79 protein-coding genes, 4 tRNA genes, 2 rRNA genes and 2 pseudogenes (1 of these 87 only partly in view) are annotated in these 93,253 nt (G+C 67.7%); 53 read left to right on the forward strand and 34 right to left on the reverse strand.

All coding sequences use genetic code 11. From position 1 onward, the window contains the following. The 37 genes and pseudogenes from R2910_02970 to R2910_03150 all read left to right on the forward strand — a co-directional run. Positions 1-2,187: ribosomal RNA gene (locus tag R2910_02970) — 23S ribosomal RNA — on the forward strand (it extends 745 nt beyond the left edge of the window). Between the two features lie 82 nt (positions 2,188-2,269). Next, positions 2,270-2,387 (forward strand): 5S ribosomal RNA (gene rrf / locus R2910_02975). A gap of 117 nt (positions 2,388-2,504) precedes the next feature. After that, complete coding sequence (gene era / locus R2910_02980) at positions 2,505-3,374, forward strand: GTPase Era (GenBank protein ID MEZ4411936.1); 870 nt, start codon at positions 2,505-2,507, stop codon at positions 3,372-3,374. 27 nt (positions 3,375-3,401) lie between these two features. Continuing rightward, positions 3,402-3,572: a Trm112 family protein gene (locus R2910_02985; GenBank protein MEZ4411937.1), complete on the forward strand. Its 171-nt coding sequence runs from the start codon at positions 3,402-3,404 to the stop codon at positions 3,570-3,572. Between the two features lie 16 nt (positions 3,573-3,588). Beyond that, positions 3,589-5,430 carry a calcium/proton exchanger gene (cax, locus tag R2910_02990; protein ID MEZ4411938.1) on the forward strand — a complete coding sequence of 614 codons (1,842 nt, stop codon included), beginning with the start codon at positions 3,589-3,591 and terminating at the stop codon, positions 5,428-5,430. Between the two features lie 105 nt (positions 5,431-5,535). Next, entirely contained in the window at positions 5,536-6,471 is a 936-nt protein-coding gene (locus R2910_02995) for a diguanylate cyclase (protein ID MEZ4411939.1), read from the forward strand. A gap of 10 nt (positions 6,472-6,481) precedes the next feature. After that, positions 6,482-7,213 carry a zinc-ribbon domain-containing protein gene (locus R2910_03000; GenBank protein ID MEZ4411940.1) on the forward strand — a complete coding sequence of 244 codons (732 nt, stop codon included), beginning with the start codon at positions 6,482-6,484 and terminating at the stop codon, positions 7,211-7,213. A gap of 149 nt (positions 7,214-7,362) precedes the next feature. Continuing rightward, positions 7,363-8,421, forward strand: a pseudogene (gene prfB, locus R2910_03005) (peptide chain release factor 2). Beyond that, positions 8,418-9,921, forward strand: a pseudogene (gene lysS, locus R2910_03010) (lysine--tRNA ligase). Before prfB ends, lysS begins: the two co-directional pseudogenes overlap by 4 nt. Before the next feature lie 38 nt (positions 9,922-9,959). Further along, entirely contained in the window at positions 9,960-11,219 is a 1,260-nt protein-coding gene (locus tag R2910_03015) for an FtsX-like permease family protein (GenBank protein MEZ4411941.1), read from the forward strand. After that, a complete protein-coding gene (locus R2910_03020; protein ID MEZ4411942.1) occupies positions 11,216-11,917 on the forward strand; it encodes an ABC transporter ATP-binding protein in 702 nt (233 codons plus the stop codon). Before R2910_03015 ends, R2910_03020 begins: the two co-directional genes overlap by 4 nt. Further along, complete coding sequence (locus R2910_03025) at positions 11,914-12,414, forward strand: UvrB/UvrC motif-containing protein (GenBank protein MEZ4411943.1); 501 nt, start codon at positions 11,914-11,916, stop codon at positions 12,412-12,414. The genes R2910_03020 and R2910_03025 overlap by 4 nt, the downstream gene beginning before the upstream one ends. Next, on the forward strand, positions 12,411-13,490 hold the full coding sequence (locus tag R2910_03030; GenBank protein ID MEZ4411944.1) for a protein arginine kinase: 1,080 nt from the start codon (positions 12,411-12,413) through the stop codon (positions 13,488-13,490). The genes R2910_03025 and R2910_03030 overlap by 4 nt, the downstream gene beginning before the upstream one ends. A 4-nt stretch (positions 13,491-13,494) precedes the next feature. Beyond that, positions 13,495-15,966 (forward strand): ATP-dependent Clp protease ATP-binding subunit, encoded by a 2,472-nt coding sequence (locus tag R2910_03035; GenBank protein ID MEZ4411945.1) that lies wholly within the window; start codon positions 13,495-13,497, stop codon positions 15,964-15,966. A gap of 65 nt (positions 15,967-16,031) precedes the next feature. Next, positions 16,032-18,407 (forward strand): outer membrane protein assembly factor BamA, encoded by a 2,376-nt coding sequence (gene bamA / locus R2910_03040; GenBank protein MEZ4411946.1) that lies wholly within the window; start codon positions 16,032-16,034, stop codon positions 18,405-18,407. A gap of 43 nt (positions 18,408-18,450) precedes the next feature. Next, the gene (locus R2910_03045; protein MEZ4411947.1) at positions 18,451-18,990 is read left to right on the forward strand and encodes an OmpH family outer membrane protein; all 540 of its coding nucleotides are present in this window, start codon (positions 18,451-18,453) and stop codon (positions 18,988-18,990) included. A gap of 4 nt (positions 18,991-18,994) precedes the next feature. Further along, on the forward strand, positions 18,995-20,029 hold the full coding sequence (gene lpxD / locus R2910_03050; GenBank protein MEZ4411948.1) for a UDP-3-O-(3-hydroxymyristoyl)glucosamine N-acyltransferase: 1,035 nt from the start codon (positions 18,995-18,997) through the stop codon (positions 20,027-20,029). Then, positions 20,022-21,299, forward strand: coding sequence for a UDP-3-O-acyl-N-acetylglucosamine deacetylase (lpxC, locus tag R2910_03055; GenBank protein MEZ4411949.1), 1,278 nt, complete (start codon positions 20,022-20,024; stop codon positions 21,297-21,299). Before lpxD ends, lpxC begins: the two co-directional genes overlap by 8 nt. Continuing rightward, positions 21,296-22,072: an acyl-ACP--UDP-N-acetylglucosamine O-acyltransferase gene (gene lpxA / locus R2910_03060; protein MEZ4411950.1), complete on the forward strand. Its 777-nt coding sequence runs from the start codon at positions 21,296-21,298 to the stop codon at positions 22,070-22,072. The genes lpxC and lpxA overlap by 4 nt, the downstream gene beginning before the upstream one ends. Beyond that, entirely contained in the window at positions 22,069-23,025 is a 957-nt protein-coding gene (locus R2910_03065; protein MEZ4411951.1) for a Gfo/Idh/MocA family oxidoreductase, read from the forward strand. Before lpxA ends, R2910_03065 begins: the two co-directional genes overlap by 4 nt. Further along, positions 23,022-24,140: a lipid-A-disaccharide synthase gene (gene lpxB / locus R2910_03070; GenBank protein MEZ4411952.1), complete on the forward strand. Its 1,119-nt coding sequence runs from the start codon at positions 23,022-23,024 to the stop codon at positions 24,138-24,140. Before R2910_03065 ends, lpxB begins: the two co-directional genes overlap by 4 nt. Beyond that, complete coding sequence (locus tag R2910_03075) at positions 24,137-24,796, forward strand: lysophospholipid acyltransferase family protein (GenBank protein ID MEZ4411953.1); 660 nt, start codon at positions 24,137-24,139, stop codon at positions 24,794-24,796. Before lpxB ends, R2910_03075 begins: the two co-directional genes overlap by 4 nt. Further along, a complete protein-coding gene (locus tag R2910_03080) occupies positions 24,763-25,815 on the forward strand; it encodes a tetraacyldisaccharide 4'-kinase (GenBank protein MEZ4411954.1) in 1,053 nt (350 codons plus the stop codon). The genes R2910_03075 and R2910_03080 overlap by 34 nt, the downstream gene beginning before the upstream one ends. A 25-nt stretch (positions 25,816-25,840) precedes the next feature. After that, positions 25,841-27,148: a Glu/Leu/Phe/Val dehydrogenase gene (locus R2910_03085; GenBank protein ID MEZ4411955.1), complete on the forward strand. Its 1,308-nt coding sequence runs from the start codon at positions 25,841-25,843 to the stop codon at positions 27,146-27,148. A 15-nt stretch (positions 27,149-27,163) separates the two neighbouring features. Further along, positions 27,164-27,628, forward strand: coding sequence for a 23S rRNA (pseudouridine(1915)-N(3))-methyltransferase RlmH (gene rlmH / locus R2910_03090; GenBank protein MEZ4411956.1), 465 nt, complete (start codon positions 27,164-27,166; stop codon positions 27,626-27,628). Positions 27,629-27,714: 86 nt separating this feature from the next. Next, complete coding sequence (locus tag R2910_03095; protein MEZ4411957.1) at positions 27,715-28,347, forward strand: methyltransferase domain-containing protein; 633 nt, start codon at positions 27,715-27,717, stop codon at positions 28,345-28,347. Then, the gene (gene bshC, locus R2910_03100; GenBank protein ID MEZ4411958.1) at positions 28,347-29,870 is read left to right on the forward strand and encodes a bacillithiol biosynthesis cysteine-adding enzyme BshC; all 1,524 of its coding nucleotides are present in this window, start codon (positions 28,347-28,349) and stop codon (positions 29,868-29,870) included. The genes R2910_03095 and bshC overlap by 1 nt, the downstream gene beginning before the upstream one ends. A gap of 10 nt (positions 29,871-29,880) precedes the next feature. Then, entirely contained in the window at positions 29,881-30,165 is a 285-nt protein-coding gene (locus R2910_03105; protein ID MEZ4411959.1) for a hypothetical protein, read from the forward strand. A 29-nt stretch (positions 30,166-30,194) separates the two neighbouring features. Further along, on the forward strand, positions 30,195-31,718 hold the full coding sequence (gene murJ / locus R2910_03110; protein ID MEZ4411960.1) for a murein biosynthesis integral membrane protein MurJ: 1,524 nt from the start codon (positions 30,195-30,197) through the stop codon (positions 31,716-31,718). Continuing rightward, on the forward strand, positions 31,715-33,538 hold the full coding sequence (gene uvrC, locus R2910_03115) for an excinuclease ABC subunit UvrC (GenBank protein ID MEZ4411961.1): 1,824 nt from the start codon (positions 31,715-31,717) through the stop codon (positions 33,536-33,538). The genes murJ and uvrC overlap by 4 nt, the downstream gene beginning before the upstream one ends. Beyond that, a complete protein-coding gene (locus R2910_03120) occupies positions 33,535-34,734 on the forward strand; it encodes a threonine synthase (protein ID MEZ4411962.1) in 1,200 nt (399 codons plus the stop codon). The genes uvrC and R2910_03120 overlap by 4 nt, the downstream gene beginning before the upstream one ends. A gap of 20 nt (positions 34,735-34,754) precedes the next feature. Then, positions 34,755-36,044, forward strand: a complete 1,290-nt coding sequence (gene larC, locus R2910_03125) for a nickel pincer cofactor biosynthesis protein LarC (GenBank protein MEZ4411963.1) — start codon at positions 34,755-34,757, stop codon at positions 36,042-36,044. Positions 36,045-36,053: 9 nt separating this feature from the next. After that, positions 36,054-37,472, forward strand: a complete 1,419-nt coding sequence (locus R2910_03130) for a tetratricopeptide repeat protein (GenBank protein ID MEZ4411964.1) — start codon at positions 36,054-36,056, stop codon at positions 37,470-37,472. 43 nt (positions 37,473-37,515) lie between these two features. Further along, positions 37,516-37,587, forward strand: a tRNA-Gly gene (locus tag R2910_03135). Between the two features lie 208 nt (positions 37,588-37,795). Next, positions 37,796-39,229, forward strand: coding sequence for a hypothetical protein (locus R2910_03140; protein ID MEZ4411965.1), 1,434 nt, complete (start codon positions 37,796-37,798; stop codon positions 39,227-39,229). Positions 39,230-39,241: 12 nt separating this feature from the next. Then, complete coding sequence (locus R2910_03145) at positions 39,242-40,654, forward strand: arylsulfotransferase family protein (GenBank protein ID MEZ4411966.1); 1,413 nt, start codon at positions 39,242-39,244, stop codon at positions 40,652-40,654. Between the two features lie 253 nt (positions 40,655-40,907). Further along, positions 40,908-42,035, forward strand: coding sequence for an endonuclease/exonuclease/phosphatase family protein (locus tag R2910_03150; GenBank protein MEZ4411967.1), 1,128 nt, complete (start codon positions 40,908-40,910; stop codon positions 42,033-42,035). 72 nt (positions 42,036-42,107) lie between these two features. On the opposite strand, the gene R2910_03155 is transcribed toward R2910_03150, so the two are convergent. Then, positions 42,108-42,986 carry a hypothetical protein gene (locus tag R2910_03155; GenBank protein ID MEZ4411968.1) on the reverse strand — a complete coding sequence of 293 codons (879 nt, stop codon included), beginning with the start codon at positions 42,984-42,986 and terminating at the stop codon, positions 42,108-42,110. 48 nt (positions 42,987-43,034) lie between these two features. Between R2910_03155 and R2910_03160 the strand changes: the two genes are divergently transcribed. From R2910_03160 to R2910_03220, 13 genes are all read left to right on the forward strand, one after another. Continuing rightward, entirely contained in the window at positions 43,035-44,111 is a 1,077-nt protein-coding gene (locus R2910_03160) for an ATP-grasp domain-containing protein (protein ID MEZ4411969.1), read from the forward strand. 164 nt (positions 44,112-44,275) lie between these two features. Then, positions 44,276-44,920, forward strand: a complete 645-nt coding sequence (locus R2910_03165; protein ID MEZ4411970.1) for a hypothetical protein — start codon at positions 44,276-44,278, stop codon at positions 44,918-44,920. Between the two features lie 254 nt (positions 44,921-45,174). Further along, positions 45,175-46,452: a DUF512 domain-containing protein gene (locus R2910_03170; protein MEZ4411971.1), complete on the forward strand. Its 1,278-nt coding sequence runs from the start codon at positions 45,175-45,177 to the stop codon at positions 46,450-46,452. Then, positions 46,449-47,774, forward strand: a complete 1,326-nt coding sequence (gene der / locus R2910_03175) for a ribosome biogenesis GTPase Der (protein ID MEZ4411972.1) — start codon at positions 46,449-46,451, stop codon at positions 47,772-47,774. The genes R2910_03170 and der overlap by 4 nt, the downstream gene beginning before the upstream one ends. Beyond that, positions 47,771-48,391, forward strand: coding sequence for a glycerol-3-phosphate 1-O-acyltransferase PlsY (gene plsY, locus R2910_03180; GenBank protein ID MEZ4411973.1), 621 nt, complete (start codon positions 47,771-47,773; stop codon positions 48,389-48,391). Before der ends, plsY begins: the two co-directional genes overlap by 4 nt. Then, entirely contained in the window at positions 48,388-49,386 is a 999-nt protein-coding gene (locus R2910_03185) for an NAD(P)H-dependent glycerol-3-phosphate dehydrogenase (protein MEZ4411974.1), read from the forward strand. Before plsY ends, R2910_03185 begins: the two co-directional genes overlap by 4 nt. Then, positions 49,383-49,757: a MerR family transcriptional regulator gene (locus tag R2910_03190; GenBank protein MEZ4411975.1), complete on the forward strand. Its 375-nt coding sequence runs from the start codon at positions 49,383-49,385 to the stop codon at positions 49,755-49,757. Before R2910_03185 ends, R2910_03190 begins: the two co-directional genes overlap by 4 nt. Continuing rightward, complete coding sequence (gene surE, locus R2910_03195; protein ID MEZ4411976.1) at positions 49,757-50,506, forward strand: 5'/3'-nucleotidase SurE; 750 nt, start codon at positions 49,757-49,759, stop codon at positions 50,504-50,506. The genes R2910_03190 and surE overlap by 1 nt, the downstream gene beginning before the upstream one ends. Beyond that, positions 50,488-51,162 carry a protein-L-isoaspartate(D-aspartate) O-methyltransferase gene (locus R2910_03200; protein ID MEZ4411977.1) on the forward strand — a complete coding sequence of 225 codons (675 nt, stop codon included), beginning with the start codon at positions 50,488-50,490 and terminating at the stop codon, positions 51,160-51,162. The genes surE and R2910_03200 overlap by 19 nt, the downstream gene beginning before the upstream one ends. 11 nt (positions 51,163-51,173) lie before the next feature. Next, positions 51,174-51,797, forward strand: a complete 624-nt coding sequence (locus R2910_03205; GenBank protein MEZ4411978.1) for a DedA family protein — start codon at positions 51,174-51,176, stop codon at positions 51,795-51,797. Between the two features lie 301 nt (positions 51,798-52,098). After that, complete coding sequence (locus R2910_03210) at positions 52,099-52,629, forward strand: adenine phosphoribosyltransferase (GenBank protein ID MEZ4411979.1); 531 nt, start codon at positions 52,099-52,101, stop codon at positions 52,627-52,629. A gap of 50 nt (positions 52,630-52,679) precedes the next feature. After that, positions 52,680-52,753 (forward strand) — tRNA-Arg (locus tag R2910_03215). 204 nt (positions 52,754-52,957) lie between these two features. Next, positions 52,958-53,662 (forward strand): tetratricopeptide repeat protein, encoded by a 705-nt coding sequence (locus tag R2910_03220; GenBank protein ID MEZ4411980.1) that lies wholly within the window; start codon positions 52,958-52,960, stop codon positions 53,660-53,662. Positions 53,663-53,936: 274 nt separating this feature from the next. On the opposite strand, the gene dapF is transcribed toward R2910_03220, so the two are convergent. The 23 genes from dapF to R2910_03335 all read right to left on the reverse strand — a co-directional run bounded on the left by dapF (position 53,937) and on the right by R2910_03335 (position 78,776). Further along, on the reverse strand, positions 53,937-54,764 hold the full coding sequence (gene dapF, locus R2910_03225) for a diaminopimelate epimerase (GenBank protein MEZ4411981.1): 828 nt from the start codon (positions 54,762-54,764) through the stop codon (positions 53,937-53,939). Beyond that, positions 54,761-55,480 carry a polyprenol monophosphomannose synthase gene (locus R2910_03230; protein ID MEZ4411982.1) on the reverse strand — a complete coding sequence of 240 codons (720 nt, stop codon included), beginning with the start codon at positions 55,478-55,480 and terminating at the stop codon, positions 54,761-54,763. Before R2910_03230 ends, dapF begins: the two co-directional genes overlap by 4 nt. Beyond that, positions 55,473-57,755: a hypothetical protein gene (locus R2910_03235; protein MEZ4411983.1), complete on the reverse strand. Its 2,283-nt coding sequence runs from the start codon at positions 57,753-57,755 to the stop codon at positions 55,473-55,475. Before R2910_03235 ends, R2910_03230 begins: the two co-directional genes overlap by 8 nt. 54 nt (positions 57,756-57,809) lie before the next feature. Continuing rightward, positions 57,810-58,751 carry a lysylphosphatidylglycerol synthase domain-containing protein gene (locus tag R2910_03240; protein ID MEZ4411984.1) on the reverse strand — a complete coding sequence of 314 codons (942 nt, stop codon included), beginning with the start codon at positions 58,749-58,751 and terminating at the stop codon, positions 57,810-57,812. Then, the gene (locus R2910_03245; GenBank protein MEZ4411985.1) at positions 58,748-59,998 is read right to left on the reverse strand and encodes a glycosyltransferase; all 1,251 of its coding nucleotides are present in this window, start codon (positions 59,996-59,998) and stop codon (positions 58,748-58,750) included. The genes R2910_03240 and R2910_03245 overlap by 4 nt, the downstream gene beginning before the upstream one ends. After that, positions 59,973-60,941, reverse strand: a complete 969-nt coding sequence (locus tag R2910_03250; protein ID MEZ4411986.1) for a glycosyltransferase family 2 protein — start codon at positions 60,939-60,941, stop codon at positions 59,973-59,975. Before R2910_03250 ends, R2910_03245 begins: the two co-directional genes overlap by 26 nt. Then, entirely contained in the window at positions 60,938-62,455 is a 1,518-nt protein-coding gene (rpoN, locus tag R2910_03255; protein MEZ4411987.1) for an RNA polymerase factor sigma-54, read from the reverse strand. Before rpoN ends, R2910_03250 begins: the two co-directional genes overlap by 4 nt. Next, positions 62,452-63,618 carry an LPS export ABC transporter ATP-binding protein gene (gene lptB, locus R2910_03260; protein ID MEZ4411988.1) on the reverse strand — a complete coding sequence of 389 codons (1,167 nt, stop codon included), beginning with the start codon at positions 63,616-63,618 and terminating at the stop codon, positions 62,452-62,454. The genes rpoN and lptB overlap by 4 nt, the downstream gene beginning before the upstream one ends. Continuing rightward, positions 63,615-64,964, reverse strand: coding sequence for a hypothetical protein (locus R2910_03265; protein ID MEZ4411989.1), 1,350 nt, complete (start codon positions 64,962-64,964; stop codon positions 63,615-63,617). Before R2910_03265 ends, lptB begins: the two co-directional genes overlap by 4 nt. A gap of 10 nt (positions 64,965-64,974) precedes the next feature. Then, positions 64,975-65,535 (reverse strand): LPS export ABC transporter periplasmic protein LptC, encoded by a 561-nt coding sequence (lptC, locus tag R2910_03270; GenBank protein ID MEZ4411990.1) that lies wholly within the window; start codon positions 65,533-65,535, stop codon positions 64,975-64,977. Continuing rightward, positions 65,532-66,497 (reverse strand): KpsF/GutQ family sugar-phosphate isomerase, encoded by a 966-nt coding sequence (locus tag R2910_03275; protein MEZ4411991.1) that lies wholly within the window; start codon positions 66,495-66,497, stop codon positions 65,532-65,534. The genes lptC and R2910_03275 overlap by 4 nt, the downstream gene beginning before the upstream one ends. After that, positions 66,487-67,041, reverse strand: coding sequence for an HAD-IIIA family hydrolase (locus R2910_03280; protein MEZ4411992.1), 555 nt, complete (start codon positions 67,039-67,041; stop codon positions 66,487-66,489). Before R2910_03280 ends, R2910_03275 begins: the two co-directional genes overlap by 11 nt. Next, a complete protein-coding gene (kdsA, locus tag R2910_03285; GenBank protein MEZ4411993.1) occupies positions 67,034-67,846 on the reverse strand; it encodes a 3-deoxy-8-phosphooctulonate synthase in 813 nt (270 codons plus the stop codon). The genes R2910_03280 and kdsA overlap by 8 nt, the downstream gene beginning before the upstream one ends. Further along, positions 67,843-69,510 (reverse strand): CTP synthase, encoded by a 1,668-nt coding sequence (locus R2910_03290; protein ID MEZ4411994.1) that lies wholly within the window; start codon positions 69,508-69,510, stop codon positions 67,843-67,845. The genes kdsA and R2910_03290 overlap by 4 nt, the downstream gene beginning before the upstream one ends. Positions 69,511-69,514: 4 nt before the next feature. Continuing rightward, positions 69,515-70,258 (reverse strand): 3-deoxy-manno-octulosonate cytidylyltransferase, encoded by a 744-nt coding sequence (gene kdsB, locus R2910_03295; protein ID MEZ4411995.1) that lies wholly within the window; start codon positions 70,256-70,258, stop codon positions 69,515-69,517. A gap of 113 nt (positions 70,259-70,371) precedes the next feature. Further along, the gene (locus R2910_03300; GenBank protein ID MEZ4411996.1) at positions 70,372-71,382 is read right to left on the reverse strand and encodes a serine/threonine-protein kinase; all 1,011 of its coding nucleotides are present in this window, start codon (positions 71,380-71,382) and stop codon (positions 70,372-70,374) included. Next, positions 71,379-72,851, reverse strand: coding sequence for a hypothetical protein (locus tag R2910_03305; protein MEZ4411997.1), 1,473 nt, complete (start codon positions 72,849-72,851; stop codon positions 71,379-71,381). Before R2910_03305 ends, R2910_03300 begins: the two co-directional genes overlap by 4 nt. A gap of 86 nt (positions 72,852-72,937) precedes the next feature. Beyond that, the gene (gene serA / locus R2910_03310; GenBank protein ID MEZ4411998.1) at positions 72,938-74,536 is read right to left on the reverse strand and encodes a phosphoglycerate dehydrogenase; all 1,599 of its coding nucleotides are present in this window, start codon (positions 74,534-74,536) and stop codon (positions 72,938-72,940) included. Next, entirely contained in the window at positions 74,533-75,621 is a 1,089-nt protein-coding gene (locus tag R2910_03315) for an alanine--glyoxylate aminotransferase family protein (protein MEZ4411999.1), read from the reverse strand. The genes serA and R2910_03315 overlap by 4 nt, the downstream gene beginning before the upstream one ends. A gap of 67 nt (positions 75,622-75,688) precedes the next feature. Next, positions 75,689-76,351 (reverse strand): HAD-IB family phosphatase, encoded by a 663-nt coding sequence (locus R2910_03320; protein MEZ4412000.1) that lies wholly within the window; start codon positions 76,349-76,351, stop codon positions 75,689-75,691. 6 nt (positions 76,352-76,357) lie between these two features. Beyond that, complete coding sequence (locus tag R2910_03325; protein ID MEZ4412001.1) at positions 76,358-77,266, reverse strand: hypothetical protein; 909 nt, start codon at positions 77,264-77,266, stop codon at positions 76,358-76,360. Positions 77,267-77,308: 42 nt separating this feature from the next. Next, complete coding sequence (locus R2910_03330; GenBank protein ID MEZ4412002.1) at positions 77,309-78,679, reverse strand: MATE family efflux transporter; 1,371 nt, start codon at positions 78,677-78,679, stop codon at positions 77,309-77,311. Between the two features lie 23 nt (positions 78,680-78,702). Continuing rightward, positions 78,703-78,776: transfer RNA gene (locus R2910_03335), tRNA-Arg, on the reverse strand. Between the two features lie 147 nt (positions 78,777-78,923). On the opposite strand from R2910_03335, the gene R2910_03340 reads away from it, so the two are divergent. The 3 genes from R2910_03340 to R2910_03350 all read left to right on the forward strand — a co-directional run bounded on the left by R2910_03340 (position 78,924) and on the right by R2910_03350 (position 81,119). Next, positions 78,924-79,667: a hypothetical protein gene (locus tag R2910_03340; protein ID MEZ4412003.1), complete on the forward strand. Its 744-nt coding sequence runs from the start codon at positions 78,924-78,926 to the stop codon at positions 79,665-79,667. A 96-nt stretch (positions 79,668-79,763) separates the two neighbouring features. Further along, the gene (locus R2910_03345) at positions 79,764-80,633 is read left to right on the forward strand and encodes a hypothetical protein (protein MEZ4412004.1); all 870 of its coding nucleotides are present in this window, start codon (positions 79,764-79,766) and stop codon (positions 80,631-80,633) included. Between the two features lie 273 nt (positions 80,634-80,906). Then, positions 80,907-81,119, forward strand: a complete 213-nt coding sequence (locus R2910_03350) for a cold-shock protein (GenBank protein MEZ4412005.1) — start codon at positions 80,907-80,909, stop codon at positions 81,117-81,119. Positions 81,120-81,203: 84 nt separating this feature from the next. Here the strand turns inward: R2910_03350 and R2910_03355 are convergent, their stop codons facing one another. From R2910_03355 to R2910_03400, 10 genes are all read right to left on the reverse strand, one after another. Further along, complete coding sequence (locus tag R2910_03355) at positions 81,204-81,779, reverse strand: hypothetical protein (GenBank protein MEZ4412006.1); 576 nt, start codon at positions 81,777-81,779, stop codon at positions 81,204-81,206. Beyond that, positions 81,776-82,330, reverse strand: coding sequence for a hypothetical protein (locus R2910_03360; protein MEZ4412007.1), 555 nt, complete (start codon positions 82,328-82,330; stop codon positions 81,776-81,778). Before R2910_03360 ends, R2910_03355 begins: the two co-directional genes overlap by 4 nt. Continuing rightward, positions 82,327-83,298: a M55 family metallopeptidase gene (locus tag R2910_03365; GenBank protein ID MEZ4412008.1), complete on the reverse strand. Its 972-nt coding sequence runs from the start codon at positions 83,296-83,298 to the stop codon at positions 82,327-82,329. Before R2910_03365 ends, R2910_03360 begins: the two co-directional genes overlap by 4 nt. Before the next feature lie 24 nt (positions 83,299-83,322). Next, positions 83,323-84,156, reverse strand: coding sequence for an aldehyde dehydrogenase family protein (locus R2910_03370; GenBank protein ID MEZ4412009.1), 834 nt, complete (start codon positions 84,154-84,156; stop codon positions 83,323-83,325). Between the two features lie 221 nt (positions 84,157-84,377). After that, positions 84,378-84,527 (reverse strand): hypothetical protein, encoded by a 150-nt coding sequence (locus R2910_03375; protein MEZ4412010.1) that lies wholly within the window; start codon positions 84,525-84,527, stop codon positions 84,378-84,380. Positions 84,528-87,062: 2,535 nt separating this feature from the next. Continuing rightward, the gene (locus R2910_03380; protein MEZ4412011.1) at positions 87,063-87,422 is read right to left on the reverse strand and encodes a protein kinase; all 360 of its coding nucleotides are present in this window, start codon (positions 87,420-87,422) and stop codon (positions 87,063-87,065) included. 315 nt (positions 87,423-87,737) lie between these two features. After that, positions 87,738-90,455 (reverse strand): aldehyde dehydrogenase family protein, encoded by a 2,718-nt coding sequence (locus R2910_03385; GenBank protein MEZ4412012.1) that lies wholly within the window; start codon positions 90,453-90,455, stop codon positions 87,738-87,740. 92 nt (positions 90,456-90,547) lie between these two features. After that, positions 90,548-90,621, reverse strand: a tRNA-Pro gene (locus R2910_03390). 160 nt (positions 90,622-90,781) lie between these two features. Further along, a complete protein-coding gene (locus R2910_03395; protein ID MEZ4412013.1) occupies positions 90,782-91,072 on the reverse strand; it encodes a hypothetical protein in 291 nt (96 codons plus the stop codon). 153 nt (positions 91,073-91,225) lie between these two features. Further along, positions 91,226-93,253 (reverse strand): BTAD domain-containing putative transcriptional regulator (locus R2910_03400; GenBank protein MEZ4412014.1); only part of this gene is annotated, 2,028 nt, incomplete at its 5' end.

Here is a 93,253-nt window from a genome sequence, read left to right on the forward strand (position 1 = left end):
AACAGGCGGTGGAGGACCGAACCCATGGGGTTGAAAACCGCTGATGACTTGAGGTAGGAGAAAGGCCAATCAAGCTCGGAGATATTGGTTCTCCCTGAATATATTTTGGTATAGCCTCGGGAAATGAGTTCACAGGAGGTAGAGCACTTTGGGATGGGTCCGGGACGTGAATAACGTTACCTCCCAACCAAACTCCGAATGCCTGTTGAATGCTGCCCGGGGAGGCAGTCGTAGTGCGCTAATGTACTATGGCGAGAGTGGAAAGAACCCAGAACATCAGCTAAGGCCCCGGAGTGGTGGCTCAGTGTAGCAAAGGATGTGGGTATGCCGTGACAACTGGGAGGTTGGCTTAGAAGCAGCCATTCCTTTTAAAGAGTGCGTAATAGCTCACCAGTCCAGCGTGGAAGCCGCGCCGATAATGGTCGGGACTTCAAGCCACCTGCCGAAGCTATGTCTTGTTGCGCAAGCAACAGGGGTAGGTTGTTCCCACAGCAGTGAAGCCGGGGCGGAAGCCTTCCGGTGGAGCGGTGGGAAGTGAGAATGCCGGATTAAGTAATATGACAAACAGAGTGAAACCTCTGTCACCGAAAGTTTGCTGTTCCTGGAGCCATGTCGATCAGCTCAGGGTCAGTCGGTCCCTAACACGAGGCCGAGAGGCGTAGTGGATGGGAAACGGGTCAAACATTCCCCGTACCAACATGTAGCCGTTATGAGTCCGAGGAGGGACGCAGGAGCAAGTTCACCGACGGGTGGTGGAATATCCGTTGCAAGGTGGTAGGCGTCTCTGGTAGGCAAATCCGCCAGGGTAGCCGAGAACCGATGCCGAAGGGGACCCAGTCCCCGCAAAGGGCGGGCGCCGCACACTGCCGAGAAAGCTTCGCGGACCAGGATGCCTGTTGACCGTACCGTAATCCGGACAGGTGGGCGAGGCGAGAAGCCTAAGAAAGCTCGAGTGATTTACGGAAAAGGAACTGGCAAAATGACCCCGTAACTTCTGGGATAAGGTGCTTGCGAGTAGGTGAGGGTGTACAACCCAAGCCCAGGCTTGGCCGCAGTGAATCGTCCCAAGCGACTGTTTAGCAAAAACACAGGAGTGTGCTAAGGCGTGATCCAAGCCGACGTATACACTCTGACTCCTGCCCGGTGCCGAAGGTTAAGGGCGAGCGGTTAGCCGCAAGGCGAAGCCAGGAACTGAAGCCCTGGTAAACGGCGGCCGTAACTATAAACGGTCCGGCGGTAGCGAAATTCCTTGTCGGGTAAGTTCCGACCTGCACGAATGGAGTAACGACTTGGGAGCTGTCTTCCGTAAGCTCGGCGAAATAGAAGCATCGGTGAGGATTCCGATTACCCGCGACAGGACAAAAAGACCCCGTGCACCTTTACTACAACCTGTCATTGATTGTCGGTATAACCTGCGTAGCAGAGCCGTTGAGGCCCGTCATTCTCAAGTGGAGGCACCAGTGAAATACCACCCTTGTTTTACTAACAATTCACTCTGGCGGCAACACCGCCGAGGACCGTGGCTGGTGGGTAGTTTGATCAGGCGGTCGCCTCCTAAAAGTACCGGAGGCGCGCGATGGTGGGCTCAGTGCGGTCGGTAATCGCACGCTGAGTGTATGGCAAAAGTCCGCCTGACTGCGAGCGCGACGGCGCGAGCAGGAACGAAAGTTGGCGTAAGTGATCCGGTGATCCCGTGTGGATGGGTCATCGCTCATCGGATAAAAGGTACGCTGGGGATAACAGGCTTATCGCGCCTGAGAGTTCACATCGACGGCGCGGCTCGGGCACCTCGATGTCGGCTGTCACATCCTGGGCTGGAGAAGGTCCCAAGGTCCGGCTGTTCGCTTGGCTAAAGTGGTATGAGCTGGGTTCAGAACGTCGTGAGACAGTTCGGTCTGTATCCGTCGTGGGCGTGGCGTGTTGAGGGACGTCGTCTCTAGTACGAGATGACTGAGACGAAGCGACCGCTCGTGTACGGGCTGTTCCGCCAGGGGCAGCGCCCGGTAGCGATGTCGCGCGGAGATAACCGCTGAAAGCATCTAAGTGGGAAACTCTTCCCAAGATGAACACTCCTGGATCTTAAGATCCCCAAGGGCCCTCGGGAGACTACCAGGCTGATAGGGCGCAGATGTACGGGCCGCAAGGCCTTCAGTCGAGCGCTACTAATCGCCCGTGCAGTTTGATCTCTCCAAGTTGTTTCCCGCATGACAAACACATCCATCACTCAATTGCCAAGTTGCTTTGCCCCGCACGCCGGGAGCCTCGATTGGCTGACGACTAGCGCGCAGGGGCCACACCCGTTCCCATTCCGAACACGCAAAGTTAAGCCCTGTAGCGTCGATGGTACTTGGCTCGAGAGGGCCTGGGAGAGTAGACCGTCGCCAGCCATCCCTTTCACAGCGCCCGGGCTCCTTCGAGTCCGGGCGTTGTGCGTTTCTCGCCGGGCCGCCACCCAGCCGCCCGGCCACCCGGCCCCGCCGGAGAAAAGGCACTACTTTTCCCCCATGCCGAAAACCGGTCACATTGCCCTCGCGGGCGTCCCCAACGTCGGCAAGTCATCCCTCCTCAATACCCTGGTGGGGCAGCACCTCGCGATCGTCTCCCCCAAGCCCCAGGCCACCCGCATGCCCACGGTCGGGCTCCGGACCGAGGGCGACACCCAGTACGTCTTTCATGACCTCCCCGGCCTCCTCGAGCCCCGGTACATGATGCAGGCCCGGATGCGACACGCCGCCCTCGAGCAGCTGGCCCGCTCCCACGCCATCCTCTATCTCCACCCGGCCCCGGCCGGGGTCGCGCCGCCCTTCGCTTCGCTGGCCGGTCTCGAGGCGCCGCCCACCGCCCCCCTGCTGACCGTCTATACCAAGGCCGACCTCGTGCCCCCCGCGTCGCGGGCGGCGCTCGGCGCCGACGCCATCCTGGTGTCCGCCGAGACCGGCGAAGGCATCCCGGGACTGCTCCAGCGCCTCAAGGCCCTCCTCCCCGAGGGGGAGTTCGAGTTCGATCCCGAGGACATTGGGACGCAGCCGCTTCGCTTCTTCGTGGTGGAGTATCTTCGCGAGGCGGCCTTCGAGCTGCTGGAGGACGAGCTCCCCTATGCCTTTACCGCCGAGGTCGAGGAGTTTCGCGAGCACTCCTCGCCGGTGTACATTCGGGTGACCCTGCTGGTGGAGCGCGAGAGCCAGAAGGGAATGATCATCGGGCAGGGCGGTCGCACCATCAAGGCGATCGGCTCGCAGGCGCGCGCCCGCCTCGAGGAGCTCCTCGGCGGGCCCGTCTACCTCGATTGCTGGGTCAAGGTGTTGCCCAACTGGCGGCGGAATGCCGCCTCACTTGCTCGGCTCGGATTTCCGGACGACCCCGCGGCGGGATGAGCCGGCCACCCTCCAACCCCACATGCCATGAGCCTCGCGCCGGAACTGCTTGAGATTCTCGTCTGCCCCAAGTGCAAGGGCGATCTCGAATACCGCACGGAGCCGTCCGAGGCTCTCGTCTGTCACGCTTGCGCGCTCGTCTACGCCGTCGACGACGGGATTCCCGTCATGCTCGTCGACGAAGCCAAGCCCCTCTGACCACTTCCCGGGACGCATGACAGAACCAGCATCCACCGAGGGCGCCGGCCGCATTCTCGCCACCGCCCGCGAAGAGGCCGAGCGCCTCGGCCACGCCCAGATCGGCACGGAGCATCTCCTGCTCGCGCTCCTGCGCGAACGGGAGAGTCTCCCGCCCGAGGCGGCGGCCCAGTTGCCCAAGGACGTGGAGAACGCCGGCAAGCGGCTGATGAGCGCCGGCAAGCGGGGCGCTCCGCCCGAAGAAGGCTTGGCGCTCTCCAGCCGCGCGCGACGGATCATGGACGAAGCCGCCGCCGAGGCCGGGCGCCAGGGGGGATCGACCATCACCCCCGAGCACCTCCTCGTCGCCCTCCAGGGCGAGAACAAGGGCATCGCCGCCGCCATCCTGCGGGAAGCGAGTGGCAAGAAGAAGGGGGACCGCGGCGGCCGGCCGCAGGGCGACGCGCCCGCGAATCCCGACAAGCCGGCCCCGCGGGAGCGGCAACGCGATCGCCAGCGTCAGAAGGCCGGCGAGGATCCGGCGCCTGAATCGGTCATCGAGCCCGCTCCGGCTGCGGCCACGCCAGTGGAACGCCCTGATCGCCCCGACCGCCCCGACCGCCCCGACCGCGCGGAGCGGGGGCGCGGGCGGGATCGTGAGAAGCGAGGTGGGTCCGCTCCCGAGAAGGGCCGGGAGCGCCGCGACCGCAAGCCGGAAGGGAAGGCTCCTCCCGCCGCCCCGGCGCCGCGGCGCGGCGGAACCCCGGAGCCATCGGCCCCCCCGACTCCGCCGCTCCCTCGGCGCGTCGCCCCCGTGGTGGGTGACCCGTTCCGCATCCGCGTCCGGCATATCCTGCTGGCCGCCGTCCCCGCCGCGATCTGGTTGGCGCGCCAGGGGGCGTCGCCCGCCATCGTGTTCGCCGTCGCCTGCCTCGCGATCCTCCCGCTCGCGCAGTACCTCGGCGAAGCGACGGAGCATCTCGGGGAGCGGACCGGACCGACCATCGGCGGATTCCTGAACGCGACCTTCGGGAACGCTGCCGAGCTGATCATCGCCATCTTTGCGCTCCAGGCGGGCCTGATCGAACTGGTCAAGGCGTCGATCATCGGCAGCATTCTCGGGAACCTGCTCCTGATTCTCGGCCTGTCGCTGATGGCCGCGGGCATGAACAAGCGGCTCTTTGCCTTCAATCGCACTGCCTCCAGCCTGGCGGGCTCCATGCTGGCGCTGGCAGTCGCCGCACTGGTCTTCCCGGCGCTCCTCCACGCCACGCACCCGGAGCCGTCGCGCCTGATGGAATTGCATCTCTCCGAGGCCGTGGCGGTGGTCCTGGGTGTCGTGTACCTCCTGTCGCTGCTCTTTTCGCTCCGCACGCATCGCCGCCTGCTCGGGGGCGACCCCCATCCGACGGTGCACCCCGTGTGGGGGGTGCCGCGCGCGCTGGCCGTGCTGGCCGGCGCGACGGTCGGCATCGCGGTGGTCTCGGAGATCCTGGTCCAGGCGATCGGCCCGCTGACCGACGGGGGCCTCTTGTCGCAGGCGTTCCTCGGACTGATCATCATTCCCGTCATCGGCAACGCAGCCGAGCACGCCTCGGCGATCGTGGTGGCGCGGAAGGGGAAGGTGGACCTCGCGATCCAGATCGCGATGGGATCGGGTACCCAGGTCGCGCTGTTCGTGGCACCGGTCCTGGTCGGGGTGGGGCTGGTCCTGGGGGTGGACATGAATCTCGTGTTCACGCCGTTCGAGGTGCTGGCGCTTGCGCTGGCCACCGGGGTCAGCGCCCTGATTACGCTCGACGGCGAATCCCACTGGTTTGAGGGGGTGCAGTTGATTGCCCTCTACGTGCTGGTCGGGATCGCGGCGTATTTCATTTGACTTCGCTGAGCCACACTCCTAAGTTAGTTGTGGATAAACTCTTACGGGGTGCCATGGGTGCGTAACCGCCCGACGATTCTCTTCCATTCGCCGGACGCGCGCCCGGTGCCAGAAATTCTGAGGCGCTGGGCCGAAGCCCGGGGCTTTCCCACGCTTGAGTTCCGGCAGGGAGCGGAGTTGGAGTCCATCGTGCTCCGGGGCGCCTCCTGTTTGATATTTCTTGACGGCGACGAGACCGGGAGCCAGGGGTTGGCCATGGTCCGCCGCCTCAAGGCCGATGCGTTCACGGCCATCGTGCCGGCCGTGGTGCTCTCGGGGACGCACGCGCCGGAACGGGTCGGGGAGTGGTTCGCCGCCGGAGCCGATGAAGTCATCACCGGGTTCTTCGCGCCGGCGGAGCAGCGGGCGCGGCTGGACGCGATGCTGCTGCGGACCGAGCGCGACGTGTCGGTGCATCCGTCCACGCGGCTTCCCGGGACCACGGAAATCGAGCGGGCCATCCGGTCGCAGCTGGAGTCGGGCGACGAGTTCGCGGTGTGCTACGCGGACCTCGACCACTTCAAGGAATACAACGACCGGTACAGTTACTACGACGGCGACCGCGTCATCTTCATCCTTTCGCGCATCCTGCACGACGTGGTGCGCGGGATGACCGGGCCCGCGGGGTTTGTCGGGCACATCGGAGGGGACGACTTCATCTTCGTCATCCCGTCCGCGCATGTGGGCGATGTCTGCGGGGAGATCCTGTCGGTGTTTGACACGCTCATCCCGCTGCAGTACAACGACCAGGACCGTCGCGCCGGGTATTTCTTCGGCAAGGACCGCCGGGGCCAGTTGCATCGCGTGCCGCTCATGACGCTGTCCATCGGGATCGTGACCAACAAGAACCGTCGGTTTGCACACCCGGCGCAGGTCAGCGAGTTGGCGACCGAGATGAAGAGTTACGCCAAGACCCTGCCAGGGTCGGTGTTCGTGGTGGACCGCCGGCATGCGCCTGAGGGCGAATCGCCGGCCACCGGCGAAGGCCGGGACAAGCGTTGAGGACGTCGCAATGAACGTGACCTGCCCAGGTTGTTCGACCGTCTTCCGGGTGGACCCCGCCAAGGTCCCCGCCGGGGGCGTGCGCGCGCGGTGCTCGGTCTGCCGCGCCGTCTTCCGCGTGGAGTCGGCGGGCGCGGCGCCCGTGGGCTTGCCGGCGGCCGCATCGCCACCGGCACACACCCCGGCGCCCATGCCGGCCACACCACCGGTACAGGATTCGCCCGCCGCCTCGCCGCCGCCTCCTCCGCCTCCCCGGGCCTCGGCGCCGGCGCCGACGCCGACGCCGGCGTATCCGACCGACCACGGCATTGGCGCCCCGCCGTTCGTGGTACCGCCGCCCCGGTCAACGCCCGCGCGGCCAGCGGCACCGACCTATCCGTCGGCGCCCTCCCCGGGGCCCCGCACGTGCGGCCGCCGTTCTCATCGCGACCCGAGCATTGCGACGCCGTCCGCGCCGCGGACGTCGTCACCACGGCCGTCGATCAATCCGTTCCTGTCGAAGGACCCGGGACAGAAGGCCCGGCGCCTGGCGCGGGCCCTGGTGTCCGACATCGTGGTGTACCATCCCGAGAAGCGCCTCGAAGGGCTTCAGCACGGCACCCTGAAGCAGATCTTCGACGAGGAGATCAAGAAGAGCTGGGAAGAGTATACCGGGCAGGTGGGACGGGAACTCGCGGAGTCCACGACCCATTTCAACGACGCGTTGAACGAGATCCTGGGGGACGGCAGCAAGATTTTTTGACGCGGCGCGCCCGGCGTGAAACGCGGAACGGCGGCGTGAGTGCGCACCGGTTCCCGTTTCACGCTTTCTGTTTTCTGGCACCATGGACCGACTGAGGGTGGATATGGCTGGAGTGACCGAACGACTCGAGGCGTTGCAGGCACAGGCGGACGAACTGCGGAGATTTCTTTGACGTGACCCGCCGGCAGTCCCGCCTGTCTGAGCTCGAGTCCTCGCAGATGGACCCCGCCTTCTGGTCGAACCAGGAGCGCGCCCGCACGGTGGTGCAGGAAATCAAGCAATTGAAGTCCTGGGTGACGCCCTTCGCCGACCTCTCCACGCGGCTGACCGACGCCGTGGACATGGCGGCGCTGCTGGCGGCGGAGCCCGACGAGGCGATGGCCGCGGAACTTGACGCGGAAGTGACCCGCCTCGAGGCCGCCGTTACCGCGCTCGAAGTGCGGGGCATGCTGCAGGGGCCCGACGACGCCCGCGATGCGATCCTGACGATCCATCCCGGGGCCGGGGGAACCGAGTCGCAGGACTGGGCCGAGATGCTGATGCGCATGTACGTCCGCTGGGCGGAGCGCCGTGGCTATGGCGTCAGCGTCCTCGACCTGGTCGAGGGCGAGGAGGCGGGGATCAAGTCCGTCACCCTGGGCATTGCCGGCGAGTTCGCGTACGGCTATCTGCGCGCGGAAAAGGGCGTCCACCGCCTGGTGCGGATCTCGCCGTATGACTCGCAGGCCCGGCGGCACACCTCGTTCGCCTCCGTCTTCGTGTATCCGGACATCGACGATACCATCGAAGTCGACCTGCGCGAGGAGGACATCCGGATGGACGTCTATCGCGCATCCGGCGCGGGCGGCCAGCACGTCAACAAGACCTCGTCCGCCGTCCGGCTGACCCACGAGCCGACCGGCATCGTGGTCGCCTGCCAGCAGGAGCGCAGCCAGGGAAAGAACAAGGCGACCGCCATGAAGATGCTGCGCGCCGCCCTCTACCAGCGGAAACTGGAAGAGCAGGAGGCGGCGAAGGCGCTCGTCGAGGCCACCAAGACCGACAACTCCTGGGGCAACCAGATCCGCTCCTACGTGTTTCAGCCGTACACCATGGTCAACGACCACCGTTCCGAGCTCAAGGTCGGTGACGTCCAGAAGGTGATGGACGGCGACATCGATCCATTTATCGAGGCGTTCCTGAAGGGCGCCGGAGGGACCGCCGCGTGACGGATGAGACACGCTCGTTCGTGGAGGACGCCCGCCGCGCCAAGCTCGACGAGCTGCGCGCCGCCGGCATCGAACCGTTCGGCTATTCGTTCAAGCGGACGTTCACGGCCGCCTCGGCCCTTGCCGCCTACGACGACGCCATGGGCGACGACGGCCCGGAAGTGGCGGTGGCCGGCCGGCTGGTCTCCTACCGCCGACAGGGGAAGACGGCGTTCGCCCACCTCGAGGACATTTCCGGCCGCCTCCAGCTCTACTTCCGCAAGGACGAGCTGGATGCCGCCTGGGGACTGGTCCAGCTGCTGGACCTCGACGACCATGTCGGCGTTCACGGCAAGCTGTTCCGCACCCGCACCGGGGAGGTCACCGTCCGGGTGACGGCCGTTGAGTTGCTGGCCAAGTCACTCCGACCGCTCCCCCGCGGCAAGACGCAGGTCACGGAGCAAGGCGAGACGGTCACCTTCGGCGGGCTCGCCGACTCCGAGGTCCGCTATCGGCAGCGCTACGCAGACCTGGCGGTCCACCCGGAGGTGCGCGAGGTCTTCCGGCTTCGGGCCCGCGCGGTGTCCTGGCTGCGGCGGTTCCTGGACGAGCGGGATTCCTCGAGGTGGAGACGCCGATCCTCCGCTCTACGGCGGCGCCGCGGCGCGCCCCTTCGTGACGCATCACAATGCCCTCGACATGCCGCTCTATCTCCGCATTGCCGACGAGCTCTACCTGAAGCGGCTCCTCGTCGGCGGGCTGGAACGCGTCTACGAGATCGGGCACGACTTCCGGAACGAGGGGATGGATCGGACGCACAACCCCGAGTTCACGATGCTGGAGTGCTATCAGGCGTACGCCGACTACCGCGACATGATGGAGCTGACCGAGGCGATGGTGAGCGGCCTGGTGGAGCACTGCTGCGGCACCCTTCGGCTCGAACGTGACGACGAGGTCCTCGACTTCTCCACGCCGTGGCCCCGGGTCTCGTTCGTCGAGGGCATCCGCCTCCGGAGCGGCCTCGACGTCTGCGAGGCCACCGACGCCGAGATGCGGGAGCGCCTGGTGCGCACCGGCGTGCCGGCGGAGGAGGCGGCCACCTTCAGCGGCGGCAAGCTCCAGGACGAGATGTTCAAGGCCTTTCTCGAGCCCCACCTGGTGCAGCCGACCTTCGTCGTCGACTACCCGCTCGCGCTCTCGCCGCTGGCCAAGCCGCACCGCGCCGATCCCCGGCTCACCGAGCGGTTCGAGCTGTTCGTGCAGGGGCGGGAGATTGCCAACGCGTTCAGCGAACTCAACGACCCCGATGACCAGCGGCGGCGGTTCGCGGACCAGGCAAAGCAGCGCGCGGACGGAGACGACGAGGCGCAGCTGTACGACGGCGACTACATCCGGGCGCTGGAATACGGCATGCCGCCGGCCGGCGGGCTCGGGGTGGGGGTCGATCGCCTCCTGATGGTCCTGACGGGGCTGCCGTCCATCCGCGACGTCATCCTCTTCCCGGCGATGCGCCCGGAATGACTCCCGCCACACCTCGGGCCGTTTCGTTTCGGGAGCTGTTGCGCTTTCCCAGCCGGCTCGAGCGACGCATCGCAGTGCGCTATCTCCGCAGCCGCCGCGGCCGGCGGGGCGCCTCGCTCGGCACTACGATCTCGATCGGCGGCGTGGCCGTCGGCATCATGGCGCTGATCGTGGTGCTCGGCGTGATGAACGGCCTCCGAAATGAACTGCTCGATCGCATCCTCGTGGCGAGCCCCCACCTCCGCATCCTCACCTACGGCGACAACCTGCGCATCGACAACTGGAAGGGAGCGCTCGCCACGATCCGCGCCACGCCGGGCGTCGTGGCCGCCGCGCCCGAGGTGACGACCCAGTCGCTAATCCTCAACTCGGCCAGCTACCCCGAGGGTGTCATGGTGATCGGCCTGGACACCGCCGCGGCGTCTCTCCCGGTGAATTCGCTGCCGGAGGCGCTGACCGAGGGCGATCTCGGCTTCCAGGCCAGCGACACCTCCGTGGACGGCGCCCTGATCCTCGGCCGCCGGCTCGCCCAGCGGCTGGGGGCCTTCCCGGGCGACCTCGTCGGGTTGATTTCGCCCACGGCCGCCCGGGTCAACCCGGCGCTCGGGTACGCCATGCCCCGGATCTGGAAGTTCCAGGTCACCGGCATCTTCGACACCGGGATGTACCAGTACGACAACCAGTTCGTCCTGATGGAGCGCGAAATGGCCCAGCGGTTTGCCGGGCTGGACTCCGCCATCACCGGCATCCAGGTCCGGGTCGGCGACCCTTGGGAGGCGCCGCGCATCGGGAGGGAGTTGGAGGACCGGCTCGGGCTGCCGTTCCGGAGCATGGACTGGCAGACCCAGAACCACGGCATGTTTGCCGCGCTGCAGCTCGAGAAGCTGGGCATGGGACTGGTCATCTTCTTCGTGATGATCGTGGCCGCGTTCAACATCGTGGGCACGCTCACGATGCTGGTGACCGACAAGACGCGCGAGATCGGCATCCTGCAGGCGATGGGGCTGCCGGCCGGCTCGATCGGACGGATCTTCCTCGCGCAGGGTGCCATCATCGGCGGCATCGGCGTCGCGATCGGCCTCGTGGCCGGGCTCGTTGTCGGGTTCGTGGTGGACAAGAGCGGCTGGGTCCGGATCGACCCCTCGGTGTACTTCATCGATCGCCTGCCCGTCCACATCGAGCTGCTGGATGTCGGGGTGGTCATCGCCGCCGGGCTGCTCGTCGCCATCGTCGCCACCCTCTATCCCTCGCGTGCCGCCACCCGGCTCACGCCCGTGGACGCGATTCGCCACGAATGAGCGTCGTGCTGGAGGCCCGCGGACTGCGGAAGCACTACCTCGGCGGGGACGGCTCGACGATCGACGTGCTCTCGGGGGTCGACCTGAGCGTCTCCCGGGGTGAGTTCGTGGCCATCATGGGCGCGAGCGGAGCGGGGAAGAGCACGCTCCTGCACCTCCTCGGCGCGCTGGACGCGCCGTCCGCCGGCGAGGTGCTGCTGGACGGCGCTTCCTACGCGGAGCGGAGCCCCGATGCGCTGGCCGCGCTGCGCAATGCGCGGATCGGGTTCGTCTTCCAGTTTCATCACCTGCTCCGCGAGTTCAACGCGCGGGAGAACGTGATGATGCCGCTCCTGATCGCCGGACGGGGAGATGCCGAGGCCGGTGCGCGCGCCGATGTGCTCCTGGAGGCCGTTGGGCTCTCCGGCCGGCGGCTGCACCTGCCGACGCAACTCTCGGGCGGCGAGCAGCAGCGGGTGGCCGTGGCCCGTGCCCTGGCAAACGGACCGGCGGTGGTCCTGGCCGACGAGCCGTCGGGCAATCTCGACCACGCGCACAGCGAGAACCTGCACCGGATCTTCGCGGGACTGGCCCGCGACTTCCAGACCGCGCTCGTCGTGGTGACCCACAATCGGCACCTCGCGGAGCGGGCCGACCGCCTCTTGATGATGGAGGCGGGGCTGCTGGTTCCTGCTGCGCCGGAGGAGGCGCCTTCATGACGTGCCAACAGTGCGGGGAACGCGAAGCGGTCGTCCTCCTCAAGAAGGTCGAGGAAGGCGATGTGCGGGTGCTCCACCTCTGCGAGAAGTGCGCGGCGGAGCGCGGTGTGCCCGAGGGGGAGGAGTCGGCCAAGACCCCGCTGGGCGCGTTCCTCGCGGCGATGGGCACCGACCCGTCCGCCGAGGCCCCGCTGAGCAGTGGTGCGGCGCTGGCCGAGTGTCCGGGGTGTGGCGCCACGCTGCAGGACTTTCGGCGCACCGGTCGGCTGGGATGCGCCACCTGCTGGACCACGTTCGAGGGACCGCTGCGCGGCCTGACACGCCGGGTGCACGGCGCCACCCGGCACGTCGGGGAGTTTTATGTGCAGCCGGGGGCCGAGCCGCCCGACCAGGCGGCGCTGGTGCGGCGCCTGCGGGAGCAGCTGGCGGTGGCGGTGGCCGACGAGAACTTCGAGCAGGCCGCCGAGCTGCGGGACCGGCTGCGGGGGCTCGAATGATCGACCTGACGCTGCTGGCGGATGGCGGCATCGGGTGGATCGATGCCTCGGGTCCGGCCAGTCCGCTGGTGCTCTCCACGCGCATCCGCCTGGCCCGAAACCTGGCGGGCCACCCGTTCGCCACGCGCAACGCCGCCAGCGATCGCGAGGCGATTGTCGAGGCGGTGGCCGCCGCGGTCGCCGGCACCGAGGCGCTGGGGCACGCCGCCACCTTCCGCCTCGACCGCCTCGACCTCCGCGACCGCCTCCTGCTGCACGAGCGGCACCTGGTGAGCAAGGAACTGGCGGGGCTGGGCGGAGAATCGGTCCCGGTGGGTGCGTCCTTGCTGGTGCAGGACCGGGTGGGCGCCATGGTCAACGAGGAAGATCACCTCCGCCTGCAGGGGGTCGTTTCGGGGTTCGCCCTGGAGGCGGCCTACGCGGAAGTCGACCGGCTGGACAGTGAACTGGGGCAACGACTTGCCTTCGCATTTCACCCTGAGTTTGGTTACCTTTCCGCTTGTCCAACCAACGTGGGAACCGGGTTGCGCGCCTCTGTTTTGATCCACCTGCCCGGGCTGGTGCTGACCAAGGAAATTTCGAAGGTGCTGCAGGGCCTGGCCCAGGTTGGGCTGGCTGTGCGGGGCCTGTACGGCGAGGGCAGCGAGGTGGTCGGCAACTTCTTCCAGCTGTCGAACCAGACCACCCTCGGCAAGTCGGAGCGCGACCTGCTTGACCACCTCGGCAAGATGGTCCGCGAGGTGATGACCTACGAGGACGAAGCGCGCGCCGTGCTCCTGCGGGATGCGCGTGCGGTCATCGAAGACAAGGTGTGGCGCGCGTACGGGTTGTTGCGGTATGCCCGGACACTTTCGTACGAGGAGGCGATGAACCTCCTCAGTGGCGTGCGGCTCGGCGTGGGACTGCAGGTGATTCCCGACGTCGGATTCTACGCCCTCAACAAGATGCTGGTTCACACGCAGCCGGCGCACTTGGCCTCGGCCCACGGCGTGGCGCTCGACGATCCGTCGCTCGGCGTCCGCCGGGCCGACTTCGTGCGGACGCTGCTGCAAGACGAAGGACGGCGAGCAGGGTGACCCCATGAACGGCTACAACTTCACCGACCGCGTCCGGAAGGTCCTGCAGATGGCCCGCGAAGAGGCGGCCCGCCTGCACCACGAATACGTCGGCACCGAACACATCCTCCTCGGCCTGATTCGCGAGGGCGAGGGCGTCGCCGCCGGCGTGCTGCAGAATCTGAACGTGGACCTCGAGGACATCCAGCAGAAAATCGAAGAGACCGTCAAGCGCGGGAAGGCCGCCGCCGCGGCCGGCCCCGACCTGCCGTACACGTCGCGCGCCAAGAAGGTGCTCGAGCTGGCGATGGTCGAGGCGCGGGAGCTCAATCACTCCTACGTCGGCACCGAGCACCTGCTGCTCGGCCTCCTGCGCGAGGAGAAGGGTATCGCGGCGCAGGTCCTCGCCGACGCGGGGGTCAACCTCGAACAGTCGCGCGCCGAGACCCTCCGCATCCTCGGGAGCGACCTGCCGGCACCTTCCTCGGCGGCGCCCACCGGGCAGCCCCAGCCCGCGGCCAAGTCGGAAAAGAAGTCCAAGACGCCGGCGCTCGACCACTTCTGCCGCGACCTGACCCAGCTGGCCGCCGACAACGAGCTGGACCCGACCATCGGCCGGGCCAGTGAAATCGAGCGGGTCGTGGAGATCCTGGCCCGGCGCAAGAAGAACAACCCGGTGCTGATCGGCGAGCCGGGCGTCGGCAAGACCGCCATTGTCGAGGGGCTCGCGCTCCTGATTGCCAGCGGCAACTGCCCCGACATCCTCCGCGATCACCGGGTGCTCTCGCTGGACATGGCGGCCGTCATTGCCGGCACCAAGTATCGGGGTCAGTTCGAGGAGCGGTTGAAGGCGGTCATGAACGAGATCGCCCAGAACCGTCACGTCGTCCTGTTCATCGACGAATTGCACACCCTCGTCGGCGCTGGCGCAGCCGAAGGGGCCATCGACGCCTCGAACATGCTCAAGCCGGCGCTGGCCCGCGGCGAGCTGCAGTGCGTCGGCGCCTCGACGCTGAACGAGTACCGCAAGTACATCGAGAAGGATGGCGCGCTGGAGCGGCGCTTCCAGACGGTGGTCGTGGAGCCCCCGTCGATCGACGAGACGTTCGAGATCCTGAAGGGGCTTCGCAAGAAGTACGAAGACCACCACCGCGTCAGCATCCCCGACGAGACGCTCAAGGCGGCGGCACAGCTCTCCGAGCGCTATATCACCGACCGGTTCCTGCCGGACAAGGCCATCGACGTCATCGACGAGGCGGGGGCGCGCGCGCGACTCGCCTCGCAGGCCCCGCCGGCCGAGGTGGCCGCGCTCAAGGGCGATCTCGACAAGGTCAACACCGACAAGGAAGAGGCCGTCCGCGACCAGAACTTCGAGCGTGCGGCGTCGCTGCGCGATCGCGAGCGCGACCTCCAGAACCAGATCCGCCTCCGCCAGGAGGAGTGGGAAAAGGACCGGCAGACCCGCCGTCCGACCATCGACGAGGAGGCCATCGCCTTCATCGTGTCGCGGTGGACCGGCATTCCGGTCAACCGGATCCAGGAGGCGGAGGCCTCCCGGCTGCTCCGGATGGAGGACGAAATCCACGAGGCGGTCGTCGGCCAGGACGAGGCGATCCGCGCCGTGTCGCGGGCCATTCGCCGGTCGCGCGCGGGACTCAAGGACCCCAACCGCCCCATCGGGTCGTTCATCTTCTCCGGCCCGACCGGCGTCGGCAAGACGGAGCTGGCGCGGGCCCTGGCCAAGTTCCTCTTCGCCGATCAGTCCGCGCTCATCCGGGTCGACATGTCCGAGTACATGGAGAAGTTCTCGGTCTCCCGCCTGATCGGCGCCCCGCCGGGCTACGTCGGGTACGAGGATTCGGGAACCCTCACCAAGCTGGTGCGGCGGAAGCCGTACTCGGTGGTTCTCCTCGACGAAATCGAGAAGGCGCACCCCGACGTGTTCAATATCCTGCTCCAGGTGCTCGATGAGGGGCACCTGACCGACAACTACGGGCGGGTCATCGACTTCAAGAACACGGTGGTCATCATGACCTCCAACGTTGGTGCGCGCGACATCACGCAGTCGAAGAGCCTCGGGTTCCACACCCAGGGCGCCGACGCCTCGTTCGATACCATGGCTGGCAAGGTCAAGGAGGAGATGGCTAAGGTCTTCAATCCGGAATTCCTCAACCGCCTCGACGACGTGATCGTCTTCCACCCGCTGGGTCGGGAGCACATTGCCGAGATCGTGAACATCCTCCTCCGCGAGGTCGCTCGGCGGCTCGGCGACGAGGTGCGGCTCACCCAGGCGGCAATCGATTTCCTGGCGGAACAGGGCTATGACCAGCAGTACGGCGCCCGGCCCCTCAAGCGTGCCATCCAGAAGTACGTGGAGGATCCCCTGAGCGAGAAGATCCTGCTCGGCGAGATCGGACGGGGCGACGAGATCGAGGTCGATCTGGCGCCCGACGGCAAGTCGCTGGCGTTCCGCGCCCTGACCGGAACTCAGGCCTGAGTCGTGCGAGGTCGGGCGCCCTCACGGTGGGGGCGCCTGATCGCGCGTCCGGACGCCCTCCGCTGATGCTTCGTCGCTGCATCCCTCTGCTGGTCCTCCTGGTCCTGGCAGCGCAACCGCTGCGCGGGCAGGACGTGTCGTCGCCCCCGGTGGACAGCCTGGTGGTCGAGGGGAACGTACGCATCACCACCGCCCAGATTCTCGGCACCGCCGGCCTCGTCCTGCACCAGCCGATCACCTACCGCGACATCCAGCGCGCCATCACTGCGCTGTTCCAGACCGGGCAGTTCGACGACGTCAATGTGCAGCAGCGCGACGCGAACGGGATGCTGATCCTGGTCATCGTGGTCAAGGAGCGCCCCCTCCTCTCGGGGTGGAGCCTACTTGGCGTCCGGCAACTCCCCGAACAATCGGTGCGCGACAAGGTGACCCTCGTCATCGGCCGCCCGATCGACCGTGCCGCCCTCGCCCGCAGCCGGGCCAGCATCGATTCCGCCTACGCGGACAAGGGGTATTTCCAGGCCCAGACCACGGTGACGGAGTTCCCGCAGCCCGATGGCTCGGTCCAGGTGGTCTTCCAGGTCATGGAGGGCATGCGGATCACGATCAGCCAGATCCTGGTCCAGGGGAACGAGCGCTTCACGGACAAGGAAGTGGCCAGCCACATGTCCACGAAGCCAGAAGGATTTTTCTGGTTCAAGAAGGGCACCTACGACGAGGACCGGGTGGAGTCGGACATGCGGCAGCAACTGCCGACCTTCTACGGCTCAAAGGGCATGATCGATTTCCAGGTGGTGCAGGACACCGTGCTCGCCGATCCGGAGACGGGCAAGGCCGCGTTGTCGCTCACCGTGGAGGAAGGCCAGGTCTACTACGTCGGGACCATGGACCTCGTCGGCAATCGCCGGTACTCCGCCGACGAGATCGGCGCGTTCTACCCGTTCGGCGGGGCCGAGGCCGTCCAGTCGGGGAAGCCCGTCGCCAGCATGCCGTTCAACAGGTCCGCCTGGGAGGCGGCCACCACCCGGCTCCGGGATCTCTACCTGAATACCGGCTACATCTACTCGCGGGTAACGCCGGAAGAAAGCCGCCGCATCGCGGAGGATGGGACGCCGACCGTCGATCTCCGGTGGCGGATCGAGGAAGGCGCGCCCGCCACGGTCAACCGCATCATGATCGTGGGCAACGACGTCACCCACGAGTCGGTCATCCGCGCCGCCATCGTGATGCTCCCGGGCTCCGTGTTCAACCGCGACCTGTTGATTCGCAGCTACCAGAACATCATGAACCTCGGCTTCTTCCAGCCGTTGCCGCCGCCGGACGTCGCGCCGTCGGAGAACGGGCAGGACGTCGACATCACCTTTACCGTCATCGAGAAGCGGACCGGCAACGTCAACTTCGGTGCGTCGCTCGGGCAGGGCACCGGCCTCGGAGGGTTCCTCGGGCTCGAGGAGCCCAACCTCTTCGGCCGCGGCAAGCGGGGCAAGTTCCAATGGCAGTTCGGCCGGAACATCAACGACTTCAACCTGTCGTACACCGACCCGTCCATCCAGGGGTCACGGGTCTCCGGGACGGTCGCCCTCTTCAACTCGCGGCAGCGGTACATCATCGGCGACCTCGGCCGGCGGCAGCAGGCGGGCGGCTCGGTACAGGTCGGGTTCCCGGTCTTCGGATCCCGTTACACCCGGCTGTTCACCTCGTACAGCCTGATGCAGATCAGCTACAGCGGCGGGTCGGTCAGCCTCCGGGAGCGTTACAGCTGCGACCAGTGCGGCAAGTCGAGCCTCGGCTTCAGCCTCGTGCGTGACACCCGCATCGGCCTGCCGTTCGCGACCTCCGGCACGCGGTCGACCGTCAACCTGGAGTTCACCGGCGGCCTCCTCGGCGGCGACGGCGACTTCCAGACCCTCGGGTACGAGGGGCAGTGGTATGTGCCGCTCGGCGGGCTGGGCGGATCGCAGCAGCTGGGGACCGGCATCAAGTTCGTGCTGGGGCTGACGGCCAAGGCGGGGTGGATCTTCGGCGATGCCGGCCCGTTCTTCACCGACCTCTATTCAATGGGCGGCGTCCAGTACGGCATCCCGCTCCGCGGCTACGAGGAGTTCTCCATCACGCCTGACGGGTACGATCCCTTCTCGAGCTCCAGCCGGGCCAGCCCGAACGCTTTCGGGCAGTCCTACGCCGCCTTCACCACGGAGATCGGCGCGCGGATGAGCCAGTCGCTGTATGTAAACGCCTTCTTTGACGCCGGTAACGTCTACCGGACGCCCTCGCAGTTCGACCCATCCCGCCTCTACCGCGGCGTGGGCGTTGGGGTAGCTTTGATTTCACCGCTGGGGCCGATCGGGGTCGATCTCGCCTACGGCATCGACCGGCTCGATATTCAGGGCGAACCGGCCCCCGGTTGGAAGTTGCACTTCAAGATCGGCAATATTTTCTGAGGACGACGGTTCTTATTCACCGATAATCATGCAGGAGTACACGATGGGACGTCTTTTCTCCACGCTCGCTTTCGCCGGACTGGTTGCCGGCCTGGTGGCGACGCCGGCGACGGCGCAGCAGACCACTGGCAAGGTCGCCTTCATCAATTCCCGGCTCGTGCTCGCCGCCGCACCAGGGTACGCCAAGGCCGAATCGTTGTACGCCGGGGAGGTCGCGGGCTACCGCCTCGAGGTGCAGAAGATGCAGGCCAGCCTCGACTCGTCGGTCCAGGCGTTTCAGCAGAGCTCGGTCGTGCTGAGCCCCTCGGCGCGCACCGCCAAGCAGAAGGAACTCGAAGCGCAGCAGCAGCGTCTTGAGCAGCGCATGCAGGAGCTGCAGGACAAGGCGGTCCAGCGCGAGCGGGACCTGCTCGAGCCGATTCAGCAGCGGGTGACCGCCGTGGTCGAAGGGGTGCGTGCGGCGGGGGCCTACGCGATGATCTTCGACGTCGGCGTCCAGAACTCGGGCATCGTCGCGGCTGACCGATCGCTGGACTTGACCCAGAAGGTCATCGACCAGCTGAAGGCCGGCGGCGGCAGCTGAGGAGGTGAGCATTTCCACTCTCACGGCACAGGCGGTCGCTGATCTCGTCGGCGGCCGCCTGCTTGGTAATGGGGCGGTCACCCTGACCGCGGTCGGTCCGCTCGATCGGGCCGACGGCGGCACGCTGTCGTTCCTCAGCGGCTCCCGCTACCTCGGCACCTTCCAGCAGTCGGAGGCGGGTGCGGTGCTGCTCCGAACGGAGCACGCTGATGAGCCCGCGGGTCCTGCCACGAGGATCGTCGTCGACGACCCGGCGCAGGCCATCCTGCAGGTCGTGCCGGTGCTCTTTCCAGAGCGTCCCCCTGTCTGGGGGGTCGATCCCACGGCCCGCATTGGTGCCGGCGCCACCTGGCGCGGAGAGGTGTCCATCGGAGCCCACGCGGTGCTCGGGCAGGGTGTATCCCTCGGCGCCCGTTGCCGTATCGCTCCGGGAGTCATCCTGGGGGATGGGGTCGTCCTGGGCGATGATTGCGACATCGGGGCGAACAGCGTCTGTCACGAGGGGACCCGTCTGGGGAACCGCGTGCGGCTCAAGGCGCTGGCCGTCATCGGCGGCGACGGATTCGGGTTCGCCTCCGGGCCCAACGGGCACCGGGCCATCCGACACGTCGGCGGCTGCATTCTCGAGGACGATGTGCAGGTCGGGTCGCATTCAGCGGTCGATCGCGGCAGCCTCGATGACACCGTGATCGGCGCGGGGACAAAAATCGACAACCAGGTCCATATTGCCCACAACGTCCGCATGGGGCGTGGGTGCCTCATCATGGCCGGCGTGGGCGTGGCCGGGAGCACCCGGTTGGGGAACGGCGTCATCCTCGCCGGCCAGGTCGGGGTGGTCGGCCACGTCATGCTGGGGGACGGCGTCCGGGTGAGCGCGCAGTCCGGCATCGGCCAGGACGTCCCGGCGGGGACCGACATGGGTGGCAGCCCCGCGCGCCGTCAGCGCGATTACCTGCGTGCGCAATCCGCCCTCTACCGGGTGGCCAAGATCATCAACCAGCTCGAAGAACTCGTGACGAAGCGAGGTGACCGTGGCTAGGCGAACCATCGAGCGGGAAGTTGCCCTGACTGGGGCGGGCCTTCACACAGGTGCGAGCGTGACGGTGACGTTCCGTCCTGCTCCAGCGGGCCGGCGGGTGGTCTTCCGCCGCACGGACCTGCCAGGCACGCCGGAAATCGCCGCCCGCTTGGAAGAGGTCGAGGCGACCGACCGGCGGACGGTGCTCGGCCAGGGCGACCAGGCCATTCATACCGTCGAGCATGTGCTGGCGGCCGTCGGTGCGCTGGCCATCGACGATCTCTACATCGATCTCGACGGTCCGGAGCCTCCGGCGCTGGACGGTTCGTTCCAACCCTGGTTCGAGGCGCTGCAGGGTGCCGGAGAACTGATGCAGGAAGGCGATCCGGTCGTCTTCCGGGTGCTCGCGCCTTTCACCGTCACGGAGGGTGGGTCGAGCTACGTGGTCTCTCCGGCGGGGTCGGGCAGGGTCACGGTCGCCATCGACTTTCCCCACCCGCTCATCGGATCACAGGCCGGCAGCTACGAAGTGACGGCCGAGGTGTTCGGTCGCGAACTTGCCGGCGCACGGACCTTCGGGTTCGTCCATGAGGTCGAAGGGCTCAAGGCCAAGGGGCTCATCCAGGGGGCCTCGACGGCCAACGCTGTCGTCCTGACCGACACCGGACTTACCGAGGGCACCACCTTGCGCTGGCCCGACGAGTTCGTGCGGCACAAGGCGGCGGACCTGGTGGGCGACCTTACCCTGATCGGCGGACGGGTGCAGGCCCATATCGTGGCCACCCGACCGAGCCATCAGGGCAACATCGCCTTGGCGCGGGCGATTGCGCGGACCGGGCAGCGGGAGGGCGGTATCGCGATGGACATCGGGCGGATCCTGGACGTGATCCCCCATCGCTACCCCTTTCTCCTGGTCGACCGGATCATCGAGATCGAGGGCAAGAAGCGGATCGTCGGCATCAAGAACGTCACCATCAACGAACCGTTCTTCCAGGGCCACTTCCCGGGGCATCCGATCATGCCCGGCGTGCTGATCATCGAGGCGATGGCGCAGGTCGGCGGGATGCTGGTGCTCGGCTCGCTCGTGGAGATGACCGAGGAGAAGGTCATCTACTTCATGTCGCTCGACAAGGTGAAGTTCCGGCGGCCGGTGCTGCCCGGCGACCAGCTCCGGTTCGAGCTCGAGATGATCCAGTTCCGCGGGAAGACGTGCAAGATGCAGGGCGTCGCGTATGTGGACGGGAAGGTGGCCGTCGAGGCCGAAATGATGGCCGCCGTGGTGGACAGGTGACCACCCGCATCCACCCGACCGCGCTCGTCGATCCCGGCGCGCATCTCGGGCAGGATGTCGACGTCGGGCCGTTCGCGATCATCGGGCCCGATGTCGTGGTGGGGGACCGGTGCCGCATCGGCCCCCGGGCCACGCTCGAACGGTACGTGCGCCTTGCGGCCAGTGTCGCCGTCGGCGAGGGTTCGATCCTTGGCGGGCCGCCCCAGGACTTCAAGTTCAAGGACGAGGAAACCTGGGTGGAGGTGGGGGAGGGGACAGTCATCCGCGAATACGTCACGGTCAATCGCGGCACGGCCGCCACCGGCAAGACGATCGTCGGCGCCAGCTGTTTCCTGATGTCGTACGTCCACATCGCGCACGACTGCCGGGTCGGCGATCGTGTCATCATCGCCAACAGCACGCAGATCGCCGGGCACGTGACCATCCACGACTATGCCAACCTCAGCGGCCTGGCCGCGGTGCACCAGTTCGTGACCATCGGCAGCTACGCATTCGTCAGCGGTTGCACCCGGGTCAACCAGGACGTGCCGCCATACGTGAAAGCCGCCGGTAACCCCATGGAACTCTACGGGCTGAACTCCATCGGCCTGCAGCGTGCGGGGTTTGCCCCGCAGACCATCGCGGGCCTCAAGCGGGCCTATCGGTTGTTCTTCAACTCCGACCTCAACCTGGGGCAGGCCATCGAGCGCGCGCGGCTCGACCTGCCGGACCTTCCGGAAATCGAACGGTTCATTGGATTCGTGGAATCCTCGGGGCGGGGCGTCCCGGCGTGAGCGCGAAGCTCCCGGTCGGGGTGATCGGTGTCGGGGCCCTCGGCCGGCACCACGCGCGGCACCTCTCGACGCTCGACGGGGTGCAGCTTGTGGGCGTGTACGATGCGAACCCCGACACCGCCGCGCGGGTGGGTGCGGAGGTCGGGGCCCCGGTGGTGAGCGAGGTCGATGCGCTGCTCGAGCAGGTCGAAGCGGTGTCCATTGCCGTACCCACCTCCGCCCACGCGGAGGTGGGGTTGCGTGCGCTGGAGCGCGGGGTGTCGGTCCTGATGGAGAAGCCGCTCGCGGCCACCCTGGCCGAGGCTGATGCGCTCGTGGCGGCGGCCGATCGTGCGGGCGTGGTGTTGCACGTCGGTCAGATCGAACGCTTCAACCGCGCGGTACGCGCGGCGCTGCCTGCGGTGGAGAATCCCCGGTATATCGAGGCCGAGCGCATCGCGCCCTATTCCCCGAGGGGAACGGACGTGTCGGTGGTGTTGGACCTCATGATCCACGACCTCGACCTCCTGCTCGCCCTCACCGGATCGCCGGAGGTGACCGATGTCCGGGCCATCGGCGCGTCGGTCCTCTCGTCCCACCTCGACATGGTCAATGCGCGGCTGGAGTTGCCGGGCGGCACGGTGGCGTCCATCACCGCCTCCAGGCTCGGCCGCCATCGGGTGCGTCGGGTGCGGATCTACCAGGACACGGGCTACCTGACGCTGGACCTCTCCACCGGGCAAGCGTCCTTCCTGCGGGTCAGGCCCAGCTGGAAGCGTGGAACGGGAACCAGCCTCGCGGAAGTGGTGGAGGAGATCGTGCTCGAGGCCTCGGAGGGAGACGCGCTGCGGCTCGAGTTGACGGAATTTGTCCGCGCGGCGCGCGGCGAGCCGAATCGTGGCGTGACGGGCGTCGGGGGACGGGCGGCGCTCGAGCTGGCCCTCCGTGTCGGCGCGGTCGTGCGGGCGACATGACCGCAGCCGCCCCACGGATTCTGGTGTCCGCGGGGGAGCCATCCGGGGACCTGCACGGCGCGGAAGTCGTCTCGGCCCTCCGCGCCCGCTGGCCGGGGGCGCAGATCGACGGGGTCGGCGGGCCGCGCATGGCGGCCGCCGGGGCAGAGTTGCTCTTTGCGATGGAACGGCTCAGCGCCATGGGGGCCGTCGAAATTCTCCGTCGCATTCCGGCGCACGTCGAATTGTACCGGCAGCTCCGCGCGGATTTTCGCCGGGGACGATGGGATCTCTACCTGCCGATCGACTACCCGGGCTTCCACCTGCGGACGGCGCGGGCGGCCCGGAAGGCGGGGACCAGGGTCTTGTACTATATCCCGCCGCAGCTCTGGGCCTGGCGCCCGGGGCGGGCCCGCACGCTGGCGGCGGCGGTCGACCGGCTCGCAGTGGTGTTGCCGTTCGAGCCGGCATTTTTTGCCGGCCTGGGGCTGTCGGCGGACTACGTGGGGCATCCGCTCCTCGACCGTCCGGCACCACCGAGCCGCGCGGCGGCACGCGCGGCACTGGGCATCGCCGCCGAGGCGCGGGTGCTCGCGCTCTTTCCCGGGAGCCGGGAGCAGGAGGTGCGCAGCCACTGGGAGACCTTCCTCGCGGTGGCGGCCCGGCTGCGCGCCGAGGGGAGGTGCGACGAGGTGGTGGTCGCGGTCACGCCGGCGGGGCGCTATCCCGACCCGGGAGGAGCGCATCTCCACGCGGATGGCCGCCTGGTGCTGGCGGCCGCCGATGCGTGTCTGGCGAAGTCGGGCACCACGACGCTGGAAGCTGCGCTTGCCGACGTCCCGATGGCGGTCGCGTACCGGATGAACCCGCTGACGTTTGCGCTGGCCCGACGCGTGGTGACGGTGCAGTGGGTCGCGCTGGTCAACCTGGTGGCGGGCCGGGAAGTGGTGCCGGAATTCCTCCAGGAGGAGATGACCGTGCCGGCGCTCGCCGCCGCGCTTGGCGATCTCCTGAGCGAGGGGCATCCGAGACGCCTCGCGCAACAAGTGGGGCTGGCGGAGGTACGCGGGCTGCTTGGCGCGCCGGGGGCGTCGGCACGGGTGGCGGCGATGGCCGGGGAGCTGCTGGACAGGTGAGGATCCGGGTTCCGCCCACGCTCGTCGACTGGATTGCCCGACCCATCGCACGTGCCGTGGCGGCGAGCTGGCGGTTCGAGCACGTGAACCGTGAGGCCTGGGACGGCCTGGTGGATGGCGGGACCGGCTTTGCGTGCATGCTCTGGCACGAGACACTGCTGCCGTTGCTCTGGCACCACCGGAAGGCCCGGGCGGTCATCGTGGTGAGCCAGGCGCGCGATGGACAGTACCTCTCGGATTTTGCCGAATCGATCGGCTACCGGCTGGTGCGCGGGTCGAGTTCGCGGGGTGCGGTTGGGGCGCTGATCGCGGCGGCAAGGGCACTGGAGGAAGGGGCCATCGTGGCGCTTACCCCCGACGGCCCGCGCGGTCCTCGCCGGGAGCTGAAACCGGGGGTGCTGGCCGCGGCCCAGCGTGCGGGTGTGCCGGTCCTGCCGGTCTATGCCGAAGTAAAATCGGCGTGGCGGCTACATTCATGGGACCGTTTCTGCATCCCGAAGCCGTTTGCGAGGGTGCGGGTGGCGTACGGGGCGCCGATGATGGTGGCGCCGGGTTCCGAACAGCTGGCGGCGGCCGTCTCCCAGGCCCGGCTCGCCATGGACGAAGTCGAGAGGATGGCGCGATGGCCCGACGGCAAGGCGATACCCACCGACTGATTCGCTGGCTCTGGACCAGCCGTCGGTTCGGCGCCAGACTGGCGCGCCTTGGGTTGCTGCCGGCGGCCGGGCTCTGGCGGGGCGGCATGGCGCTGCGTGGACTGGCCTTTCGGCGCGGGTGGCGCACGGCGCATGACTTGCCACGTCCCTCGGTCGCCGTGGGGAACCTCACGGTCGGCGGCTCTGGCAAGACGCCAATCGCGACGTGGATCGCCCGACACTACGCCGCGCAGGGGCGGCGACCCGGGATCCTCCTGCGGGGGTATGGCGCCGACGAGGTGCTGGTCCATCGCCACGACGTTCCGGAAGCGGTCGTCGTGCCGAATCCCGACCGGATGGCGGGCGCGGCGGAGGCGGTGGCGGGCGGCGCGGACGTCCTGGTGCTCGACGACGCCTTCCAGCGCCTGGACGTCCGGCGCGACCTCAACGTGCTCGTGGTAAGCGCGGAAACGACGCTGGCAGTGCGGTGGCCACTTCCCGCCGGGCCCTGGCGCGAGGGGTGGGGGGCGATGGCCCGGGCCGATTTCGTCGTGGTGACCCGGAAACGGGCGACTGCCGAGGCCGCCGAAGCGCTGGCGGCGGAGATCGCCCGGACGGTGTCGGTCCCGATCGCGCGGGTACACCTGGGCCTGCACCATCTCGAGGGGATGCTCAGCGGGGTGTCCCGGCCGGTCGAGTCGCTGCGCGGTGAGCGGGTGGTGGCGGCGACGGCGATCGCCGATCCCGACGCCTTCGTGGCGCAGGTCAAGGGCACCGGCGCCCAGGTGCAGGTTGCCACATGGAAGGACCACTACGATTTTCGTGACGAGGATGTGGCCTGGATGGCCCGGGCCGCCCGCAAGGCCGATCACGTGGTCCTGACGGCCAAGGATGCCGTCAAGCTCCGCGATCGATGGCCGGCCAGCGCGCCAGAGCCTCTTGTAGCGATATTGAATGTCAGGTTCGAGTCGGGGGGCGATGCCTTTGTTGCGGCGCTGGACGCCCTCGTGTCATCCCAGAAGCACTCGCAGTCTCCCTGAAGGTCCGGACACCCCGGAGAGGAATATGACCAGCGTGAACGTGCGTACCGGCCAGGACGTCGTCCGTCCCGACAAGGACACTTTCCTTAGCGAAGAAAACCCCTTCGAAGCGATGATGTCGCGCTTCGACTACGCCGCCAAGCGGCTGAGCCTCGACGCCGGCCTCTACAAGGTCCTGCGCAACCCGGAGAAGCAGATCACGGTCTCGATCCCCGTCCAGCGGGACGGCGGCGACGTCGAGGTCTACACGGGCTACCGGGTCCTCTACAACACGTCGCGCGGCCCCGCCAAGGGCGGCATTCGCTTCGACATGAACGTCACGCTGGACGAGGTGACGGCGCTGGCGGCGTGGATGACCTGGAAGTGCGCGGTGGTCAACATCCCCTTCGGCGGCGCCAAGGGCGGCGTGATCTGCGACCCCGGCACCATGTCGATGGGCGAGCTCGAGCGGCTGACGCGGCGCTATACCTCCGCCATCATCGACACGCTCGGCCCGGACAGCGACGTGCCGGCGCCCGACGTCAACACCAACGAGCGGGTCATGGCGTGGATCATGGACACCTACTCCATGCACAAGCGCCATACCGTCACGTCCGTGGTCACCGGGAAGCCGGTGGAGATGGGCGGCTCGCTCGGGCGCCGCGAAGCGACGGGCCGGGGCTGCATGATCGTGACGCTGGAGGCGCTTAAGCGCCACGGCATGCCGGTCAAGGGCGCGCGCATCGCGGTGCAGGGATTCGGCAACGTCGGCTCGGTGGCCGCGGACCTGTTGGCCAAGGAGGGCGCGGTCATCGTCGCGGTGAGCGACAAGTCCGGCGGGCTGTACAATGCGAAGGGCTTCAACGTCTCGGAGCTGCTTGCGTGGGTCAAGGAGCACAAGGTGCTCGCCGGCTTCCCGAACGGGGAGGCCGTCAGCAACGAGCAATTGCTCGCCTGCACCTGCGATGTCCTCCTGCCCGCGGCGATGGAAAACGTGATCACCAGCAAGAACGCGGCGGGCATCCAGGCCAAGATCATCTGTGAAGGGGCCAATGGCCCGACGACCGCCAAGGCCGATGCCATCCTCGAACAGAAGGGGATCTTCGTCATCCCCGATATCCTGGCCAACGCCGGTGGCGTCACGGTCAGCTATTTCGAGTGGGTGCAGGACCGCAGCGGGTATTTCTGGGACGAGGAGACCGTCAACCGCCGCCTCGAGCGGATCATGGGGACGGCGTTCGACGAAGTGGCGACCATGGCTGACAAGCATGCCGTCAACATGCGCATTGCGGCCTACATGCTCTCCATCGAGCGGGTCGCGGCGGTGCACCGCCTCCGCGGCATGTACGCCTGAGCAGGGCGGGGCGCAGTGGAGCTCTGGCTGGTTGCGGTGGGCAAGCTGCGGCCCGCCTTCCGGGAGGCCTGTGACGATTACCTCCGCCGCCTCGGACGGCGCGCGAAGGTGCATGAGGTGGAAGTGCGCGAAGCGGCCCGGGCTCCAACCCGGGCCGTTCAGCAGGCGGAAGAGGCCGGGCGGCTCCGGGCAAAGCTCCCGCCGCGGGCCAGGGTGATCGTCCTCGCCAGGGAGGGAACCCAGTGGACCAGCGCCGACCTGGCGCGCCGCGTCGGCCAGTGGGAAACCGAAGGGCGGCCGCTGGCGTTCCTGATTGGCGGTTCCACGGGGCTTGACCCGGACCTCGTGGCCGGGGCCGACGCCCGCTGGAGCCTGGGGGCGCTGACCCTGCCGCACGAACTGGCGCGTGTGGTCGTCGTCGAGCAGCTCTATCGCGCCGGCACGATTCTCCGTGGCGAACCGTACCACAAGGGGAGGTAGCGCTGGCCGAGTGGTTTGAGGACTGGTTCAACGAGGACTACCTCGCGCTCTACCCGCATCGCGATCAGGCCGAGGCCGAACGCGCCGTGGGGCTGTTGACGCGGGCGCTGCCCTGGCGCACGGGGTGGCGGGTGCTGGATGTCGGGTGCGGCGCAGGTCGCCATGCACGCGCCCTGGTGGCGGCCGGTGCCCGGCCAGTGGGGCTCGACCTTTCGGCGGACCTCCTCGCATGCGCCAAGGGCACCGGCGTCCCGCTGGTGCGTGCCGACATGCGCCACCTTCCTGTCCGACCCCGCTCGGTCGATCTGGTGGTGAACCTCTTTACCAGCTTCGGGTACTTCGAGGACGACGCCGAGCACGCGCGGGTGCTCCACGGCTTCGCGGAGGTGCTGGCGCCCGGCGGCTGGTTTGCGCTCGACTTCCTGAACGCCGACAGTGTGCGCAGCGGGCTGGTCACCGAGGAGGTCCAGCAACTCGGCGTGGGTCCGGTGCGGATCCGACGTGAACTCCGGGACGGGGGCCGGCGCGTGGTGAAGACAATGCACATTCCCGACGGCCGGACGTTCGTCGAGCGCGTGCGGCTGTTCCAGCCCGAGGAGCTCGAGGCCATGCTCGGGGACGCCGGTCTGTCCGTCGAGTCCCGCTTCGGCGACTACCACGGCGGGCCCCTCGGCCCGGGCGCCCCGCGCACCATCCTGCTCTCCCGACTGATCGCCTGATGCGTATCCTGCCCACCCCCTTCGCGAAACCAGAGGCCTGGCCGGTCCCGCACTCGGGAGGCTTCGACCCGTCGCTGCTTCCCGCCCTGATCGAGGGACCCGGACAGGAGCCGCTGCGCGCCAGGCTCGCGGAGCCGGGTGCGCTTGTGGTCACGACCGGTCAGCAGCCCGCGCTCTTCACCGGCCCGCTCTACGCCGTGCACAAGGCGCTCTCCGCCGCGGCGCTGGCGCGCCTCCTCTCCGCGGCGTGGAAGCGGCCGGTGCTGCCGCTCTTCTGGGTGGCCAGCGACGACCACGACTTTGCCGAAGCAAACCACGCGGCCTGGCTCCGCCCCGACGGTTCGCTTCACGTTGAGACCCTGCCGGATCGACCGGCGGAGGCGGCGCTCCGCCCGATGTCGCAGGAGCCGCTCGGTCGGGGCATCGGGCCGGCGCTCGACGCCCTCGCCGCCGACCTCGCCGCCTTCGACGGGCGCGACGAGGTGCTCCACTGGTTGCGCACGCACTTCCATCCCGGCGCCACGCTGGGCGACGCCAGCGGTCGCGCCCTCGCGGAGCTGCTCGCTCCCCTCGGCGTGCTCTGCCTGGATGGTGCGCACCCGGCGTTGAAGGCCAAGGCCGCGCCTGTGGTGCGTCGCGCGCTGGAGGAGGCGGAAGGGATCGAGCGGGCGCTCGTGGCGCGGGCGACCGCCCTGGTGGCGGAAGGGCGTGACCCCGGCGTGTCAGTCGGCGACGGTGCCACGCTCGTGATGCTGGAAGGCGCCGAGGGGCGGGACCGTCTCGTCAGGGACGGGGAGGGTGTCGCGGCGCGGCATGGCGGGGAGCGGTACGCCAGGGCCGACGTGCTCGACCTGCTGGCACGAGCGCCGGCCCGGTTCTCCGGGAATGTGCTGCTCCGCCCGGTCATCGAGCGGGCGGTGCTGCCCACCGTGGCCTACGTGGCGGGGCCGGGAGAACTCCGCTACTTGGCGCTCGCCGAGGCGGTGTACGCCCATCTGGGAGTGGAACGCCAGCTCCCCGTGCCCCGGTGGTCGGGACTGCTGGTGGAGCCAAGGGTGGACCGTGTCCTCGCCAAGTTTGACGCGTCGCTCGAGGAGCTGCTGGCGCCCGACCAGCGGCTCGAGAGCCGGGTGGCGCGGGAGCATCTCCCGCCACAGGCCATGGCTGCGCTCGAGGCACTTCGCGCCGGCATCGAGTCCGAATACGGGGTGCTCGAATCGGTCGCTGGAGAGGTGGATCCGACCCTCCTCCGCCCGATCCAGGGGTTGAAGGGTCGTGCGCTGCAGGGGGCGGCGAAAGCCGAGAAGAAACTGGTCCAGCACCTCAAGAGACGACACGAGACGGAGACGGAACAGATCGGGCGGGCCCGCACCGCGGTCCAGCCCGCAGGCCGTCCGCAGGAGCGGGTGGTGATCGTGGCGCCCTACCTGGCCCGGTACGGGCCCGGAATCCTGCCCTCACTCCTCGACGCGATGGTTGACTGGTATGGCTCCGCCCTTGAAGGCGGGGCCCCTCCCTCGTAAGATCGTTGCTATGGTAATGCTCATCGGGTTGGTCCTGCTGGTGGCGCTGATGCTCCCGATCCTGAGCATCGTGCTCGACTCGCCCTTCGGGCGCGCGCTCGCGCGCAAGGTCGATGCGCCTGAGGTGGCCCCGCCGCCGGTGGCCGATCTGGCCAAGCGGGTGGAGCTGCTCGAGAGCGAAATCGATGACCTGACCCGGGCGGTCGAGGGGCTGAAGGACGAGAACGCCTTCCTGCAGCGGTTGATCGAGGACGCCCCGGCGCGGCCCGCCTTGCCGCCGCGCAGTTCCCCCTGAGCACCAGGCTGTCCCGCCGGCCCGCGGCGATGGTGGCCGCGGGGATCTTCCTGAGCAGGATCCTCGGGTTGGTGCGGCAGCGCGCCCTGGCGCACTTCCTCGGCAACTCCAGCGTGGCGGACGCCTTCACGGCGGCCTTCCGGATTCCCAATCTCCTCCAGAACCTCTTTGGCGAAGGCGCCCTCTCGGCGTCGTTCATTCCCGTCTACGCGGGATTGCTCGCCGACAAGGATCACGACGAGGCGGACCGCGTCGCGGGGGCGGTCGGCGCACTGCTCGCCGTCGTCGTCGCAGGCATCGTGGTGCTGGGCATCCTCACCGCGCCGGTCCTGGTCACCCTCATCGCGCCCGGGTTTGCCGGCGAGAAGCGCGACCTGACCATCCAGCTCGTGCGCATCCTCTTCCCCGGCGCCGGCCTCCTGGTGCTCTCCGCCTGGTGCCTCGGCATTCTCAACAGTCACCGGAAGTTCTTTCTCAGCTACGCCGCCCCGGTCGCCTGGAACCTCGCCATTATCGGCACCCTGCTCGTGCTCGGCCCGAAGCGGAGCATGGCCGAGCTGGCCGTGGCCGCCGCGTGGGCCAGCGTGGCCGGCAGCCTCCTCCAGGTCCTGGTCCAGTGGCCGACGGTGCGGCGGGTGGCGCCCGCGCTTCGCCTGCGGCTGACCACGACGACGGCCCACGTGCGGACCGTGATCGGCAATTTTGTCCCGGCATTCGTCGGGCGCGGCGTCGTGCAGGTGAGCGCGTTCATCGACTCACTGCTCGCCACCCTCCTGCCGACCGGCGCCGTGGCCGCCATCGGGTATGCGCAGACCATCTACCTGATGCCGGTGAGTCTCTTCGGGATGGCCATCTCAGCCGCCGAACTCCCCGCCATGTCCGGCGCCCGGGGGACTGCAGAGGAGATCGGGGCCTATCTTCGCGCGCGACTCGACGCCGGTCTCCGGCGCGTCGCGTTCCTGGTGGTCCCCTCGGCGATGGCGTTTCTGGCGCTCGGGCACGTGATCGTGAGCGCGCTCTACCAGACCGGTGAATTCGGACGCCAGGATTCGCTGTATGTCTGGGGCATCCTGGCCGGCTCGGCCGTGGGATTGCTCGCCTCGACCATGGGGCGTCTCTACGCCTCCGCCTTCTACGCCCTTCGGGATACGCGCACACCGCTGCGCTTCGCGGTTATCCGGGTGGCGCTCACCGGCGCGTTCGGGTGGTTTGCGGCGCTCCACCTTCCGGGACTCCTCGTGGTCGGGCCCCAGTGGGGCGCTGCCGGCCTGACCGCCTCCGCGGGGGTGGCAGGGTGGGTCGAGTTCCTCCTGCTGCGACGCGGCCTGCAGCGCCGCGTGGGACCCACCGGCCTCCCGGCCGGCCTGCTCCCACGGCTCTGGTCCGCCGCCGCCGCGGGAGCCGCGATCGGGTGGGCGGCGCTCCGGTACCTCCCCGACTGGCACCCGGTGCCGCTCGCGGTCGTGGTGCTCGGCGGGTACGGGGTGACCTATCTGCTGGCCGCGCGCCTCCTCGGCGTGCAGGAGGCGCGCAACCTGCTGGTGCGGCGATGACGGAACCGCTCACCCCGTCCGACCTGCTCGCGCGCAAGCTCGACACCCTGCCCGACGGTCCCGGCGTCTACCTGTGGAAGGACGCCGCGGGCGCCGTCATTTATGTCGGGAAGGCCAAGCGGCTGCGCAGCCGGGTGCGGAGCTACTTCCTCGGGGACCATGCGGAAAGCCCGAAGTCCCGGCTGCTGGTCCGGCAGATCGCGGACGTCGAGACGATCGTCGTCCCGGACGAGGTGCAGTCGCTGCTCCTCGAGAACAACCTCATCAAGACGTATCAGCCGCGCTTCAACGTCCGCCTCAAGGACGACAAGAGCTATCCCTCCATTGCGGTCACCGTGAAGGATCCCTTTCCCCGGGTGCTGGTGACCCGGCGAATGGACATTCCGGGCGCGCGCTATTTCGGGCCGTACACCGACGTGACGCTCATGCGGCGGTCGCTCGCCCTGATCCGCCGGATGTTCACGGTGCGCAGCTGCAGCGACGACCTGCCCAGGGAACGGCGGGAGCGTCCCTGTCTCGACTACCACATCGGACGGTGCCGCGCGCCCTGCGTCGGGTGGCAGGACGAGGCGTCCTATCGTGCGATGATCGAGGAAGTGCTCGACTTCCTCGGCGGCCGCACGGTGGACGTGCGCTCCAAGGTGCGCGACCTCATGGGCGCCGCCAGCGACCGGCAGGACTACGAACGCGCCCGCGACCTCCGAGACACGCTGAAGTGGCTCGATCGCGCGGAGATTCCTTCCTCGGTGGAGATGACGGGGACCGGTGATGCCGACGTCATCGGCTACGCGCGCGACGGCGACGACGCGGTCGGCGTCCTGATGCGGATTCGCGAGGGGCGGTTGATCGGGCGGGAGCACCGGGTGCTCGAGAATGTCGAGGGCGTGCGCGATCCCGAGGTGCTCGGCGCGCTGCTCGTGCGCTACTATCTCCCGGCGGAGGGACGGGCGACACGGCTGGTGCTCCCGCTGTTGCCGGCCGACCTCGAACAACTGGAAACCCTCCTCCCCGGTGTGCACATCCTGGTGCCGCAGCGGGGGACCGCGGCGCGGTGGCTGGACCTCGCCGACCAGAATGCGCGGCACCTTCTCGAGAGCCTCCGCATCGAGTCCTTCGAAACCGACGAGCGGGCGGAGGATCCGGTGTATGCGCTGGGGCGCGACCTGGGGCTGAGCGTGGTGCCGCGCAGCCTGATCTGCGTGGACATTTCCACCAACCAGGGCCGCGACACGGTCGGCTCCCTCGTCTGGTTCGAGGCCGGCCGTCCCAAGAAGGCGGAGTATCGCAAGTTCCGCATCCAGGGCGTGGGGCAGCAGGATGACTACGCCGCCATTCACGAGGTCATGACCCGGTATCTCACGCGGCGCCGCGAGGAGGGGAAGCCGCTCCCCGACCTTGTCGTGATCGATGGCGGGAAGGGACAACTCGGTGCGGCCCGCGCGGCCGCGGACGCCGCAGGCTTTCCCGAACTGCCGATCGTGTCACTCGCCAAGCGCGAAGAGGAAGTCTTCTTCGTCGGCCGCCCGGACGGACTGCGGCTCCCCCGTCGCGCGCCGTCGCTCCGCCTCCTGCAGCGGGCGCGCGACGAGGCGCACCGGTTCGGCGTGGCGTACAGCCGGAAGCGCCGCACCCAGCGCACCATCACGTCGGAGCTGCTCGATATTCCCGGCGTCGGGCCGCTCAAACGGACTCGGCTGCTGGAACGATTCGGGAGCCTGGCCGCCGTCAAGACGGCGAGCGTCGCCGAGATCGCGGCGGTGCCCGGCTTCTCCACCATCCTCGCGGAACGGGTCCTCACGACCCTGGGAACACGAACATGACTGATTCGCTGGCGCGCCCTTCCGAAGGGATCGACTGGACGCTGGAATGCCTTGCGTGCGGAGCCACCAGTACGGCGGAGGGGTTGCCGACGGTCTGCATCTGCGGGCAGCCCTGGCTGGTGCGCTACCCGCACCGGCGGCCGGGCATCAAGCAGCGGGCGGAAGTCAGGCGGCGCCACGGCATGTGGCGGTTTCGCGACTTCCTGCCGCTGCGCCCGTTCGAGGAGCCGGTGTCGCTCGGGGAAGGGGACACGCCACTCCTTCGCCTGCACCGCACCGCGGCACGAATCGGCGTGCCGAACCTGTGGCTCAAGGACGAAGGTGCCAATCCCACCGGGTCGTTCAAGGCCCGCGGGCTGAGCGCGGCGATCACCAGGGCCACCGCGGCCGGCGCGCGCCGCTTCACGCTCCCCACCGCAGGCAACGCCGGCGTGGCCGCATCGGCCTACAGCGCACGCGCGGGCGCCGAAGTGCGGGTCTTTGCGCCCGATACAACGCCGCGCACCATCCTCTCCCAGATCGAGACATTTGGCGGGACACTCGTCCTGCTGAAGGGACACATCGGCGATTGCGGCAAGGCAAGCCGGGCCTGGGCCGCGGAATCTGGGGCGTTTGACCTGTCCACCCTGCGGGAGCCCTACCGGATCGAGGGCAAAAAGACCCTGGGACTGGAACTGGCCCTGCAGATGGCCTGGAAGATGCCCGATGTCATCCTGTACCCGACAGGTGGCGGGACCGGGCTGATCGGGATGTGGAAGGCCTTCCACGAGTTGAAGGAGCATGGCTGGGTGGAAGGCGAGCTGCCGCGGTTCTATTCTGTCCAGTCGACTGGCTGTGCCCCGATCGTCAAGGCGTTTGCGGAAGGGGCCGATCGTGCGGAGGTGTGGGCCGATCCTTGGACGATCGCCAGCGGCTTGCGCGTCCCGGGGGCCCTGGGGGACCGGCTGATGTTGCGGGCGCTGCGGGAGACGGGTGGCGGGGCTCTGGCCATCGACGACGCCGTCCTGGCGGAGGCGGCCGCGACCGTGTCCCGGGAGGAAGGTGTCGATGTCTCCCCAGAGGGCGGGGCGGCCCTCGCGGCGGTCGAAGAACTGGTGGGTCGTGGGGAGGTGGATCGGGGCGAGACGGTGGTGGTGTTCAACACCGGGGCGGGATGGCTGTACCGAAACCCGGCGGAATTGCGGGGAGAGGGCTGAGGGGCGATATTTCCAAGTCTATGCCTGACAGCCGTTTTGCCATCCTTGATCCGTCGTCCGGAATCAGCGGCGACATGCTCCTGGGGGCGCTGATCGACCTGGGAGCGGACGAGGGATGGCTTCAGGGATTGCCAGCCCGGCTCGGCTGTCCCGACGTGCGAGTGGAGATTGCGCGGGTGGATCGGGCCGGAATCGAGGCTCGGCACGTCACCATCCGGCTGCCCGATGGTTCCGTGGAAGCGCCGGCGACGCCCGTTGTGCACGCCCACGGGCACGGTGCTCATTCGCATCACCATGGCGAGGCCCACGGGCAGGTGCCACACCGACATGTCGGCGAACTGCTCGAGCTGATCGAGCGGGCCCCGTTGTCGGGCTGGGTGAAGGATCGCGCGCTCCGGGCGTTCCGGCTCCTGGGTGAGGCGGAGGGGCGCATTCATGGAGTCGCTGCCACCGAGGTCGCCCTGCATGAGGTTGGGGCCTTGGACGCGCTCGTGGACATCGTGGGGGGTATCGAGGGGTTCGAGCAGTTGGGGATCACGCGGATATACCGCCGCCCAGTCTCGGTGGGAGAGGGCTGGGTCCGCGCCACCCACGGGGTGCTCTCGGTGCCGGCCCCGGTGACGGGGCTCCTGCTCGAGGGGATCGAGATCGGCCCCAACGGCCCAGTCACCGGCGAGGCGACGACGCCCACCGGCGCCGTGCTCCTCCGGGTGCTGAGCGAGGGCCCGCCGCCGGCCCGGTGGCGCCCGACGGCGAGCGGGTGGGGGGCGGGGGGTCGAAATCCCGCCGCGTATCCGAACGTGCTCCGGGTGTTGATCGGTGAGCCGGCTGGGGAAGCGAACGAGGTCGTGGTCACGGCGACCGACCTGGACGACTTTACGCCGGAGTACCTCGAGCCGGTTCGGGTGGCGCTGTTTGCCGAGGGCGCCCTGGATGTGCAGGTCTGGAGCACCATGGCCAAGAAGGGTCGGGCCAGTCTTCGGATCGAAGTGCTCAGCGAGGCGGCCGTGGCTGGAGCCATCGCGGAGGTACTCTTCCGGCACACCACCACGGGTGGGGTCCGGCGATGGGTGGCCGACCGCACCACGCTGCCGCGCCGCGAATTTGCGGTCACGACGCGGGACGGTGCCGCGGTCCGCGTCAAGGTGCTCGACGCGCCAGGCGGGGCGCGGGTGAAGGCCGAGTACGATGACGTCATCGTGGCCGCCCGGGAGGCCGGACGATCGGCGGCGGACGTGGTGCGGGAAGTGGAACAACAGGCTGTAGATCGGATGGCGCGCGAAGTGGCGTCGCCCTTGACAGACAACTAAGGAGCAACGATGCAGAAGGTCCTCGTAGCATTGGCGGCCGTCGCGGTCTCGGCGGGCAACCTGGTGGCCCAGACGCCGGAGCCGCAGGTCAATCTCCGCGTGCAGCGGGCGCAGCCCACGCAGTGGTCGGTGCCGGATTGCGGCCTCGACAAGGGCAACTTCCTGATCAGCAGCTCCGCGACGTACCTCAGCAGCGGTCTCTCCACGAGCGACAGCGAGAAGAAGGAGCGCCTCTTCACGAACGCCCGCAACGTGGCGATCGAGGGGATCGAGAAGGGCCAGGCCGGTGCGAGCGGGGCGTGGTACTACCTCGGGCGGGCCTACCTGCAACTCGGCGACCTCCAGGGCGCCGACACCGCGTTGGCGCGGGCGCAGTCGCTCGCTCCCGCGTGCGCCGACAACATCCAGCTGCTCCGGCGCAATACCTGGGTGGCGCTGTTGAATGCCGGGAATACCTTCATGAAGGACGAGAACAAGGATTCGGCCGAGGTCCTCTTCCGCCAGGCCAACGAGATCTACCAGGGTGAGCCGAACGCCTACACCGGCCTCGCCGTGCTGTTCAATGCCGAGGGGCAGGCGGACAGCTCAATCGCCTACTTCCGGAAGGCCGTGGCGGCGTCGGGGGACAAACCGAAGGATGCCGAGGCGCGGGACATGGCGCAGTACAACCTGTCGGCGCTGCTCAGCAACGAAGGCCGCTGGAAGGAAGCCGTGCCGGCGTGGCAGCAGTATCTCGCGTGGAAGCCGGATGACATCGACGGCAAGAAGGCGTACGCGCGCGCCCTGCGGGCCGACGGTCAGCCCGACGCGGCGGCGGAGATCGAGCGGGACCTGATCAGCGGGTCCGGAGCGGACGTTCCGGTTGCCGACCTGATGGTGGCCGGCGTGAATTTCTTCAACGACAAGAACTACACCGAGGCCGCCGAGACCTTCGGCCGGGTGGTCAAGCGCCAGCCGTGGAACCGGGATGCCCTGTTCAACATGGGGAATTCGTTCCTGGGCGCGCAGGACGGCCCGGGCGTCGTGAAGGCGGCGTCGGCACTCTACGCCATCGAGCCGATGAACGAGAAGAGCGTGCAGCTGCTGGCCCAGGGCTATCAGCTCGAGAAGGACCAGAAGATGATCGTGAAGTACTTCACCGAGCTCGAGGCGATGCCGTTCAACCTGGACATCGAGCAGCTGTTGCTGCAGTCCGGCGGCGCCAAGGTGGTCGGTACGGCGACGGGTCGGGCGGCCAAGCAGATCGACACGAAGCCGATTGCGCCGCACCCGGTCACCCTGGTGTTCGAGTTCCTCGATGCGCAGATGAACGTGGTGGCCACCAGCGAGCGGATCGTCCCGGCCCTCGGCGTGGGGGAGACGTCGGTGGTGGAGGCGGAGGGGCTGGGCAGCGGCATCGTGGGGTGGCGGTACCACGCCAAGAAGTAGGTCAATTGACAGGCACCCGGCTTCGGGTGATTTTCAGGGGGTCGCGGGCGTAATTCAGTGGTAGAATGCCAGCTTCCCAAGCTGGACGTCGCCGGTTCGAGCCCGGTCGCCCGCTCTCCGTAAGTGCTTGACAAAGCACAACAAAACGCCGCCCAATCGGGCGGCGTTTTGCGTGGCTGGATCAGCCCCGTCGCCCCCCAACAGACTCCGCTGTACCGCCAGCCCCTCATGATGGGTGGCCCGGTCTGCCGTGACTCTGCGCGTCTATGTGGAAGAGCCCATTCCTTCCGGGCTGGGGAATCACTCCACCATGAGGTGCCCTCATGCGACGCTCCCTCCTGGCCCTTCTCCTGCTGCTCCCCGCCGCGGGGGCATGCAACGACCCCTTGGCAGTCGAGACCGGCGGGGTCGAGATCGACCTGGCGGTGACCGGACCCGACGGACACGCCGGCGCCTTCACGGTTGCCATCGACGGGGGAGCACCTGTCGGTGTTTCTGGGTCCGGGTCGGTCGTGTCTGGTCTCGCATCCGGGCACCATACCATCGCTCTGGGCGGGCTCGCCTCGAACTGCACGCCGGAAGGCGAAGCGAGCAGGTCGTTTGCCATCAATCCTTCCGAAACCACCGTGGTCACCTTTGCCGTGACATGTACGGCCACGAGCGGTGCGATCGATATGCGGGTGACGACGACCGGCTCCGATCCCGATCTGGATGGATATCGTGTCAGCCTCGATGGCGGCACGCCCCGCCCGATCCCGACAAATGGGGTGACTCGATTCTCCGGACTCTCCGGGGGGATCCACACGCTCAGCCTCAGCGGGTTGGCGCCCAATTGCAGTGCGCTCGTATCCAACCCGCTGGAGGTGAGCGTCCCGGTGGGTGGGTCGGTATCGGAAGTGGTCTCAGCGCCGATCGATGTGGCGTGCACGGCCACGACCGGGTCGATCCGGGTGTCCGCCGTCACGACGGGTCCCGAACCGGATGCCCTGTACTCGGTGACCCTCAATGGTGGGGCGCCACGCGCCGTGCTTGCGAACGGGAGCATCCAGGTGAATCAGCGATCTCCAGGGAGCTACGCAGTCTTGCTCACGGATATCGCTCCCAACTGTGCCGTGAGCGGTCCCAACCCCGTCACCGTGACGGTATCCATTGGTGATACCACTGATGTTGCCTTTGCGGTGGCGTGCCTCCCGAGCCCGACCCTCCGGGTCACGGTGTCGACAACCGGCTCCGACATCCCTGGGAGATTCTTGGCCTTCGTGGATGACGATGGGGGCTGGTACAGCTATCCCGCGTATACGCTGTCTGTCCCGTCGAACGGAACGGACTCGGTCGTGGTGGAGGCCGGAGAGCACGTGGTGGCGCTCGCTTACCTTCCAGCGAATTGCGTTGTCACGAGCCCGACCCAGGTGCCTGTCACCCTCCCGGCCGGGTCGACAGTGGATGTCGCCTTCACGGTGACGTGCACGCCCCTGCCAATCCTGAGGGTGACTGTCGTGACGACTGGGATCAATGCACCGGCGGCGTACTTGGTCGGCGTCGACCCCGACTACTACTACTACTACTACTCCTCCTACCGCTACTCGGCGAACATCCCCTCCAACGGGACGGTCTCGATCGGCCTGCCGGTCGGGTCTCACTTCGTAACCCTGGATCAGGTTCCGCTGAACTGTGTTGTCACCAGTCCGAACAACGTGCTCGTGAACGTTGCGCTCGGAGTGACGACAGATCTTGCTTACACGGTCTCCTGTCAGTAGGCGAAGTCCAAGATGCTCCCCGTCGCCCGAGCGCGGCTCCCTCTTGGCCTGCTCCTCGCCATGGCTGCCGGCGTGCTGGCGGGCTGCGCCGATGAGTCGGTGGTAGCCTCACCCTCGCCGCCGGTGGTGGAGAGCGTGGTCGTCACGCCGGGGCCGCACAACGTCCTCAGCGCGGTCGTCACCGCATCGGTTCGCGACGCGGACAGCGTGGTGGTCCTCTATGGGCCAACGGGGGAGGGTCTCGAGAGCGTGACGCCAAGCACGACGGCGTCGTCGGACGGCGTCGAGCTCGCCGTCCTCGGCCTGCTGCCGGCCACGGCGTATCAGTTGGAGGTCCTCGCCTATGGCGCTGGCGGGGTGACCGCCAGCGACACCCTTGTGCTCACGACAGACGCGTTGCCCTTGGACTTGCCGACCTACTCGGCGGGGGGCAGCGATCCCACCCCCGGCTACGTGGTCTTCGGCGCCTATCCCTACGGCGTGGTGATCGACAACACCGGTCGGGTGGTGTGGTATCGGCACCTCGACTGGGGACCGACGCTCAATTTCCAGGTCGTGGCAACGGGGCGGTATGCGACGAGTCCCACCTACCCGGACCCCGGTGACGCCGCGCCGTGGGTGGAGCTCGACCTGCTGGGCAACGAGACCCGCAGGATGGGGTGCAGCGCAGGGCTCAAGTCCCGGTTCCATGAGCTGGTCGCCGAGGCCGACGGATCGTACTGGTTGATGTGCGATGACACCCGTGTCATGGACCTGACCATGTTTGGGGGGCAGCCAGACGCGGAGGTGACAGGGACCGCGGTGCAGCACGTCGACGCGAGCGGGGATGCCCTCTTCTCGTGGACCGCGTTTGACCACTTTGCCATCACCGACGTCGACCTGGCGAGCCGGACGGGCGCGACGGTGAACTGGACGCATGGCAACGCAATCGATTTTACACCTGATGGCAACCTGCTGGTGTCCTTCCGCAGCCTGAACGAGATCACCAAGATCGACCTCCGGACTGGCGCGGTGCTCTGGCGACTCGGCGGCCAGGCGAACCAGTTCACGGCGCTCGGCGGCGTGCCGACTTTTGTCGGTCAGCACGGCGTCCGGATGCCTGGGGCAGGAGTGCTGCAGCTGCTCGACAACCGGGGCCTCCCGGGCAATACCCACGCCCGGCGCTACAGGATTGACGAGGCGTCCCGCACCGTGGCGTGGACCGCCGACTACTTCTCGGCGCCCCCCGCAAGTTCGCTGCTTGGTGGATCCACCCAGACACTGCCGGGTGGGCACATCCTGGTCGCGTACGGGAATGGGAACCGGGTCCAGGAGTACGACACCGGCGGAAACGTCGTCTGGGAAATCCACGGCAATCCAGGCTACGTCTTCCGGGCGCAGCGGATTCGTTCGCTCTACAGCCTCGAGTTCGCCGGCTCGCGGTAGGGACGGGCGATGCACGACCCCTGCCGACCCCTCCGGTTCGGTGGGGGTTGTCGCATTCGGGACGGTTGCTTGACGGCGGCTTGACGAGGGGGCGCAAGGTTGGCGGGGCCATCCGGGGAGAAGTCGACGTCCGAGGGAGGCAGGGATGCTTCACGCCTTCCTCACCCTTTCCCTACAGTGGCAGCCGAGATTGTAGTCGGCTCCGTGCTGCCGCTCGCCGGCCTGCGGAGTCATTCCCAACCAGGAGGACCCCATGAAATCCGCATTGAAGTTCCTGGCCGTGCTGGCCCTCGTGCTGGGCCAGGCCTGCTCAGACGCCCCGGCGCCGACGGCTCCGGGCGTGACCGGTGGAAACATCCTGTCGGAGACGATGGGCGCGGCCGGCGGTTCGGCGGATGTGACCGTGATGACACAAAACCTGTATGTGGGCGCCGATGTCGACGCCGTCATCACGGCCCTCGCGACGCCCGACCCCGACGACGACATTCCGGCCCTGCTGGATGCCGTGGCCACGCTGGAGCGGACCGACTTCCCGGCGCGGGCCGTGGCGATCGCCCGGGAGATCGGACGCGCCCACCCCCTGGTGGTCGGGCTGCAAGAGGTCTCGACCATCGGCATCGACATCCCACCCCTCGGGGTCAGCGTCCACCTCGACTTCCAGCAGCTCCTCCTGGACGCGCTCGCGGCCCAGGGGCTGGACTATGTCGTGGCCGTGCGGCTCGACAACTTCACCGCCTCGCCGGCGCCGGGCATCAGCCTGACGGACGCCGACGTCATGCTCGTGGATCCGAGCCGGGTGGAGGTCGTCACGACCGCCGGCCACACCTTCAGCGCCAACCTGGGTGAGGTGGCACCGGGCGTGGACCTGCAGCGCGGCTGGGTCGAGATGACCGCCGTCATCGACGGGGTGACCTACACCTTTGCCAGCACGCACACCGAGGGCACCGGGCCGGACGAGCTGCTCCTGCAGCTTCATGCCGCGCAGGTGGGGGAAATGGCGGCTTCGCTTGGCGACGCCGTGCCGGCCATCGTCATGGGCGACTTCAACGCCCGGCCCGGCTCACCCGCCTACCAGGTGATGCTCGACGCCGGCTTCACGGATGTGTGGCATGCGCTGCGCCCCGGCGTGCGCGGGTACAGCTGCTGCCAGCTCGCCGACCTCTCCAATCCGCGGCCAATCTTCAGCGAACGGATCGACTACGTCTGGACCCGTGGACTGGGGGATCTTCGCGGGTGGCACTCGCTGCTCGGGCAGATCCGCCTGTTCGGCGACGTGCCCTCCGACCGCCTCCTGAACGGTGCAGGCGACCTGATCTGGCCGTCCGATCACGCGGGGGTGATCGCCACCATCATGCTGCCACGCGGGGGCCGGTCCATCTGAGCTGCACAGCAAGACGACACGAGCCCCCGGCGCCGAGTGGCGCCGGGGGCTCGTGCCTGTCCTGCGGAGTGGTCAGCGCCGCCGGGGCTTGGCGCGCGGCCCGTACACGGGGGAGACGCCGTGGCGTGCGGCGGCCCAGAGCGTGAGGATCGAGGTGATCCCGGCGATGGTCCGCTTTTCCTGCTCGGCATGGATGACGAGGCCGTAGGTGTCGGCGACGAAATGCATGTTGTCGAGCACCTGCCGGGCGGCCTTCGTGTCGATGTTGCCGTGCCAGTAGTCCACCTGTTCGACGATCATGTCTTCGTGCCGGCGGAGGAACTCGCCGAGCGAGAAGACCTTCCGGCTGAGGGGAGTCCGGCTGCGGCAGAGCACGAGGAGGTCGCCGAGGTAGACGTCCCACAATTCGGCGAGCTGTCGGTTGGAGTCCCGGCGCAGGGCGCGGGCGCGGGCGAGGGAGAACTGCGCCTTCGACCGGCGGCGATCCCGCGGGACCACGGGGTGGAGGTCGTAGAAGGTGTGGACGGCCGTGTCGTCCAGCTCATCGTCCTCGTGGTAAACCCACATCCGCTTCAGGGTCGTCCAACTGGCGATGGTCACGACCTTTTTTTCGCGGCTGTCGAGCAGGATGAACTTCCCGTGCTCGACGTTCACGGCCGTCAGCCAGTGACTCCACTCATCCACGCAGAGGAGGACGGGGATCCCCCGACGGAGGTACTTCACCAATTCCGACTTGGCGTGGGCCTCGTCGTGGCGCCGGATCATCAGGATGTCGACGCCGAACTTCTTGGCGGCCCGGCCGAGCTGGAGCTCGTCGGTGCCATTCCACCAGTGGCTGCCGGCAAGCTTGCTGATGTCCTTCTCGTCCTTGAGCACGCCGAACATGGCGAGGGCATGTTTCAGGGCGAAGGGCCCGCACTGCCAGATGTTCGGTTGTGGGTATATTCCCATGGAGCGTCCGGTTCGGAGTTCCGCAAAGGTAAGCAGAACGGGGGAGTGATGGCTACAGCCCGGCAGCGAGGCTCGGTGGTGGTGCTGTATAACAGCGTCAGCGACGAGGGGTACGAGAAGCTCCGCGACGTCGACCCCGAGACGCTCGGCTTCAAGCCGGAATACGACATTGCCGTGTCGACGGTCGCCGAGGAATATGCCGCCATCATGGACGGGCTCAAGGAGGCCGGTTTCCAGGCCCGGGAAGTGAACCTGGCCGAGGATATCAAGCAGCTGGAGCGGCTGGTGCGGCGCAATCCGCCTGACGCGGTGTTCAACCTCGTGGAGGGGTTCCACGACGACGCCGACCTCGAACCGGCCATCGCCGGGTTCCTCGACCTCTACCGGATCCCGTACACCGGCGCGCCGCCGATTGCCCTCGCCAACTGCCGCCGCAAGGGGCTGATGAAGCAGCTGCTCCTGGCCAACGGCGTCCCGACCCCCAAGTTTCTCCAGTTGAACAAGCCCAAGATCGCGGTGCGGCACGGGCTGCACTACCCGCTCATCATCAAGCCGGCCCGTGAGGACGCCAGCGCCGGTGTGGACGAGAAGAGCGTGGTGTACGACCGGGCGGAACTGCTTGCCCAGCTGGAACGGGTCTTCGACGAGTTCGACCCGCCGATCCTGGTCGAGGAGTTCATCGAGGGACGGGAGTTCCATGTCGGCGTGCTTGGGAATGATCCGGGAGAGGTGCTTCCTCCCCTGGAGTATGACTTTTCCGAGCTGCCCGACGATCAGCCGTCGGTGATCAGTTACGCGGCCAAGTGGGACCCGCTGGCCGAAGTGTTCCACCGCGTGGCGGCGCATTGTCCCGCCGACATGAGCAAGCGGCTCGCGAAGAAGATCGAGGATGTGGCGCTGCGGGCGTACCGCGTGTCCGGGTGCCGGGACTACGCCAGGCTGGACCTCCGGGTCTCGGCGGACAACCACGTCTACGTGCTCGAGGTGAACCCCAATCCGGACCTCACCGAGGGGGTGTCGTTCATGCACTCGGCCGAGGTGGCGGGCTATTCGTTCTCGAAAACCCTGCGGAAGATCGTGGAGATGGCGATGGCCCGCACTCCCGAGCCGCCGCCCGTGGGCTGACCCTCACTTCACGCTCGGCCTTTTCTGTGTATATTGCGGGGATTCGTTCCAAGGCGGGACGCAGGGCGATCCCAGTGGCAGGTGGCCCAGAGTGTCGATGAAGCAGGCGGCGACGATTAACGTCGCCATCGAGATCCATAACTCACCCATCGAAGGAGCAGGATATGCGTAGCATGAAGGGAACGCTGTTTGCGGCCGTGGCGCTCGTGGCGCTGGCCGGATGCTCGAAGGAAAAGGCTCCCGAGGCCATGCCGGAAGCGGCTGCCCCGGCGCCCGCCGCAGGCCCGACCGTCTCAAGCCCGCCGAGCGCGGCGACGACGGCCATGGCCACCGCGCCGGCCGCCCCGAGCTCCGCCACGATGGCCAATAGCATCTCCAGCGGCCCGCTGAGCGAGAGCACCGCCCAGGCCGGCGATGCCGGCGACTCCTCGTGGGTCGCCCAGATTGACGTGGACGGCGACGGCACCATGGAAGACGGCACCTTCCTGTGGGATGACGAGGTCAAGATTCTCTACATTGCCGTCGACGACGATGAGGTCTGCGCCGACGGTGGCACCGTCCAGGCCAACACCCTGACCGCGCTCTTCGCGACCGGCAATGCCGCCGGCGCCCCGGTCGGTTCCGGCTGGACCGCCACCTACCTCGACGCCACCGAGTGCGGCGCTGCCGAGCCCGTCCTCTGGGGCGAGCGGTTCGACGCCAATGGCAACGTGACCGAGGCCGGCGAGGCGATGATCTCCCCGAGCACCGGCGACCTGGTCATCAACGTGGTGGCCACCGATTCGGCCGCGACGGCGAACGGCATGTAAGCAGGGCCGTGGGCGGCTGCGCCGCCCATGATCTCAGCAGAGCCCCGCTCGGGTACGTCCCGGGCGGGGCTCTGTCATTCCTGCCCTGTGGCGGTCCTCCCCCGGACCGCAACGACCGCGGATGTGGAGAACAGGACGAGCGTCGCAACCATTACTTGAGGTGTGAACCCCTAACCCTTGATATTATAACACGATCCACGCATCTTTGGCCGGTGCCTCTATGGGCTCGACTGCTCTGACATCAGGACAGGTGGATGATTCGCGTAAACGCAGTGCAGCCCGAATCACTGGGTGAGGAACTCGGGCTGGCGGTCGGGACGGAACTGCTTTCCGTCAACGGCCGCAGCTTGGAGGATTTTCTCGACTGGGAATTCCTGACCGCCGAGGACGCGTTCACACTGCTTGTCCGCCAGCCGGACGGCCAGGAAATCGAGTTTGATATCGAGCGGCCCGAAGGGCTGCCGATGGGGCTGGGGCTCGAGCCTCCCCGGATCCGGCGCTGCGCGAACCGCTGCGACTTCTGCTTCGTGGATGGCCTCCCCACCGGACTGCGCGACACCCTCTACATCCGCGACGACGACTACCGGCTCTCCTTCCGGTACGGCAATTTTGCCACGCTGACCAACCTGAAACAGCGCGATGTCGACCGGATCATCGAGTACCGACTCTCGCCGCTGTACGTCTCGGTCCACGCGACCGATCCGACCGTGCGGCGGTGGCTCCTCCGGAACCCCACCGCGCCCGACATCCTTGAGCAGCTGCGCGGCTTCGCCGGGCACGGGATCCAGTTCCACACCCAGATCGTGATGTCCCCCGGGGTCAACGACGGGGAGGTGCTGGAGCGGTCCCTCAACGACCTGTACGCCTTCGGGGGCTCGGTGCTGAGCGTGTCCGTGGTGCCGGTCGGACTCACGGAATTCAGCAAGCATCACCTGGTGCGGGAGCCGACCGAGGCCGAGTGCGCCGCCGCCGTACGGCTGGTGGAGCGGCACGCGGCGGTCGCGCGGGCCGAGCGGGGAATCGCCTGGTGCCTTGGCGCGGACGAGCTGTATCTCCGCGCCGGCCTTCCGCTCCCCGGTCCCGAGGCGTACGACGACTTCGACCAGGTGGAGAACGGCGTCGGTTCCGTCCGCTACCTGCAGGCCCGGATCCAGGAGGGGGCAGGGGAGCTGGGCCACTTGGCCGGCAAGCGCATCGGCGTGCTGACCGGGACCTCCATGGGGGCGCTGATGCCGCAGGTGCTCGCGCCACTGACGGAGGCCACCGGCGCCACCTTCGAGTTGATCGTGCTGGAGAACACGCTGTTCGGGAAGACGGTCACCACGGCGGGGCTGCTGCCGGGGGCCGCCTTCCTGAGCGCGCTTCGTGATCGGGACGACCTCGATCTGGCGCTGCTTCCGGCGGAGTCGATCAATGACGACCTGCTGTTCATGGACGATCTGGACGCCCACGACTTGCAGGCCCAGGTCCCGGTCAAGATTCGCTTTTCCCACCATTTCACGGACGCGCTGGCCGCGCCGGTGCCCGCATGAACATGCCGACCGTCGCCGTGGTGGGGCGCCCCAATGTGGGAAAGTCCACCCTCTTTAACCGGCTCATCGGTGGGCGGCGCGCGATCGTCTCCGACCAGGCGGGCACCACCCGCGACCGGCACTTCGGCACGGCGGACTGGGGCGGCCGGCGCTTCTGGCTGATCGACACCGGCGGCTTGATGCCGGACTCCAATGACTCGATGGACAAGGCGATCCGAAGGCAGGTGGACCTCGCGGTCGAGCAGTCGGACCTGGTGGTGTTCCTGGTGGACGGGAAGGAAGGCCTCAACCCCGTCGACTCGGAAATCGCCGCGCACCTGCGCCGCGCCAAGCGGCCGGTGCTCCTGGCGGTGAACAAGCTCGACGACCTTCCGGACACCACCGCGCACATGGCGTTCTACAAGCTGGGCCTCGGCGATCCGATCCCGCTCTCCGCCGCGATCGGGAAGGCGAGTGGCGACCTGCTCGATGCGATCGTCGAGCGCCTGCCGGAGCAGCAGGAGGGGGAACTCGACGAGTCCATCAGCGTCGCCGTGGTGGGCCGACCGAATGTCGGCAAGTCCTCGCTCATCAACCGGCTGCTCGGGGAGGACCGGGTGGTGGTGTCGCCGGTGGCAGGCACCACGCGCGACGCGGTGGACTCGGTCTTCCGGGCGCACGGGAAACTGTTCACCCTCATCGACACGGCCGGGCTCCGAAAGAAGGCTCGCGTCCACGAGGACGTCGAGTTCTACTCGACCCTCCGCACCCAGCGCGCGATCGAGCGGGCGCAGGTGTGTGTGCTCGTGGTCGATGCCTCCCTTGGCCTCCATACCCAGGATCTCCGGATTGCCAACGAGGCGTGGGACCGCGGCTGCGGGCTCATCATCGCCGTCAACAAGTGGGACCTGGTCAAGGAGAAGGACGCGAACACCGCCCGCCGCGGCGAGGAGGCGCTCCGTGCAAAGGCGCCGTTCCTCGCGTACGTGAAGTTCGTGTACCTCTCCGCGGAAACCGGGCAGCGGGTGCACCAGCTGCCGCAGGAGATTCTCGAGGTGGCCGAGGCGCGGGAGCGCCGCATCGCCACGGCCGAGGTCAATCGGGTGCTCGAAGAATTGGTGCAGCACACCAATCCGCCGCAGAAGCCGGGGCAGGAGGTCAAGCTGCTGTACGCCTCGCAGGTCGGCACGGCGCCGCCGGTGTTTGCCATCGTCTGCAGCCGGCCGGATGCGATCCCGGAGTCGTACGAGCGGTACCTCATCAACGGGTTCCGCAAGGCGTGGTCGTTCGAGGGTTCGCCGCTGCGCCTGAAGTTCAAGCGCCGCTCGGGGCGGAATCCTTGACCTCCGGGCAGATGGCCGCGCTGATCGCCTCCTACCTCCTGGGCGCGATTCCGACGAGTTACATCGCCGGGCGGCTCTTCAAGGGGATCGACCTGCGCCAGCATGGCAGCAAGAACCTCGGCGCCACGAACGTCTATCGCATCATGGGGTGGCGGTACGCGATCCCGGTCGGGATCTTCGACGTGGCCAAGGGGGCGGTCCCGGTGCTGATCATCGGACCGGCGGTGAGCGTGGTGGGCTGGTTCCCGCTGGTCTGCGGCGTGATGGCCGTGGTGGGGCACGTCTTCTCGGTGTTCGTGGGCTTCAAGGGGGGCAAGGGTGTGGCGACCAGCGCCGGCGTCGTGCTCGGCCTCGCGCCGATGGCGGTCGGCATCTGTCTCGTCCTCTGGGCCCTGATCGTCTGGATGTCCGGGTATGTGTCGCTCGGTTCGGTGATCGCGACCGGGGTCTTCCCGCTGCTGGTGTGGGTGCTGTATCCCGCGCGCCGCGAGAGCATCTGGCTGTATGTGGCGCTCGCCGCGGTGATCATCTGGATGCACCGGTCCAACATCCGGCGGTTGATGGCCGGGACGGAGAATCGATTCGGGCGGCATGCGAATGGGTCAGGTTCGGCATGACGCGCATCGGCGTACTCGGCGCGGGAAGCTGGGGGACGACCCTGGCCGACCTGCTGGCCCGCAAGGGCCATGCGGTCCGGCTCTGGGCCTATGAGGGCGAAGTGGTGGAGAGCATCAACACCCGCCATCAGAACGCGCTCTTTCTCGCCGGGCGAACCCTCGACCCGCGCCTGGTTGCCTGCAGTGACCCGTTCGAGGCGGTGGAGGGCGCGCCGATCATCCTGTCCGCCGCGCCGAGCCACGTGGTGCGGGCGGTCACCGCCCCGTTGCATCCGGGAGTGGCGGGTGACGCGATCGTGGTGAGCGCCACCAAGGGGATCGAGGCGCCCGGGCTGCTCCTGCCGCACGAGGTGCTCGCGGAGACTCTCCCGGGTCGGCCCTTCGTGGCGCTGTCCGGCCCGAGCTTCGCCGCCGAGGTCCAGGAAGGGCAGCCGACGGCGGTGGTGGCGGCCGCGCTGGATCCCGCGGTGGCCGCCGTGGTGCAGGAGACGTTCTCGACGCCCAGGTTCCGGGTGTACTCGAACGACGACCTGGTCGGCGTTGAGTTGTGCGGCGCGCTGAAGAACGTGATCGCGATCGCGGCGGGGATCCTGGAGGGGCTCGGGCTGGGCAACAATCCGCGCGCGGCCCTGATCACGCGCGGGCTCGCGGAAATGACGCGGCTGGGTCTGGCCATGGGCGCCCAGTCGATGACGTTCGCCGGCCTCGCAGGGATGGGCGACCTGATCCTGACCGCGACCGGCGGGCTCAGCCGGAACCGCGCACTCGGGATGGCGCTGGCCAAGGGCGAACGCCTGGCGGAATACACGGCGACCCACCGCACGGTGGCCGAGGGCGTGAACACCGCCCGTTCGGCGGTGGCACTGGCGGCGCGGCATGATGTGGAACTGCCGATCACGGAGCAGGTGGCGGCCATCCTCTTCGACGGCAAGGAGCCGCGGCAGGCGGTGGCCGACCTGATGGAACGGACCCTCAAGGCGGAGCAGTGGCGGTGACACAACCGCGGCCAACCCAGGAGTTCTTCTCGATTGGCGAAGTATGCGCGCTGACCGATCTCAAGCCGCACGTCCTGCGGTATTGGGAAAGCCAGTTCCGCTTCCTCAATCCGGCGAAGAACCGATCCGGCAATCGTGTCTACAAGAGCCGCGAAGTCGAACTCATCATGCTGGTCAAGCACCTTCTCTACAGCGAGAAGTACACCATCGAGGGGGCGCGCCAGAAGATCGAGCAGTACCGTCGCACCGGGGAGTTGCGCGGCACGGCCCGTCGCGCGATGGGCTCGGAGACGGTCCGTGAACTGCGCCAGGAAGTCGAGGAAGTGCTCAAGGTGCTCGAGGGCGGTCACGACGGCAAAGGCGCCGGGTGATGCATATCCTCGTCAGCAACGATGACGGCATCCTGGCGCCCGGGATCGGCTTGCTTGCGGACGCCTGTCGCAGTGTCGGGCATGTCACGGTGGTGGCGCCGGACCGCGAGCAGAGCGGGACCAGTCACTCGCTGACGCTGCATCGTCCACTGCGTGCGGCGCTGCGGCCCGACGGCGCGTACCAGGTGGACGGGACGCCCACGGACTGCGTGCTGCTGGCGGTGAACGCCCTCCTGCCCGAGCGGCCCTCCTTCGTCTTCTCCGGCGTCAATCATGGGCCGAACATGGGCGAGGACGTGCTCTATTCGGGCACGGTCGCCGTGGCGATGGAGGCGGTGACCCTGGGGATTCCCGGGATCGCCATCTCGTTCGCCGGGCACGACCCCGAGACGCTCGCCACGTACGGACCGCTCCTGAAGCGACTGGTGCAACAGGTGGTGGCGGTGCCGGCGTTTCCGCCGGACACGCTGCTCAACGTGAACCTCCCCGCGGTGCCCGCGTCGGAGGTCAAGGGCACGATGGTCACGCGGCTCGGCAGCCGGTTCTTCTCGGAATCGCTCACGCGGATGAAGGACCCGTGGGGGCGGGAAATGTTCTGGGTCGGCGGCGGCACGATCACCTGGACGGGCGGGGAAGACTCCGATCACGGCGCGGTGGCGGAGGGGTATGTCTCCGTCACCCCGCTGCACATGGACCTCACGCACTACCCACTGCTGGAAACGGTCAGGGAATGGCGGCTGGCGCTGTAGGGGCGGGAGACAGCTACGGCGGGTATCGCGCGCGCCTGGTCAGCGAGTTGCAGGCCAAGGGGATCCGCGACCTCTCCGTGCTGCGCGCCATTTCGCAGGTGCCGCGCCATCTTTTCGTGCCCGCGAGCGTGCGGCACCGCGCCTACGAGGATTCCGCCCTGCCCATCGGCGGCGGGCAGACCATTTCGCAGCCCTGGGTGCAGGCCCGCTACCTCGAAGTGCTGGAGCTCACCGGGCGCGAGAAGGTGCTCGAGATCGGCACCGGGTCCGGGTACCAGACGGCGCTCCTGGCATTGCTGGCCGATACCGTGTTCAGCATCGAGCGGATCCAGTCGCTCGCCTCCGAAGCGCGCGCCGCGCTCGAAGGGGCCGGTATCCGGAACGTGACCGTGCTCGTCGGCGACGGTACCCTTGGCTGGCGCCCCTTCGCGCCGTACGACGCCATCCTGGTGGCCGCGGCGAGTCCCTCCGTCCCGGCCCCGCTGATCGAACAGCTGGCACCCGGCGGCCGGCTGGTCATCCCGATCGGCGATCGCGATACCCAGGTCCTGCAGTTGCTCCGGAAGGACGGTGACCGGATCGTCACCACGTCCCTCGGCGATGTCCGCTTCGTGCCCCTCCTCGGTGAGTTCGGCTTCCGTCCCTCCACCTCCTGACCGGCTGGTTCATGCTTCATTCCGTCGTCCAGTGGCTCGTCGAGACCGTCTCGGCGCTTGGCTACCCCGGCCTCACCGTGCTGATGGCCATCGAATCGTCCTTCATCCCGCTCCCGAGCGAAGTCGTCATGCCCCCCGCGGGGTACCTCGCGGCGCAGGGCCGCATGGACCCCGTGCTCGCCGTCCTCGCGGGCACACTCGGCAGCGTGCTGGGCGCCCTCTTCAATTACTGGTTTGCCATCGTGGTCGGGGAACCGTTCCTCCGGCGGTACGGGAAGTATTTCCTGGTCAGCGCCGAGCACCTGGACCGGGCGGAAGGCTTCTTCGCCCGCCACGGGGAGATCAGCACCTTCATCGGCCGGCTGGTGCCGGTGGTGCGGCAACTCATTTCGATTCCGGCCGGCATGGCCAGGGTCCCGCTGGGCCGTTTTGTGGTCTTTACGGCCCTTGGGGCGGGGATCTGGTGCACCGTGCTGGTCTATATCGGCTGGTTTGTCGGCCGGCACGAGGCAACGCTCGTGGAGGGGATGGTCAGGGCCTATAGCACGAGGGCATTTCTCTACATGGTCCCCGTCCTTATTTTGGTGGTAATCGGGTATGTTGTGTGGCACCGTCGGCGCCGGAGTTCGCCGTGAGGCGGGTCCGATTCGTCGTGACGGGGAGGGTGCAGGGGGTCGGATTCCGGTGGTTTGTCCGGGCCGAAGCCCGTCCGCTGGGCTTGAACGGCTGGATCCGGAATCGAGAGGACGGCGCGGTGGAGGGCGAGGTGGAGGGCAGGGACGACGCGATCGAGGCGCTCATGCCGTGCCTCGAGGTCGGTCCCCCGAGCGCCATTGTCACAAATGTTGAAATCTCCGAGATTTCGGATGACGTACAGCGATATAAGCTATTTGAAATCAGATAGTTAGACAATTGAAGTGAGAGGAGTTCGAAGCGATGCCCGAGACCCTTCAGGAGCGCATCAAGAAGGCCCTTCGGCCGGTGCCGGACTATCCCAAGCTGGGCTCGACCTTCTATGACAGCGTCGAGGTCTTCCGGCATGGGTCCCTGCTGAAGGACGTGGTGGAGGCCATGGTGGCCCCATTCGAGGGGCAGGGGGTGTCCCACGTCGTCGGGATCGAGCCACAGGGGCAGATCCTCGGCGGGGCGGTCGCCGTGGCGCTGGGGGCCGGGTTCATCTCGGCCCGGAAGCCGCGGAAGCTCCCCTGGGTCCAGGTGCGCCAGGTCTATTCGCTGGAATACGGGGACGATTCGCTCGAGGCTCGCCGGGACGACTTCGTCGGTGAGGACCGGGTGGTGGTGGTGGACGACCTGCTGTCCTCGGGCGGGACGGCGGCGGCGGCGGGAGAACTGGTCGGTGCGCTGCGCGGCAAGCTGATCGGGTACACCTTCATCATGGAGGCGCTGGCGGACCGGGGCCGGGAGAAGCTCGGCGATACGCCGGTGCACGTCCTGCTGCAGATCTGAACGTCCGGTGTTGACGCCCGAGGGGGGAACCGGGTATTTCTGGAGCGTTCGCCCCCGTAGCTCAGCTGGATAGAGCAGCAGTTTCCTAAACTGTTGGCCGGAGGTTCGACTCCTCTCGGGGGCACTGTCACCTGAAGAGAACAGGGGCTCTCGAGCGCCAGCCGGCGCTCGGGAGCTTTGTCGCTTGGTCCATGTGGCGGCGCCGGGGCCACTAAGATGGCCCGCAGTACTGAAATACGCCCCAATGGGTTAGTATTGTCGGGCGCTTGGAGGGGTAATTGGGCCCCTCCCATGTCTCGATGCTGTACTCACTGGCTGGTGGAGATCCATGGCGAAGAAGAACGTTGCAACCAAGAAGAGTGAGCCGGCCAAGCCGGTGAAGCCCGTCACAATGGCCACCGAGTCGGCCGACCCGATGGCCTGGGTGCGGGCTCACCAGAAGCTCGTGCTCGGCATTGCCGGGGCAGTGGTGGTCGTGGCCCTGGGCACCTGGCTGGTCATCGAGACGGGGCAGCGGAGGCAGCTGCGGGCGGCCGAGCAGCTCGACCAGGCCCGCAACATCGCCGAATCGGGGAACCTCCCGCTCGCGGCCAGCGAGCTCCAGAAGATCATCGAGACCTTCAGCGGGACCAACGCCGCCACGGAGGCGGTGGTGACCCTCAACCAGGTGCGGATGGTCAACGGCCAGAGCGAACTCGCCGTCGTGAGCCTCCAGGAGTACCTGAAGACCAACCCGAAGAAGATCTACAAGGTTCCGGCGGAGGGGCTCCTCGGCGAGGCTCTGGAGAATGCCAACCGTCCCGAGGAGGCCGGGCAGGCCTACCTGGGCGCGGCCAACGACGCCGATCTGGACTACCTGAAGGCCCAGTACCTCCTGTCGGCCGGGCGCGCCTTTGCCAACGCCGGGAACACCGATGAGGCGTTCAAGGCGCTCAGCACGATCGTCGAGAAGTATCCGACGTCCAGTGCCAAGACCGAGGCGATGGTTCGGCTTTCCGAACTGACCCAGGGCCGGATGACGCTCGCTCAGTAGGCAATGGTCCACGGCTGAAGCCGTGGCTCGGCCGCGCGCACGCCGAGCTGCGGCTTCAACCGCAGACCTTAGAGACAGGGCGGGGCTCCAACCGGGGCGCCGCCCTTCTTATTGGGACTTAGAACAACGACGTATAAGATATGTTATGTTAAGTAGCCAAGTGGATAACTGTGGAGAAGTGGCTTCCCTGCCAGAAATCAATGTCATAAATTGTTTGGTGGGAGTTACTTAGATATTTGGTCCGTCAGGTGGAAAGGTCCACCTCTGGGGCATGCTACCCGGCGAGGGTGCCCGAAAACACCATCCGACCCTCGCCACGGAGCCATACGTTGGTGGCCCTGCCCCCGTCGATCGTGGCCCTGACGGTCAGCTGGCGGCCGCTCCGGGAGGCAAAGGTCAGCGGAAGCTCGGCCTCACCGGAAGCAGCCAGTCCCACGGCCGCCGCCACCGTCCCGGTGCCGCAGGCCAGCGTTTCCCCCTCGACCCCTCGTTCGTACGTCCTGATCCGCCAAGGGCCACCCGGCGTGGCCGGTTCAGCCACGAAGTTGCAGTTGGCCCCCTTGGGTGCGATGGCCGGGTCGAATCGCTGGGCCCGGCCGCGAGTCGGGAGGTCGAAGCCCTCCAGGTCACGGACCCTGGTCACCAGGTGCTCGACCCCCACCACGGCCTTCCGGATCCACTCCTCGCCGCTGGCCAGCGCCATGCCCGGCACCGGGGCCGGAAGGTCGAAGTCCGGGAGGTTCAGCTCGGCAAGATCCTCCTCCCCTTCAACGCAGCGAGTCGGAAACGGGCCCGCCCCGGTGGCCAGGGTCATTCCGCCGGCCGGGGCCATGCCGAGCCGGGCCGCGAGCCGGGTGCTGCAGAGGGCGGCGTTGCCGCACATGTTGGCGGGGCTGCCGTCGCAGTTCCAGAAGGTCATGCGGACGGTGGCCTCCCCCTCGGGGGTCAGGATCAGGAGCCCATCGGCCCCCACCCCATCCCGCCGGTCGCAGACGGCGCGGATGCGCTCCGCCGGCCACTCGTCAGGGGTGGTCGTCCGGCCGTCGAGCATCACGAAATCGTTGCCCGACCCGGACATCTTGAAGAAGGCCTCGCCGCTCACAGCTTGCCCACCAGGGACCGCAGCCGCAGCCACCAGACCATCCAGATGGCCTCCCGGACGATCTTCTTGTTCATCTTGCTCTGCCCTTCGACCCGGTCCACGAAGACGATCGGGATCTCCTTGAGACGGAATCCCTGTTTCCAGGCCCGGAAGCTCATCTCGATCTGGAAGGAATACCCGTTGGAGCGCACCCGGCCCAGCTCAAGTGTCGCGAGAACCGACCTGCGAAAGCACTTGAACCCGCCAGTGGAGTCGGTCAGCGGGAGCCCGGTGATCCACCGGGCGTAGATATTTGCCCCGTAGGAGAGCAGGAGCCGGCTCATCGGCCAGTTGATGACGTTGACGCCGGTCTTGTAGCGGGACCCGATGACCAGGTCGGCGTCCTCGATGGCGGCGAGGAACTTCGTCAGGTACTTCGGGTCGTGCGAGAAATCGGCGTCCATCTCGAAGATGAAGTCGTATTCCCGCTCCAGTGCCCAGCGGAAACCGGCCAGGTACGCCTTGCCCAGGCCCTCCTTCACGGTCCGATGGAGGCAGTAGATCCGGGGGTCCTCCTCCCCCATCCGATCGGCCAGCTCGCCGGTCCCGTCCGGCGACCCGTCGTCCACCACGAGTACCTCGATGCGTGGATCCTGCCGCAGGATCTCCGGGACGATCTGGGGGAGGTTCTTGATCTCGTTGTAGGTCGGAACGACCACGAGGACGCGTTCAGCCACGCGGCCTCCGCAGCCGGGCCACCCCGTCGGCCAGGAGCAGCAGCAGCACGAGGGCCACGACGCTGAAGGTGACGGTCTTCCCGCGCTGGTAGGCGGCCGAGCTGAAGGTGAGCTCCACCTCCCTGGCCCCGGCGGGTACCGGCACCGCCATGAGCGAGAACTGGGCGCGGACCACCTCGGCCGGCTTCCCGTCGACGGTGGCGTGCCAGTCGGGGTACCAGTTCTCCGACACGGAGAGGAAGGCGTCCTGCGGCGCCGGGGCCGAAAGGGTGAACTTGTACTGCCCCTCCCTCGGCATGGTCGAGTGCACCGAGTCGTCGATCAGCGCCACCGCGCCAAGGGGTGCCGACACGCCGACCGGCGCGTCCTCCGGCACCAGGACGAAGCGGCGCGCGTCGAAGCGCGGGTCCACCAGGGTCGGGATCATCTGATCGTCCGGCACCTTGATGGCCATCGGGACGAGCGACGCGAACGGCTGTGCGTCCGTGAAGCGATAGACGTACACCTGCTGGCCGTCGTGGGCAGGGACCGGTCCCGCGATCGGCTGGAGCATCTCGCTCTCGACCGGCTGCGGCACGACGAGGTACTTCACGGCGAGCAGGCGCCACATTCCCGGATTGTTGAGATTCTGCCAGATGTTCTTGCCGCCCAGCAGTTCGTCGTACCGGTGCAGTTCCTGCCCATTGTATCCGATGACCGACCGGAGCCGGTGGGTCATCAGGTAGTTCTTGTTCTCGCCGTACACGTCAAAGGGGAAGATGCGGAAGATCGTGGAGTCTCCCTGCACCGCCCGAACCACGCCGTCCGCCGCATAGGTTTCCGCCGCCGGCGGCGACCACTGGATGAACTGCCGCTCCACCGACCAGAGATCGAGCAGGACGACCGCGCCGAGCGCGAGTCCCCAGGCCGCCTGCGGGAAGCGGCGCCAGAGGAGGCCGATGGTGACGAGGCCGAAGAAGAGGACCCGGACCGCGTCGAGCCGGAAGTTCGGGTAATTGGCGATGACGCCACCGAATCGCTGCGGGTCGGCCACGAGATCCATGAAAGGCCGAATGGCTCCCGCCACGGCGAGGAGGGTCAGGATGCCGAGCGCGCCTGCCAGCCAGGCAAGCCGCCTGCGGCGAACGGCGTCGTCGAGCTGCAGCAAGGCCTGCACCCCCATGGCCGCGAGCGCCGCCGCGCTGAACGACACCAGGAAGAAGATCATCGACGGCACGCGCGTCTTGCTGATGCCGGGGAGGATGGCGTACGGAATGTGATAGAACGGCGTGTACCCGCCGAAGGCGAAGAGGAGGCCGTACACCGTCAGGAAGACGAAGAACCAGGCGAGCCGCTTCCGGCCTTCGAGCGTGAAACCGAAGCTCGCCAGGATGAGCGCGGCCACGCCGATGTAATCGCTGTGGAGCTTGAAGGGGTTGCGCCCCCAGTAGTCGCGGAGGTTGCCCATGAAGGCCGGCCAGAGGGTGCCGATCACCTCTTCGGGCGGCATCGACCAGCCGGTGCCATAGGCATAGCCGGTGCTGCTGCTGCCTTCCGCCCCTCGGGGGGAGTACTGGATATACTCGAAGAATGGCATCAACTGGATGGCCGCCAGCGCGAAGCCGAGGCCGATCGCCCCCGCGAAGAGCACGGCCATCATCGGCCAGGAGGTGGTGGCCGCCCGCTCCCCGCTCAGGAAGGTGAGGTAGAGCCACCAGAAGCCCGCGGCCATCAGCATGTAATAGGTGAGCTGGACGTGGGGTGTCAGGAGTGCGAGCCCGACCGTCACGCCGAAGCCGACGTAGCTCTGCCACGACGGGCCGGTGACGCCCTTGTACAGGAAGTAGAGCGCGAGCGGGAGGAGGGCGCTCACAAAGAGCTTGCCGTCGTGACCGGGGCTGACGAGGGAGACGATCTGCCCGCTCATCAGGTAGGCCGCGCCCCCGGTAAACGCCGCGCTCCAGTCCAGCTTGAGGGCCCGGAGGAAGAGGAACATGAAGACGCCGGCCAGCACCAAGTGGATCATGAACCCGAGCGAGAACCCGAGGTCGGCCGGCAGGAGCACCCGAAGGAGGAAGGTCGGGTAGACGGTATCACCGTTGCCGGTGTTGGCGAGGAACGGCATGCCGCCGAAGGTGTACGGCATCCACTGGAGGATGCTGCCCGTGGCGTGGAAGAAGCTCGCGGCCACCTCGCGCCCGGGAAACCCGGTGTTGGCGTCGCTCATCGCATTGACCAGGAACTGCCCGCGGAAGAACGGGAGGAACGCCAGCGCCACCGTCACCGTGTAGAGCACGGTGGCGGTCAGGACCGGGAATCGTTGGGTCAGTCGCGAAAGCAGAGGCTCAGGTCACTCCGAGGAGGAGACGCCGCGGGGGTGCCACGCGAGCACGCCGAGGGCGGTGAGGATTTCGAGCGCTACGAGCCAGAGCCGGGACGCAATGGCCAGCAGGAGCGCCGGGGCCGGGCCCGCAATCGGCGACAGGAGGATGACCATCGCCGCTTCCCGGACTCCCAGGCCTCCAGGGGCAAAGACGGCGATGATCCCCGCCACGTAGCTGCCGATGAACACAGCGGCTGCGGGCAGGAGGCCAGGCGCCGCGTCTCCCATGAGCGCCTGCCCGAACAGCCAGAAGGCGACGCCGTATGCGATCCAGGGGAGCACGAGCGTGCCGACGTAGGCCGTCATCTCCCGCCGCGTGGGCGCAGGCCACCTGATTTCCCGCTTGAGGAGCCGGGTGCTCCAGCGCTCCAGGGTCGGGGCGGCGACCGGGAGCAAAATAATGGCGGCGACCACGCCGAGCGAGGTCAGGCCGAGGGAAAGTACCGGATTGGTGGTTCCGGTCACGGAGGTCGGCAGAACGGGGGCGAGGGAGACGGTGAGGGCCACGCCGGTGCCCAGGAGGACCAGCTGCTGGAAGAGAATGGCGCCGGTGGCGGCCACTGGGCTGATCCGCGCGGTCAGGGCCTCCGCGGACACGTGCGCGAACTGCCAGATGGCGCCTGGGACGAAGCGGCTCAGGTTGGTGATGAACCAGATGCGGATGGCGGGCCCGAAGGGAAGCGAGTCTCCCCACCACCGGAGGCTCCGCGACCAGGTGCGCACCAGCAGGAACCAGGTCAGCACCGTGAGGGTCGAGGCCGCCACCAGCGGCAGTACCCGAACCTGGATGGGGACGGCGGCGAGGTCGGCCCGGTGGGCGAGCGCGGTATCGACCAGGTACCAGGCCGCGGCGGTCAGTCCGGCCACCTGCAGGAGGCGACGGAACCACCGATGGGCGCCCGGGCTCACCTGGTCCCCGCGGCGCGACGGTAGACGGCGTCGAATCCGGCTGCGAGGCCGGCCGGCGAGAACCGTCGGTCGAGGGTGGCGCGCGCTGCCGCGGCCAGGCGAGTGCCCAATGCCGGGTCCTCGAGCAACCGTGCGGCCGCGTCGGCGAGCGCGGCCGGGTCTCGTTCGGGCACCAGGAGCCCGGTCTCTCCGTCCGTCACGACATCGGGGATCCCGCCGCAGCGCGTGGCCACGATCGGCAGGTCGCTGGCCATCGCCTCCACCAGGACCATCCCAAAGCCCTCCTGCTCTCCCTTCCAGTCCGTCACGGCTGGCATGAGCAGGAAAGTGGCCGTGCGGTAGTGACCGGCGACGGCGTCGTGCGGGAGCGCGCCGGCCAGGTCGACCACGTCCTCAAGGTCGAGCTCGTTGATCAGGGCAATCAGCTTGGTGCGCTCGGGGCCATCGCCGATGATGGTGAGACGAACCGCCCTGCCCCGCTGCCGAAGCTGGGCGACGGCACGGACGGCGTACTCGGCGCCCTTTCGTTCGATCAGCCTGCCGACGAACAGCAGGCGAGCGGTGTCCCGTACTTCGTGGATGGGTGGGGCGAAGCGTTCCGCACTCACCGGCATCGGCAGGACGGTGATGCGGTCGGCGGGCACGCCAAGGCGTTCGACCCGGGGCACCAACGGTGTGGAGATGACCGTCACCTGGGCGGCGGACCGGAAGATCGGACCGGCGACGCTCCGTGCGACCGGAAAGCGGTCGAGGAGAAAGAGGTCGGTGCCGTGGGAGGTGAGCACCACGGGCACGCCGGCACTGTTGCCGGGCCAGACGGCGAAGCCACCCGGCACCCACCAGTGGACATGAAGCACGTCCGGGTGGAAGGCGGCGCACTCGCGCCGCAGCGCGCGGCGGCTCGCGCGGAGGAACTGGACCAGCCGCCACCGTGCCGCCCAGGAGCCGAGCGCCTGTTCGTGCATGGTGCCGACGTAGGCCAGCGTTTCCTGCGCATCAGTGCCGTAGCGATACCGCGCCACCTCGACGCCGCCCACCACCTCGCGCTGGTCGAGGCCGGGGCCGTGCGGCGCCAGGACGCGCACCTCGTGGCCAAGGGCCTGCTGGCCGCGTGCCAGCGCGAGCAAGAACGCCCCGGCCATGTCATCGACATGCCGGGGGAAGTTGTGGGTGACGAGGAGGATCTTCAGGATGGGACTCCGCCGGCCAAGGCGTGGTGGATCATCCTCCGTCCTGCTTCCGCGCAAGTTCGGTCAGACGGCCAACGTCCCGCCGCATCCCCTGCACATCCTCCCGGAACCCCGCGATCATCTCCCCCACGAATCCGAACCCGAAGAGCACGATGCCGCTGATGATCATCGTCTCGACGAGGTTGAGCAGCGGCCGGAAGCCGAGATCGAACCCGAACCGCAGCACGAGGGCCACGATACCGGCCAGGAAGCCGACCAGGAAGAGCACCGCGCCGAGGCCGCCGAAGAAGAGGAGCGGCTTGCGGCCAAACCGGAGCTGGAACCAGACCGAGAGCAGATCGAGCACGCCTACCGGAATCCGTTTCCAGTTGAACTTCGACTCCCCCGCCCGCCGCGGATAGAGCGGCACCGGCAGGGAGGTCAGCCGCGCCCCCTCGGCGGCAGCCACCACGACCATGTAGCGATGCCAGTCCGGCCGCATCGGGATGTTGGCCATCACCTCGCGACGATAGGCCTTCACCGAGTTGAGGTCGGTCACGCGGACGCCGAACAGCCAGCGGCACAGTGCGTTGTATACGCCGGAGACGAACGCCTTCTCATACTTGCCCTGTTTGGTGCCGGTGACGATATCGGCTCGCCCCGCCAGGATCGGCGCCACGAGCGCCGGGATGTCCTCGGGGAGGTACTGCAGGTCGGCCGGATAAAACACGAAGACATCCCCGCGCGCGGCGTCGCCTGCCGAGCGAAGCGCATCGGCAATCCCCCGCTGGCGGGTGTGGGTCACGACCGTGAGGAAGGCATTTCGTACCCGCTCGGCCTCGAGCACCAGCGCGGTCCGGTCGCGTGAGCCGTCGTCCACCACGACGACCTCGAAGGTGAAGGGCGCCGGCCCCAGCGCTTCCGCGCAGAGACGGAGGAATTCAGGGAGATTCTCCGCCTCGTCCTTGGCCGGGACCAGGACGCTGACGTCGACCGGCCCGGTGCGCTCGGGGAAACTCATACCCGCTTCCGCATCCGGGCGGGAAGAATCCCGAGCTGGTCGCGATACTTGGCCACCGTCCGCCGGGCGATCTTGATGCCCTGCTCCTGGAAGAGATGCACGATCTGCTGGTCGGTCAGCGGCTTCGCCGTGTTCTCGTCGGCCACCATTTTCTCGAGCTTGGCACGGATCGACCGGGCGCTCGCATCCTCGCCCGAGGAGGTGCTGAGCGCGCTGCTGAAGAAGAACTTGAGCGGCAGCACGCCGCGGGGGGTCTGCACGAACTTCTCGTTCGTCACCCGGCTCACGGTGGACTCGTGCATGTTGATGACCTCGGCCACCTCGCGCAGGGTGAGCGGCTTGAGGTACTCGATGCCCTTCTCGAAGAACTCCCGCTGCCGGTCGACGATGAAGTTCATCACCTTGAGCATCGTCTGGCGCCGCTGCTCGATGGCCTGGATCATCCAGGTGGCGCTGTTCATCTTCGACGCGATGAACTCGCGGTTCTCCTGGGTGAGCCGCTTGCGGTCGCGGGTCACCTCCTGGTACGCCCGCGAGAGCCGGAGCCGCGGCATCCCGGTGTCGTTGAGGAAGACCTTGTACTCGTTGTCGACCTTGTTGACGATCAGGTCGGGGGTGATGTAGCCGTCGTCCTTGCCGGAGTACTTGAGGCCCGGCTTCGGGTCGAGCGAGGCCAGCGAGTCGGCGGCGGACTGCACCGCCACCGCCGGCACGCTGAACCGCCGCGCGAGGTCGTTCCAGCGATGGGCGATGAGGTCGCTGAACGCCTCCGAGACCAGCCGATAGGTGAGCGTCTCCGTCTGCCCAAGCTCACGCAGCTGGATCAGCAGGCACTCCTGGATGTCGCGCGCGCCGATGCCCGGCGGGTCGAGCGCCTGAATGATGCGCAGCATCTCCTCCGCCTCGTCCATCCCGTACAGCGTCACCCCTTCCGGGAGCTCGCCGAGGGCGGGATCGGCGTCCAGGTCATCGAGATCGAGTTCCTCGTCGAGATCGGCGTTGTCGCGTGCATGGGAGGTGATCAGCTGGTTCACGGAACCGACGATCTCCTCCAGCGATGCCGCCAGGAAGCCGTCATCCTTGATGTTGCCGATGAACTCCTCGCTCAGCAGCACCTGGCGCGGGGTGAGGTCGAGCATCTTGAGCTGCTCGCGCAGGTGATCGGTCAGGTCCCGGCTCTGGACCGTCACGGCCTCGGTGTACTCGAGCTGCTCGTGCTGCTCGCGCGTGCCGCCCACGTCGAAGCCGTTGAGGAGAATCTCCTCCCAGTCCATTTCTTCTTCCTTGGCGGCCTGCTCCTTCTCCTGCTCCTTGTCCTTCTCGCGGTCCGCGCCGTCCTGCTCTTCCTCTTCGGGCTCGAGGAGCTCGAGGAAGGGGTTGACGAGCAGCTCCTGCTTCAGGTGCTGCTGCAGGTCCATCATCGGCATGTAGAGCATGTCCATCGCCTGGTAGAGGCGAGGGTTGATGCGCATTTCCTGCCGTTGGCCGAGGTGCTGCGAGAGTCCTGTCTTCACGAGACGTTCTCCAATCGGGCCCGGAGCCTGGCCGTCAGGGTGGGCCCCAGGTAAAGCTGGGCGACCCGCTCGTCGAAGACGAGTTCGGGTACGGTCCCGGCGGCCTGGACTTTTCCTTCGAAGAGGATATATGCCCGATCCACGATGTCGAGGGTCTGCTCGACGTTGTGGTCGGTGATCAGCACGCCGAGTCCGCGGTGGCGGAGCCCGGCGACAATGCCCTGGATGTCGTTCACGGCGATCGGGTCGACGCCGGCGAACGGTTCGTCGAGCAGCATGAATTTCGGCTGCGTGACGAGCGCCCGGGTGATTTCGAGGCGCCGGCGCTCGCCGCCGCTGAGGGAGTACGCCATGCTCTTGCGCAGGTGCTTGATGGACAATTCATCGAGCATCTGCTCCAGGCGCTCGAGGCGCTCCGCCTTGGAGATCGGCTGCATCTCGAGGATGGCCAGCACGTTTTCCTCGACCGTGAGCCGGCGGAAGACCGAGGGCTCCTGCGCCAGGTAGCCGAGGCCGCGCCGCGCCCGCTGGTACATCGCGGCGGAGGTCATGTCTTCCCCGTCCAGGATGACGCGCCCGGCGTCGGGCCGGATGATGCCGGTCAGGCAGTAGAAGGTGACAGTCTTGCCGGCGCCGTTCGGGCCGAGCAGCGCCACGATCTCCCCCTGTTCCACCCGGATCGAGACGTCGTCCACCACGCGCCGCTGCCGGAAGCTCTTGCAAAGGCCGATTCCCTCCAGGACGCTGCCCTGCCCTCGCGGAACGGCGCCGTCGGCCTCGAAGCGCGCGTGTCCCTCCTGGGCCGCCGACAGGAGCTGGCTCAGTGCCCCGGCACGGTCGGCCACGGCGCTGGTCCACCAGCCGGGGGTGGCCCGCACCGTCGCCCAGTCCACGTCACCGGCGTCGGTGATCCATCCACCGTCGGCCAGCCGGGGCAGCACCGAGCGCGTGAGGCTCTCCCGGAGCTGGTCGCCGCTCAGTTCCGAGCGCGGGCGCCCCGGGATGGTCTCCACCGCGCTCAGAAAGGGGTTGCGGTACCCCAGGACGAGTCGGTCGAGCGCGATGGAGCCGTCGGGCTCCGCCGCCGACACCAGCGCGGCGAGCGCCAGGGAAAGGGACGCATCGCGCTCCGGCAAGGCGCCGATCCAGTCGGGGCGGCTCACGGCTGCACCGCCGGCGTGGAGCCCGTGCCGGCCGGCACGGGGACGACGGTGCTATCCGCCGGGGTCGCGGTAGTGTCGCGCCCGGCGGGCTTCGGCTGCAGCTGCACGCCATCCACCTGCCCCTGGATCTCGACCCGTTCCACGCCGCTCTTCGGCCCGTCGCTCATCTCGACCAGGATCCGGTTCCCCCGCGCGTAGTTGATCGAGGGGATTCCCGGGGTGGCCGGGTCGAACACCCGGTAGTATGCCGTCGCGTCACCCCACGACTCCACCCGATGCACCACCGTCTTGTCCTTGCCCTCCACCTCGGTCTTGGTGAAGCGCGCCGTCACGGTGTCGCCGCGGAGCCAGTCACGATTGGCGGCGGTGGTGTCGTCGCCGCTGGCCACCCACGCCTTGCCGAACGAGCGCGCTTCCGTCAGCACCTTCCCAGGCGAGTCCAGCGCCAGCGAATCCGCCGTGATCTCGTAGGTGGCGGAAACGGCGTGGGGCCGGACACCGGCGCCCCACGCGAGCGTCTGCTCGAGCACGCGATCGTTCACGTCGAGGCCGATGGTGTCGGCCACGAGGGTCCAGTCCGCACTGACGGCCCGTCCGGCGCCGTCGGCCTGCACAAAGGTCAAGTCGTTCTGCTCCAGCGTGAGATCGATCTGGTCGCCGAAGAGCGAGAAGGGATCCTTGCCGAGTCCGTTGATCTGGGCCTCGCGCACAAGCGCCCCGTCCTGCCCCGGCCCGGTGTCGAGGCGCATCGAGTCGGCGCTCGCGGCCACGTCGCTCCGGTTGATGGTGACCCGGCCGCCGGCCCAGAGCCGGTCCTCGCCCTTCATGCGGATCCGGTCGCCAACGATCACGTAGGGCTCCTGCTCCTTGCCGGTCGAATCCCGCGGCACGTAGTCGATCGTCGGCCGGCCATCGGCGTAGACCTCGACCACCTCGCGCAGCCCCGGGAGCACGCGGTAATAGTCGAGCGAGGGACCGCGCAGGGACGAGCCGCCGGTGCTCCTGGTCACGACGTTGCCCCGCGCCTCCCAGACCTCGCCCGCCCGGCGGTAGGTGCCCCGGTCCGCGGTCATCACCATCGAGGAGTCTTCGTACCGCACATGCCCGATGAACTCGGTGATCTGCCCGCCATACGACGCCAAGCTGTCGCTGCGCATGCGGATCGACGTGCCGTCACAGGCCAGGCGGACGTCGCCGGATGCGAAGTAATTGTCGTTCCCGAGCGTCGCGCCCGAGTCGGCGTGAATCAGCCGGATCCGGCAACGTTGCGCCGCGGCCTGGTCCTGGGCAGCCACCCCCGAGGGCACCAGCGCGCAGGTTACGGCCAGCCAACTGCCGAGCAGCATCCTGTGCACGCTATTGGCCCGGCAGGATGATGCCCTCGTTGGCGCGCCCGCGCGGGCTCCCTGTCTTCGTCCGCTGGATGTTCGGGTCGGACGTGAACCCGATCCCCTCCAGGTGGTTGCTCCCCTGGTCGTAGGTGTAGAACACCTCCGACGAGATCTCATTCTTTCCCGGGTCGTAGGTGAGCTGCTCGCTCTTGAGGACCCGGGTGCCATCGGTGGACCGCACCACGACGCTGCCCCGCCCCTCCATGACGCCGGTCATCGTCTGGTAGGTGCCTTCGTCCGAGGTCAGGGTCGAAGTTGGCGTGCCGTCCTTGTCGTAGAAGGTCACCGTGACCACCCGCAGCTCGAAGGTCTGCGATCCCTCGTAGTAGTAGGCGGTGTCCGCCTCGACGAGACTCTTCTGCACGCCGTCCCGCGTGATGATGTGCCGGACCTTGAGCAGGGTCTGGTCGGCGGTGTCGGCCGCCGTGCCCAGCACGCCGGGGCTCGCGCCGGTGCGGTTGCACGCGGCCGCGAGCGCCATGGCGATAAGGACGAGCGCCGCTCGCAGCCATGGGTGGACGCTCACCCCGCCCCCGCGCGCATCAGGTCGTGGAGGTGAATGACGCCGACGAGCTCGCCGCGATCATTGAGCACCGGCATCGCCATGATCCCGTGCCGCTCCATCCTGCCCAGGACCGCCGCCGCCAGTTCATCCGACGCCGCTGATTTCGGCGCCGAGGTCATCACCTCGGAAGCGAGGCGGTCGAGGAAGCCGGCGTCCGACTGCGCCAGGCGGCTCAGGTCGCCCGCGGTGACCACACCATGGACCGTGCCGCCCTCTGCCACGATGGCCAGCCCCCGGTGGCGGGCCAGGGCCACGACGCACTCCCGCATGGTCGCGCCAGCCGGCAGGATGCCCTGCGGCGGGAGCATGACATCGCGGGCGCGGAGCAGCAGCCGCCGGCCGAGCGAACCGCCGGGGTGGAGTTCGGCGAAGTCCTCCCGCTTGAACCCCTTCACCTCGAGGAGCGCCACGGCGAGGGCGTCGCCGAGCGCGAGCGCCACGGCCGTGCTGGTGGTCGGTGCCAGGTCGTGAGGACACGCCTCTTCCGCCACGCCGGCATTGAGGACCTCCCGCGCCACCTTGGCCAGTGTCGAATCGGCGCCACCGGTCAGCGCGATGATCGGCACATTGAGCCGCTGGAGCGCGGTGAGGAGCCCGAACAGTTCCTCCGTCTCGCCGCTCTTGCTCAGGAGAATCGCCACATCCTCACGTCCCACGATGCCAAGGTCGCCATGCAGGCTGTCCACCGGATGGAGATAGGTGGCCGGCGTGCCGGTGGAGGTGAGCGTCGCGGCGATTTTCCGGGCAATGAGGCCCGACTTGCCCACACCCGAGACGATGACCCGTCCCCTGGCGGCGGCGAGGAGCGCCACCGCGCGGGCAAAGGCCCCGTCGAGCCGGGAGGCGGCTCCCTCGATTTCCCGGGCTTCGAGCTCGAGGACGCGGCGGCCCAACGCTGTCAGCGCGGCGGGGTCACGCGTCACGGCCGTCTCGTTTCGCCAGGTAGCGATCCACCGCGGCGTCATATTCGTCGCGGGCGCGGAGCACCGCCGTCACCGCTTCGCGCACGGCGCCGCGGCCACCATCGGCTTCCGTCACGTACGCGGCGATGGCCTTGATCTCCGGCACCGCGTTGGCCACGGCGATTGGGAGCCCGACACGCTGCATCACCGGCACGTCGGCCAGGTCGTCGCCGACGAACGCCACTTCCTCCCACGTCAGGCCGTGCTTCTCCAGGAGCGCCGCGATGGCGGGCACCTTTCGGGCGCCGCCATCCTGGATGACGTCGTCGATCTTCAGTTCGCTCGCACGCAGCGCGGTGGCATCGGAGACCCGCCCGCTCACGATCGCGACCCGGATGTCGGTGCCGCGCAGCAGCGCGAGGCCGAGCCCGTCCTGGATGTCGAATCGCTTGAGCTCCACCCGTTCCCCGTGCGACATGCCGATGTAGACCCCGTTGTCGGTGAGCACGCCATCGACGTCCAGGGCCAGGAGGCGGACACGGCGCGCCGCGCGCGGGTCAAGCACGGACGCCCTCGCGGGCCCGGGCCCAGAGGTCGAGCGTCCGGTCCATCAGGTCGTCGAGTCGCTCCAGCGGCCACTGCGTGGCCGCGTCGCTCGGCGCGTTCGCGGGATCGGGGTGGGTCTCGAGGAAGAAGCCATCCGCCCCGCTCACCGCGGCCGCGGCCAGGAGGGGCGGGATGAAATGGCGGAGGCCGCCGCTGGCTCCGCCCTCGCCCTGCCCCGGCTGCTGCACCGAATGCGTCGCGTCGAAAATGACCGGGACGCCGGTGGCCGCGGCCATGCGCGGGAAGCTCCGCATGTCGACCACGAGGTCGCCGTAGCCGAAGAAGGTGCCCCGCTCCGTCACCGCCACCTCCCGGGCCCCCGCGCCCTTCGCCTTCTCCACGGCGCCGAGCATCCCCTCCGGCTGCATCCACTGGCCCTTCTTGATGTTGACCGGCCGGCCGGTCTGGCCGGCGGCCACGAGGAGGTCGGTCTGACGGCAGAGGAACGCCGGGATCTGCAGGATGTCGACCACCTCCGCGGCGGACGCAGCCTGCGCCGCCTCGTGGATGTCCGTGAGGATCGGGAGGCCGGTGGCGGCACGGACTCGTTCAAGTGCCCGCAACCCCTCGTCGAGCCCCGGTCCCCGCTGGCCACCCATGCGCGAGCGATTCGCCTTGTCGAAGCTGGCCTTGAAGCAGACGGGCAGGCCATGACGCGCCGAGAGTACGGCCAGCGCCTCGGCGACGCGCAGCATGAGCGCGTCGGATTCGACCATGCACGGCCCGGCAATCAGGAAGGGGGCCCGGCCGAAGGTCCAGGTCATCCGTGCGCCGCCTCGGCGAGGTTGACCTTCTTGGCCTGTACGGGGACCGCCTGGTGATGCTGGAGCGCGGCGCCGATGAACCCGGCAAAGAGCGGGTGCGGTCGGGTGGGCCGTGACTTCAGCTCGGGGTGGAACTGGCAGCCGATGAACCAGGGGTGGTCGGGCAACTCGATCACTTCGACGAGGCCGCCGTCCGGCGACTGGCCGGAGAGGCGCAGGCCGAACTCGGCGAGCACGTCGCGGTAGGAGTTGTTCACTTCCCACCGGTGGCGGTGCCGCTCGCTGATCTCGGTGCTCCCGTACGCCTGCGCCACCTTGGAGCCCGGGCGGAGCCGCGCCGCGTAGGCGCCGAGTCGCATGGTGCCGCCAAGGTTGCTGACGTCGCGCTGGCTCTCCATCAGGTTGACCACGGGAGTGCCGCACTCCGGCGCGAACTCGGTGCTGTTCGGATCGGGAAGTTCGCAGACGTCGCGGGCAAACTCGATGATGGCGATCTGCAGCCCGAGGCAAATCCCGAAGAACGGCAGACTGTTCTCCCGCGCCCAGCGCACCGCCTCGATCATTCCCTCGATGCCGCGCACGCCGAAGCCCCCCGGTACCAGCAGGCCGTCGTACCCGGCGAGCAGCTTCCCGGCGGCCTCCTGGTCGGTAAAGAGGTCGCTCGACATCCAGTCGATCTGGACATGGGTGTCGTGCGCGATGCCGCCGTGAATGAGCGCCTCCTGCACCGACTTGTAGGCGTCGGCCAGGTCGGTGTACTTGCCGACGACGGCGATCCGGGTCTCGTGCTTCGGCCGCAGGACCTTCTCGACGATGGCGCGCCAGGGGCGGAGGTCGGGATCCTTGGTGACCATCCGGAGCCGCTCGCAGACCTCGCGATCGAGGCCCTGCTCGTGCAGCCGGAGCGGGATCTCGTAGATGGACTTCACGTCGGGGCTCTCGACCACGCAGGCGAAGTCCACGTTGCAGAAGAGCGCGATCTTCCGCTTGATGTCGGCGGAGAGCGGACGCTCGGTGCGGCAGACGAGGATGTCGGGCTGGATACCGATCTGCATGAGTTCGCGGACGGAATGCTGCGTCGGCTTGGTCTTGACCTCGCCCGCCGCCGCGATGTACGGCACCAGCGTCAGGTGCATGAAGAGCACGTTGTCGCGGCCGACTTCCTGGCGAAACTGGCGGATGGCCTCGAGGAACGGCTGCGACTCGATGTCGCCGACGGTGCCGCCGATTTCGGTGATGACCACGTCGTGACCGGGGGCGGTGCGCCGGATGGCGTTCTTGATCTCGTCGGTGATGTGCGGGATGACTTGCACCGTGGCGCCCAGGTACTCGCCGCGCCGCTCCTTGTTGATGACCGTCTGGTAGATGCGGCCGGTCGTGATGTTGTTCTGCTGGGAGAGCGATCGGTCGATGAAACGCTCGTAGTGCCCGAGGTCGAGGTCGGTTTCCGCGCCGTCGTCGGTGACATACACCTCGCCGTGCTGGAAGGGCGACATGGTGCCGGGATCGACGTTGATGTAGGGGTCGAACTTCTGCATCGTCACGGTCAGGCCGCGTTCGACGAGCAGACGTCCCAGCGAGGCGGCGGCGATGCCCTTCCCGAGGGAGGAGACGACGCCGCCGGTCACGAAGATGAACTTGGTAGCGGAAGGGCCAGTGCTCATGGGGTCACCTCAAGAGGGCGTGCCAGTGGGCCTCAGCCCGTTTCAGGTCGTCGGGCGTGTCGACGCCGGGCAGCGACGAGGCGCTGAGGCGGGTCACGCCGATGGTCATGCCATTCTGCAGGGCGCGGAGCTGTTCGAGCCGCTCCACCAGCTCCGCCGGCGTCGGGGGGAGCGACACCCACCGCGTCAGGGAGGCCCGGGTATAGGCGTAGATGCCGAGGTGCTGCCAGTAGAGCCCCTCGGAGGGGTCGTCAACCTCGCGACGGTAGGGGATGACCGAGCGGGAGAAGTACAGCGCGCGCCCGCTCAGGTCGGTGACCACCTTGACCCGGGCGGGATCCTTGACCAGGTCGAGTTCGAGCGGGGCCGCCGCGGTGCCGACCTCGTCGCCCTGCGCTACCCGCGCCAGCGAGCCCTCGAGGGCTTCGCGGTCGAGGAACGGCTCATCGCCCTGGATGTTGACGATCACGTCAAAGTCCCGGTACTCGGGGCGGGAGGCCACTTCCGCGACCCGTTCCGTGCCGGTCGAGTGGCGTTCATCGGTGAGCACGGCGGACACGCCGGTGCGTTCCACCACCTGCACCACCATCGGCGAGTCGGTGGCCACGACCAGCCGATCGACAAGATTGTAGGCGGCCACGCGCTCGACGACCCGGGAGACAAGAGGCTCGCCGGCCAGGAGCTGAAGCGGCTTGTTGAGGAGGCGTGTGGACCCGAGTCGGGCCGGGATGACACCGAGGACGCGCATCCCAAAATCTAACAGGGAGCGGCTCCCCCGTCAAAAGTCGTGCCGGGAAGGATGTTGGGTCTTGACAAACCGCTATGAAGCTGTGTTACAAAGACTTAGCGACCTGCGAGGGCCTACCGCAGGAGTCCGAGGAGCAGAATCGCGGCGAGGATCACCGCGCCAAGTATGAACGTGAGCCTGGTCGCCTGCGGCAGGCGACTCCACCAGGACCCCGGCTTCGCGGCCGGCGCTCCGCCAAAACCGGGGAGGCTCGGCGTGCCCATCGCCTCGATGGCCTCGAGAATCTCGTCTGCACGCTGGAACCGCTTGTCGGGGTCCTTGATAAGGCACTTCATCACCAGCGCCTCGAGCATCGGCGGCACATCCAGGCGCCGGGTTCGGAGCAGCGCCGGTTCAACCGATACTTGAGCGGCCAGCATTCCCTGGGGGGTCGGGGCGTTGAACGGGACGTCGCCGGTCAACATCTCGTAGGCGACGATGCCGAGTGCGTAGATGTCGGCCCGGTGGTCAATCCTGGGGTCGCCCGCCGCCTGCTCGGGTGCCATGTACGCCGGCGTGCCGATGGTGAAGCCGGCGGTGGACCGGCCAGCGAGGACCGAATCGGTGGCTTCGCTGAGGGCCTTGGCCACGCCGAAATCGCTCACGAGGGCGTGGCGCTCCTCGATGAGCACATTTTCCGGCTTGATGTCCCGGTGGATCACGCCTGCCTTGTGGGCACGGGCGAGTGCATCGGCGATTTCCCGGAGGAGGCGCACCGCCTCGGGAATCGGGAGGGCGCCCTCCTTCTCGATCCGCTCGCGGAGCGTGTCGCCCGAGACGTACGGCATCACATAGTAGAGGAGGCCGTCTTCCTGCCCGGAATCGATGAGGCCGAGGATGTGCGGGTGATGGAGCTGCGCGGCGATGTGGATTTCACGGAGGAAGCGCTCGGCCCCGATGGCGGTCGCCACATCCGGCTTGAGTACCTTGATGGCCACCCAGCGGTCGTGCCGCGGATCCTCCGCCAGGAAGACCGTGGCCATTCCCCCCTGCCCGATCAGCGCCGGCTTCCCGTCCACCCGCATTTCGAGGCGGTAGCGGTCCCCGAGAATCGCGGTGAGGCGAGCCGGGAGGTCGGCCTTCACCGGCCGCCCCGCTGGGCGGCCAGCGCCTGATCCGCCGCGGTCAGTCCAGCGACCGAGAGCCACCGGTTCGGCTGCAGCGCCAGCGACCGGGTGAATGCCTGCTTCGCCTCGTTCGGGCGGTTCATGGCCAGGAGCATTTCGCCGCGGAGTTCCCAGGTCGGCTTGACGATGGACGGCGGGCCAAACTCCACCGGCATGCCGTCCTCGATCCGGTTCGCTTCATCGAGGATCAGGAGCGCCTCGTCCTGATGCCCGGCCTGGTAGGCGATGGCGGCGTCGAGCGCCCTGGACAGGGCGTTCACGGCAGCGGGCAATGTGTAGTCGGGCCGTGCCTCGACTCGTGCCCGGAGCGCCGGGAACCGCTCGCGCTGGGCGGCCGCGACCTCCGGCTCCCCGCGCTGCAGCGCCGCATACCCCTGCGCAAAGGCGTCGGCCGCCTCCGACCCCACCGCGGTATTACTCGTCTGCAGCGGCGCATACAGATACGGCTCCCGCCACTCGCGGCCATTGACGATCTGCGCGGCCCGCATGTCGAGCGCGTAGCTGGCGCGGCCTCCGCTGAGCGGTGTACTCGCGTGCGCCAGGGTGCGGCGGAGGAGCGCCTCTGCGTCCGCCGCACGGCCCAGCTGGAGCAGGCCGTATTGCAGCCACTGGGTGTAGTGCCCCGGCGTCCATTTCGAGCTGTCGGGTCCGGAGGCGATGATGTTCTGGCTGACCACCTCGTTCCACATGCCGAGCGCCAGGAAGATGTGCGTGGTCATGTGCTGCGCGTGGGGCGCGCCGGGCGCGATCTGCGAGTAGGCGCGCGCGGCCGGCAGCCCGAGAATGGCGTGGTCGGGGTCGTCGAAGGAGTGGATGGTGTAGTGGGCAGCGCCGGGGTGGTCGGGGTGCTGCTGCAGCAGGGCGAGCGAAATGGCGCCGGCCCGCATGTAGGTCGGCACCACCCGGTCACCCTGGCTCAGTCCGAGCAGCGAGAGCGCGTAGAACGCCTGCGCCTCTGCATCGGCGGGAAAGTCCTCGGCCAGCCGTTCCATCGCCGCGGCATAGAGTGTATCGCGGCCGGGCTTGGTACCGCCGTCGCCGTATAGCTGCTCGACCGCGGCGAGGTAGCCCCGCTCCCGGGCGGTGGGGGCCATGCGCTGCCGCGCCTCCGGCGTCGCCGCGAGGCGCGCCAGGACGGCCCGGCCTGCCGCGCTGTCCTGCTGGTTCCAGACGGGGTGGTTCAGGGTCATCGCCTCGCCCCAGTACGCCATGGCGAAGCCGGGCTGGCGTCGCTGGGCTTCCTGGAAGGCCTGGGCGGCGGAGGCGTACTCGAAGCTGTGAAGGTAGAGGACCCCGCGGATGAACGCGGCTTGGGCCGCCGGCTCGCCCGAGGTCGGGAAATCAATGGTTCCGAGTCGCGGCTCCTGGGCCTGGGCCGAGAGCGGGGAGGCCAGGACCGTAAGCAGCAACGTCAACGCTCGTGCCAAGGAATAGCTCCGTGGGGGCAGAATGCGGACCAGCAGACTGGGGAATGTCCCCGCGGACGCCCTGGACCGCAAGGGCACCGGAGCTGTCAGTCCAGCGACACTTGCCGCACGGCTGTGACCTCGGGGAGCGCCCGAAGCTGATCGATCACGGCGGGGCTCAACCGGGCGTCGACGCCGATCGCGGCGAGGGCCTGTCCGCCCGCCTCGAGCCGTGCCACATGGTACTGCCCGATATTGATCGTGGCGGCGGCGAGCGCCGAGCCGACCCGCCCGATGACCCCCGGCACGTCGCGGTTGCGCAGCAGGACGAGGTCGCCGGCAGGATGGATATCCACGTGGTAGTCGCCGATGCGGACAATGCGCGGGTGCGCCCCTTCGAGCACAGCTCCCCCCACCCGGATGGTCTCGCCGTCTCCGGTCAACCGCACCTCGAGGTACTCCGCGTAGTCGTCGCGCGGACTGAGGCGGGTGCGCTCCACGGCGATTCCCCGCCCCGTCGCGAGGTGCATCGCGTTCACGACGTTCACCGCGTCGTGGCCCAGGACTTCCGAGAGCACGCCGATGAGCGCCGCCGCCGAGATCGGCCCCAGCCCATCCTCCTCGCGACCGGCATAACGGACCTGGACGGTCTTCAGCGGCGCGGCCGTCAGGGTGGCGCCGATCCGGCCCAGCCGTTCTGCCAGGTCAAGCAGTGGCCGGAGCCGTCGCATCCGCTCCCCGCCGACGCCCGGTGCATTGACCGCCCGGCTGAGGTCGCCGTCGAGGAGTGCCGCGCGAACCGCCGCCGAGATCTCGAGGGCGACGTTCTGCTGGGCTTCCTCGGTCGAGGCGCCCAGGTGAGGCGTCAGGACCGCATTGTCCAGTGCGCGAAGGGGGTGGTCGGCCGGGAGCGGCTCCACGCTGTACACATCGAGGCCCGCCCCGGCGATGGCCCCGGTCCGGAGCGCGTCGACCAGCGCGTCTTCATCGATGATCTCGCCGCGGGCCACGTTCAGGACGATCGCCGTTGACTTGAGCTTCAAAAGCTGCGGCGCGCCGATGAGGCCCGTCGTGGTTTCGGTCAGGGGCACGTGCACCGACAGGACGTCGGCCTTGGCGAGCACCTCCTCCAGCGTGGCGAGGTCGGCGCCGAGCGCTTTGGCGCGATCGGGCTGCAGGAAGGGATCGTATATCAGCACCTGCATCCCGAAGGCCCGGGCGCGAATGGCGACTTCCCCGCCGATCCGGCCGGCGCCGACCAGGCCCAGCGTCTTGTGGTACAACTCGCCGCCGCCAAGCTTGGCGCGATCCCACGCCCCCGCCTTCATCGACCGATCCGCCGCCGCCACTCGCCGGACGACGGCGAGCATCAGCGCCATCGTCAGTTCCGCCGCCGAAATGGTGTTGCCCGCCGGCGCGTTCAGGACCGCGATGCCCTTCTCGGTGGCCGCCTCCACGTCGATCGTGTCGACCCCGACGCCGGCGCGGCCGATGACCTTGAGGCGCGTCGTCGTCTCCATCGCCTCGCGCGGCACCTTGGCCGCGCTGCGCACGATGACGGCGTCCACCTCGGTGAGCGACTGGGTCAGGTCGGCGAGGCTCTGCCCGGGCTTGGTGATCAGCTCGAACCGCGGGTCCTCGCGCAGCGGCGCGAGCCCGTCGGCGGCAATCTTGTCGGCAATGAGTACGCGAAAGGTGGCGGTCATGATGCAAGCACCTCCTCGAGCGCGGTCAGTACCCGCTCAAGCTCGGGGAGGGTGTGCTCTCCCATGTGGCCGATCCGGATCGTGGTGTCCTTGAGCTTGCCGTAACCGGCCGAGATCGTAATCCCCTTTGCCTTCATGGCGGCGTTGACCTCGCTCCCCTTCTTGCCCGGTGGCATCGTCAGGCAGGTCACAGTCCAGGACCGGAAGTCCTCCGGCGCGAGCACCCGCACCGGGATGCCCCGCGCCGTCATCTCGTCGGCCCAGGCCCAGGTGCGCATGGCCATCGCGTTGTGTCGGTCCCAGCGGCCGGGCATCGTCTCGGCGTCGATCCGCTCGAGCTGCTTGTCGAGTGCGTAGAGGAGGGAGACCGCGGGCGTGTTGGGGGTCTGATTCTTGAGCGTAAACTTCTCGAACTCGAGGAAGTCGAAGTAGACCCCGCGGCCTTCCTTCGCCTTGGCGCGCTCGAGGATGTTCGGCTGCGCCACGCCGAAGGCCAGGCCAGGAGGCAGCGCCAAGGCCTTCTGCGAGCCGGTGAGCACGAAGTCCAGTGCCCACGCGTCGGACTCCACGACATTGCCCGCCACGCCGGTCACACTGTCGACGAGGAGCACCGCATCCCCCGAGGCATGCACCACCTTGGCCAGCTCGGCGATCGGGTTGAGCGCGCCGGTCGATGTTTCGGAGTGCACGACGGTGACGGCGTCGTACGTGCCGCCCTTGAGTGCGTCGGCCAGTCGCTCGGGCGTGTGGATTTCGCCCCATTCGGCTTCGAGGACATCCACCTCCAGGCCGCACGCCACCGCGATCTTCTGGAAGCGGTCGCTGAAGGCGCCGTTGACGAGCGACAAGACCCGCTGCCGTGCGCCGTTCCGGAGCGCGCCCTCCATCAGGCCGGTGGCGGAGGACGAGGAGATATAGACCGGCCGCTCCGTGCGGAAGACCCGCTGGAGCCGGGGCTGGATCCGGGCGAGGAGGTCCTCCATCCCCTTCCCGCGGTGGCCGATCATCGGGCGGGTCTGGGCGGCGAGGACGTCGTCAGTGACTTCAGTGGGGCCAGGGAGGAAGAAGCTGCCGAACGGTGCCATGTAGGGGCTCTCAGGTGGGGGCGTGAGACACGGGACGTGTAAGTATAGATGGGCCGTGGCTGAAGATTCAGCCCGCGGGCGTATGAAGAACTTCCTCCAGGACCGGCAGGAGCGAGGGGGTCCGGATGACCGCATCTGCGGCCGCGGTCACCGCGGCGCGCTCGACCACCCCGGCAAAGGCGATGAACCGGTCGACTGCAGGCCTGGCTTCGAGATCGGTGATCCCGTCGCCCACCATGAGGATCGGCCGGGGCAACATGGAGCGCCACCGTTTCATGACCGCGAGCTTTCCACCCGACCGCGCGAGGGGGGACTTTTCGTCGTAATCGAAGAAGGCGCCGGCGGCGTCGAAATGGATGTCGACCGCCCTCACGACCGTTTGGCTCAGTCCCAGCCACTCGGCGAAGGGAAGGATGGCCTGGCGAAGCCCGCCGGAAAGGATCCGAACCTCCACGCCGTGCGCTCGAAGCTGCCGCACCGTTTCACGAGCGCCTGGAACCGCCTCCGCGATGTAACGTCGTGCGATCTCCTCCACGGCGGCGCGGTCGGGCCGGATCAGGCGCAGGCGCGCTCCGTACACGCTCTCAAGCGGCACCTCACCGCGCATGGCGGCGTCCGTCAACGTTGCAATGACCTCCCGGTGGCCGGCGGCAAGCTCGTCGATCCCCTCGATTGTCGAGAGGGTCGAGTCACAGTCGAAGACCACGGTGCGGAATTTCAGGGAGACCATGAGTCGTCAGTTCCGGCGCAGCGCGACATCGTCGCTGCGGATGTTGCGCCCGATCACGAGGACCAGCAGCCGCGGCTCGTAGCCGGGGGCGCTGACTCGCACGTACTGGGTGCGACACTGGTCGAGGAGCGAGGCGTCGAAGGTGAGGACGTACTCCCCGTTCTGGTCCGTGAAGGTGGTAAACGAGGTGCCGATGATCTGGAGGTGGGCCCCGGGCATCGGCGCCCCGCCGTTTACCGTCAGGACCCGGCCGCTCGCGGATCCCATCCGCGGCTCGCCCGGCTTGGTCGAGTCGGGCATGACGGTGGGGCATTCCTCGAGGCCATTGTCCGGCATCGACTGGCGCCAGGGGCGCGGATCGCGTGGGGCGAGCCCAAGGCGGGGGCCGAGCTGAATGCCGCCCGGGGTGCCGGAGGAGGCAGGGGCGGAGGAGGGCGCAGGCTCCGAGGGTGAGGGGGCCGAGGGACCCGGATTGAGAGCGAGCGGCATCGGACGCGGGGGCGTGATCTTGGGCTGGTTCGCCTCCGCCCCGTCGCCGAGCTTGGTGGCGTCGCCGCCGGGATCGGCCACCGGTGACTGGATCGCCCGGATGGGGTCGGCCTGCGGATCAGGTGTCTTTTCTGTTCCCCCGGACTTCGGCGGCGGCAGCTTCGGTGGCGGAGCAGCCTGGCGCTGTTGCGCCGCGGGAGGGAGGTAGACCATCCGCACCTGCCGCTTGTACAACTGCTCCCGCGCCGCCTGGATCTCTTCGGGCGTCGCAGTGGATTCATCAGCGGTGCTGGTAGGGCGGCGGTGCTGGAGCCAGATGACGGCCAAGAAGATGGCCGCGTAAAGGGCGAGGGAGATTGCCATGCCCTGCCAGCGCGGCTCGGGTCGAAGCGGTGGCGTGAGCGAAAACGCCTTGTTGGCAGGCATCAAGGAAATATAACCCCATATGCGACAGCATGTTGCTTACGATTAGTGCCCGTGATCATCGATCACGACGCGCCCGATCCGGGCCGTCAGGCGATGGCGAACCCTGCCGAGAAGAATGACGGCGACGGAGGCCAAGCCAAGCACAAGCCCCAACCAGAGCCCCCGGGCGCCTAGCTCGGCACGGAAGCCGAGGAAGAGACTGGTTGGAATTCCTACGAGCCAGAACCCGATAATGTTGATGATCATCGGCGAGCGAGTGTCGCCGAGCCCCCGCAGCACTCCGCTGGCCACGACCTGAATGCCGTCAAACACCTGGAAGATGCCTGCCAGCGGGAGGAGCGCGGCTGCCATCACGAGCACCGCCTCCGAGTCGGTGTACAGGCCGGCGAGCGAGCGCGGGATGGTGAGGAAGAGCGTGCTGGTCAGCACCATGAAGGTGGCGCCGACCATGAGGGCGGTGCGGGCGGAGCGACGCGCGCCCATCGGGTCGCCACGCCCGACTGCCTGACCGACCAGGACCGCTACGGCGGCCGAGACGCCCAGGGGCACCATGTAGGTGAGGGAGGCCAGGTTGAGCGCCACCTGGTGCCCCGCCATCTGGTTGGTGCCAATCCGGCCCATCAGGACGCCGGTCAGCCCGAACGCCCCGTACTCGAGCTCGAACTGGGCGCCAATCGGGGCGCCGAGTCGCAGCATGCGCGCGAGGGGCGCCAGGGTGAACACTTCGGGGCGGATCGGCAGCAGGTGACGGTGCAGCACGGGCCAGCTGAGGCCGAGGAGCAGGAGCGCCATGATCCAGCGGCTGCAGGTGGTGGCGATGGAGGAGCCGGCGACACCGAGGGGTGGCAGACCGAAGTGGCCGTACACCAGGGCATAGTTGAGGAGGATGTTCAGCAGATTCGCCGCGACGATGGTGATCACGATGGCGCGGAGCCGCCCCATCGCCTGGAGGGTCTGGCGAAGGACGGCGTACACGAGAAATGGCAGGACGCCGGGGATCACGAACCGGGCATAGGTGGCGGCCAGCGGCACGACGTCGGCTGGCTGCTCGAGCCACCGGAAGACGTGCCCGGCCGGCCAGAGGAGGATCATGGCCGGGGTGGCGAGGAGCGCGGCGAGGAGCATCCCCCGCTGGATGCCACGGGCGATGGCCGGTTCATCCTGCGCGCCGACCGCCTGTGCGATGATGGGGTCGAGCCCCATCAGGACCCCCATGCCGAAAATGGCCACGGCAAAGAAATAGAGGTTGCCCAGGGCGACCGCGGCGAGGGCGGCGGGTGAAACGTGCCCGACCATGAGCGTATCCACCACGCCCATCAGCATCATGCCGACCTGGACGGTCACGACTGGCACCGCCAGTGTCAGCAGCGCCCGCAATTCGTCACGGGTTGGGAGGAGCGGCGGTGCGGGCATGGAAACCGGCAGAGGGAGAGGAATGCGCCCGGTAGGATTCGAACCTACGACCCTCAGCTTAGAAGGCTGATGCTCTATCCACCTGAGCTACGGGCGCGCGGGATATAGACGCGTGCAGCGGTGTATGATAGTGTGGCCGGACAAGAACCGACAGCAGGCCCTGCCGTGCCGACCGGGGAAACCGGACGGGGGTTCCCCGCGTACGGGCACCAATCGCTGTCCACTCATCCTCCCGGAGGCATTGGTGCTCGCTCTTCCCCTGCTGGTTGCCGCGCTTGCCGTCGCCCCCCCTTCCCAGACGGACCCTGCGACCGGCGCCGACGTGATCCGAATGATGCAGGCCAAGTACGAAGGCAAATGGTATCGCACCCTGACCTTCGTGCAGGCCACGAAGCACTCCGACGGTTCCGTGGAAACCTGGTACGAGGCGCTGCGGGTCCCGGGTGCGCTGCGGATCGACATCGCGCCCCTGAGCTCGCAGAGTGTGCTGCTCTTCCGCAACGATTCGATTTACCGATATGTCAACGGGGAGATCAAGCTCGCCCGGCCGCTCGTGCATCCGCTGCTCCTCCTCGGGTTCGACGTCTACGGGCAGCCGGCCGACAAGACGATCGGCACGCTCACGCAGCTGGGCTATGACCTGTCGAAGGTGCGCGGCGGAACCTGGCAGGGACGCAAGGTGTGGATCGTGGGCGCCGCCGAGGGCGACAGCACCACCAACCAATTCTGGGTGGACCAGGAGCGGCTGGTGTTCGTCCGCAGCCTCGGCACGAACGCGCAGCGGCCGGGCATCGTGACCGACGTGCAGTTCAACAAGTACGTGCAGCTCGGCCAGGGATGGATCGAGACGGAGGTGCTCTTCCTTGAGAACGGCGTGCTCAACCTGACCGAGGAGTACAGCGACATGAAGGCCGACCCGACACCGGCGCTCGATGCGGCCATCTTCGAACCGGGGCCCTATCGGGCGCCGGGGTGGGTTTCCGAGTAGCTGGTTCTCGGCACGCCCGTACCGTTGGTTGCGACTCCCGCATCGCGTAGATTCCATCGACACGATTCGGGGGGGCCGGTGCACAAGAGGAACACGGTGACGATGCTGCGCCCTGCCCCCTCCCGGCGGTGGAGTCGGCCGTTTCTCGGAGCGTGCTTCCTCCTTCTCATCGCCTCCCCACCCCTGCCGGCGCAGCAACCGCTCGGCGGGGGCACTCTCCCGGGCGCGACGGAACTGGCCAACCAGGTCAACAATCCCACTGAACCGATCACGCTGCTGCAACTGCGGGGGCTGATTGCCCCGGCGTGGAGCGGCTCCTCCGGGGGCGCGACCGCGGTGGAGGCGGAGTTCGTTCTCCCCATCGCCCGCGGTCATCTCATCCCCGTGATGCAGCTGACGCGCACCACCATCCCCTATCTCTGGATTCCGGACGCCGCTGGGGGCGTCGCCGGATTCGGGGACCTCAATTACTTCGACATCGGCCTGATCCCTGCCAAGTGGGGGCGCTGGGGCCCCGGATTCACGATGGTCATCCCGACGGGGGCCTCGACCACCGCGCTCACATCGGGCAAGTGGCAACTCGGCCCCGCGCTGGCCGCAATTCTCACCAGCGTTCCCAACCTCCAGTTTGGGCTGATCCTCCAGAACCCCATCTCGATCGCCGGGCCCGCTGGGCGGCCCGATATCAACGCTCTGACGATCTCTCCGACGCTCACCTACAATTTCCCGGGAGGGTGGTTTGCCGGGGCCAGCGACTTCGCCATGGAATTCAACTGGGAGGATGGCGGCGCCGCGACCATTCCGCTCGGGCTGCAGGTCGGCCGGGTGGTTCGCCTCGGCCCGCGCCCCCTGGTCTTTTCGGTGGAGGCGGCATCCCTGGTGGCCCGGGCCTCTGAGGAGGACCCGAAGTGGGTCATCGGGCTGGAGGCGGCGTGGGTGATCAAGCTGCATCCGGGCCTGCGCTGAACCGGGGCGGACCCGACGCCACACTTGCGCCCCGGCAGGCACTTAGGTAGCTTGGTTCAGCGGTCGAAGCACGTATACGCGGAACAATTCCGAGTGAACGTTGGGGGCCAGGCTGATGCCATGGCCCCCGTTTGTTTGCCCAGACCGCTGGTAGTGATTGGGGAGGTCCCTGACGCTATCGCACCACCCTTCCCGTGAGGGCTTGTCACGGGGCAGTACAGGTCGGTATACACGGCAACGCCGCGGTCCGATTCAAGAATATGGAGTACAGCAATGCGTACCACCGGAACGGTGAAGTGGTTCAACGATGCGAAGGGCTTTGGATTCATCACTCCTGAGGGGGGCGCGAAGGATTGTTTCGTGCACCACTCCGCCATCAGCGGCACCGGCTTCAAGTCGTTGGCCGAAGGCGAAAAGGTGGAGTTCGATGTGGTCCAGGGCGCCAAGGGCCCGGCGGCCGAGAACGTTACCCGCGCGGAAGCATAAGCACGGGGGCACCGCAGTCGCAGCACAAGAACAGCCGGTCCGACGTCAGTCGGGCCGGCTGTTTACGTTCCGGTTGCACGGTCTTCAGAACACCGTCAACCCGACCCCGATGCCGATGTCCCACTGTGTCAGGTTGCGGGCGCCAGGGAACAGCAGGAACTCGGTGGTCGAGGCCTGGTGCGCGTACTGCGCGAACCCCAGCGCGGTGACGCCGAGGCTGCCCATCGAGAGATCGATGCCGACGCCCAGCCGAGCCGCGGACCCGCTGCCCTCCTCGGCCTTCACCCCGTCCGCCAGTATCTCACCGGTGTATCCGGAGGTCCCGACTCCGCCCTGCACGAAGGCTCCGGATGAGGGCCACGGGTACCATGACACGGTCAGCAGAATCAGGGAGAGGCTGGCGTCCGTTCCCTGGTAGCTGATCGCTCCCAACTCAAACCCGACCGCCACCGCCGGCCAGGCGTACCCGCCACTGAGGCCGACGCTTGCGGCCGTGACACCGCCGGCGAAATTGCAGGTGTCGCAGCTCTGCTCGAGATGCCCCATTCCGAACAGCGCCCTGCCCCACAGTCCTCGTGGGCGGATCTGCTCCTGACCCGAGGCTTGGACGGTGAGAACCGCGAGCATCAAGCCCGGCAGGAAGAGCGATCTGCGGGTCAACGGAGGTCGCTCTCCATGTTCGCAGGCGCCCCGCACAACTCGGCCGCCCGCCGCACGACGGCACTGATCGACCGGCTCGCCTCGGCATCCTTGACCGGGATCGTGGCCAGGTACGACCGCAGTTCCCCCCGGCTGGACATGGTCAGGAAGGGATAGGTGTCCGGATCGCGCGCGGGAATCGTGACGAAGAACTTGCCGGGGATGTAGATGAAGTCGTGGTAGCCTTCGGGGCGGGACACCGGCCGGACACCATGGGTGTCCACATCCTTCATCGGTACCCGCATGGTGGTCCGCGTGCCAGAGACGCCGGAGTTGTCGGTGACAACGATGGTCAGCTGGCACTTGTCCAGCGCGAGTGTGGCGGAGGCGGTGTACGTCACCCTCCGCAGATTGGTGGTCGCGGTCTCGTCACTGGAACTGACCGCCATGTCGGTCCCGTCCCGCTCGAGCCAGCGTGCCGCCTCGGCGAGGGTCATGTCAGACTGTGCGGAAAGGGGGGGGCCGGCCAGCATCGACAGCAGGCCCCCCGCAGCCAGGGGAAGCCATCTCACCGGATGACGGTCTCCTCGATGGCGTCGAGCAGCCAACCCATCTCCTTGGCGCTGTTGGTCACCAACGTGAACGACCGGTCGCCCCGGCGCTGGAGATTGAACTCCTTCAGGCCCGCCACCGAATCGACGATGCTGTCCGGGAAGCTCTTCCGGAGCATGAATTCCACCTTGTACGGGCGCTTCATCGTGAAGGGCGCGAACTCGCCGTTCTTCTCGCGACGCACTGCCTCGGCGGCCCCTGCCTCGAGCATCGCCTGGACCCGGGCGGGGCTGTAGGTGATGGCGGCGTTCCGCCCCATCGCCTGTTTGGTGACAATCGCGACGAACCCCTCGGGAAGCATCTTCTGGGTTTCGGCAATCAGGACATCGTCCCCGCTTACCAGCGACACCGACACCCCCACCTCGCCCGCAATCAGCGCGTTGATGCCCACCTCGTTGAGGACCTTGCCGTTCACCGTGAACGAGTCGAAGGCGAAGTTGTGCCCCATCACACCGCGGCTCCCGGCGTTGGCGTGCGCGCCGGTGAACATCAGGGTCCCGAAGGTGCTGTCGATCCCGGTGATCATCACCAGTGGCTTGGGAAAGCCGCGGATCAGCAGCGCTTGTTCATCGAGTTCCCAGGGGAGCACGTTGGCGAAGCGGTTGCCGCCATGGCCCTCGTTGACCACGAAGCTCTGTGCCCCCGCCGCCCGCGCGCCGCGAATCGTGGCGTTCACCTCCTGGGTGACCATCTTGCGGAAGCCGTCCCAGTAGTCCGGGCCGGTCAGCGTCTTGTACGCCGGCCCCTCATTGCCGGCAATGACCTCGTAGATGCTCACGGTGCTTCCCATCCCTTCCATGTCGGGCACCAGGAAGACCCGGAATCCGGCTTCGAAGGGAATCGTCTTGTCGCGGAACGGGGCGGAGCCGGACTGGGCCTGCACCGCGGAGGCAAGGCAGAGTAGCGCGGACACGAGGAGGCGTTGCATCAGGTCTCCGGGAATGCGTGAGTGTCAGTGATCGCCGAGCACCAGCAGCCTGAGTTCGGTCATTGCATCCATCGCGTAGCGGACCCCTTCCCTGCCGAGGCCTGACGCCTTCACGCCGCCATACGGGGCGTGATCCACGCGGAAACCGGGGACATCGTTGACCACCACGCCCCCGACATCGAGCCGCTCGAAGGCGCGCAGGATGCGCCGCATGTCCTGGGTAAACACTCCCGTCTGGATGCCGTACGGCGACGCGTTCACCTCGGCGATGGCGGCATCGACGTCGGTGTACGGCCGGACGGTGGTGACGGGGGCAAAGACTTCCTCGCAGTTGACGCGCATGGTGGCATCGGTGTCAAGCACCACCGTGGGTTCGAGTACCGCGCCGTTGCGTCGGCCACCCACCGCCACGCGCGCACCGGCCGAGGCGGCCTCGGCAATCCACTGGACGGCCCGCTCGGCGCTGGCCTCATCGATCATGGGACCGACGTCAGTGGTCTCCGCCAGCGGATCGCCGGTGCGGAGGGCGCCCACCGCGGCCACCAGCTGTTCGGTGAACGCGACGTACAGCGACGCATGGACGAGGATACGCTGGGTCGAGATGCAGGATTGGCCTGCGTAGAGGTATCCGCCGCTCACGCAGCGGCGGACGGCGCGGTCGAGGTCGGCGTCGGGCTCGATGATGACGGCAGCGTTGCCGCCCAGTTCGAGCGCCACACGTTTGGTGTAGGCGCGCTGGCGGATGGCCCATCCGACGCGGGCGGAGCCGGTAAAGGTGACCATCCGGATCCGCGGGTCGTCGATCAATGGAGCCGCCACGTCGTTGGTGCACGGGACGATCTTACGCGCGTTTCGCATGGATAGCCGCACTCGGCAAAAGGAGTTCACCCAGGGAGGAGCGTCGAGAGCGATCCCGCAGGCGGCGGCTTCAGCACCATCGTGCGCTGCAGGCGATGGCCCATGCTGACTTGTGTGCGGCGAGCAGCACGGAAAGTTGAACGGGGTGATGGCTGATGGGTGAAAGGAAATCGGCGGGTGATTCCCCAGCGCCTCGCCGCGGGGCTGGAGATCCATGGGGATCACCTCCCGCCCATGCGGGTGGCTTCCTCCGCCCCCTGCTGGAAGACGACCGTGCCCGGCCGACCTTCGCGCGGGCCAAGGCGAGGGCTTCCCGCCTCGGCGGCGAGCAGCGCGGCGGAATTCTCCCGCCGTTCGGTCAGGGCAGCCACGATGCGGTTGAGGGTAGCGGCGCGGCGTGTAGGGGGAGCGCGGGGGCTGCTCCTCGGGGCAGCGGCGACGGTGGCGCAAACGCGGCCCTCGACAATCCGGGGGCCTTACCACCGAGGCTCCGCCGTGACTTCCGGCCGCCGGAGCAGGCCCGATGACCGGTCGAGCCAGCCGGTGACATGCGCCGTGGAGGCTATGAGTAACATAGAATCACCGTTCTGCTCATACTATGGAACAGTAATAGCACTCGGCGTACATCGGTGGTGTGATGATCAACCTGCCCATATGGAGACGGTTCCGGCAGGCCACCGTGTAGGCTGATTCGAACGGTAGATCTCCATTCCCTAGGCAGGCGCGCCCAACAGGCCAGCAGCTGAACGACTTCTGCAGTGATAACGAGAGGCTCAAACCATTCCGCCGCGGCTGGGTGCGGGTGCGGTTCGACATTGCGCTATCTGGCCGGGCCAGCAACCGCCTGTGGCCCACCGCGCGGACGCGATAGAGTATGAGGCCGCGCGCCAGGCCGGACCACCTGCGTGAGCCAGGCGTCGCCGTGATACTCGGACCTGCTGACGACAGCACGCTGTAAGTCGTTAGACAACGACGCCGAGACAATGCCAGGTATGGGCAAGTACCAACAACCCAAGCGTCCAGGTGCGTCTACCCGCTGGAGCGACACGCGCCGTCCAGCCGCGATTGCAACAGACCTCAACGGGGCGTTGCCGACAATGGAGTATGAGACCCCGGGCCCGTTGCTCCAGGTCATCGGGTAGTACCAAGCATCGACTCCCCATAACGATGAGGGCTGGAATCCCACGCGGCGCTGAGCGCCCCGGTGACGATGAGCTGTCGCCCGTCTGCGGTTGAGCATCGTCCGGACCCTGATGAGGGTTGTCCGGGGTCGGGATGGCGCGCGGACTCGTTTCAGCTCTTCACGCTGCTGCTGCATTAGCCGTCCATCGTCTGCAATCCAAGTCCATCCGTGCGGCGCCAACGGCGTGTAAGACTGTATCCCCCCCGCTGTACGGGGGACTCTCCGCTCGTTGAACCGCATTGCGAGGTCCAGCGTATCGCGCGTGGCGCCAGTGCGAATGTCGAGCAGGCCAAGCTGCGACCCACCCCCTTGGCGCCCAGTAGGCGACCGCGATCGAGTCCACCAGGTAGGCCCGGACCACCGCACGCCCCGGCAATGGCACGTCCACGCCTCCCGCGAACGCGCGAACCGCGAACCGGGCCCGCGGCGCACGGTCTCGGGTGACGAGGACGGTCCGACCATCCGGCGAGATGCGGCCAAGGAGCCTCGACGTCGCCGTCGCGACGTGGGCAGCGGCCGGGCGCTGCCGTCCAACAGGTCGCGTGGATGCTGGGAAAGTACCTTCCACGTTGTAGCTCGTTGAGCTCGCTGATCAGTACACGGCCGCACGTCGGGCGTGACACTGGAAAGACTTGGCGGTACCCCGATAAAGGTGTCGCTGGTGGCCGAGAGCTCTACCAGTGCGGGGTCGAACGGCGTCCGAATTAGCGCGGTCTTGTTTCGCTCCACCGTGATGAGTCGCCACAGTGCGTCGGCACTAGCCTTTTCCCACCAGTCATCTGGTGAAAGGATATCCAGATGGGGTGGCCACACGCCGACCATCCCGGTGACGATCCGAAGGTATGCGGTGTCTGTATTCCATCCCTCAGGAAGACGATGAACCAGGGAGAATCGGGAACCGACATGACGTCGTTTGCGATCAGATACGCTCTGTCGAATCGATTAGCGCGTATGCTGTCCAGCACGACGCCGTCGAGCCCGGCCAGCATGATCGATCCGGGGAGTCTTCCTGTTGGGGCGCCGCCGGCGAACGTGATTCCACCAAACTCCACTTTGACAATCGAGTCGGCGCCGAAGAAGTCGAAGTTTCCGATCCCGGCAACCCGAGTGGCGGGGCCGCCAAGCAGCGAGACGAGGCCGACCCCCGAGCTTCGTCACCCAGGTTCCCCGTGAATGCAATCAGGCGGCGGTCCGGGCTGAATCCAATCACCCGAACAGGGCTACGCGAGCCATCTAGGACTCGGCGAGCGGTGGTGCCCCCCACCTCCCGTACCTCGATTCCATAGGTGCAGCCGTCAGACGTGCACTCCTCGACCCGGTAGGCGATGGTCTTGCTATCAGAAGAAATGACGGTGTTATCGGTGCGCCCGGAAAATGTGACCTGCGTGTCCGGTCTCCGAGTCGAGCAGGCGGGCGAGATTGCGGCCGGATCGCAGCACCTGCCAGGCCAATCCCTCCCACCAGGATCACGACTGCGGCACCGACGATCACCGGGCGATCCTCATCGTCGCACCTTCGTTTCCGGTTGCCAATCTGTAACCGGGCGCGTCTGCGTCGGCGTCATCCCGCCGCTCGAGGTGGCCAACGGCTCCAGCGCCGCCACCAGCTCGTCCGCGGTTCCTGAACCGGCCCGCTTACGCTTCGCCAGGCACTTCATCACCACCGTTTCCAGCGCCTGTGACAGGCCGGCTTCGCTGTTGCCCTACCGGGATCGGCGTCTGGGTCACATGCGCCGCGAGGGTCTGGTTGGGGATTGAGCCCGGGGAAAGTGGGTGTGGCTTCTATGAGCAGCTCGTAGCCCAGCACGCCAAGGCATGATGTCCACCCGTCCGTCCATCTGCGGGTCTGCGGAGTTTGCTCCGGGGCCGTAGGCGGGCGTACCCAAGGCCACCCCCGCGGTGGTGAGCTGCTGGCGGCCTGAGGCTCCGCTCATCGCCTTGGCCACGCCGAAGTCCATGACCAGGGCGAGTTTGGCCGAGAGGAGGATGTTCTCCGGCTTGATGTCGCGGTGCACCACGCCCGCCTTGTGGGCCACCGCCAGTGCCTCGGCGATTTCGCTCAGGAGCCGCACCGCGTCGGGCACCTACACCCGCCGGAGCGTGCCAAACGGTCGCGGAGGGTCTCCGTAGGGTATCACGTAGTAGAAGAAGCCGTCGGCGTCGCGCCGAGTCGAGCACACCGGGAGGATGCGGATGGAGCAGCCGCGCCGCCACGGCAATTTCCCGGGCGAATCGCTCGGGACCAAGGGTGGCCGCCAACTCCGGACGGAGCACCTTCACCGCAACCCGGCGCTGGTGCTTCAGGTCCTCGGCGAGGTACACCGTGGCCATGCCCCCCTGCCCCAGCTCCCGCTCGATACGGTAGCGGTCGGCGAGGGCAACGGTGAGGCGGTCGAGGCTCACGGTTTCACCCGCTCCTTCAATTCGTCCAGGAAATTCAGGATTACATATATGCGGGAGGTAGTACTGGGTCCCCGCTGGCCCGCGGTGGCATCCCAAAGCTGTCTGAGAAAGGCTCCATTCGGAAGGATGTCGTATCCCCTAATGGGATTACTGGTCCATCCCCTCCATGGACCGAGTAGCCTTGGGCGGCCTGGTCGGAAGTTCGGGCCCTCGGGCACGTCCACCGCCATGAGGGAGTCGCCTTGATGGTAGAAGATTGTCCGGCCGTCCCGGGACCAAGATGGCTCGAAAGCGTTGCCCGCCGACACCACGGTCGCAGTTTGACCGCCTGGATATGGGCGTACCACCACCTCAGCACGCCCGCTCTGGAGCGAGCCGTACACCATCCAGTGGCCGTCCGGCGAGAAGGCCGGCCACCGTTCTTCGGCTGAGGTGGCGACGAACGGCCGGGCCTGGCCGTCGGGAGGGAGCACCCAGATATCGCCAGACGACACATACACAATCACATTCTCAGATGACCAATCCGACACCTGCACCTGCCCCTGCACATTCGGACCGCCAAGGCGTTCGGGTGGCGTACTTCCATCCGCCGGCATGCGGTAGAGGCCAGGCACACCTGGCTGATCCCGATCGGAGCTGAAGACGACCGACTCTCCGTCAGGACTCCAAGCGAACGACGAGTTCGAATTGCCGCCGGTCTTGAGCTGCTCGGTGATGCCTCGGTCCAGATCGTGGATCCAGATCTCCTGCTGCCATCCGCGCATGGACATTACAAGGACACGGGCGCCATCTGGCGAGATGCGAGGGCGATGCCATTCGCGTGGTTCCAAGGCCAACGGGGTCGTGTCTCCGGAGACGGTGAGCTCCACTATCCGTGAAACACGCCCCTTGCCCACTCCCCCAGCGGCATACGCCAGGTGGCCGGCGCTGGACACGGCGACCTGCGCCGCGCCCGTTTCGAGTATCGTATTCCCTCCGTACAGCGAGTGCATGACGTTACTGAGCAGCATGACGGGCTGTCCCTGGACTTCGGCGCGATCAGGATCGAAGCGCACGCCCCAGAGGGTGCCCTCGCGCATGAAGAGGAGGTAGCCCCCGGACATGTAGATCGGGTTCATGCCATTCGGCACTACCACGTGCGGCGTGTCCGTGGCCAGGTCAAGCGCCATGATGTCCGCGTCCTCCGACTGCAGTGACCGTGAGGCGTGGAAGAGCAGCGTCTTGCTTCCGGGAAGGAGGTATGGCTGGAACCACCTCGTGGCTGGCATCGTGGCGGAATCCACCTCCGCGAGCAGCTCAAATACACCGCCCGATGCCGGGACCCAATACAGGCGGCCCGTCGCCGCTGCAACGATGGTCCCATCGTCGCCATAGCTCAGGCCAGTGAGGGCTCTGGTGTCCGGGGCTGAAGCGATCCTCTCGAGCGAATGGTCGCTCATCGATATGCGCTCGAGATACGCGGCACTACTGTCTGTCCGGACGAATGCCAGCCACGTCCCGTCTGGAGAAAAGACCGGGAGCGAGTAGTTGTCGGTGTCCGACTCGAGGAGAAAAATGTCCTTGTCCAGGTCTATCCGGTGCTCGTACAGCGCCGATGGCTTGTTCGGGCGGGACGCCGCATACACCAGCGTTCTGCCATCGGGTGAAAACGCCATCCTGGTTGACCGGAATCTCGGAATCGTGGGGCTGGCGGCCTCGGCGCTTGTGTCTGGGCCAATGACAAAGCTGAACCTAACCAAGCCTTTCGGCACCCCGGCGGCGGGCGGGCTCGGCCAGCGGAGTGCGACCGCTGCGCCGAGGAGAATCACGAGGGCGCCGAGTGCATAGGTCACCCAGGCAGCGGGGCTGCCCCGGCGCGTCTCGGCGGAGTTGCCAGTCGAGGTCTGTGTCGTGAACCCCTGATTCTGTAGCGCCTCCGCAAACGCCTTCGCGCTCTCGAACCGGTCGGCCGGCAGCTTCTCCAGTGACTTCCCCACGGCAGCCGCCACGTTCGGGGGCACCGACTTCCGAAGCTCCGTGACCGGGCGCGCGGTGTCGGTCACGATCTTCATGATGATCTGCTGGGCAGACCCGCCGAGATGCGGCGGCTGCCCTGCCAACATCTCGTAGAGCACGCTGCCCAAGGAGTACACATCGGAGCGGGCAGTGATCTCTTTCTCGGCGGTGGCCTGCTCGGGGCTCATGTAGTGCGGTGTGCCGAGGCTGAGACCGGTCTCCGTCATCCGGCCACCGGCGGCGGCATCAGGGCCAGCGCGATGCCGAAGTCGGCCATGGGGGCCTCTGGGATATTGCTTGATCTGATACCCCTCGCCGTGGGGCTGGAGATCCATGGGGATCACCTCCCCGCCCATGCGGGTGGCTTCCTCCGCCCCCTGCTGGAAGACGAATCGTGCCCGGCCGACCTCTGCGCGGGCCAAGGCGAGGGGCTTCCCTGCCTCGGCGGCGAGCAGCGCGGCGAATTCCTCCTGCCGTTCGGTCAGGGCGGCCACGATGCGGTTGAGGGTAGCGGCGCGGGCGTGGGAGGGGAGCGCGGCTGCCTCGGGGGCAGCGGCGATGGCGGCGGCAATCGCGGCCTCGACATCCGGGGGGCCGGCCATCGAGGCCCGGCCGACCAGCTCGCCGGAGTAAGGGCTCCGGATGTCGGTCGCGTCGGTGCCGGTATGCAGTGTGCCGTGGAGCAGGAAGGGACGTATCCGGTCGTTGCCTGTTGCCATATGGTAACAGTACAGCACGGGGTGTCGATCGGTAAGGTGTGTGAATGCACGAACCCCGCCTCGTATATGGAGACGGGGTTCGCGGTGGACCATCGGGGCGCCCGGATTCGAACCGGGGACCTCCTGCTCCCAAAGCAGGCGCTCTACCAGGCTAAGCTACGCCCCGAACGACCTGCAAGATAACGAGTTGGGGCGTTCTGCCAAGCTGATCGGAGACGGGGTGTGTCAGAAACCGTGCTACGACACCTCGTGTAGGGCGCGGGAGCCAGCGCCGTCTATCGGTCGCGGATGGGTTGGGTGTGATACCGCGGCCACTGGTCCGCCGGTCAGCTGCTTCTGTCGCTCTCTGGCGGGCGCCCCGCGGTCAGTAAGCGCTCCGCGAACTCAACGCGTTCCTGGAGTTGAGCCACCTGCGCGCGCATCTGGTTCAGATCATCACTCAACGCGTCGACCGCTGGGCCCAACGCCGCATCGCTGCCTCCCAGCTCCAGCTCCTTGTCTCGAATCGCCAGTTCTTTCATCTTGCGCGCGTGACCGGCAACCACCGCCACGAACGCGATGAATCCTGGGACGCCAAGGACAATCGCGGCAATGGGAATCAAGCTGGAAGGGTCCATCTCTCCTCTCCTCCGTGGTTGACAACAATCCGGCAGGTCAGTCCATCGCTTCACCATACACCAGCGGCGAGGGTGCGCGGAAGACGGAATATGCGAACGCTGCATGCCCCACAAACTTCTGCGCTGAGTCCGCCCACGTCGGACATGCAGGTATCAATTATTTGGGAACCCGACCGGCTTCAGCAGTTCCTGGAGTCGTGGGTCCTCGGGCATCACCTGATAGATCAGCCAGCATCGCGCACCCACCAGGGCGCGCCCCTGTTTGCGAACCCTGGATGTGGTGAGCTCGACGGCCCGCGCGGTGTCTCCCAACGCGGCGAAGATTGCGGGCCACGGTTCGATGCCGAGCGACTCCAGCCGTGCGACGAGCGCGCGTGCCTCCGCCTCTCGACCGCCCATCGCCAGCGCGAACGCGAGTGCGTTACCGGAACCGAGCGTGTCGGTCAGCTTGACCATCTGCTCCGCCGCCTGGACCGCCTCGGCGTGCCTGCCGGAAAGGGAGTATTCCTCTGTCGCGACACTGAGGAACCAGACCGAGTCGCCGCTGACGCCGGCCCCCCCAGCGGCGGCCACCCGCGCGCGGAGCCGTCGAGCCTCGGCGACCGCCTCCTCGTGCCGGTCGGCGCATGAATACGCGCGGACAATCTGGGCCTTCAGCAGGTCGGACAGCGGATCGCGTGCCTCCGCCTTGCGGTATTCGGCGATGGCCTCGTCATACCGGCCTGCCGACTTGAGGTACAGCGCGTAGATCCAGTGGTGCGAATTCGGATCGAGCTCCATTGCCCGTTGGATGGATCGCTCCGCCCCCGTCCAATCCCAGTCGTAGATCAACTGCACGAAGCCCAGCGAGGCCCACGCCTGCGATTCCGTGCTGTCCAGGGCCAGCGCACGCAGCGCCGACGCCCTGGACTTTCGGAAATACTCGTCGGACTCCCGCGGATCGGAACTCGCCAGCCAGTGGTCGGCGAGCGCCAGCTTGGCGTACGCCCTGGCCCAGGTGGAATCCCGGGCAACCGCCTCCTCCAGCTTCGCAATCGCCAGGCGGAACTGGGACAGCCGCTCCGTGTACGGGAGGATCTGTCCGTAGGACGCGCGTTCCAGGTGATAGAGCCCTTCGAGATAGGCGTCCTGGGCCGCGGGATCAACGGTCGGGCCGCTCGTCAGGCGGGTCCGCACGGCCGGCGTCATGCGGGCCCGCATGGCGTCGGCGACGGCTCGGGCCACCTCGCCCTGGAGCGCCAGCGCGCGGTTCAGCGGACCGGTGAACGTCCTGGAGATGAGGTGCTGCTCCGGCCTGGCGCGCACGAGCTGGACGGTGATGCGCACACTGTCGCCGCTCCTGAAGACCGCGCCTTCTACCACGGCCTGGACCCCGAGTTCCCTGGCAACCTCCGGCAACGACTTGTCGCTGCCCTGGTAGCGCAGCACCGACTGGCGGGAGTAGACCGTCAGCGCTTTGATCTGTGCCAATTCCGCGATCAGCGCGTCGTGCATGCCCGCGACGAAATAGGCGTCTTCTGCGTCGCCCGTCAGATTGGCCAGGGGGAGCACGGCCACGCTGGAAATCTCCACCGGCTCACCCGCGAGTTTGTGCGCGGATACCCAGCCCAGCGCCGCGATCACCAGGACCACGGCCGCGAGTCCCGTCGCGCGCGGCCACGACCACCAGCCTCCAGGTGGGGACTCGGTGGCAGTCACGGTGCGTTTGGGGAGGGCCCCGGCGGGTGTCGCGCTCGAATCCTCAGTCGGTCCATCGACGGTCGGCTGGTCGATCGCCGGGGCCGGTCTGTCGGCGGCGCTGGTTGCACGGATCCGCTCGAGCACCACCTGGACCGCCGGGTCTGGGTCGACACCAAACTCGGTCGCCAGCAGAATGTCGTGGAGGCGCGCCTGGCGGATTGCGCCGGCGCGATCACCCATGGTCTCCAGCACCTCCATCAGCCCGACAGTTGCCCGGGCATCGGAGGGGTCGTCCGCGAGCAGTCGCTGCCAGGCATCCCGGGCTCCGATGGCCTCCCCCGCCGCCCCCTTCTGCACCGCCAGCGCCGTCAGTGCCGTTCGCCATGCCCGACGGAACCGCTCCTTCTCCTGGTCGACCCAGCGCTCAAACTCGGGCGCATCACTGAGAAAGAAGCCATCGAGGAACGGGCCGGCATAGAGCTCGATCGCGCGCTCCCTGTC

It is taken from the genome of Gemmatimonadales bacterium (assembly GCA_041390145.1).
In the GTDB taxonomy this organism is placed as follows: Bacteria; Gemmatimonadota; Gemmatimonadetes; order Gemmatimonadales; family GWC2-71-9; genus SPDF01.

Bases quoted from the DNA above. Each gene is read 5' to 3' on its own strand.
- R2910_03105 (MEZ4411959.1), top strand. From the start codon at position 29,881: ATGGTAATGCTCATCGGGTTGGTCCTGCTGGTGGCGCTGATGCTCCCG.
- R2910_03145 (MEZ4411966.1), top strand. From the start codon at position 39,242: ATGCTCCCCGTCGCCCGAGCGCGGCTCCCTCTTGGCCTGCTCCTCGCC.
- R2910_03130 (MEZ4411964.1), top strand. From the start codon at position 36,054: ATGCAGAAGGTCCTCGTAGCATTGGCGGCCGTCGCGGTCTCGGCGGGC.
- R2910_03185 (MEZ4411974.1), top strand. From the start codon at position 48,388: ATGACGCGCATCGGCGTACTCGGCGCGGGAAGCTGGGGGACGACCCTG.
- R2910_02985 (MEZ4411937.1), top strand. From the start codon at position 3,402: ATGAGCCTCGCGCCGGAACTGCTTGAGATTCTCGTCTGCCCCAAGTGC.
- R2910_03080 (MEZ4411954.1), top strand. From the start codon at position 24,763: ATGGCCCGACGGCAAGGCGATACCCACCGACTGATTCGCTGGCTCTGG.
- R2910_03140 (MEZ4411965.1), top strand. From the start codon at position 37,796: ATGCGACGCTCCCTCCTGGCCCTTCTCCTGCTGCTCCCCGCCGCGGGG.
- R2910_03035 (MEZ4411945.1), top strand. From the start codon at position 13,495: ATGAACGGCTACAACTTCACCGACCGCGTCCGGAAGGTCCTGCAGATG.
- R2910_03250 (MEZ4411986.1), bottom strand. From the start codon at position 60,941: ATGAGTTTCCCCGAGCGCACCGGGCCGGTCGACGTCAGCGTCCTGGTC.
- R2910_03330 (MEZ4412002.1), bottom strand. From the start codon at position 78,679: ATGCCCGCACCGCCGCTCCTCCCAACCCGTGACGAATTGCGGGCGCTG.
- surE (MEZ4411976.1), top strand. From the start codon at position 49,757: ATGCATATCCTCGTCAGCAACGATGACGGCATCCTGGCGCCCGGGATC.
- uvrC (MEZ4411961.1), top strand. From the start codon at position 31,715: ATGACGGAACCGCTCACCCCGTCCGACCTGCTCGCGCGCAAGCTCGAC.
- R2910_03395 (MEZ4412013.1), bottom strand. From the start codon at position 91,072: ATGGACCCTTCCAGCTTGATTCCCATTGCCGCGATTGTCCTTGGCGTC.
- R2910_03085 (MEZ4411955.1), top strand. From the start codon at position 25,841: ATGACCAGCGTGAACGTGCGTACCGGCCAGGACGTCGTCCGTCCCGAC.
- R2910_03020 (MEZ4411942.1), top strand. From the start codon at position 11,216: ATGAGCGTCGTGCTGGAGGCCCGCGGACTGCGGAAGCACTACCTCGGC.
- R2910_03325 (MEZ4412001.1), bottom strand. From the start codon at position 77,266: ATGCCTGCCAACAAGGCGTTTTCGCTCACGCCACCGCTTCGACCCGAG.
- cax (MEZ4411938.1), top strand. From the start codon at position 3,589: ATGACAGAACCAGCATCCACCGAGGGCGCCGGCCGCATTCTCGCCACC.
- lpxB (MEZ4411952.1), top strand. From the start codon at position 23,022: ATGACCGCAGCCGCCCCACGGATTCTGGTGTCCGCGGGGGAGCCATCC.
- R2910_03150 (MEZ4411967.1), top strand. From the start codon at position 40,908: ATGAAATCCGCATTGAAGTTCCTGGCCGTGCTGGCCCTCGTGCTGGGC.
- R2910_03160 (MEZ4411969.1), top strand. From the start codon at position 43,035: ATGGCTACAGCCCGGCAGCGAGGCTCGGTGGTGGTGCTGTATAACAGC.
- R2910_03030 (MEZ4411944.1), top strand. From the start codon at position 12,411: ATGATCGACCTGACGCTGCTGGCGGATGGCGGCATCGGGTGGATCGAT.
- R2910_03170 (MEZ4411971.1), top strand. From the start codon at position 45,175: ATGATTCGCGTAAACGCAGTGCAGCCCGAATCACTGGGTGAGGAACTC.
- R2910_03120 (MEZ4411962.1), top strand. From the start codon at position 33,535: ATGACTGATTCGCTGGCGCGCCCTTCCGAAGGGATCGACTGGACGCTG.
- R2910_03165 (MEZ4411970.1), top strand. From the start codon at position 44,276: ATGCGTAGCATGAAGGGAACGCTGTTTGCGGCCGTGGCGCTCGTGGCG.
- R2910_03025 (MEZ4411943.1), top strand. From the start codon at position 11,914: ATGACGTGCCAACAGTGCGGGGAACGCGAAGCGGTCGTCCTCCTCAAG.
- R2910_03220 (MEZ4411980.1), top strand. From the start codon at position 52,958: ATGGCGAAGAAGAACGTTGCAACCAAGAAGAGTGAGCCGGCCAAGCCG.
- R2910_03370 (MEZ4412009.1), bottom strand. From the start codon at position 84,156: ATGCGAAACGCGCGTAAGATCGTCCCGTGCACCAACGACGTGGCGGCT.
- R2910_03315 (MEZ4411999.1), bottom strand. From the start codon at position 75,621: ATGGCACCGTTCGGCAGCTTCTTCCTCCCTGGCCCCACTGAAGTCACT.
- R2910_03045 (MEZ4411947.1), top strand. From the start codon at position 18,451: ATGGGACGTCTTTTCTCCACGCTCGCTTTCGCCGGACTGGTTGCCGGC.
- R2910_03200 (MEZ4411977.1), top strand. From the start codon at position 50,488: ATGGCGGCTGGCGCTGTAGGGGCGGGAGACAGCTACGGCGGGTATCGC.
- R2910_03385 (MEZ4412012.1), bottom strand. From the start codon at position 90,455: ATGGCAACAGGCAACGACCGGATACGTCCCTTCCTGCTCCACGGCACA.
- murJ (MEZ4411960.1), top strand. From the start codon at position 30,195: ATGGTGGCCGCGGGGATCTTCCTGAGCAGGATCCTCGGGTTGGTGCGG.
- R2910_03365 (MEZ4412008.1), bottom strand. From the start codon at position 83,298: ATGCAACGCCTCCTCGTGTCCGCGCTACTCTGCCTTGCCTCCGCGGTG.
- larC (MEZ4411963.1), top strand. From the start codon at position 34,755: ATGCCTGACAGCCGTTTTGCCATCCTTGATCCGTCGTCCGGAATCAGC.
- der (MEZ4411972.1), top strand. From the start codon at position 46,449: ATGAACATGCCGACCGTCGCCGTGGTGGGGCGCCCCAATGTGGGAAAG.
- R2910_03205 (MEZ4411978.1), top strand. From the start codon at position 51,174: ATGCTTCATTCCGTCGTCCAGTGGCTCGTCGAGACCGTCTCGGCGCTT.
- bshC (MEZ4411958.1), top strand. From the start codon at position 28,347: ATGCGTATCCTGCCCACCCCCTTCGCGAAACCAGAGGCCTGGCCGGTC.
- R2910_03290 (MEZ4411994.1), bottom strand. From the start codon at position 69,510: ATGAGCACTGGCCCTTCCGCTACCAAGTTCATCTTCGTGACCGGCGGC.
- R2910_03000 (MEZ4411940.1), top strand. From the start codon at position 6,482: ATGAACGTGACCTGCCCAGGTTGTTCGACCGTCTTCCGGGTGGACCCC.
- R2910_03320 (MEZ4412000.1), bottom strand. From the start codon at position 76,351: ATGGTCTCCCTGAAATTCCGCACCGTGGTCTTCGACTGTGACTCGACC.
- R2910_03350 (MEZ4412005.1), top strand. From the start codon at position 80,907: ATGCGTACCACCGGAACGGTGAAGTGGTTCAACGATGCGAAGGGCTTT.
- bamA (MEZ4411946.1), top strand. From the start codon at position 16,032: ATGCTTCGTCGCTGCATCCCTCTGCTGGTCCTCCTGGTCCTGGCAGCG.
- serA (MEZ4411998.1), bottom strand. From the start codon at position 74,536: ATGACCGCCACCTTTCGCGTACTCATTGCCGACAAGATTGCCGCCGAC.
- R2910_03265 (MEZ4411989.1), bottom strand. From the start codon at position 64,964: ATGCTGCTCGGCAGTTGGCTGGCCGTAACCTGCGCGCTGGTGCCCTCG.
- era (MEZ4411936.1), top strand. From the start codon at position 2,505: ATGCCGAAAACCGGTCACATTGCCCTCGCGGGCGTCCCCAACGTCGGC.
- kdsB (MEZ4411995.1), bottom strand. From the start codon at position 70,258: ATGCGCGTCCTCGGTGTCATCCCGGCCCGACTCGGGTCCACACGCCTC.
- R2910_03155 (MEZ4411968.1), bottom strand. From the start codon at position 42,986: ATGGGAATATACCCACAACCGAACATCTGGCAGTGCGGGCCCTTCGCC.
- R2910_03210 (MEZ4411979.1), top strand. From the start codon at position 52,099: ATGCCCGAGACCCTTCAGGAGCGCATCAAGAAGGCCCTTCGGCCGGTG.
- kdsA (MEZ4411993.1), bottom strand. From the start codon at position 67,846: ATGACCTGGACCTTCGGCCGGGCCCCCTTCCTGATTGCCGGGCCGTGC.